109 protein-coding genes and 4 tRNA genes (1 of these 113 cut by a window edge) are annotated in these 111,736 nt (G+C 70.9%); 38 read left to right on the top strand and 75 right to left on the bottom strand.

The features are described from left to right. The 3 genes in view from ACFQRJ_RS02260 to ACFQRJ_RS02250 are tightly spaced (at most 49 nt apart) and all read right to left on the bottom strand, a layout consistent with a single transcriptional unit that may run on beyond the window. Nucleotides 1–140, bottom strand: the beginning of a protein-coding gene (locus ACFQRJ_RS02260) for an NYN domain-containing protein (protein ID WP_377016599.1). The gene continues 862 nt to the left of window position 1, outside the view; the window shows 140 of its 1,002 coding nt (coding positions 1–140); it begins with the start codon at nt 138–140; its stop codon lies off the left edge, out of view. 49 nt (nt 141–189) lie between these two features. Further along, nucleotides 190–1,830: an amidohydrolase family protein gene (locus ACFQRJ_RS02255; protein WP_377016597.1), complete on the bottom strand. Its 1,641-nt coding sequence runs from the start codon at nt 1,828–1,830 to the stop codon at nt 190–192. Beyond that, the gene (locus ACFQRJ_RS02250) at nt 1,827–3,119 is read right to left on the bottom strand and encodes an alanine racemase (protein ID WP_377016595.1); all 1,293 of its coding nucleotides are present in this window, start codon (nt 3,117–3,119) and stop codon (nt 1,827–1,829) included. The genes ACFQRJ_RS02255 and ACFQRJ_RS02250 overlap by 4 nt, the downstream gene beginning before the upstream one ends. Before the next feature lie 208 nt (nt 3,120–3,327). On the opposite strand from ACFQRJ_RS02250, the gene ACFQRJ_RS02245 reads away from it, so the two are divergent. From ACFQRJ_RS02245 to ACFQRJ_RS02235, 3 genes are all read left to right on the top strand, one after another. Beyond that, the gene (locus tag ACFQRJ_RS02245; protein WP_377016593.1) at nt 3,328–3,732 is read left to right on the top strand and encodes a RidA family protein; all 405 of its coding nucleotides are present in this window, start codon (nt 3,328–3,330) and stop codon (nt 3,730–3,732) included. A gap of 185 nt (nt 3,733–3,917) precedes the next feature. Continuing rightward, a complete protein-coding gene (locus ACFQRJ_RS02240; RefSeq protein ID WP_377016591.1) occupies nt 3,918–4,388 on the top strand; it encodes a hemerythrin domain-containing protein in 471 nt (156 codons plus the stop codon). A gap of 60 nt (nt 4,389–4,448) precedes the next feature. Continuing rightward, nucleotides 4,449–4,784 carry a hypothetical protein gene (locus tag ACFQRJ_RS02235; RefSeq protein WP_377016589.1) on the top strand — a complete coding sequence of 112 codons (336 nt, stop codon included), beginning with the start codon at nt 4,449–4,451 and terminating at the stop codon, nt 4,782–4,784. Between the two features lie 6 nt (nt 4,785–4,790). Here ACFQRJ_RS02235 and ACFQRJ_RS02230 read toward each other — a convergent pair whose 3' ends face one another. Then, nucleotides 4,791–5,213 (bottom strand): VOC family protein, encoded by a 423-nt coding sequence (locus ACFQRJ_RS02230; protein WP_377016587.1) that lies wholly within the window; start codon nt 5,211–5,213, stop codon nt 4,791–4,793. 161 nt (nt 5,214–5,374) lie between these two features. On the opposite strand from ACFQRJ_RS02230, the gene ACFQRJ_RS02225 reads away from it, so the two are divergent. Beyond that, nucleotides 5,375–6,442 carry a glycoside hydrolase family 76 protein gene (locus ACFQRJ_RS02225; RefSeq protein WP_377016585.1) on the top strand — a complete coding sequence of 356 codons (1,068 nt, stop codon included), beginning with the start codon at nt 5,375–5,377 and terminating at the stop codon, nt 6,440–6,442. Here the strand turns inward: ACFQRJ_RS02225 and ACFQRJ_RS02220 are convergent. Continuing rightward, nucleotides 6,439–6,915, bottom strand: coding sequence for a GNAT family N-acetyltransferase (locus ACFQRJ_RS02220; RefSeq protein ID WP_377016583.1), 477 nt, complete (start codon nt 6,913–6,915; stop codon nt 6,439–6,441). The two genes, ACFQRJ_RS02225 and ACFQRJ_RS02220, sit on opposite strands and share 4 nt — an antisense overlap. Further along, nucleotides 6,912–7,850: a LysR substrate-binding domain-containing protein gene (locus ACFQRJ_RS02215; RefSeq protein ID WP_377016581.1), complete on the bottom strand. Its 939-nt coding sequence runs from the start codon at nt 7,848–7,850 to the stop codon at nt 6,912–6,914. Before ACFQRJ_RS02215 ends, ACFQRJ_RS02220 begins: the two co-directional genes overlap by 4 nt. 70 nt (nt 7,851–7,920) lie before the next feature. Between ACFQRJ_RS02215 and ACFQRJ_RS02210 the strand changes: the two genes are divergently transcribed. The 7 genes from ACFQRJ_RS02210 to ACFQRJ_RS02180 are packed head-to-tail and all read left to right on the top strand — an operon-like array spanning nt 7,921 to nt 13,962. Further along, nucleotides 7,921–9,018 carry a YeiH family protein gene (locus ACFQRJ_RS02210; protein WP_377016579.1) on the top strand — a complete coding sequence of 366 codons (1,098 nt, stop codon included), beginning with the start codon at nt 7,921–7,923 and terminating at the stop codon, nt 9,016–9,018. A 55-nt stretch (nt 9,019–9,073) separates the two neighbouring features. Next, complete coding sequence (locus ACFQRJ_RS02205) at nt 9,074–9,484, top strand: molybdopterin-binding protein (protein ID WP_377016577.1); 411 nt, start codon at nt 9,074–9,076, stop codon at nt 9,482–9,484. After that, a complete protein-coding gene (modA, locus tag ACFQRJ_RS02200) occupies nt 9,481–10,245 on the top strand; it encodes a molybdate ABC transporter substrate-binding protein (RefSeq protein ID WP_377016575.1) in 765 nt (254 codons plus the stop codon). The genes ACFQRJ_RS02205 and modA overlap by 4 nt, the downstream gene beginning before the upstream one ends. A 6-nt stretch (nt 10,246–10,251) precedes the next feature. Next, nucleotides 10,252–11,085 (top strand): ABC transporter permease, encoded by an 834-nt coding sequence (locus ACFQRJ_RS02195; RefSeq protein WP_377016573.1) that lies wholly within the window; start codon nt 10,252–10,254, stop codon nt 11,083–11,085. Continuing rightward, nucleotides 11,082–12,152: a sulfate/molybdate ABC transporter ATP-binding protein gene (locus tag ACFQRJ_RS02190; RefSeq protein ID WP_377016571.1), complete on the top strand. Its 1,071-nt coding sequence runs from the start codon at nt 11,082–11,084 to the stop codon at nt 12,150–12,152. Before ACFQRJ_RS02195 ends, ACFQRJ_RS02190 begins: the two co-directional genes overlap by 4 nt. Further along, entirely contained in the window at nt 12,149–13,294 is a 1,146-nt protein-coding gene (locus tag ACFQRJ_RS02185) for a cation diffusion facilitator family transporter (RefSeq protein WP_377016569.1), read from the top strand. The genes ACFQRJ_RS02190 and ACFQRJ_RS02185 overlap by 4 nt, the downstream gene beginning before the upstream one ends. Continuing rightward, nucleotides 13,291–13,962 carry an endonuclease III domain-containing protein gene (locus tag ACFQRJ_RS02180; protein ID WP_377016567.1) on the top strand — a complete coding sequence of 224 codons (672 nt, stop codon included), beginning with the start codon at nt 13,291–13,293 and terminating at the stop codon, nt 13,960–13,962. The genes ACFQRJ_RS02185 and ACFQRJ_RS02180 overlap by 4 nt, the downstream gene beginning before the upstream one ends. On the opposite strand, the gene ACFQRJ_RS02175 is transcribed toward ACFQRJ_RS02180, so the two are convergent. Continuing rightward, nucleotides 13,959–14,264: a helix-turn-helix domain-containing protein gene (locus ACFQRJ_RS02175; protein ID WP_377016565.1), complete on the bottom strand. Its 306-nt coding sequence runs from the start codon at nt 14,262–14,264 to the stop codon at nt 13,959–13,961. The two genes, ACFQRJ_RS02180 and ACFQRJ_RS02175, sit on opposite strands and share 4 nt — an antisense overlap. 61 nt (nt 14,265–14,325) lie before the next feature. Between ACFQRJ_RS02175 and map the strand changes: the two genes are divergently transcribed. Next, nucleotides 14,326–15,132 carry a type I methionyl aminopeptidase gene (gene map / locus ACFQRJ_RS02170; RefSeq protein WP_377016562.1) on the top strand — a complete coding sequence of 269 codons (807 nt, stop codon included), beginning with the start codon at nt 14,326–14,328 and terminating at the stop codon, nt 15,130–15,132. Here map and ACFQRJ_RS02165 read toward each other — a convergent pair. After that, nucleotides 15,080–15,976 carry an alpha/beta fold hydrolase gene (locus ACFQRJ_RS02165; RefSeq protein WP_377016560.1) on the bottom strand — a complete coding sequence of 299 codons (897 nt, stop codon included), beginning with the start codon at nt 15,974–15,976 and terminating at the stop codon, nt 15,080–15,082. The genes map and ACFQRJ_RS02165 overlap by 53 nt on opposite strands. A gap of 57 nt (nt 15,977–16,033) precedes the next feature. On the opposite strand from ACFQRJ_RS02165, the gene ACFQRJ_RS02160 reads away from it, so the two are divergent. Together ACFQRJ_RS02160 and ACFQRJ_RS02155 are read left to right on the top strand one after the other, a co-directional pair. Continuing rightward, nucleotides 16,034–16,525 (top strand): MarR family winged helix-turn-helix transcriptional regulator, encoded by a 492-nt coding sequence (locus tag ACFQRJ_RS02160; protein ID WP_377016558.1) that lies wholly within the window; start codon nt 16,034–16,036, stop codon nt 16,523–16,525. A gap of 94 nt (nt 16,526–16,619) precedes the next feature. Continuing rightward, a complete protein-coding gene (locus tag ACFQRJ_RS02155) occupies nt 16,620–16,817 on the top strand; it encodes a hypothetical protein (RefSeq protein WP_377016556.1) in 198 nt (65 codons plus the stop codon). A 6-nt stretch (nt 16,818–16,823) separates the two neighbouring features. Here ACFQRJ_RS02155 and ACFQRJ_RS02150 read toward each other — a convergent pair whose 3' ends face one another. Together ACFQRJ_RS02150 and ACFQRJ_RS02145 are read right to left on the bottom strand one after the other, a co-directional pair. After that, a complete protein-coding gene (locus ACFQRJ_RS02150) occupies nt 16,824–18,434 on the bottom strand; it encodes a hypothetical protein (RefSeq protein ID WP_377016554.1) in 1,611 nt (536 codons plus the stop codon). After that, nucleotides 18,431–19,147 (bottom strand): ABC transporter ATP-binding protein, encoded by a 717-nt coding sequence (locus ACFQRJ_RS02145; RefSeq protein WP_377016552.1) that lies wholly within the window; start codon nt 19,145–19,147, stop codon nt 18,431–18,433. Before ACFQRJ_RS02145 ends, ACFQRJ_RS02150 begins: the two co-directional genes overlap by 4 nt. A gap of 193 nt (nt 19,148–19,340) precedes the next feature. On the opposite strand from ACFQRJ_RS02145, the gene ACFQRJ_RS02140 reads away from it, so the two are divergent. The 3 genes from ACFQRJ_RS02140 to ACFQRJ_RS02130 are packed head-to-tail and all read left to right on the top strand — an operon-like array spanning nt 19,341 to nt 21,305. Beyond that, entirely contained in the window at nt 19,341–19,889 is a 549-nt protein-coding gene (locus ACFQRJ_RS02140; RefSeq protein ID WP_377016550.1) for a helix-turn-helix domain-containing protein, read from the top strand. Continuing rightward, nucleotides 19,882–20,595, top strand: coding sequence for an ABC transporter ATP-binding protein (locus ACFQRJ_RS02135; protein ID WP_377016548.1), 714 nt, complete (start codon nt 19,882–19,884; stop codon nt 20,593–20,595). The genes ACFQRJ_RS02140 and ACFQRJ_RS02135 overlap by 8 nt, the downstream gene beginning before the upstream one ends. Further along, on the top strand, nt 20,592–21,305 hold the full coding sequence (locus ACFQRJ_RS02130; protein WP_377016546.1) for an ABC transporter permease: 714 nt from the start codon (nt 20,592–20,594) through the stop codon (nt 21,303–21,305). Before ACFQRJ_RS02135 ends, ACFQRJ_RS02130 begins: the two co-directional genes overlap by 4 nt. Nucleotides 21,306–21,575: 270 nt before the next feature. On the opposite strand, the gene ACFQRJ_RS02125 is transcribed toward ACFQRJ_RS02130, so the two are convergent. The 7 genes from ACFQRJ_RS02125 to ACFQRJ_RS02095 all read right to left on the bottom strand — a co-directional run bounded on the left by ACFQRJ_RS02125 (nt 21,576) and on the right by ACFQRJ_RS02095 (nt 25,834). Continuing rightward, nucleotides 21,576–21,648, bottom strand: a tRNA-Ala gene (locus ACFQRJ_RS02125). A gap of 53 nt (nt 21,649–21,701) precedes the next feature. Further along, on the bottom strand, nt 21,702–22,355 hold the full coding sequence (locus tag ACFQRJ_RS02120) for a histidine phosphatase family protein (RefSeq protein WP_377016544.1): 654 nt from the start codon (nt 22,353–22,355) through the stop codon (nt 21,702–21,704). Then, a complete protein-coding gene (gene rsfS / locus ACFQRJ_RS02115; protein WP_377016542.1) occupies nt 22,352–22,729 on the bottom strand; it encodes a ribosome silencing factor in 378 nt (125 codons plus the stop codon). The genes ACFQRJ_RS02120 and rsfS overlap by 4 nt, the downstream gene beginning before the upstream one ends. Next, complete coding sequence (locus ACFQRJ_RS02110; protein WP_377016540.1) at nt 22,726–23,664, bottom strand: hypothetical protein; 939 nt, start codon at nt 23,662–23,664, stop codon at nt 22,726–22,728. The genes rsfS and ACFQRJ_RS02110 overlap by 4 nt, the downstream gene beginning before the upstream one ends. Beyond that, entirely contained in the window at nt 23,657–24,265 is a 609-nt protein-coding gene (gene nadD, locus ACFQRJ_RS02105; protein WP_377016538.1) for a nicotinate-nucleotide adenylyltransferase, read from the bottom strand. The genes ACFQRJ_RS02110 and nadD overlap by 8 nt, the downstream gene beginning before the upstream one ends. 5 nt (nt 24,266–24,270) lie before the next feature. Beyond that, nucleotides 24,271–24,450, bottom strand: coding sequence for a hypothetical protein (locus tag ACFQRJ_RS02100; protein ID WP_377016536.1), 180 nt, complete (start codon nt 24,448–24,450; stop codon nt 24,271–24,273). A gap of 88 nt (nt 24,451–24,538) precedes the next feature. After that, complete coding sequence (locus ACFQRJ_RS02095; RefSeq protein ID WP_377016534.1) at nt 24,539–25,834, bottom strand: glutamate-5-semialdehyde dehydrogenase; 1,296 nt, start codon at nt 25,832–25,834, stop codon at nt 24,539–24,541. A 205-nt stretch (nt 25,835–26,039) separates the two neighbouring features. Between ACFQRJ_RS02095 and ACFQRJ_RS02090 the strand changes: the two genes are divergently transcribed. After that, the gene (locus ACFQRJ_RS02090) at nt 26,040–26,819 is read left to right on the top strand and encodes a DedA family protein (protein ID WP_377016532.1); all 780 of its coding nucleotides are present in this window, start codon (nt 26,040–26,042) and stop codon (nt 26,817–26,819) included. Nucleotides 26,820–26,867: 48 nt separating this feature from the next. Here ACFQRJ_RS02090 and proB read toward each other — a convergent pair whose 3' ends face one another. The 6 genes from proB to ACFQRJ_RS02060 all read right to left on the bottom strand — a co-directional run bounded on the left by proB (nt 26,868) and on the right by ACFQRJ_RS02060 (nt 35,560). Continuing rightward, entirely contained in the window at nt 26,868–28,031 is a 1,164-nt protein-coding gene (gene proB, locus ACFQRJ_RS02085) for a glutamate 5-kinase (protein WP_377016530.1), read from the bottom strand. A 2-nt stretch (nt 28,032–28,033) separates the two neighbouring features. Then, nucleotides 28,034–29,605 (bottom strand): GTPase ObgE, encoded by a 1,572-nt coding sequence (gene obgE / locus ACFQRJ_RS02080; RefSeq protein WP_377016528.1) that lies wholly within the window; start codon nt 29,603–29,605, stop codon nt 28,034–28,036. 202 nt (nt 29,606–29,807) lie between these two features. Continuing rightward, nucleotides 29,808–30,062 (bottom strand): 50S ribosomal protein L27, encoded by a 255-nt coding sequence (rpmA, locus tag ACFQRJ_RS02075; protein WP_377016526.1) that lies wholly within the window; start codon nt 30,060–30,062, stop codon nt 29,808–29,810. A gap of 37 nt (nt 30,063–30,099) precedes the next feature. Next, complete coding sequence (gene rplU / locus ACFQRJ_RS02070; RefSeq protein ID WP_377016524.1) at nt 30,100–30,408, bottom strand: 50S ribosomal protein L21; 309 nt, start codon at nt 30,406–30,408, stop codon at nt 30,100–30,102. Between the two features lie 285 nt (nt 30,409–30,693). After that, a complete protein-coding gene (locus ACFQRJ_RS02065) occupies nt 30,694–34,032 on the bottom strand; it encodes an Rne/Rng family ribonuclease (protein WP_377016522.1) in 3,339 nt (1,112 codons plus the stop codon). A gap of 241 nt (nt 34,033–34,273) precedes the next feature. Beyond that, on the bottom strand, nt 34,274–35,560 hold the full coding sequence (locus ACFQRJ_RS02060; protein WP_377016520.1) for an MFS transporter: 1,287 nt from the start codon (nt 35,558–35,560) through the stop codon (nt 34,274–34,276). Between the two features lie 158 nt (nt 35,561–35,718). Between ACFQRJ_RS02060 and ACFQRJ_RS02055 the strand changes: the two genes are divergently transcribed. From ACFQRJ_RS02055 to ACFQRJ_RS02030, 6 genes are all read left to right on the top strand, one after another. Then, nucleotides 35,719–36,297, top strand: coding sequence for a TetR/AcrR family transcriptional regulator (locus tag ACFQRJ_RS02055; RefSeq protein WP_377016518.1), 579 nt, complete (start codon nt 35,719–35,721; stop codon nt 36,295–36,297). A gap of 117 nt (nt 36,298–36,414) precedes the next feature. Next, complete coding sequence (locus ACFQRJ_RS02050; RefSeq protein ID WP_377016516.1) at nt 36,415–37,971, top strand: cytochrome ubiquinol oxidase subunit I; 1,557 nt, start codon at nt 36,415–36,417, stop codon at nt 37,969–37,971. Nucleotides 37,972–37,989: 18 nt separating this feature from the next. Then, entirely contained in the window at nt 37,990–39,078 is a 1,089-nt protein-coding gene (cydB, locus tag ACFQRJ_RS02045) for a cytochrome d ubiquinol oxidase subunit II (protein ID WP_377016513.1), read from the top strand. 16 nt (nt 39,079–39,094) lie between these two features. Further along, nucleotides 39,095–40,876: a thiol reductant ABC exporter subunit CydD gene (cydD, locus tag ACFQRJ_RS02040; protein WP_377016511.1), complete on the top strand. Its 1,782-nt coding sequence runs from the start codon at nt 39,095–39,097 to the stop codon at nt 40,874–40,876. After that, nucleotides 40,873–42,717 carry a thiol reductant ABC exporter subunit CydC gene (gene cydC / locus ACFQRJ_RS02035; RefSeq protein ID WP_377016508.1) on the top strand — a complete coding sequence of 615 codons (1,845 nt, stop codon included), beginning with the start codon at nt 40,873–40,875 and terminating at the stop codon, nt 42,715–42,717. Before cydD ends, cydC begins: the two co-directional genes overlap by 4 nt. Continuing rightward, a complete protein-coding gene (locus ACFQRJ_RS02030) occupies nt 42,714–43,868 on the top strand; it encodes a sensor histidine kinase (protein ID WP_377016506.1) in 1,155 nt (384 codons plus the stop codon). Before cydC ends, ACFQRJ_RS02030 begins: the two co-directional genes overlap by 4 nt. Before the next feature lie 94 nt (nt 43,869–43,962). On the opposite strand, the gene ACFQRJ_RS02025 is transcribed toward ACFQRJ_RS02030, so the two are convergent. The 7 genes from ACFQRJ_RS02025 to ACFQRJ_RS01995 all read right to left on the bottom strand — a co-directional run bounded on the left by ACFQRJ_RS02025 (nt 43,963) and on the right by ACFQRJ_RS01995 (nt 48,897). Next, on the bottom strand, nt 43,963–44,553 hold the full coding sequence (locus ACFQRJ_RS02025; RefSeq protein WP_377017260.1) for a response regulator: 591 nt from the start codon (nt 44,551–44,553) through the stop codon (nt 43,963–43,965). 68 nt (nt 44,554–44,621) lie between these two features. Further along, nucleotides 44,622–45,587, bottom strand: a complete 966-nt coding sequence (gene mutM / locus ACFQRJ_RS02020; protein ID WP_377016504.1) for a bifunctional DNA-formamidopyrimidine glycosylase/DNA-(apurinic or apyrimidinic site) lyase — start codon at nt 45,585–45,587, stop codon at nt 44,622–44,624. Between the two features lie 51 nt (nt 45,588–45,638). Then, nucleotides 45,639–46,391 carry a ribonuclease III gene (rnc, locus tag ACFQRJ_RS02015; protein ID WP_377016502.1) on the bottom strand — a complete coding sequence of 251 codons (753 nt, stop codon included), beginning with the start codon at nt 46,389–46,391 and terminating at the stop codon, nt 45,639–45,641. Beyond that, the gene (locus ACFQRJ_RS02010) at nt 46,391–47,056 is read right to left on the bottom strand and encodes a YceD family protein (RefSeq protein WP_377016500.1); all 666 of its coding nucleotides are present in this window, start codon (nt 47,054–47,056) and stop codon (nt 46,391–46,393) included. The genes rnc and ACFQRJ_RS02010 overlap by 1 nt, the downstream gene beginning before the upstream one ends. A 53-nt stretch (nt 47,057–47,109) precedes the next feature. After that, the gene (gene coaD / locus ACFQRJ_RS02005) at nt 47,110–47,601 is read right to left on the bottom strand and encodes a pantetheine-phosphate adenylyltransferase (protein WP_377016498.1); all 492 of its coding nucleotides are present in this window, start codon (nt 47,599–47,601) and stop codon (nt 47,110–47,112) included. A gap of 82 nt (nt 47,602–47,683) precedes the next feature. Then, nucleotides 47,684–48,064, bottom strand: a complete 381-nt coding sequence (locus ACFQRJ_RS02000) for a DUF3224 domain-containing protein (protein ID WP_377016496.1) — start codon at nt 48,062–48,064, stop codon at nt 47,684–47,686. 32 nt (nt 48,065–48,096) lie between these two features. Further along, nucleotides 48,097–48,897 carry a DUF6597 domain-containing transcriptional factor gene (locus tag ACFQRJ_RS01995; RefSeq protein ID WP_377017258.1) on the bottom strand — a complete coding sequence of 267 codons (801 nt, stop codon included), beginning with the start codon at nt 48,895–48,897 and terminating at the stop codon, nt 48,097–48,099. A 60-nt stretch (nt 48,898–48,957) separates the two neighbouring features. Between ACFQRJ_RS01995 and ACFQRJ_RS01990 the strand changes: the two genes are divergently transcribed. After that, nucleotides 48,958–49,356, top strand: coding sequence for a VOC family protein (locus tag ACFQRJ_RS01990; RefSeq protein ID WP_377016494.1), 399 nt, complete (start codon nt 48,958–48,960; stop codon nt 49,354–49,356). Here ACFQRJ_RS01990 and ACFQRJ_RS01985 read toward each other — a convergent pair. The 15 genes from ACFQRJ_RS01985 to ACFQRJ_RS01915 all read right to left on the bottom strand — a co-directional run bounded on the left by ACFQRJ_RS01985 (nt 49,331) and on the right by ACFQRJ_RS01915 (nt 61,097). After that, a complete protein-coding gene (locus ACFQRJ_RS01985) occupies nt 49,331–49,924 on the bottom strand; it encodes a GNAT family N-acetyltransferase (protein ID WP_377016491.1) in 594 nt (197 codons plus the stop codon). The two genes, ACFQRJ_RS01990 and ACFQRJ_RS01985, sit on opposite strands and share 26 nt — an antisense overlap. Nucleotides 49,925–50,002: 78 nt before the next feature. Beyond that, nucleotides 50,003–50,764 (bottom strand): SDR family oxidoreductase, encoded by a 762-nt coding sequence (locus ACFQRJ_RS01980; protein ID WP_377016489.1) that lies wholly within the window; start codon nt 50,762–50,764, stop codon nt 50,003–50,005. A gap of 25 nt (nt 50,765–50,789) precedes the next feature. Beyond that, entirely contained in the window at nt 50,790–51,650 is an 861-nt protein-coding gene (locus tag ACFQRJ_RS01975; protein WP_377016487.1) for a hypothetical protein, read from the bottom strand. After that, complete coding sequence (locus ACFQRJ_RS01970; RefSeq protein ID WP_377016485.1) at nt 51,647–52,240, bottom strand: hypothetical protein; 594 nt, start codon at nt 52,238–52,240, stop codon at nt 51,647–51,649. The genes ACFQRJ_RS01975 and ACFQRJ_RS01970 overlap by 4 nt, the downstream gene beginning before the upstream one ends. A gap of 89 nt (nt 52,241–52,329) precedes the next feature. Continuing rightward, nucleotides 52,330–52,878, bottom strand: coding sequence for a hypothetical protein (locus ACFQRJ_RS01965; protein WP_377016483.1), 549 nt, complete (start codon nt 52,876–52,878; stop codon nt 52,330–52,332). An 83-nt stretch (nt 52,879–52,961) separates the two neighbouring features. Then, nucleotides 52,962–53,600 carry a hypothetical protein gene (locus ACFQRJ_RS01960; protein WP_377016481.1) on the bottom strand — a complete coding sequence of 213 codons (639 nt, stop codon included), beginning with the start codon at nt 53,598–53,600 and terminating at the stop codon, nt 52,962–52,964. Nucleotides 53,601–53,964: 364 nt separating this feature from the next. Next, on the bottom strand, nt 53,965–54,786 hold the full coding sequence (locus tag ACFQRJ_RS01955; protein ID WP_377016479.1) for a phage major capsid protein: 822 nt from the start codon (nt 54,784–54,786) through the stop codon (nt 53,965–53,967). 175 nt (nt 54,787–54,961) lie between these two features. Next, nucleotides 54,962–55,513, bottom strand: a complete 552-nt coding sequence (locus tag ACFQRJ_RS01950; RefSeq protein WP_377016477.1) for a hypothetical protein — start codon at nt 55,511–55,513, stop codon at nt 54,962–54,964. A 183-nt stretch (nt 55,514–55,696) separates the two neighbouring features. After that, on the bottom strand, nt 55,697–55,966 hold the full coding sequence (locus ACFQRJ_RS01945) for a hypothetical protein (protein WP_377016475.1): 270 nt from the start codon (nt 55,964–55,966) through the stop codon (nt 55,697–55,699). After that, complete coding sequence (locus ACFQRJ_RS01940) at nt 55,963–56,256, bottom strand: hypothetical protein (RefSeq protein ID WP_377016473.1); 294 nt, start codon at nt 56,254–56,256, stop codon at nt 55,963–55,965. Before ACFQRJ_RS01940 ends, ACFQRJ_RS01945 begins: the two co-directional genes overlap by 4 nt. After that, nucleotides 56,253–56,573, bottom strand: coding sequence for a WhiB family transcriptional regulator (locus tag ACFQRJ_RS01935; RefSeq protein WP_377016471.1), 321 nt, complete (start codon nt 56,571–56,573; stop codon nt 56,253–56,255). The genes ACFQRJ_RS01940 and ACFQRJ_RS01935 overlap by 4 nt, the downstream gene beginning before the upstream one ends. Further along, nucleotides 56,570–56,836 carry a hypothetical protein gene (locus ACFQRJ_RS01930; RefSeq protein WP_377016469.1) on the bottom strand — a complete coding sequence of 89 codons (267 nt, stop codon included), beginning with the start codon at nt 56,834–56,836 and terminating at the stop codon, nt 56,570–56,572. Before ACFQRJ_RS01930 ends, ACFQRJ_RS01935 begins: the two co-directional genes overlap by 4 nt. Nucleotides 56,837–57,116: 280 nt before the next feature. After that, nucleotides 57,117–59,093, bottom strand: a complete 1,977-nt coding sequence (locus tag ACFQRJ_RS01925) for an AAA family ATPase (protein ID WP_377016467.1) — start codon at nt 59,091–59,093, stop codon at nt 57,117–57,119. Nucleotides 59,094–59,155: 62 nt separating this feature from the next. After that, nucleotides 59,156–59,377 carry a hypothetical protein gene (locus ACFQRJ_RS01920; protein WP_377016465.1) on the bottom strand — a complete coding sequence of 74 codons (222 nt, stop codon included), beginning with the start codon at nt 59,375–59,377 and terminating at the stop codon, nt 59,156–59,158. Nucleotides 59,378–59,672: 295 nt separating this feature from the next. Beyond that, the gene (locus tag ACFQRJ_RS01915; protein WP_377016462.1) at nt 59,673–61,097 is read right to left on the bottom strand and encodes a recombinase family protein; all 1,425 of its coding nucleotides are present in this window, start codon (nt 61,095–61,097) and stop codon (nt 59,673–59,675) included. Nucleotides 61,098–61,304: 207 nt separating this feature from the next. On the opposite strand from ACFQRJ_RS01915, the gene ACFQRJ_RS01910 reads away from it, so the two are divergent. Next, a complete protein-coding gene (locus tag ACFQRJ_RS01910) occupies nt 61,305–62,189 on the top strand; it encodes a helix-turn-helix transcriptional regulator (RefSeq protein WP_377017256.1) in 885 nt (294 codons plus the stop codon). Here the strand turns inward: ACFQRJ_RS01910 and rsmD are convergent. Further along, a complete protein-coding gene (rsmD, locus tag ACFQRJ_RS01905) occupies nt 62,129–62,710 on the bottom strand; it encodes a 16S rRNA (guanine(966)-N(2))-methyltransferase RsmD (protein WP_377016460.1) in 582 nt (193 codons plus the stop codon). The genes ACFQRJ_RS01910 and rsmD overlap by 61 nt on opposite strands. Nucleotide 62,711: 1 nt before the next feature. Further along, on the bottom strand, nt 62,712–64,919 hold the full coding sequence (locus ACFQRJ_RS01900) for an ATP-dependent DNA helicase RecG (RefSeq protein WP_377016458.1): 2,208 nt from the start codon (nt 64,917–64,919) through the stop codon (nt 62,712–62,714). Nucleotides 64,920–65,271: 352 nt separating this feature from the next. Between ACFQRJ_RS01900 and rpmB the strand changes: the two genes are divergently transcribed. Together rpmB and ACFQRJ_RS01890 are read left to right on the top strand one after the other, a co-directional pair. Beyond that, nucleotides 65,272–65,466 (top strand): 50S ribosomal protein L28, encoded by a 195-nt coding sequence (gene rpmB / locus ACFQRJ_RS01895; protein WP_377016456.1) that lies wholly within the window; start codon nt 65,272–65,274, stop codon nt 65,464–65,466. Nucleotides 65,467–65,979: 513 nt separating this feature from the next. Next, a complete protein-coding gene (locus ACFQRJ_RS01890) occupies nt 65,980–67,761 on the top strand; it encodes a DUF222 domain-containing protein (protein ID WP_377016454.1) in 1,782 nt (593 codons plus the stop codon). Between the two features lie 181 nt (nt 67,762–67,942). Here the strand turns inward: ACFQRJ_RS01890 and ACFQRJ_RS01885 are convergent, their stop codons facing one another. Together ACFQRJ_RS01885 and ACFQRJ_RS01880 are read right to left on the bottom strand one after the other, a co-directional pair. After that, on the bottom strand, nt 67,943–69,025 hold the full coding sequence (locus tag ACFQRJ_RS01885; RefSeq protein WP_377016452.1) for an NAD(P)-dependent alcohol dehydrogenase: 1,083 nt from the start codon (nt 69,023–69,025) through the stop codon (nt 67,943–67,945). A 101-nt stretch (nt 69,026–69,126) separates the two neighbouring features. Then, complete coding sequence (locus tag ACFQRJ_RS01880; RefSeq protein ID WP_377016450.1) at nt 69,127–70,293, bottom strand: thiamine-monophosphate kinase; 1,167 nt, start codon at nt 70,291–70,293, stop codon at nt 69,127–69,129. A gap of 89 nt (nt 70,294–70,382) precedes the next feature. Between ACFQRJ_RS01880 and ACFQRJ_RS01875 the strand changes: the two genes are divergently transcribed. Beyond that, on the top strand, nt 70,383–70,874 hold the full coding sequence (locus tag ACFQRJ_RS01875; RefSeq protein ID WP_377016448.1) for a DUF3515 family protein: 492 nt from the start codon (nt 70,383–70,385) through the stop codon (nt 70,872–70,874). 64 nt (nt 70,875–70,938) lie between these two features. Here the strand turns inward: ACFQRJ_RS01875 and ACFQRJ_RS01870 are convergent, their stop codons facing one another. The 7 genes from ACFQRJ_RS01870 to leuC form a co-directional block, all read right to left on the bottom strand. After that, nucleotides 70,939–72,054: a D-alanine--D-alanine ligase family protein gene (locus tag ACFQRJ_RS01870; RefSeq protein ID WP_377016446.1), complete on the bottom strand. Its 1,116-nt coding sequence runs from the start codon at nt 72,052–72,054 to the stop codon at nt 70,939–70,941. Between the two features lie 13 nt (nt 72,055–72,067). Beyond that, on the bottom strand, nt 72,068–73,078 hold the full coding sequence (locus ACFQRJ_RS01865; RefSeq protein ID WP_377016444.1) for an NAD(P)H-dependent glycerol-3-phosphate dehydrogenase: 1,011 nt from the start codon (nt 73,076–73,078) through the stop codon (nt 72,068–72,070). Between the two features lie 58 nt (nt 73,079–73,136). Next, the gene (locus tag ACFQRJ_RS01860) at nt 73,137–73,988 is read right to left on the bottom strand and encodes a lysophospholipid acyltransferase family protein (protein WP_377016442.1); all 852 of its coding nucleotides are present in this window, start codon (nt 73,986–73,988) and stop codon (nt 73,137–73,139) included. Beyond that, entirely contained in the window at nt 73,988–74,710 is a 723-nt protein-coding gene (locus ACFQRJ_RS01855) for a hypothetical protein (RefSeq protein WP_377016440.1), read from the bottom strand. Before ACFQRJ_RS01855 ends, ACFQRJ_RS01860 begins: the two co-directional genes overlap by 1 nt. Nucleotides 74,711–74,789: 79 nt before the next feature. Then, the gene (murA, locus tag ACFQRJ_RS01850; protein ID WP_377016438.1) at nt 74,790–76,151 is read right to left on the bottom strand and encodes a UDP-N-acetylglucosamine 1-carboxyvinyltransferase; all 1,362 of its coding nucleotides are present in this window, start codon (nt 76,149–76,151) and stop codon (nt 74,790–74,792) included. A 238-nt stretch (nt 76,152–76,389) separates the two neighbouring features. Beyond that, nucleotides 76,390–77,004 (bottom strand): 3-isopropylmalate dehydratase small subunit, encoded by a 615-nt coding sequence (gene leuD / locus ACFQRJ_RS01845; protein ID WP_377016436.1) that lies wholly within the window; start codon nt 77,002–77,004, stop codon nt 76,390–76,392. Between the two features lie 11 nt (nt 77,005–77,015). Beyond that, nucleotides 77,016–78,455 (bottom strand): 3-isopropylmalate dehydratase large subunit, encoded by a 1,440-nt coding sequence (leuC, locus tag ACFQRJ_RS01840; RefSeq protein ID WP_377016434.1) that lies wholly within the window; start codon nt 78,453–78,455, stop codon nt 77,016–77,018. Between the two features lie 144 nt (nt 78,456–78,599). Here leuC and ACFQRJ_RS01835 point away from each other — a divergent pair, with 144 nt between their 5' ends. Continuing rightward, nucleotides 78,600–79,334, top strand: a complete 735-nt coding sequence (locus tag ACFQRJ_RS01835) for an IclR family transcriptional regulator (protein ID WP_377016432.1) — start codon at nt 78,600–78,602, stop codon at nt 79,332–79,334. A gap of 97 nt (nt 79,335–79,431) precedes the next feature. Here the strand turns inward: ACFQRJ_RS01835 and ACFQRJ_RS01830 are convergent, their stop codons facing one another. The 6 genes from ACFQRJ_RS01830 to ACFQRJ_RS01805 form a co-directional block, all read right to left on the bottom strand. Further along, the gene (locus tag ACFQRJ_RS01830) at nt 79,432–80,250 is read right to left on the bottom strand and encodes a universal stress protein (RefSeq protein ID WP_377016429.1); all 819 of its coding nucleotides are present in this window, start codon (nt 80,248–80,250) and stop codon (nt 79,432–79,434) included. 116 nt (nt 80,251–80,366) lie between these two features. Next, nucleotides 80,367–80,439: transfer RNA gene (locus tag ACFQRJ_RS01825), tRNA-Glu, on the bottom strand. 52 nt (nt 80,440–80,491) lie between these two features. Beyond that, nucleotides 80,492–80,564: transfer RNA gene (locus ACFQRJ_RS01820), tRNA-Glu, on the bottom strand. A gap of 33 nt (nt 80,565–80,597) precedes the next feature. Next, nucleotides 80,598–80,669: transfer RNA gene (locus tag ACFQRJ_RS01815), tRNA-Gln, on the bottom strand. 199 nt (nt 80,670–80,868) lie between these two features. Next, on the bottom strand, nt 80,869–82,392 hold the full coding sequence (gene gltX, locus ACFQRJ_RS01810; protein ID WP_377016427.1) for a glutamate--tRNA ligase: 1,524 nt from the start codon (nt 82,390–82,392) through the stop codon (nt 80,869–80,871). Between the two features lie 67 nt (nt 82,393–82,459). Beyond that, entirely contained in the window at nt 82,460–83,236 is a 777-nt protein-coding gene (locus ACFQRJ_RS01805) for a fumarylacetoacetate hydrolase family protein (protein ID WP_377016425.1), read from the bottom strand. A gap of 120 nt (nt 83,237–83,356) precedes the next feature. Here ACFQRJ_RS01805 and ACFQRJ_RS01800 point away from each other — a divergent pair, with 120 nt between their 5' ends. Genes ACFQRJ_RS01800 through ACFQRJ_RS01790 form a run of 3 tightly spaced genes read left to right on the top strand, consistent with a single transcriptional unit; the run spans nt 83,357 to nt 87,537 of the window. Further along, a complete protein-coding gene (locus tag ACFQRJ_RS01800; protein ID WP_377016422.1) occupies nt 83,357–84,349 on the top strand; it encodes a 3-methyladenine DNA glycosylase in 993 nt (330 codons plus the stop codon). A 44-nt stretch (nt 84,350–84,393) separates the two neighbouring features. Then, nucleotides 84,394–84,930, top strand: a complete 537-nt coding sequence (locus tag ACFQRJ_RS01795; RefSeq protein ID WP_377016420.1) for a PH domain-containing protein — start codon at nt 84,394–84,396, stop codon at nt 84,928–84,930. Between the two features lie 48 nt (nt 84,931–84,978). Beyond that, nucleotides 84,979–87,537, top strand: a complete 2,559-nt coding sequence (locus ACFQRJ_RS01790; protein ID WP_377016418.1) for a DEAD/DEAH box helicase — start codon at nt 84,979–84,981, stop codon at nt 87,535–87,537. A 105-nt stretch (nt 87,538–87,642) separates the two neighbouring features. On the opposite strand, the gene ACFQRJ_RS01785 is transcribed toward ACFQRJ_RS01790, so the two are convergent. The 11 genes from ACFQRJ_RS01785 to ACFQRJ_RS01735 all read right to left on the bottom strand — a co-directional run bounded on the left by ACFQRJ_RS01785 (nt 87,643) and on the right by ACFQRJ_RS01735 (nt 100,476). Next, nucleotides 87,643–88,710, bottom strand: coding sequence for a trypsin-like serine peptidase (locus ACFQRJ_RS01785; RefSeq protein WP_377016416.1), 1,068 nt, complete (start codon nt 88,708–88,710; stop codon nt 87,643–87,645). 120 nt (nt 88,711–88,830) lie between these two features. Then, nucleotides 88,831–88,998, bottom strand: a complete 168-nt coding sequence (locus ACFQRJ_RS01780) for a hypothetical protein (RefSeq protein ID WP_377016414.1) — start codon at nt 88,996–88,998, stop codon at nt 88,831–88,833. Between the two features lie 87 nt (nt 88,999–89,085). Beyond that, the gene (locus tag ACFQRJ_RS01775; protein ID WP_377016412.1) at nt 89,086–89,631 is read right to left on the bottom strand and encodes a glycine cleavage system protein R; all 546 of its coding nucleotides are present in this window, start codon (nt 89,629–89,631) and stop codon (nt 89,086–89,088) included. A gap of 63 nt (nt 89,632–89,694) precedes the next feature. Then, nucleotides 89,695–90,987 (bottom strand): nitrate/nitrite transporter, encoded by a 1,293-nt coding sequence (locus ACFQRJ_RS01770; RefSeq protein WP_377016410.1) that lies wholly within the window; start codon nt 90,985–90,987, stop codon nt 89,695–89,697. Between the two features lie 277 nt (nt 90,988–91,264). Beyond that, on the bottom strand, nt 91,265–92,890 hold the full coding sequence (cimA, locus tag ACFQRJ_RS01765) for a citramalate synthase (RefSeq protein WP_377016408.1): 1,626 nt from the start codon (nt 92,888–92,890) through the stop codon (nt 91,265–91,267). Nucleotides 92,891–92,895: 5 nt separating this feature from the next. Beyond that, complete coding sequence (locus ACFQRJ_RS01760) at nt 92,896–93,987, bottom strand: branched-chain amino acid aminotransferase (protein WP_377016406.1); 1,092 nt, start codon at nt 93,985–93,987, stop codon at nt 92,896–92,898. 54 nt (nt 93,988–94,041) lie between these two features. Then, the gene (locus ACFQRJ_RS01755; RefSeq protein ID WP_377016404.1) at nt 94,042–95,112 is read right to left on the bottom strand and encodes a 3-isopropylmalate dehydrogenase; all 1,071 of its coding nucleotides are present in this window, start codon (nt 95,110–95,112) and stop codon (nt 94,042–94,044) included. A gap of 88 nt (nt 95,113–95,200) precedes the next feature. Next, a complete protein-coding gene (serA, locus tag ACFQRJ_RS01750; protein ID WP_377016402.1) occupies nt 95,201–96,808 on the bottom strand; it encodes a phosphoglycerate dehydrogenase in 1,608 nt (535 codons plus the stop codon). 161 nt (nt 96,809–96,969) lie between these two features. Beyond that, nucleotides 96,970–98,016: a ketol-acid reductoisomerase gene (gene ilvC, locus ACFQRJ_RS01745; protein WP_377017254.1), complete on the bottom strand. Its 1,047-nt coding sequence runs from the start codon at nt 98,014–98,016 to the stop codon at nt 96,970–96,972. 163 nt (nt 98,017–98,179) lie between these two features. After that, on the bottom strand, nt 98,180–98,716 hold the full coding sequence (gene ilvN / locus ACFQRJ_RS01740; protein WP_377016400.1) for an acetolactate synthase small subunit: 537 nt from the start codon (nt 98,714–98,716) through the stop codon (nt 98,180–98,182). Between the two features lie 2 nt (nt 98,717–98,718). Continuing rightward, nucleotides 98,719–100,476 (bottom strand): acetolactate synthase large subunit, encoded by a 1,758-nt coding sequence (locus ACFQRJ_RS01735; protein ID WP_377016398.1) that lies wholly within the window; start codon nt 100,474–100,476, stop codon nt 98,719–98,721. A gap of 378 nt (nt 100,477–100,854) precedes the next feature. Here ACFQRJ_RS01735 and ACFQRJ_RS01730 point away from each other — a divergent pair, with 378 nt between their 5' ends. The 5 genes from ACFQRJ_RS01730 to cobA all read left to right on the top strand — a co-directional run bounded on the left by ACFQRJ_RS01730 (nt 100,855) and on the right by cobA (nt 107,340). Continuing rightward, a complete protein-coding gene (locus ACFQRJ_RS01730) occupies nt 100,855–102,612 on the top strand; it encodes a nitrite/sulfite reductase (protein ID WP_377016396.1) in 1,758 nt (585 codons plus the stop codon). Then, complete coding sequence (locus ACFQRJ_RS01725; RefSeq protein ID WP_377016394.1) at nt 102,609–103,433, top strand: phosphoadenylyl-sulfate reductase; 825 nt, start codon at nt 102,609–102,611, stop codon at nt 103,431–103,433. Before ACFQRJ_RS01730 ends, ACFQRJ_RS01725 begins: the two co-directional genes overlap by 4 nt. Continuing rightward, entirely contained in the window at nt 103,430–104,428 is a 999-nt protein-coding gene (gene cysD, locus ACFQRJ_RS01720) for a sulfate adenylyltransferase subunit CysD (RefSeq protein WP_377016392.1), read from the top strand. Before ACFQRJ_RS01725 ends, cysD begins: the two co-directional genes overlap by 4 nt. Further along, entirely contained in the window at nt 104,428–105,750 is a 1,323-nt protein-coding gene (locus ACFQRJ_RS01715) for a sulfate adenylyltransferase subunit 1 (RefSeq protein WP_377016389.1), read from the top strand. The genes cysD and ACFQRJ_RS01715 overlap by 1 nt, the downstream gene beginning before the upstream one ends. A 63-nt stretch (nt 105,751–105,813) precedes the next feature. Next, nucleotides 105,814–107,340: a uroporphyrinogen-III C-methyltransferase gene (cobA, locus tag ACFQRJ_RS01710; RefSeq protein WP_377016387.1), complete on the top strand. Its 1,527-nt coding sequence runs from the start codon at nt 105,814–105,816 to the stop codon at nt 107,338–107,340. A 7-nt stretch (nt 107,341–107,347) separates the two neighbouring features. Here cobA and ilvD read toward each other — a convergent pair whose 3' ends face one another. Continuing rightward, a complete protein-coding gene (ilvD, locus tag ACFQRJ_RS01705) occupies nt 107,348–109,180 on the bottom strand; it encodes a dihydroxy-acid dehydratase (protein ID WP_377016385.1) in 1,833 nt (610 codons plus the stop codon). Between the two features lie 66 nt (nt 109,181–109,246). Then, complete coding sequence (locus ACFQRJ_RS01700; protein ID WP_377016383.1) at nt 109,247–111,640, bottom strand: GNAT family N-acetyltransferase; 2,394 nt, start codon at nt 111,638–111,640, stop codon at nt 109,247–109,249. Nucleotides 111,641–111,736 lie beyond the last annotated feature (96 nt).

Below are 111,736 nucleotides of genomic sequence, written 5' to 3'. Positions count from 1 at the left end.
TCGGGCTCGCTGGGGTCCTCGGCGAGCCGCTGGCGGTCCCGGCTGTACGCATTGCGACCGTGGACACGGTCGTACCAGGACATGACGATGTTGTCGAAGTCGAGGTAGACGGCGACGCGGGGCTCTTGTGGTTCTGCCATGCCCCCAGTCTGCCTGGTCGGTCCGCTCAGCGACGCCACCCGAGCCAGCTCAGCGACGCCACGCCGGCCCGCGCAGCGCGCGGCCGGGACGGGCATCGGTGCGCACGCCCTCGGTGACCACCGGGATCCCTTCGCTGAGGACCTCGTGGATCCCGGTCGGGGCGAGCCGGGGCTGGTCGAAGGTGGCGCGGTCGGCGATGGTCGCGGGGTCGAACAGCACCAGGTCGGCGACCTTTCCCTCGGCGATCGTGCCGCGGTCGCGCAGCCCGAGCCGCTGCGCGGGGCGTGCACACAGGTGGACGACGGCCTCGGCGAGCGAGAGCACGCCCTGCTCACGCACGTAGTGGCCGAGGTACCGGGCGAAGGTGCCGGCTCCCCGAGGATGGGGTTTGTCGCCGACGAGGATGCCGTCGCTGCCGCCCATGTGACGGGCGTGGCGCATCACGGTGCGCACATTCTCCTCGTCGCCCACGTGCTGGAGGATGCTGGTGCCCAGCCGGTCCTGGATCAGCAGATCAAAGAAGACGTCCGCCGGGGGCCGGTGCTCCGTGGCGGCGAGGTCGGCGATCGTCCGGCCCACGCGGTCGCGGAGGTGATCGTGGCGCACTCCGGCGATCTCGATGCCGGTCCAGTCGACCGGGACGCCGTGGCACCCGTCGCTGCCGAGCACTTCGACCTGGTGGGCGATCAGGTCGCGTTCGTCCGGGTCCGTGAGCCGCTCCAGGGTGGCCTCGACCCCTCCCGTGGCGGCGCGGCTGGGCAGCAGCGCCGACAGCGTCGTCGATCCGGGCAGGTAGGGATACGAGTCCAGGGTGATGTCGACGCCGCGGGCGATGGCCTGGTCGACCAGGCTCAGCAGCTCCCCGGCCCGGCCGCGGTTCTCCGGGAAGTTCATGGTGGCGTGGGTCAGATGCACAGGGCATCCGGATCGGGCCCCGATCTCGACCATCTCCTGGTAGGCGGCCAGCGCTCCCGCACCGTAGGAGCGCTGATGAGGGCTGTAGTACCCGCCGTGGCCGGCGACCACCTCGCACAGGGCCACCAGCTCATCGGTGGAGGCGAACATGCCGGGCACGTAGGTCAGCCCCGAGGAGAGGCCGAATGCGCCCTCGGCCATGCCGCGGGCGACCTGCTCGCGCATCTGCGCGAGTTCGTCCGCGGTGGCGGCACGGTTCTCGGTGCCGACCACGTTCATGCGGATGGTTCCCTGGGGCAGCAGGTAGGCGACGTGGGTCGCGACGCCGCGAGAGTCGATCTCCTCGAGGTACTCGCCCACGCTGCGCCAGGCGAAGTCGAGCTCGGCCGGCTCCCCGTTCCAACCGGCGATCTGCTGGCGGATGATCGTCATCGTCTCGTCGGTCACCGGCGCGTAGGAGAGCCCGTCCTGGCCGATGACCTCGGTGGTCACCCCTTGGAGGGTCTTGGCGAGATGGTCCCCGTCGGCCAGCACCGCGAGATCGGAGTGGGCGTGCATGTCGATGAAGCCCGGCGCGAGAGCGAGACCGTCGGCCTCGATCCGACGGGCCCCGGGGGAATCCAGTCGGCGAGCGCCCGGCGTCTCGAGGCAGCCGCTGACGGCTGCGATCACGCCGTCGCGCAGCAGCACGTCGGCGGTCCCCGGGGCGGCGCCGCTGCCGTCGAGGATCAGGGCACCGCGGAGGAGGATCTCGGGAGCGGCGTGGGGTGTCATCCGAAGGTGGTCTCCAGCAGTCCGGTCGCCCGGGGCGCCTCGGCACCGTCGTCATCGATGAGGACCAGTCCCCGCCACTTGTCCAGGACGGTGCACGGATGGGAGAGGCCGAACCGGATCACGTCGCCGACCCGCACGTCGTGGCCGTCCGGCAGGTCGACGAACGTGTGCTGGTCGTTCATCGCGGTGCACCGGGCGCCCTCGAGCCGCTCGACGTCGGCCCGCCCGAGACGGCGAACGGCCTGAGGCTCGGGCAGCCCCTCGTCGAAGGAGAAGTCCCGCTTGCCGGCGTCGACCAGGGCCAGGCCCGGCTCCGGGAGGGAGACGACGCTCGCCCAGCCGTGCATGGCCGAGCGGAACCGGTCCGGCCGACGCATCGTCGTGCTCGTCGCCTCGGCGGCGTCGAGTAGCTCCCCGCCGCGTGCGAGGGGACTGATGCCGCGGTAGAAGCCGTCATCGTGGATCACGTAGGCGCCCGAGCGCAGCAGCACCCGGGTCGCCGGGCCGCGGGAGCCCTGCGGGTCGTGGCGGGGGCCGAGCACCCGGGCGACGTCGTCGAAGTAGGCGCTGCCCCCGGCGGTCAGCAGGAGATCGCCGTCGGTCGGATAGAGGCCGTCCTCGGCGATGCGGTCGTGCAGACGACCGAGATCCTCGAGGTACTCCCGGACCCGGTGCAGCGAGGCATCGTCCGCGGCGTGCGCGAACGCCCCTTCGTAGCCGCCGACTCCGGCCAGCCGCAGCACCGGCGAAGCGGCCACGGCGCGAGCGAGGTCGAGGCCCTCCTCCACGGTGCGCACGCCGGTGCGGCCGCCGGTGCCACCGAGTTCGATGAGGACGGACAGCGGCGCGGCCGCACCCGCTGTCGTGAGCGCCTCGTCCATGATCTCGATCCCGCGCCGCGAGTCGCTCCAGACGCTCAGGCGGGCGGCGTGCGGGGCGAGGGCACGCAGGGCCCCGGGCTGGACCAGTGCGTTGGCCAGCAGCACGCGGGGGATGTCCCACTCCAGGGCGACGGCGGCCTGCCAGGGCGTGGCGACGGTGATCCCCCAGGCCCCGGCCTCCAGCTGGCGCTGCCACAGGGTGCGGCTCATGGTGGTCTTGCCGTGCGGTGCCAGGTCGACGCCGGCCGCGGAGCACCATTCGGCCATGGTCGCGAGGTTGTGCTCGATCGCGGACTCGCTGAGGGTGACCAGCGGGGTGGGGAGCGCCTCCAGGGTCGGGTGCTCGGCCAGGAGCCGGTCGAATCCGGCGGCGTCCATCCCCAGCGGTGCGGCTTTCAGCTCGTCCATACCGTGCTCCTCCGTGCTCATCGTTCCTGAGCTGCTCGTCAGTCGTGGGCTGCTCGCCGGTCGTGCGCGTGCGCATCAGTGCTGCGCTGCGCATCCGGTCTCTCGCGCCGTCGCGTGCTGCTCCAGTATCGCGGGGCGGCCGCGCCGGAGCAGATCCGTCCGTGACGCTACGCTCGAGGCGACCACGCCAACCGACCGAAGGACTTCCATGACCGACCGTCGCGCCGTCGCCACCGCGGACGCCCCCGCTCCCGCGCACACCTTCTCGCAGGGCGTACAGCGCGGCCCGTTCCTGCAGGTCTCCGGTCAGGGCCCGGTCGATCCGGCCACCGGTGACTACATCCATGCCGGGGACGTCGCCGCCCAGACCACTCGCACTCTGAGCAACATCGAGGCGATCCTGGCCGCCGGCGGCGCGGGGTTCGACGACGTCATGATGCTGCGCGTCTACCTCACCCGGCGCGAGGACTTCGCGGCGATGAACGAGGCCTACGGCGAGTTCGTCGGCAACCGCTGCGCCTCGGGCGTCCTGCCCGCGCGCACCACGGTGTTCACCGGTCTGCCGCGCGAGGAGATGCTGGTCGAGATCGACGCGTTCGCCGTCACGGCGTGATGCCTTCGGCGGCCGACGCCACGTCGCGGGGTCGGTCCCTCGCATCTGCGGACCCGGTTCCGCCCTGCGGGGTTCGCCGATAGGCTGGGGCGAGCGTCGCGTGCCGGTGGCAGACCGTGTCAGGCATGGAGGCGCCGGATCACGAAGGAGTTCGACGATGATGACGTCGCACCCTTCGTCCTTCTGTGACTGAGGGCGAGAACGCCAGGCTCATCGCCTGGAACCATGAACTGCGCCGCGTGCATGCGCGTCTGCGGGAGGCGCTGAGCCTCACCCGGGACGCTCTGGCCGACGGGGCCGACGCCGAGCCGGCCACACGCGATCTGCTGCTGTTCTGCCACGGATTCTGCACGGCGCTGACCGCGCATCACGAGGGTGAGGACCGCCGGCTGTTCCCCGCCATCGCGGAGGCACATCCGGAGCTCGGCGAGACCCTGCGCTACCTGCAGCAGGACCACTCGATGATCGCGCACCTGGTCGTCGGCCTCCAGGACGCCGTCGGCCGCGGGGCGCCCGCCCCCGAGCTGGACCGGCATCTCGAAGGGATCGCGGCGATCATGGAGAGCCACTTCCGCTACGAGGAGCGTCAGCTGCTCTCCGTGCTCTCCGCACTGGAGCTCGATGCGGAACGCTCAACGGTGCTGGGGCCGCTGTGAATCCGCAGCCCCTGCCGGCGACGGTGGACGGTGAGGTCGCCCGTGTTGAGGAGGATCGGCATGGTGTGGCTCCTGCGGCTCGATGACGCCCGGGCGCGGCGGGGCGCCCGGGCGCGCCATGACGCCCGGGCGCGGCGCGGCGCGGCGCTTCGCCACGCCCGCATCGGCCGCGTTGATTGCGTTTCCAGGATTTCCGGGGAGGATAGAGCAATGGAGCACGCCACGGAGAAGAGTCCGTACGACATGAGCGAGCAACAGCGTGACGAGGAAGGGCAGGCCGACTTCCGGCCGCCGTCCGCGACGGCATCCCATGACGCCTGCCCCGTCGAACCCGCGATCCCCACCCTGCCGCCGCTGCATCCGCTCAGCGACGAGGCGCCGCAGGAAGGCGAGTAGGGGCGCTCACCCGTCGCCGTTCGAGGATGAGCCCTGCATCGCGGCGACCTCCGCCTCGGATCGCAGGATGCAGAACTCATTGCCCTCGGGGTCCGCGAGAACGACCCACCCGCTGCCCGGTCCGTACTTCCCGCGGTGGTCGGCGATCTCGACAGCTCCGATCCCGCGCAGGCGCTCGAGCTCCGCGTCACGGGTCCCCTCCCGTGGACGCAGATCGAAGTGCATTCTGTTCTTGACGGTCTTGGACTCCGGCACCTCGAGGAACAGCACCGTGTGCCCGGACTCGGGATCGCGGATCACGCACCCCTCGTCTCCGGGCTCACGGGGATCCTCGGGATCGTCCTCGTAGCCGAGGACCTGCTTCCAGAATCCGGAGAGGGCATAGGCGTCGGCGCAGTCGACGGAGGTGTGCGAGACGAAGCTGCTCATCGCCACAGCGTAGGAAGCGGCCACGGGACGCTCAAGAGGTCGGCCGGCACGCGGCTCCTGCCGGCGAGCACCACGGCCCTGACCCCATCGGGCGTTCCCGCGGGGACGCGTTCGCGGAACGTCAGCGCGCGGGGGCCGGAATGTCTCTACGATCGTGGCCCATGATCACGGACACTGCAGTCTGGAACGACCACGCCCAGCTCGCGCAGAGCAGCCTCGACCGGCTCTTCGGCACTGATCGTCCCGGCCACCTCGAGAATGCTCATCCCGCCGGCAGCATCGGCGGGGACACCTTCAACTACTGGTGGCTGGCCCACGTCATGGACTGCCGTCTGGACGCGTACGAGCGCACCGGGGACCACCGCTGGACCGAGGCGGCCCGAGACGTGCGCGACGAGATCGTCGCCCGCAACGGGGGATCGCTGGTCAACGACTACTTCGACGACATGCTGTGGTTCGCGCTCGCACTGGTGCGGTTGTTCGACGCCACCGGGAACCAGCAGGATCTGACCGACGCCGAGTTCCTCGTCGACCACGTGATCGAGCACGGCTGGAACGACACCCTCGGGGAGAGCCTGGCCTGGCGCAAGCAGCAGCTGGACTACAAGAACTCCCCCGCCAACGGCCCGCTGATCATCCTGGCGCTCCGGCTCGCCGCACGGATCCCCGCCCGGGATGCCCAGCTGGCCGCCTACGCGGGGACTGCCATGGACTGGTGGGAGCGCACCCTGGTGGCGGAGGACGGCTTCGTCGAGGACGGCATCAACCGTGCGGGCGACGGACGGATCGACGTGCAGTGGCGCTTCACCTACAACCAGGGCCTCTACCTCGGCGCCTGCGTGGAGTGGTTCCGCCGCACCGGCGAGGGCGACTACCTGGTGCGGGCCCGGCGCACGGCCCGTACGGCCATCGCTGAGCTCAGCGACGGCTCCGTGTTCCGCGCCGAGGGCAATGGCGGCGACGAGGGCCTGTTCAAGGGAATCTTCTACCGGTACCTGGGGCTGCTCATCGAGGCGCTGCCCGAGGCGGACGACGATCGGCGCGCCTTCGAGGACTTCGTGCGCCGCGGCACCGATGCGCTGGTCGCCTCGGCTCGGCGCGAGGACGAGCTGCTGCGAGCCGGCAACGACTGGACCCTGCGCGAGGACGGCCCCATCCACTACTCCACGCAGCTCAGTGCGATGAAGGCCCTCGAGCAGCGGTGGCGGATCGAGGCGCGCGTCGCCTAGTTCCGCGGTCCGGGAAGATCGCGGGTCATGAACACGCTGTGGGGATCGGCGACATAGGCACCGAACGGCGGGCATTCGCGGAACCCGTGACGGGCATACAGCGCCCGGGCCGGGGCGAAGAACTCCGCCGAACCGGTCTCCAGCGAGATACGGGCCGCGCCCCATCGCCGGGCCTCGACCATCACGTGCTCCAGCAGTGCCGTCGCGATGCCTCGTCCGCGCAGGGCCGGGTCGGTACGCATGCTCTTGAGCTCCACATGGTCGGGCTCGAGTCGGGACAGCGCGACCGTCCCGGCCGGCGCCGACCCGACCTCGGCGACCCACAGCCGCACCGTCGGCGCGGTCAGGGCAGAGAGATTAAGTGCGTGCCGGCTCTCGTCCGGGGCGGTGTCGGCCATGTCCTCGAGGTGCTGCTGGAGGAAGCGGACCAGACGCGGATCGGAGAGGTCCGCGTCCACGATCGTCGGCGTCATGAGTCCGCGCTCCCCGACTCAGCGCGACCTGCCCCCGCGCGCACCTCGCGGGATGCCACGGCGACGAGTTCCGCCGCCGGGCCGCTGAGCCGGCGCGGACCCGTCCACACCGCCGTCAACGGCCGCCGCAGGCTCTGTCCCCGCACCGGAACCCGCGCCAGCTGCCCCGCCTCGAGCTGCGAGCGGACGGCCAGCATGCTGATCACCGCCGGTCCAGCGCCCGAGGCCACCGCGATCCGCACGGCGGCATTGCTGCCGAGCTCCTGAACGGGTGGTGTGCCGGCGGCCGACGGGACCAGCTCCTCGAAGGCGTCCCGGGTGCCGGAGCCGCCTTCGCGCACGACGAGCGGGGTCGCGGCGAGCTCATCGAGCCCCAGCGGCTCATCCCTGCGGGCCCATGGGTGGTCGGGAGCGACCACGACGACGAGCTCGTCCTCCCGCAGGGCGAGGGCGTGGACCGAGCGGGGAACGTGCGGGGTCTCGATGAAGCCCAGCTGCAGCCGGCCGTCGCGGATCTCCTCGAGCACCTGGGCGGAATTGAGAACCTCCAGCTCCGCGCGGACGCGAGGGCTGGAGCGGCGCAGGTCGGTCAGCCAGGCCGGCATCAGGTTCTCCGCGATCGTCATGCTCGCCCCGACGTGGAGGTCGAGCGTGTTCTCGTCCCGGCTGTGGCGCAGCCAGGCGCTGAACGCCTCGGCCGACTCCAGGAGGTCGCGAGCGTGAGCGGCATAGAGCAGCCCGGCGGAGGTCGGGCGGGAGCCGCGGGGATTCCGGTCCAGCAGCGCTGTGCCGGCCTGTCTCTCCAGGGTCACGATGGTCCGGCTCGCATTGGACTGGTACATGCCCAGCTTCCGGGCGCCCGCGCCGAGCCCGCCCTCGTCGACGACGGCGACGAACAGAGCCAGGGCCTGCAGGTTGGGCAGAGGCTCGGACATATCTCCATGATATGCCCTGCTGGTCATGCGCCCTCTACCGAGCGTGCCGGCACCGTGGAAGAGTCCTGGCATGTCCGCGCCTGCCCTCACCGTTGCCGCGGTGCCTCGCGGGCTGATGCCGGGGGTGGCGCTGTGCCTGCTCGTCGCGGTCGCCGCCGCGGTGGCGGCCGCTTCTCTGCCCGGCGTGAGCGCCCTGATCCTGGCGATCCTCGCCGGGATCGTCGTCGCCAATACGACGAACCTGCCCGCCAGCGTCAAGCCGGGTCTGGACTTCTCCGCGAAGGTGCTGCTCCGGGCGGGGATCGTGCTGCTCGGCCTGCAGCTCGTGCTCGGGGACATCCTCGCCCTGGGCGCCCCGATGCTGCTCGTGGTGATGTCCGTCGTGGGCGGCGGCATGCTCGGGACGCTGGCACTGGGACGGCTGCTGAAGGTCGAGCCGGGTCTGACTCTCCTGATCGCCTGCGGTTTCTCGATCTGCGGGGCCGCCGCGGTCGCTGCCGCGGCGGGTGTCACCGATCCGGAGGACGAGCACGAGGAACGCACGGTCACCGCGATCGCCCTGGTGGTGCTGTTCGGCACGCTGATGATCGGCCTGGTCCCTGCGGCCTCGGCGGTGCTGGGGCTCGGGCCCATGACCTCCGGCCTGTGGGCCGGCGGCTCGATCCATGAGATCGCTCAGGTGGTGGCGGCCGGCGGAGTGCTCGGCGGAGGCGCGCTCGCGGTCGCCGTCGTGGTCAAGCTGGCCCGCGTCCTGATGCTCGCACCGGTGATGGCGGTGCTCGGTATGCGGCAGCGGCGGCGCGTCGGCGCGGCCGCCCGAGCGACCGCCGGGCTCGATGCACGCGACGCCGCGGATCCCGGAGGCGGCCCCGCAGCCGGCCCCGGAGGTGTCCCGCCCACTGCGAAGCGCCCGCCGCTGGTGCCGGTGTTCGTGCTCGGATTCCTGGCGATGGTGCTGCTGGGCTCGTTCGTGCCCCTTCCGGTGGTCGTTCTCGAGGCAGGGTCCGTGCTGCAGACGATCCTGCTGGCCGCGGCGATGTTCGCCCTCGGGTGCGGGGTGTCGGTGCGTCGGCTCGTCCGGGTCGGCCTGCGCCCGTTCGCACTGGCGGCGCTGTCCACCCTCGTCGTCGCGTCGATCGCGCTGGCCGGAGTCCTGATCGTGGCCTGACCTCCGGAACCGGCCTGCCAGCAAGGGCCGCATCTGCGCCCCTATACTGGCGTTCATGACGCAGATGCGGGTTCGAGAGGCTGCCATGTTCCTGGGAGTCAGCGAGGACACCGTCCGGCGCCGGATCGAGCGGGGCACCCTCACCGCGACCACGGACGCTGCCGGGCGCAAGGTGCTCGAGGGCGTGGACGTCGCTCGCCTGGCGCGCGAGCTCGCGGTCGGTCCCGAGATGGACGACGGCGTGCGCTCCTCGGCGCGCAACCGATTCGTCGGCCTCGTGACCGACGTCGTCATGGACACCGTCATGGCACAGGTCGAACTGCAGTGCGGCCCCTTCCGCGTGGTCTCGCTGATGAGCAGCGAGGCCGCCCGTGATCTCGGGCTGGAACCGGGAAAGGTCGCCACCGCGTCGGTGAAGGCCACGCAGGTGATCATCGAGACGACCGACGCGGGCACGTCGGCATGATCTCGCCCGCGATCAGTGCTCCGGCGCGGCGAGGTCTGCTCGCCGCCATCGCCGGCCTGGCTCTGGGCCTCGGTGCGACGGGCTGCGCGAGCTCCGAGGACCCCACCACCCTCACCGTGTATGCGGCCGCCTCGCTCCAGGAGCCGTTCGAGGAGCTCGCAGCACAGTTCGAAGCCGCCCATGATGACGTCGACGTCGCGCTCAGCGTCGCCGGATCCTCCACGCTGGCCGCCCAGATCCGCGAAGGCGCCCCTGCCGACGTGTTCGCCTCGGCCGACACCGCGAACATGGACAAGCTCGAGGACGCCGAACCCACCGATTTCGCGACGAACACGCTGATGATCGCCGTCCCGCCCGGCAATCCCGCGGGGATCACGGACCTCTCCTCACTCACCGGCGACGGGGTGCGCCTGGTCGTGTGCGCGCCGGAAGTACCCTGCGGCGCCGCGGCCGAGAAGGTCCAGGACGCGGCGGGTCTGGACTTCTCCCCGGTCAGCGAGGAGCAGAGCGTCACCGACGTGCTGGGCAAGGTCACCAGCGGCGAGGCCGGCGCCGGCCTGGTCTATGTCACCGACGTGCAGAAGGCAGGAGACGCCGTGGAGGGGATCACCTTCCCCGAGGCGGCGAGCGCGGTGAACACATATCCGATCACGGCTGTCCCCGGTACGGCCCATCCCGATCTCGGCGAGGAGTTCATCGATCTGGTGCTCGGCGAGGACGGCCGGACGGTCCTGAGCAGCTATGGCTTCGCCGGTGCGTGAGCTGCGATGTCCTCACGCCCCGCGCCCTCACGCCCTAGGACCGGCACGGTCTCGGCCACGCCCGCTCCCGGCTCCGCACTGCCCCGTTGGGTGCTGGTCCCTGCTCTGATCGGTGCCCTGTTCGTGCTGCTGCCCCTGGTCGCGATGTCGACCCGGGTCGAGTGGTCCAGCTTCTGGGCGCTGATCACCAGCGAGTCCTCCCTGGCTGCGCTGCGCCTCAGCCTGCAGACCGCGGCCACCAGCGCCGCCGCGTGCGTGGTGCTCGGGGTGCCGATGGCTCTGCTTCTCGCCCGTGCCCGTGCTCCCGGCATCTCGCTGCTGCGCTCCCTCGTGCTGATCCCCCTGGTCCTGCCGCCGGTGGTCAGCGGCATCGCCCTGCTGTACACCGTCGGTCGCCAGGGACTGATCGGGCGGCACCTCGAGGTCCTGGGCATCCAGGTCGACTTCTCCACCGCCGCCGTGGTGCTCGCGCAGACCTTCGTCGCGCTGCCCTTCCTCGTCATCAGCCTCGAGGGGGCGCTGCGCACCGCAGGTACGCGGTACGAGGCGGCCGCCGCCTCGCTCGGCGCCCGGCCCAGCAGAGTGCTGCTGCGGGTGACGCTGCCGCTGATGCTGCCGAGCCTGGCCTCGGGCACGGTGCTGTCCTTCGCGCGGGCGCTCGGCGAGTTCGGCGCCACGATCACCGTCGCCGGCAGCCTGCAGGGCACCACGCGCACGCTGCCGCTGGAGATCTACCTCCAGCGCGAGAGCGATCCGGATGCCGCTGTGGCGCTGTCCTTCGTGCTGATGATCGTCGCCGTGATGGTCATCGCCATCGCCCGGCGGCGGGCCGCCGCATGAGTCTGTCGGTACGGGTGACCATGCCCGAGCGCGGGCTCGATCTCGCCCTGGAGCTGCCGGCCGGGGAGACCTCCGCGCTGGTCGGTCCCAACGGTGCCGGCAAGTCCAGTGTGCTGGGCGTGATCGCCGGGACGCTGCGACCCCGCACCGGACGGGTCGAGCTCGACGGCCGCGTGCTCGCCGATGTGACCGACGGGCGCGCACGCGCCTGGGTGCCTCCGCACTCCCGCCACGTCACGACCCTCACGCAGGATCCGGTCCTGTTCCCGCATCTCACCGTGGCCGGGAACATCCTGTTCGCCCTCCGCAGCCTCGGTGTGCCCCGCGCGGCAGCGCGGGCCGAGACTCGGCGTCGGCTGGAGGACGTGGGTCTTCAGGAGCTCGCGCAGCGGCGGCCCCACCAGCTCTCCGGCGGGCAGGCGCAGCGCGCGGCGATCGCCCGGGCGCTGGCCGCGCGGCCGCGTCTGCTGCTGCTGGACGAGCCGCTCTCCGCCCTCGACGTGGATGTCTCCCCCGGCCTGCGCGAACTGCTGCGCAGATTTCTCGCCGATCGCAGCGCGCTCGTGGTCAGCCATGACGCGCTCGACGCGATGACTCTGGCCGATACCACCGCCGTCATCGTGGACGGCCATGTCCGCGAGCAGGGGCCGACGATGGAGGTCCTCACGCTGCCGCGCAGCGCCTTCGCGGCCCGCTTCGCCGGGCTCAATCTGCTGCACGGCACCTGGGACGGCACGGCCGTGGCACTGCCGGGGCACGACAGGCTCGCCGGCGGTCTGCGCGGTGGGGCGAGGCCGGGCGACGCGGTCCACGCCGTCTTCCGCCCCAGTGCGGTCGAGCTCGGCTCGGCCCCCGCGAGCGCGGGCGCGGCGGCCATGGCCGAACGCTCGGTCGTCGCCCTCGAACCGCACGGCGATCTCGTGCGAGTGCGCACCGAGGACCTCGCCGCGGACCTGTCACCGCAGGTCGTGGCCGAATCGGCAATCCGCCCGGGCAGTCGGGTCCACCCGCGGGTCGCGCCCGAGGATGTGACCATCTACCCCGCGCGGCGCACAATGGGGCCGTGAGCGACGAGAACACGACGGCGACGGGCACCACGGGAACCGGCTCCGGACAGCGCCCCGGCAGCTCGCCGGGTCGGGACGACGCACAGGAGCGGGACGACGCACAGGGTCGGACTGACCGGAGCACCGGCAACGGTGGCGGGATCGAAGCCGCCGGCGACGGCAGCCCGGCCGAGCCGTCCGGTGGCGGCGGCGAGAGCGGCCTGACCGTTCTGATCGCGTTCTGCGCGAACTTCCTCATCGCGATCGCCAAGACGGTGGTCTCGATCCTCACCGGCTCCGCCTCGATGCTCGCCGAGGCGGCGCACTCGTGGGCGGACACCGGCAACCAGGTGTTCCTCATGATCGGCGAGCGCCGCTCCCGCCGCGCCCCCGACCGCTCGCATCCGCTGGGCTACGGCCGCGCCGGATACGTGTGGTCGATGTTCGCGGCGATCGGGCTGTTCGCGGTCGGTGCCGGCGTGTCCGTATGGCACGGCATCCAGGAGCTCGGCGCCCCGAGCGAGGAGGCCACGTACACGTGGGCCTACGTCGTGCTCGCGGTCTCGTTCGTCTTCGAGGGGGTCTCGTTCCTCCAGGCGACGCGCCAGGCCGTCCGCGGGGCCAGGGAGCGCGGCATCAAGCCGCTGCGCTACATCCGCACCACCTCGGACCCGATGCTGCGAGCCGTGTTCTCGGAGGACTCGTGCGCGCTGCTGGGGCTGGTGATCGCCGCTGCGGGCATCGCCCTGCACCAGATCACCGGGCAGGCGGTGTGGGATGCGATCGGGTCGATCCTGGTGGGCCTGCTGCTGGGCGTCGTGGCGGTCCTGCTGATCATGCGCAACAGCGACTTCCTCTCCGGCGAGGGCGGCTCACCGCTGGCCCGCCACGAGGTGCTCGACCATCTCGTCCACCACCGCGACATCCAGTCCGTCAGCTTCCTGCACACCGAGTGGGTGGGGGCGAACAAGCTCTTCGTCGTCGCCTCGGTCGACGTCGTCGGCGACGTGCGCGAATCGGAGCTGCAGCGACGGATCCAGGCGATCGAGGAAGAGCTGGAGAGTCATCCGGTGGTGATGCGGGCCGTGCTCACCCTCACCCGGCCCGGTGACACGCAGCGGCTGGCCCCCGAACCTCTGCCGGACTGGTACACGGCGCGGTGAGCCGCGCGCCGGCCGCCGCCTCGCCCGGAGCGCTGCTCCCGCTGGCCGAGGCGGATCTGCGGGCGCTCCAGCGCGACCTGCTGGAGGCGCACGGGCCGCTCGGAGCATGGTGGCCGGGAGAGGAGCCCTTCGAGATCGCCGTCGGCGCGGTCCTGGTCCAACGCAGCCGATGGGAGCAGGCGGCCGCGTCGATCGCGAACCTGCGCGGTGCCGGCCTGCTGGAGCCCGGCCAGCTCGCCGCGGCCGACGAGGATCGTATCCGGGACCTCGTGCGCGGCTCGGGGTTCGCCAGCACCAAACCGGGGCGGCTGCTGGCGCTCGCGCGGTGGACGCTCGAGCGAGGCCCCACGGCGTCCGAGCTCAGCGATGGCGACCTGCGCACCGAGCTGCTCGCGGTCGAGGGCATCGGCGAGGAGACGGCCGACGCGATCGCCCTGTACTGCTTCAGCCGGCCGGCGTTCATCTGCGATGAGTACGCCAGACGGCTCCTCACTCTGCGCGGCCATGCGGTGCCCGGCTCGTACCGGGCCTTCCGCCGCCGGCTCGCCCCGGCTCTCGACCGCGCGCGATTCAGCGTTCCCGAGCTCGCCGAGCTGCACGGGCTCATCGTCGAGGAGGGCAAGGCCTCTCCCGCCCGGCGCGGAGTGCAGGCAGGCGCGTCCGCCTAGGAGGCCATCCGGTGATCAGAGTCGGCCCGCGCGCTCCCATCGTCCGCAGTCTCCTGATCGGATGCGCTGATCTCTGCCCAGATCTCATCGAGAGACAGACTCAGGACATGCGCGATGGAGGCGATCGTCGAGAAGGCCGGCGTGGCGACACGTCCCGACTCGATCTTCCGCAGGGTCTCCGGGGAGAGACCGGCTTCCAGTGCCGTCTCGAGGAGCGGCCGATTGCCGCGCGCACGGCGCAGGAGCGACCCCAGGCGCTCTCCACGGGCGACCTCTGCGGGGGTGAGGGGAAGTCTGACCATGTCCCGATACTAATACCGGGATAGTCTTACCGGGATACTTATCGGCTCCCTGGGAGGCCCCATGATCGAGATCCTCACTCCCGACGAACTGGTCCGCGCTCGCGCGACGGGCGCCCTCGTCGGCCACGTCCTGGACACGCTCCGGGAGAGAACTACCGTCGGCACCAATCTGCTCGAGATCGATCAGTGGGCGCAGGAGCTGATCGAGGAGGCCGGAGCCACCTCCTGCTACGTCGACTACGAGCCGTCGTTCGGGCGCGGACCGTTCGGGCACTACGTGTGCACGGCCGTCAACGATGCGGTGCTCCACGGCATGCCCCGGGACCAGGCGCTCGCCGATGGGGACCTGCTCTCGCTCGATCTCGCGGTCGTCCGGGACGGGATCGCCGCGGATGCCGCCCTCAGTGTTGTCGTAGGCACCTCCGCTCCCCCGGAGAGTGTGGCGATGATCGAGGCGACCCGGCGCGCACTGGATGCCGGGATCGCCGCTGCCGTCCCCGGGGCCCGGCTCGGCGATGTCTCCCATGCCATCGGCACGGTGCTGCACGAGGCGGGCTACGCCATCAATACCGAGTTCGGCGGGCACGGCATCGGTTCGACGATGCACCAGGATCCGCACGTGCCCAATACGGGCCGGCCCGGTCGCGGGTTCCGGCTGCGCCCGGGCCTGATGCTCGCCCTGGAGCCCTGGGTCATGGCTGATACGGCGGAGCTGATCACCGGCGCGGACGGATGGACGCTGCGCAGTGCCACGGGCGCCCGTGCGGCGCATAGCGAGCACACGATCGCGATCACCGGGCAGGGCGCAGAGGTCCTCACCCTGCCGAGCGATCCTCCCCGTGAAGGAACCGCTGCAGCGCGTCGTTGAAGTCCTCGGGGTTCTCGAGATTCGGGTAGTGGGCGGCCCCGGCCACCTCGCGGTAGCTCCCGTCGGCGACCGTCTCGGCCAGCCTCCGCCCGAGCGCCCGATGATCCTCACTGTCCAGCGCTCCGCACAGCGCGAGGACCGGGACCGTGACCTGCTCGAGTCGCTCCCAGGTCCTGGTCACGGGCGTCGGCGGCTGCGGAGGGATCGGAACGCCGTCCTCCCCCACGCGCAGGTGATCGGTGACCGTCTCGCGGGCCATCCTCGCGCAGAGCTCACGAACCGCCGGGTCGACCTCGTCGATCGACCGCGCCGGCCCGGCGACGAAGCGCTCCGTGACCCCGAGCCACTCCTCGAGATCTCCCGCCTCCTGCGCCCGCTGCCAGTCGGCGAGAACCTGCAGGGTCCAGGGATCGGTGAACTCGGGCTCGCTGGTGCCGGTGCCGCTGGCGACGAGCGCAGCCGCGCGACCCGGGTGCTCGAGAGCGACGTCGACGGCGGTGCTGCCGCCCATGGACAGCCCGATCAGTACCGCGCGGTCGATCTCGAGCGCGTCGAGCAGAGCCACGACGTCGTCGGCCAGACGGTACGGGGCCTCGGCATCCGAGGACTCCCCGTGCCCCCGCGCGTCGGGGACGATGACGCGGCGGTCCGGGAAGGCCTTCAGCTGCGGGTGCCACATGCGCTTGTCGACGACCCCGCCGTGGAGCAGGACGAGTGGGACGGCCTCGGACGCATGTCCCGCGGAACCACCGGATGGCGGGGCCGTCTCAACGGGCCGAGGGATGAGGTCGTAGTAGGCGATGCGCTGGTCCGGAAGATCGAGGAACTGCGTCTCGTGCGTCATGACAACCAAGGTGTCATACGCCCGCCGTGTTGACAACCCGGGTGCCATACTCGGGGCATGTCCGCACCCCGCCACCCAGCACCGCACGAACCCCTCGACCGCGACACGCTCGCGACCCGCCTGGCCGAGGTGTACGTCGCGCTCGGGCCCGTGTACCGCCGGGCATCACGGATCGTCGAGCGTCACGAGCCGATCAACGGCATGTCCGTCGGAGTCCGGAACGTGCTGGACCAGCTGCACCGCGAGGGTGAACTCACGGTTCCCCAGATGGCGCGCGCGCAGGATCTCAGTCGCCAGTTCGTTCAACGCATGGTCCACGATGCCCGCGCGGCCGGATACGTGGAGCTGGCCGAGAATCCGGCCCACCGCCGCTCGGCCCTGGTGCGGCTCACCGCCGCGGGCCGAGCAGCTATCGACTCCGTCAGCCGGCGCGAGCACGAGCTGATGGGCCGGGTCGGCGGCGATCTGACGGCGGCCGAGCTCGATGCGACGCTGCGCGTGCTGCACCACATGGACGCCGCGCTTGCCGAGATCGAGAACGAGGGATGACCATGCCACCGAGCACGCCGGGCGCGGCATGCGACACGGAAGGGCCCGTGCTCCAGCAGAGGCACCGCGAGGTGATCCCCGCGCAGGCCTGAGCATGCGGGACCGGCATCACGAGATCTACCTGGGCGATCCGCGCCGCACCGCCCCCGAGCGGCTGCGCACTATCCTGCGCCAGCCCGACGGTTCCGACGGTTCCGACGGGTCCGACGGTTCCGACGGGTCCGACGGGTCCGTCAGTTCCGACGGGTCCGACGGGTCCGACGAGTTCGGTGGCCGCCTCACGGCACCCTGATCCTCGTCACGACTTCCTCAACCGCGTCGCGTCGCCCGAGGAGAAGGCCGACAGCATGGCCGGGCCGGAACGGTCCAGCAGGGCCCGGGTGATGCGCGTCAGCCCCGCGACCGCAGCCGCTCCCACCCCCGCGCCGAGCAGCAGATGGACCAGCCATCCCGCGCCGGCGAGGCCCCCGATGACCACTGGGATGATCGCCGCTGCGACCACGGCGACGAAGACGGTCCACTCACCCCCGGCGGCATTGCCGGAGTCGTCGGAGGTCGAGACCCGGTCCCGTGCGTCGGCGCCGACTGCCAGCATCAGGGCGGCGAACAGGGGCGCGCCCGCGCAGGCAGCTCCGGTGGCCGCGAGCGTCATCCCCAGCGCGGGCGCCCACAGCGGCGACTGGCTGATCAGGCAGAGCACGATCGTCAGGACCACGATCGGCAGCCCGAACAGGATCATCCAGACCGCCTGGCGGCCGAGCACGTCGGCCCGCACGGCCCCAGGCGTGGTCAGCAGCTGCCACAGCGCGGTGCCGTCCAGAGCGTAGGTGTTCACCGCGACCATCGCGCCGAAGACCGCCGCCATCACCCCGATGAACGGCAGCGCCCAGGACCAGCTGGTGGGTGCCACCAGCGCGATCATCAACACGGGAGTGATCCAGGCGTGCCCGAGCCCGAGCTTGCGGTGGGGATCGCGGAACCAGGTCGCCAGTTCCCGATCGGCCACGCCCCGGACGGGCCCACCGGCACGAAGGCCGGTCCGCGCTGCCGAATCCGGTGCTCGCACCGCATTCTGGATCCGCGCCGGAGGACGGGAGATGGTGTACGCCGTCAGGGCGATCCATGTGCGACACAGGACCAGGCCGATGATGACGAGGCCGATCAGCGGGAGTACGGCACCGAGGACCGGGACCGTCCCGTCGCCCGAGGTCACGGCCCGGACCGCAGCCAGCCCCCACCCGGTCGGCAGGGCCAGCAGCGTATTCTCGAGCGGTGCGGGCATCGCCCCGGGCGCCGCCGGAGTCACGATCTCCGAGTCCCCCTCCCCCAGCCGGGGGAGGAAGAGGGCGACCACCGGAACCCACCCGGCGAAGGAGATCGCCAGCAGCACCGACATCTGGACCGCCGCCACCCACATGCCGACCCTCGAGCGCAGCAGGCGTGAGACCAGCGCCGCGGCGCATCGACCCAGCCAGAGCAGGAAGAACAGCTGTGCCATCGCGGCCACGGCTGCGTGGAGCATGGTGAGAGGGCCGAGCGGCGCCACGAGGATCACCATGCTGACCAGAGTCACGGCAGTGATCACGGTGCCGACGCTGATCGCTTCGCTCGGCGCCATCTCGCGGGCGATCTGCACGGGCCGTCGGGGCAGGGTGCGGAACCACTGCGGATCGAGCACCGGGGCGGACCCCGGCAGCAGGACCGGACCGATCAGCCAGGTCAGCCCGACCAGCGAGATCGCGGCGGTCACCCAACTGGGATGCACGTCCCCGCCCTGGGCCAGGACGGCCAGGACGATCACGGCGACCGCGGCGAGGAGCCCGGCGACCAGCCCGAAGGCACGTTCGTCGTTCGGGCCCGTGCGGATGATCCGCCATCGCATGGCGGCGAAGGTGACGGTCGTGCTCATCCCAGCCATGCGATGTCTCGCTGCGGGGCGGTGCCGACGAGGTCCAGGAATCTCTGGTTGAGCGTTCCCTCGCCCCTGACCTCGGCGAGCGTGCCCTCGGTGAGGATCCGCCCGCCCTGGATCAGGGCGACACGCTCGCAGGTGCGCTCGACGACCTCCATCATGTGGCTGGACAGCAGCACCGTCCCGCCCCCGGCGACGTACTGGCCGAGCAGACCCTCGATGGCGCGGGCCGAGACCGGGTCGATGGCTTCGAAGGGCTCATCGAGAACGAGCACCCGGGGACGGTGCATCAGGGCCACGGCCAGGCCGATCTTCTTGCGCATGCCGGTGGAGTAGTCGACGATCAGGGTCGTCGGCGCACGGTCGAGCTCGAGGACCTCGAGCAGGTCGTGGGCGCGCTCGCGCCACTGCGGTCCCACTCCCCGCAGCCGGGCCGTGTATTCGAGGAGCTCCGCACCGGTGAGCCGCTCCGGCAAGGAGAGCCCTTCCATCATGATGCCCAGCGCGTCGAGGACCTGCTCCCGCTGCCGCGCCGCATCGAATCCGGCCACCTCGACGGTTCCGGAATCCGGGGCGAGCAGTCCGGCGATCATCGACAGAGTGGTGGACTTGCCGGCGCCATTGGGTCCGACGATCCCATAGAACATGCCGCGCGGCACGGTCAGATCGATCGCGTCGACCGCGACATGGTCACCGAAGCGTTTGGTCAACCCCGACAACCGGACCGCGGGCGCGGGTGCGCGGCCCGGGTCGGGACCCTGCGCCTCTGGTTCATCCGGCCCCGCAGTGCGTCGATCCATGACATCAAACCTGTCACAGTTCCCACACGGCGACAACCCAGGTGTCATGTCGATCCCGCACTGACTGTGGACACCGCGGAATGTTAGTCACTAACATCTCGGTATGGCCCGTCACGAGCACACCCATACCCGGCTCATCGAGACCGCGCTGAAGCTCTTCGAGACCCAGGGCTTCGAGCGGACGACGGTGGCCCAGATCGCCGACGCGGCCGGAGTCACCCAGATGACGTTCTTCCGCCACTTTCCGAGCAAGGCCGCCGTGGTCACCGTCGACCCCTACGACCCGGCGATCGCCGCCGCGGTCGGTGCGCAGGCACCGGAACTGCCTCCCCTGCTGCGAGCGACGCGCGGTCTTCGGAATGCCCTCACCGCACTGGACGAGCGCGAGCTGGACACGGTCCGTCGGCGAGTTCGGATCATCGCCGGTTCTGATGCACTCCGTGCCGACATGGCGGCCGCCACCTCTGCCACGGAGAAAGCCATCGCCGAGCAGCTTGCCGCCGCCTGCTCACGCCTGGCCGCACGTGCGGCCGCGGCCGCCGTGATGGCGGCACTGACGGCAGCGCTGTTCGAATGGGCGCACGATGACTCCCTCCCCATGGCCGACGCCGTCGAGGCGTCCCTGTGCACCCTTGAAGGCCGCCTTGTCTGAGCGGCTGAGCCTGCGGGGTGCGAGGCGAACGTTCGGGCCACAGGCCGGTCTGCTCGGCCTCGACCTGCACGTCGCCGCCGGAGAGATCCACGCTCTGGTCGGGCTGAACGGCGCCGGCAAGACGACCCTGATGCGGGCGGCCCTGGGCATGCTCCGGCTCGACAGCGGTGAGGTCTGCATCGACGGCCGGCGCCTCGAGCAGCTCCCGGCCACCGCCTGGCGCCGCGTCGGCCACCTCGTGGAACAACCTTTCGCGTACCCGGAGCTCGGCACCCGCACAAACGTCCAGCTCGCCGCCCGACTCCGCGGCAGCGACCTCGACTGCTCTGAGGCAGTGCTGGCGGAACTCGACCTCGAGCGCTACGCCGCGGTCCCGGCACGCAAGCTCTCGCAGGGCAATCGGCAGCGCCTGGGCCTGGCCGTCGCGCTGCAGCACGAGCCCGAGCTGATCATCCTGGACGAGCCGACCAACGCCCTCGATCCCGCCGGGGTACTCCTGCTGCGCCGCGTGCTGCAGCGCCGGGCCAACGGTGGTGCCGGCATCCTTGTCTCCAGCCACCACCTCGACGAGGTCGCGCGGATCGCCGACCGGATCTCCGTGCTCAACCGGGGGCGAATCGTGGGGAGCCTGGACCCCGCAGGGCAAGAACTCGAAAGGGCCTTCTTCGAGCTGGTCCGGGCCGATGATGAAAGCCGGAGATCATGAGCGCACTCGCCACGGCGATCCGGGTCGAGGGGTACAAGGCCTGGTCGTCGCGGGTCGTGCGCACCGCGACGCTGCTGGTCGTGGGCGGCATCGCGGTGCTGGTGGGCGCCCTGGTCGCCGCGGCCCGTGCCGGCAACCAGCAGATCCTCGCGCAGCTCGGCCCGCTGGCCGACGCCGAGGGCTGGGAGCTCCTGACCGGCGTGACCGCCCAGATCACCGCAGCAGGCGGTCTTCTCGCCTTCGGCGTCGTGCTGAGCTGGACCTTCGGTCGGGAGTTCGCCGAGGGCACGATCACGGGCCTGTTCGCCATCCCGGCCCCCCGCGCCGTGATCGCGCTGGCGAAACTCATCGTGCATCTGGCGTGGGTCGGCGGCATCGCCCTGGTCCTGTCGCTGCTGCTCCTGGCGACCGGTCTGCTGCTCCGCCTCGGGCCGGTCGACGGCGAGGTACTGCGCCAGCTGGCGGAGCAGGCCGCTCTCACGTTCGGCGTCGGACTGCTCGGGCTCCCGGCGGCCTGGGCCGCGACGGTGTGGCGGGGTCAGCTGGCGGGCATCGCCGTGGTACTCGGCGTGCTCATCGCGGTCCAGGTCACGGCGATCGCCGCACCGGGCGCCGCCGGTGCCGCAGCCCCGTTCGCGGCCGTCGGAGTTCCGCTCGTGTTCGCCGCGCTGACGTGCCGTGCATGGAGCAGACTGCAACTGGATCGGTGAGCAGGATCAGCTGTCCGCAGGGCCCAGCAGCGCGAGCAGGAGGCGTTCGAGCTCGGCACGATCATGCTGGGAGATCCTCGCCAGGCGGCGGTCGGACCCGGAGGGCGGAGGTGAACATCGTGAGGTCGCCGGTGCTCTGCAGCGTATGGCCGATGCCGTCGCTGGGAGGAGCTCGAGCTGCAGCTCGGGAGATACGCGCGACACACAGCAGAAGGGCCCCACCATCAGGTGGGGCCCTTCTGACGAGTCACTGTCTCACGGTTTCTCGAGTGGAGCTAAGGGGATTCGAACCCCTGACCTCTTCCATGCCATGGAAGCGCGCTACCAACTGCGCCATAGCCCCGTATCGGGTGCCGCCCCGGAAGGCGACTCATCGATGGTACATCGCTGCTGACCTCAGATGAAATCGGGACCGACGTTGTGTGACAGCAACCTCATGAGCCGCCCTTCCGGGTCCGATCGCAGCGGTTCCAGCACCGAGCGATGGCAGTTCTCCAGCCCCGCCAGACCACGGAACTCGTTCGCGTCCAGTCCCAGCAGAGCGGTGATCGCGAGCGTGATCGCCGCGCCGTGGGTGACGACCATGACGGTGCCTCCGCGGTTATCGGCGACCAGCTGCCGGCAGGCCGCCGCCACGCGGGAGCCGACGGCGGGCCGGTCCTCGACGTCCAGCCCCGTCACCTCACGGTGGTCCCGCCAGGCGGCGTGCTCCGTGGGCCAGCGCCGACGGATCTCGTCACCGGTCAGGCCTTCCCACTGCCCGAAGCCACGCTCGAGGAAGGCCTCGTCCGTGGAGACCTCGAGACCGCACGCCTGGCCGATCGCGCGCGCCGTCTCGTGCGCGCGCTGCAGCGGGGAGGAGACGATGAGATCCGGCGGGTTCTCCGCGACCGCGGCCGCCAGCAGCGCGGCCTGCTTGGCTCCGGCGGCGTTCAGCGGGATGTCGACCTGTCCCTGGAGGCGACCATCGCGGTTGTAGTCGGTCTGGCCGTGGCGCACGAGGACGAGGCGGGTGCTCGCGAGACCACCCATGGACAGCGAGGAGCTCACGCCGGGCGGCCCTCGTCGATCTGCAGATCCACCAGCGGGGCGTCGCGCCACAGGCGCTCGAGCGCGTAGAACGCCCGGTCCTCGGCGTGCTGGACATGCACGACGATGTCCCCGTAGTCCAGGAGCACCCAGCGGGCGTCGCGCTGGCCCTCCCGGCGCAGGGGCTTGCGGCGCCGCTCCTTGAGCAGGGCCTCCTCCACGCCGTCGACGATGGCGGAGACCTGGCGCTCCGAGTCGCCGCTGCACACGAGGAACAGGTCGGTGATCACGACCTGCTCGGAGACGTCGAGGCCGATCACCTCTTCGGCGAGCTTGTCGGAGGCGGCCTGGCCGGCCACCCGGGCGAGGTCGAGGGATTCTTCGGGGGCGCTCACGCGGTCGATTCCTCCACATGGGGATGGTCGTTGAACAGGTCGTGCACGGTGAGGTCCAGGGCGGACGCCTCACCGGGGCCGATCACTCCGCTCAGCAGCAGTGCGACCAGCACGATCAGTGCGAGCGCGATCAGGGCCCACACCAGCCACAGCAGCGGGCGGCCCCCGGAGCGCTCGGGGCGGTGCAGCACCTTGCCGTCGAAGCGCGGGGCGGGTCGGGGATCAGGGGCGTCGGTGATCGACAGCTCCCCCAGCTCCACACCGTCACGGTCGCGGTCGATCACGGCCGTGCGGCGCGCCGGCTGGGACCGTCGGGCGACCTGCGCTGCGGCGCCGGGCAGCGGCGCGGACGCGGCGGACTGCCGGCCCTGGCCGGCCTGGTGGCTCGCGTCCGGAGTGTCCGTGGACTGTCCGGTCTGCCGGGACATCGCCGCGCCCGCGGCGTCCACGGCGTCCGGGTCGCCCCCCGTGCTCGGCTCGTCCCCGGGTTCACCCCCGCGGGCGACCCCGGACGTCGCCTCGGCCCCGGGCGCCTGCTCGGACGCCGACGTGCCTGCGGTGTCCTCGGAGGCAGAAACGTCCTGACCCTCCGTGGCAGCCTCGGCACCCTCCGCACCGGACGCCGGCGACGAGGTCGTGACGTCGGCAGCAGAGAAATCGGGGGCCTCGGCGGGCTCCGAGGACTCGACGGTCCCCGCGACCTCTGCTTCGGGGGCGTCGCTGAGCTCGATGATCCGCGCCCGTCGGCCGAACTTGCGCAGCGTCGGAACGGGGGCGTCGGCCGACGGCGGCGCGACGGGGCCGCGCACGCTGGGGACCGGTGGCTGCTCGCCGGTGATGGCAGCTGCGGTGCGAGTCTCCAGAGCGGCGCTCTCCTCGGGGCTCAGCGCGCGAGCGCGGCGCCCGCGACGCGGGCTCGTATCGGACTCAGTCATCGCCGTCACCTCCTGTGTAGAGGGCGTACTTGTTGATGTATTGGACGACCCCGTCGGGCACGAGGTACCAGACGGGACCGCCGGCGGCGACTCGGGTGCGACAGTCCGTGGAGCTTATCGACATCGCCGGCACCTCGATCAGGGAGACTCCATCGGCCGGGAGACCGGAGGTGTCCAGCTCATGACCCGGCCGGGTGACGCCGACGAAGTGGGCGAGGGAGAAGATCTCCTCCGAGTCCTTCCACGTCAGGATGGACTGCAGGGCGTCGGCGCCGGTGATGAAGAACAGATCCGCGTCGGGGTGGATCGTCCGCAGGTCGCGCAGGGTATCGATGGTGTATGTGGCCCCCGGGCGGTCGATGTCGACTCGGGAGACGGTGAACACCGGGTTCGCGGCGGTGGCGACCACGGTCATCAGGTACCGGTGCTCCGGGTCCGAGATGCTGCGGTCGCCCTTCTGCCAGGGCCGGCCGGTCGGGACGAAGACGACCTCGTCCAGCCCGAAGACGCTCTGGACCTCGCTGGCGGCGACGAGGTGGCCGTGGTGGATGGGATCGAACGTCCCACCCATCACGCCGATCCGTCGTCGCTGCTGCTCCATCCCGATCAGTGGTCGCCGGGCTTGTCGGACTTGCGCCGCTTTCGCTGGTTCGCCCCTCCGGTGAGGTAGGTGACTCCGAGCAGGATCATCATGATGACGAAGACGCCGATGCCCACCATGGGAGCCGGCACCCCGCCGGTCGCGTGTTCGCCGGACTCGGCGAGGATCATGAGCTGGTCGATCATGTTCTTCAGGGCCTTTCCACGGGTGACCGGCCCATCATCCCACAGGGGCGCGCACGCTCAGGCCTCGACGCGCGTGATGGGAGTGGCGTCACGGGCGCACGTGCCCCTGCCCGATCACGAGCCACTTGCCGGTGGTCATCTCCCTCAGGCCCATCGGGCCGCGCGCGTGGAGCTTCTGGGTGGAGATGCCGATCTCCGCACCGAATCCGAATTCGCCGCCGTCGGAGAACCGGGTGGAGGCGTTGGCCATCACCACGGCGGAATCGACCTCGGCCAGGAACCGCTGCTGGCTGAGCAGGTCCCGGGTCAGGATCGATTCGGTGTGGCCGGTGGAATGCTCACGGATGTGCGTGAGCGCCTCGTCGAGATCCTCGACCACCTTCACCGCCAGGTCCAGGGCGAGGTACTCGGTGTCCCAGTCCTCCGCGGTCGCCGGGAGGACCTCGATGTCCGTGTCCGCTTCGGCGAGGATGCCGGCGGCCGTCTCGTGGGCGTGCAGGCGCACCCCTGCCTCGGCGAGCGGCCCGGCCAGGCGGGGAAGGGCGGCGCCGGCGATGTCGCGGTGGACCAGCAGGGTCTCCAGCGCATTGCACACCCCGATGCGCTGGGTCTTGGCGTTGGTGACGATTGCGGCGGCCTGATCGAGGTCCGCGCTGGCGTCGATGAGGATGTGGGTGTTGCCGGTGCCGGTCTCGATGACCGGGACCAGCGAGTTCTCGACGACGCGCCGGATCAGCCCGGCGCCGCCGCGCGGGATCAGCACGTCGATCAGGCCGCGGGCGCGCATCAGGACGTCGGCACCGTCGCGTCCGTGCTCGTCGATGCCCACCACGAGATCCTCGGGCAGATCGTGCTCGGCCAGCACGGAGCGGAGCACGGCGATGAGAGCGGTGTTGGAGTGCAGGGCCGCGGAGCCTCCACGCAGGACGACCGCGTTGCCCGACTTCAGGGCGAGGCCGGCGGCATCGACCGTGACGTTGGGCCGGGCCTCGTAGACCATGCCGATCACGCCGAGGGGCACGCGGAGCTCACGCAGCTCGAGGCCGTTGGGCAGCACGGAACCGCGGATGACCTCGCCGACGGGGTCCGGCAGCGCCGCCGCGTCGCGAAGCTGGTGGGCGATCTTCTCGACGCGCTGAGGGTCCAGGGCCAGCCGGTCGCGCAGCCCCGGTGCCATGCCGGCGGCATCGGCCGCCTCGAGGTCGCGGGCATTGGCCGAGACGATCTCATCGGCGCGAGCGACGAGGGCGTCTGCCATTGCGTACAGCACGGCGTCCTTGGTCTCGCGGTGCAGGCGGGCCAGGGCGGGCTGGGCGTCCTTGGCGGCTCGGGCGGCCTCGCGCACCGCCTGCTCGACGTCGGTGACCTCGGGTGCAGCAGTCATGGAACGAGCTTAGCCGCCGATGCCGCCCGATTCCGCTCGAGCCCAGGCGTCGGGACAGCGGCCGTGCGCCCCGGCGCGGTCCCGGGCTTCGGCGGTTCCGCCCAGGGAACCTTGCGGTTATCCCCATAGCATCACGAGACCGGTGCCGGAAGACTGTGCTTCTTCACCCCCGAACGACCCGGCCCCCGAGGAGACGCGACCGCCGATGGATTCCGTGATGCAGTTGGTCGAGACGGTCATGGCCTCACCCTGGCTCTACCTCGTGGTGTTCCTCGTCGTCGCGATCGATTCGGTGCTCCCGGTGGTTCCCGGGGAGACCGTCGTCATCACCGCCGGTGCCTACGCCGTGGTCCAGTCCTCTCCCGAGGCCCAGTGGCTGCTGCTGGTGGCCATCGCCGGAGCGGTCGCCGGGGACATCACCTCCCACCATGTCGGACGCGGCGCCGGTCCCCTCACCCGCCGTCTGCGGCGCAATCGGGTGGGCGAGAAGCTGTTCGGCTGGGCCGAGAACGGACTGATGACTCGCGGCGGCATGATCATCATCGCCGCGCGCTTCATTCCCGGCGGACGCACCGCCACCTCCATCGCCTCGGGCATGATCGGCTATCCGCGCCCGCGGTTCATCGGTTACTCGCTCCTCGCCGGAACAGCGTGGGCCACGTACAACGTCGCGATCGGCATGCTGGGAGGCTTCGCCTTCCGCGAGCAGCCGCTGCTGGGTGTCGCCATCGGCGTGGGGCTGGCCCTCGTGGTGGGTCTGATCATCGAGCGCGTGCGGATCGCCCGGGAACGACGACAGGGCCGTGCCTCCGGCACGGCCGCAGCGGCTGCGCCGGGGGCCGCTGCGTCCGCGGACGGTGCACCCACGCCGGCTGCGCGCACGCAGTCCGAGCACGACGAGGTCGCCGGGCGTCGAGCGCAGGGCACCGAGCCGCGCGAGCCCGATGACACCGCCGAGCAGGAGCGGATCTACGCCGGCGACTGAGACCGTCCATGTCGCCGGCCGGCGGCACGGGCCCCGGGCTGAGCGGTCTCAGAGCACCACCAGCTGGTCGCGGTGGACAGCGGGGCGGCGATACCGCTCCCCCAGCTCTTCGTGCAGCTCCCCGGAGCCACGCCCGCTCATGGCGCGCAGCTCGTCGCTGCTGAAGGACGTCAGCCCGCGGGCGAAGATCTCCCCGTCGGGCCCGGCGATGTCCACCGGTACGCCCGAGGGGAAGGTTCCCTCCACGCCCGTGACGCCCACGGCGAGCAAGGATCGCCGCCGGGTCCGCACGGCCTGCGCGGCTCCTTCGTCGAGCGTGAGGGTGCCTGCGCCCCGGGTCGCGAAGCGCAGCCACACCAGCCGCGACCGGCGCCGGCCGTGGTGACCGGGGAAGAAGGTACCGACATCTTCCCCGGCAGCGGCCGCAGCGAACCGCGGCGCCGAGGTCAGCACGGCAGCAGTGCCGGTCGTGGAGGCGAGCTGAGCGGCGGAGAGCTTGGTGACCATGCCGCCGGTGCCGATCTTCGAGCCGACGCTGCCGATGCTCACATCGCTCAGCCGGGCGGCGTCCTCGACCACGGCGATGCGCTGGGCGCCGGGCTCGCGCGGCGGCGCGGTGTACAGCGCGTCGACATCGGTCAGCAGGAACAGCGCGTCGGCCCCGAGCAGCTGCGCCACGAGGGCGGCGAGCCGGTCGTTGTCACCGAAGCGGATCTCGTGGGTGGCGGTGGTGTCGTTCTCGTTGACCACCGGGACCACATTCAGCTCGAGCAGGGACTCCAGCGCGCTGCGCACGTTGCGGTAGGTCTGCGGGCGGATCACGTCGGATTCGGTCAGCAGCACCTGTCCGGTGATCCGTCCGTGCCCGCCGAAGGCGCTCGACCACGAGGTGGCCAGCAGTGCCTGGCCCACGCTCGCCGCGGCCTGCTGGAGCTCGACGGAGCCGGGCCGCTCGGGCAGGCCCAGCGGACCCAGAGCCGCCGCGATCGCGCCCGAGGAGACGATGACGACCTCGGTGCCTCGCTCGGCCAGCGCCGCGGCGGTGGTCGCGATCGCATCGACCCGGTCCTGATCGAGCCGACCACGGTCATCGGTCAGGCTCGAAGAACCGATCTTGACCACGATGCGTGCGGCCTCGCCCAGCATCCCGCGCTCGGTGAGCCGGGCCGGCTGGCGCAGGCGCGCACCGGTGCCGTTCGCCGTCCCCGCCATCCTCAGCGCTCCTGCTCGTCGGACTCCTCAGGCGCTGATGGCGCTGGTGGCTCGGACGCGGCGGACGGCTCGGCCCAGTGCCCGGCACGGCGCTCCTCGTCCATCGCGGCGATGCGGTTCATGCGGGCCTGGGTGCGGGCGCGCTGCTCCTCGCGCTTCTCGTCACGGGTGGGGCGGTGATGGTCCTCGAGCCGCCGATCGGACCCGCGCACGCCGAGCAGCTCGGCGCCCCCGACCATGGTCGGCTCCCAGTCGAAGACGACGGCGTCGTCCCCGGGTCCGATCAGCACGGTGGACCCGGCGACGGCGCCGGCGGAGAACAGCTTGTCCTCCACGCCCAGACGGGCGAGGCGATCGGCGAGGTATCCGACGGCCTCGTCATTGGTGAAGTCGGTCTGGCGCACCCACCGCTCGGGCTTGTCGCCGACGACGCGGTAGGCGGTGCCGCCGTCGTACTGCTCGGTGACCACGCGGAACTCCTCCGCGTCCACTGCCCTGGGAGTGATCACGATGGGAGCGGCCTCCGGGGCGGGCAGCGCGGCGCGTGCCTGCTCGACCAGCTCGCCGAGGACGAAGGACAGCTCGCGCAGGCCCTTGCGGTTCAGGGCGGAGACGTCGAGGATCGGCACGTCCCGCTCTCCGAGGCGTTCCCGGACCATGTCCGCCATATCGGCCCCGTCGGGCAGATCAGTCTTGTTCAGCACGATCACGGTGGGCCGCTCCATCAGCGGCACACGGGTCTCCGCCTGCTCATCCAGACTGCTGGCATAGGTGGCCAGCTCGTTCTCGATCGTCTCGAGATCAGTGACGGGGTCGCGCTCCGATTCGAGGGCCGCGGCGTCGAGGACGTGGACGATCACGTGGCAGCGCTCGATGTGGCGCAGGAAGTCCAGGCCCAGGCCCTTGCCCTGGCTGGCGCCGGGGATCAGACCCGGCACGTCGGCGATCGTGTAGCGGAACTGGCCGGCCTCGACGACCCCGAGATTGGGCACCAGGGTGGTGAACGGGTAGTCGGCGATCTTGGGCCGCGCAGCGCTCATCGACGCGATCAGCGAGGACTTCCCGGCGCTGGGGAAGCCGACCAGGGCCACGTCGGCCACGGACTTCAGCTCCAAGATGAGGCTGCGCTCCTGGCCGGGCTCGCCGAGCAGCGCGAAGCCCGGGGCCTTGCGCTTGGTCGTGGCCAGGGCCGCGTTGCCGAGTCCGCCGGAGCCGCCGCGGGCGGCGACGAATCGGGTGCCGATGCCGATCATGTCGGCCAGAACGGTGCCGTCCTCGGTGGCGACGACCGTGCCGTCGGGCACAGGCAGGACGAGGTCCTCACCGCGCGCGCCATGGCGCAGGTCGCCCTTGCCGAAGCCACCGTTGGTGGCGCTCTGGTGGGGCTTGTGGTGGTAGGCGAGCAACGTGGTCGTCGAGGCGTCGACCTCGAGGATCACGTCACCGCCGCGGCCGCCGTTGGCGCCGTCGGGCCCGGCCAGCGGCTTGAACTTCTCGCGGCGGATGGAGGCGGCGCCGTGGCCGCCTGACCCTCCGGCGACCTGCAGCCTGACGCGGTCGACGAACGTGGCCATGGGTGACCTCCGATGGTGGAGCGGATGGAGGGGGTGGAGTGAGCAGGTCGCTGGGGCGCGTCGGCGGGTCGGTGCCGACGAGCCCCGAGCGGTCGGTGGCGGGAGCGTCCCGAGCAGCTGGGTGCAGATACGCGTCGAGGGGCGGAGCAGTCGGCTCCGCCCCTCGAAGGCAGTTGTGTGCCCCGGATTCCGGGGCGGCAGATCAGACCGTCTCGACGACGTTGACCACGCGGCGATCACGCTTGCGGCCGAACTCGACGGTGCCCGCGTTCAGCGCGAACAGCGTGTCGTCGTTGCCGCGGCCCACGCCGTCACCGGGGTGGATGCGGGTGCCGCGCTGACGCACGAGGATCTCACCCGCGCCGACGACCTGGCCGCCGAAGCGCTTGACGCCGAGGCGCTGGGCGTTGGAGTCGCGCCCGTTCTTGGAGGAGCTGACGCCCTTCTTTGATGCCATCTGGAATCAATCCTTCTTCCGTGTTCGAAGGGATCGCTCAGGCGATGCCCGTGATCTTCAGCCGGGTCAGCTCCTGGCGGTGGCCCTGGCGCTTCTTGTACCCGGTCTTGTTCTTGTAGCGGAGGATGCGGATCTTCGGACCACGGAGGTCCTCGACCTTCTCGGCGGAGACCTTCACGTCGGCCAGCTCGGCCTGGGCGGAGGTCACCTTGTCACCGTCGACCAGCAGCACGGGGGCGAGATCGACGTTGTCGCCCGCCTCGCCTGCCACGCGGTTGATCACGATGGTGTCACCGACCGACACCTTCTCCTGACGACCGCCTGCGCGGACGATTGCGTACACCACGTCACTGCTCCATCTTGTGATTCGGATATGTCTACGGGTCGTGCTCCTGCTCGGCGGGGCCGCGGACCTGCGACCGTCAACCGGCCCTGCACGCCCTGGGGAGAGGTGCAGGCGGGAGATGCGGTCGCGCGGTGTCCACCGGGAAAACGACTGGACGCGTTTTGCGCCGAAGAACAGCTTACGATCCCCGGAACCCCGGGTCAACCATCGGAGGCGGTCCGACCTGCGAGAACGCCGTCACACCGTGTGCAACTCGTCACGCCGGTCGCGCCCGCCCTCTCCGGTTCAGGACTGCGGCGGGGCGTCCTGCTCCCACGCGTCGCCGGTCTCCCCGGCTGCAGCTTCCGACTGCTGATCGACCGCGGGCTGCTCGGCCACCGGCTGCTCGTCAGCGGGCTGCTCGGCCACCGGCTGCTCGTCAGCGGACTGCTCGCCCGCCGGCTGCTCGTCAGCGGACTGCTCGCCCGCCGGCTGTTCGGCCGCCGGGCCCGCGTCGTGTGCGGCCGGCTCATGAGCCTCAGGCTCCGCCGACCGCTCAGGTGTCTGCTCTGCAGGCTGCTCCGTCGATTCCTCGGCCGACGGGTCCGCCGGCTCGCCGGCCGACGGCTGTGCCGCGGCGTCGCCGGCCGATGGGTCCGCCTGGGCGTCCGCGTGCCGCAGCTCCGGGAGGGTCGCCGGTTCCGCGGCCTGCGGATCCCGGGTGTCGTCCACCGCGATGACCTGACCGTCGACGGTGACCTCCGGGTGCGAGTGGGCACCGGAGGCCGCGGCGATCGAGGCGATCGTGGCGCGGGCGAGGGCGCGGCTGTCCGCGTCGTCCTCGAGCCGGTGGACGTCGGGCTGCGGCTCCTCCGCGGGCGCCTCCTCGGCGGCGGAGTCGTCCTTGCCGCCGCCTCGCGAGCGACGGCTGCGGCGCTTGGCGGACTTCGAGGACTCGTCCCCGCCGGAGCCGCCGTTGCCGTTCTTGCCGTTCCCGTTGCCGCCGTTCCCGTTGCCGTTGCCGGCGTGCTGGTGAGGCTGACCGTCGAGGTCGACGACGATGCCGCGGCCGTTGCAGTGCTCGCAGGTCGCGGAGAAGGTCTCGACCAGTCCCTGGCCCACCCGCTTGCGCGTCATCTGGACCAGGCCCAGCGAGGTGACCTCGGCGACCTGGTGCTTGGTCCGGTCCCGGCCGAGGCATTCCACGAGGCGGCGCAGCACCAGGTCGCGGTTGGACTCGAGCACCATGTCGATGAAGTCGATGACGATGATGCCGCCGATGTCGCGCAGCCGCAGCTGGCGCACGATCTCCTCGGCCGCCTCCAGGTTGTTCTTGGTGACGGTCTCCTCGAGGGTGCCGCCGGAACCGGTGAACTTGCCGGTGTTCACGTCGACCACCGTCATCGCCTCGGTGCGGTCGATGACCAGCGAGCCGCCGGAGGGCAGGTAGACCTTGCGGTCCATGGCCTTCAGCAGCTGCTCGTCGATCCGGTGCTTGGCGAAGACGTCCTTGTCGCCGACGTGCTTGGTCAGGCGCTCGAGCAGATCCGGAGCGACGTCCGAGACGTACTGGTGGACCTCGTCGTAGACCTTGCCGCCCTCGACGATCAGCGAGGTGAAGTCCTCGTTGAAGACGTCGCGGACCACCTTGATGGCGATATCGGGCTCCTGCGAGAGGGCCACCGGCGCGGACTTCGAATTCTGCGCCTTCTGGATCTTCTCCCACTGGGCACGCAGCCGCGCGACGTCGTTGGTCAGCTCCTCCTCGCTCGCGCCCTCGGCGGCGGTGCGCACGATGACGCCCGCGTCCTCGGGGATGAGCTGGCGCATGAGCTTCTTCAGTCGCGAGCGCTCGGTGTCGGGCAGCTTGCGGGAGATGCCGGTCATCGACCCGCCGGGCACGAACACGAGGTAGCGGCCGGGCAGCGAGATCTGGCTGGTCAGGCGAGCACCCTTGTGCCCGATGGGGTCTTTGGTGACCTGGACCAGCACGGGGTCGCCGCTCTTGAGGGCGAGCTCGATCCGGCGCGGTTGGCCCTCGAGGCCGACGGCGTCCCAGTTGACCTCGCCGGCGTACAGCACGGCGTTGCGGCCCTTGCCGATGTCGACGAAGGCGGCCTCCATCGAGGGCAGCACGTTCTGGACCTTGCCCAGGTACACGTTGCCGACCATCGAGGTCTGTGCCTTCTGGGCGACGTAGTGCTCGACGAGGACGTCATCCTCGAGGACGGCGATCTGCGTGCGTCCGCCGCGCTCGCGCACGACCATGGACCGCTTGACGGACTCACGGCGTGCGAGGAACTCGGCTTCGGTGATGACGTTGCGCTTGCGGCCGTTGTCGCGGCCCTCGCGGCGCCGCTGGCGCTTGGCCTCGAGCCGGGTCGAGCCCTTGACGGCCTTGACCTCGTCGCGGGCCTCGCGGACCTTGACGACCGTGTTGGGCGGATCATCGGTCGACGTGGACTCGTCCCCGTTGCTTCCCGAGCGGCGACGACGACGCCGGCGGCGCGAGCTGGAGGATCCCGAGGAACCGCCCTCGGCGCTCTCGTCGCTCTTGGCGTCCTTGCCCTCGGACGGCTCGCCGCGCTCGTTCTGCGAGGAGTCGTCGTCCTGGTCGTCCCGGTCGTCCTGCTCGTCCGAGCCGTTCTCCTCGTCCCCGCGGCCACGGCCCCGCCGGCCACGACCGCCGCGGCGGCGACGGCGACGGGAGCCGTTCGAGCCGCCGGTGCTGCGCTCGGAGTCCTCATCGGAGTCGTCCTCGGAGGCCGTGTCCTCGGTGCTGTCCTCGGCGGCGGCGGAGTCGTCGGATCCGCTGTCGCGGCGGGAGGAGCGGCGCGACCGGCCGCGGCGCGAGCGCGAGCGCCCGCCCTGCTCGTCGTCGGAGGTCGCGGGCCGTTCGTCGCGGCGGCGGGTCTCGTCCGTCCCCTCCGTCTCGTCGCTCTCGTCCTCGTCCGCTCCGGCGTCGAAGGAGACGTCCGCACCGCCGACGGGGGCGTCGTGCGGGCCGACCGTCGTGCGCGGCGGCGTCGGCGCCTGGAACAGGAGCGAGGCGAAGTCCATCTGGACCTGTTCGCGCCGGCGGGACCGGTCGTCGCCGGCGTCCTCGGTCTCGTCGCCGGAGCCGCCGCGAGCGTCGGCGAGGGCTCGCAGGTCATCGACGACAGGGTTGTCGTCCTCGTCGCCGGACCCGCCGTCCCTGTCGTGGGACCCCGCGTCGCTGGAGCCGGCAGCGGCCGGTGCTGCGGTCGAGCCAGGCTCGGCCGTGCTGTTCGAGCCCGTCACGTCCTCGGTCTCGACGTCCTCCGTGACGATGTCCTCGGTCTCGGGCTCGACGAGGGGCTCCTCCCCCACCAGCTCCTCGACGACGGGCTCCGGGGCGGGCGGGATCACGGGGGCGCCGGCAGGGGCGCCCGCTCGGCGGCGGGGGCGCTTCGTGGGGGCCGGGGCGGTCTCGATCGGGGACTCGCTCTGCTGTGCGACGACCGTGCGCGGCGCGGCAGGCCCCGTCTCCTCGGAGACCTCCGGTCCCGAGACGGGCTCGGGAGCACCCGCGGGGGCTCCGGCCCGGCGGCGACGCCGCGACGTGGGAGGCGTGGTCGTCTCCTCCGACGAGTCGGATTCTGGATTATGGGTGCTGTCAGCCATACGGCCGTCTCCTTCTGAAGGAACCAGCGCACCCTGGCTCCCCGTGGTCATCGTCCCTGAGGACGGAAGTCTCTAGCCCTCGCCGTCGCGCAGCTTCCCGATGGAAGCGCTGCGATGCCGATCGCGGGAGCACGGCGGTCGCGGTACAACGCGTAACCGGTGCTCCGACGTGACGACGCCGGGAGGTTCCCCCACCCGGTGCGGAGCAGGAGAGTGCCTGCGTCAGTATGGCACAGGCCTTTCACGCGACCGATCCCGACATGCTCGTGCTCACCCCGTCGTCATGCCGGATCCGGCGGTGCAGCGTGGGCACGATGGCCGCCAGGCCGAGCCCTCCGGCGACCAGGAACGTCGTCATCTCCGACGTGACTCCGAGCAGAGCCCCCAGCAGCAGGGAGCCTGCCGCCTGGCCCAGGGCGAGCGCGATGAAGAGCACGACCGTTCCCTCCGCGGCGCATTCCGGACGGGCCCTCCCGGCCCAGACGATGAGGACGCCGCTCAGCGCCGTATAGCCCGCGCCGAACAGGCACATGGACAGGTGAGCGGCCCACGACGCTCCGGGAGCGACGCCCAGCAGAACGGTGGCGCCGGCCATGGCAGCAGCGGTGAGGGTCCAGGCGGTCCGCAGGCTCCAGGCCTGGACGAGCTTGGCGGCGATCGCACCGACCATGCCGAGCACACCCAGCACCATCCAGGCCAGCAGCGAGTAGAGCGGCTGATCCGGGCGGGCATCGGCCATCACCGAACGCCCGAAGGTCCAGATGGCGGCGCTCGACGCGCCGGCCAGCAGAGCGGCCACCACGGGGATGACCAGCGGCGCCATGAGGGCACGGAGCCCTGCGCGACTGCTCGGCGCGGCGTCGCCCGCGGACCGCCCAGGCCCCGAGGCAGCCCCTGGACCGGCGGGCGGTCCGGAGCTGACAGGCGATCCGGAGCTGGCGGGCGGCCCGGACCTGATGAGCGATCCGCCGCCGGCGGACGAGCCGGCACCGGCGGCGACGGCATCGGCCCTCAAGGTGGCCAGCGCGGCCACTGCCGCTGTCACCGCGATCACCGCCCAGGCGATCCGCCAGTGCCCGATGGCGAGCAGGCTCAGCGCCGCCGCGGCGACCAGGCCGGCGCCGGTGCCGGAGTTGACGACCGTCTGCGCGCTCTCACGTCGGGCGCCGACGAGGTGGCGCTCGATGAGGGTGACCAGGCCAGGCGTCGCGAACCCGGCGCCGGCCCCGGCGAGGACGACGCCCGGGGCGAGGACCGCGGCATGGGGCGCGAGCGCCACGCCGAGCGAGCCCGCCGCGGCCGTGCCTCCTGCCAGCGCCACGAATGCTCGCGGGCCGGCGTCGACGCGCGCCGCGATCGCCGCTGCGAGGCAGTAGGACAGGAAGCTGCCGGCCTGGATCGCACCCGAGACGGCCGGGACCATCGCGAACTCCTCGGTGAACTGTGGCAGGAACAGCCCGTACCCGAACCGGGCGAGGCCGTAGGTCGCCGCGATCAGTGCCATCCCGCTGAGGACCAGATCTCGCATCGGCGCTCTCCTTCTTTCCGACGGGCTGGGCGGCCGAACCGGCCGTCGGGCTGGGACGCCCGGGCTCGTCCACCCGGGCTCGGGCACGGCCGCAACTAGAACGCTCGTTACAGTACACTAGAATAGTGGTTCACTGAAACGGTCGTTACAGTGGAGTGATGGCCCCCTCCCAGCGCCCCTCCGCACGCGACCGGTTGCTCCGGGCGGCCGAGAGCGTGCTGTTCTCCCGCGGCATCCGCGCCACGCCGGTCGACGATCTGCTGCGGGAGGCGGACGTCTCCGCTGCCACCCTGTACGCGCAGTTCGGGAGCAAGGACGGGCTCCTGGCCGAAGCCCTCCGCCGCCGCCTGGCGGGCTGGCAGACGATCTGGGACCGCCACGTGGTCGAGGCCGGAGACGACACCGCGCGGCTGCTCGCCCTGTTCGACGCGCTGGAGGCCTACCGTGTCGGCACGCATCCCCCGGCGCGCTGGTGCGCCTTCCTGACCACCGCGACCGAGTTCCCGGACCCGGACGGCCCGGTCGGTGAGGTCCTCGCCGCGGACAGCGAGCTGCTCGACCGGCGCCTGCTGCATCTGTCCCGTCCGCTCGCCGGCGACCATGCGCAGGAGCTCGCCGATGAGGTGGCTCTCGCCTACGACGGCACGCTGGCCGCCTTCCTCCGGGGACGGCCCGCCTCGGCGATCGACGTGGGGCGTCGGCTGGCCCGCGCCGCGATCTCGGCGCACCGCGCCTGACCCGGCTCCGGCGTCGGTCCCCCGAGGGGACCATGGTCCCCGGATCAGGGCCTCGCGCGGCCGTAGATTCGAGCCAGCGCGCCACCTCCATGGCGTGCCGGACTCCCGGGAGGATTCATGGAAGCCCTCGATCTTGCGCGGTGGCAGTTCGGCATCACCACCGTGTACCACTTCATCTTCGTGCCGCTGTCGATCGGCCTCTCGCTCCTGGTCGCCATCATGCAGACGCTGGCGATGCGCGCGAAGGACCCGGTGCGCACCGATGCCTGGACCCGCATGACGAAGTTCTTCGGCTCGATGCTGATCGTGAACTTCGGCATCGGCATCGCCACGGGCATCGTCCAGGAGTTCCAGTTCGGCATGAACTGGTCGGAGTACGCGCGCTACGTCGGGGACGTATTCGGGGCGCCGCTCGCCCTCGAGGGGCTCGCGGCCTTCTTCCTGGAGTCGGTGTTCCTGGGCCTGTGGATCTTCGGCTGGGGCAAGCTGCCCGAGAAGATCCACCTGCTGACGATCTGGGCGGTGGCCATGGGCTCCATGGCCTCGGCCTACTTCATCATCGCCGCGAACTCGTTCATGCAGCACCCGGTGGGAGCCGCGGTGAACCCCGAGACCGGACGCGCCGAGCTCGACCCGTCCCAGGGCTCGATCTTCGCGGTGCTGACAAACATCACCACGCTGGCCGCGTTCCCCCACGTCATCGCCGGCGCATGGCTGGTCGCGGCCGCGTTCGTGACCGGTGTGGCCTCCTGGCACATGGTCCGTCACCACCGCGCGGCCCGCGAGGCCGGCCTGGAGACCGTCGAGGGCCGCGACCACGACACGGTGGCCCGAGACCTCTACCGGCCGACCCTGCGCCTGGGCGTGGTGGCGATGGTGATCGCCGGGGTGGCGCTCGCGATCACCGGCGATCTGCAGGCGCAGATCATGTTCAAGCAGCAGCCGATGAAGATGGCCTCCGCCGAGGCGCTGTGCGAGACCCAGGAGGGCGCGCCCTTCTCCATCCTCACCATCGGCGGCCCCGACGCCTTCGACCAGGACTGCTCCAGCGTCACCCACCTGATCGAGATCCCCTACCTCACCTCCTTCCTGGCCACCCACACCTTCGACGCCGAGCTGCAGGGCGTGGACGACCTCAACGCCCAGTACCAGGAGGAGTTCGGCGAATCCGTCACCGACATCCAGGGCAACGTGCAGCAGGCCGACTACCGACCGAACCTGTTCGTGACCTACTGGTCCTTCCGCCTGATGATCGGCCTGGCCGTGTTCAGCGCGGTGATGGCGCTGTGGGCGCTGTGGATCACGCGGGGTCGGGGCGCGACGGCCCGCACCTCCGGCTCGCGGCTGTTCCAGTGGTTCGGCGTGCTGTCGATCCCGATGCCCTTCTTCGCCAACGCGGCGGGCTGGGTGTTCACCGAGATGGGCCGCCAGCCGTGGGTGGTCCACCCCAACCCCGATGATCCGACGGTGCGGCTGATGACCATGCAGGGTGTCTCCAGCCATCCCTCGTGGATGGTGCTCACCTCGCTGGTCGCCTTCACCCTCATCTACGGCGTGCTCGCCGTGGTCTGGTTCCAGCTGATGCGCAAGGTCGCCCTCAAGGGCGCGGCCCTGCCCCAGCGTGACGCCGAGACCGACGAGCTCGACACCCCCGCCCTCTCCTTCGACTACTGAGAAGGGACGAGATCACTCATGGACGTCACGCTCGCGCCCACAGCTCTGCAGACCCTCTGGTTCTGCCTGATCGCCTTCTTCTTCCTCGGGTACTTCGTGCTGGAGGGCTTCGACTTCGGGGTCCAGATGAACGTCGCCACGTTCTGGCGGCGCGGTGCCGGAACCCGGGGCACGATCCTGAAGACCGTCGGCCCCGTGTGGGACGGCAACGAGGTCTGGCTGATCACCGGCGGCGCGCTGATCTTCGCCGCCTTCCCCGAGTGGTACGCCACCCTGTTCTCCGGCTTCTACCTGGCGCTGCTGGCCCTGCTGCTGGTGCTCATCGCCCGCGTGTGCGCTTTCAAATGGCGCGATAAGGCCGACGGTGCCGCGTGGAAGCGTTCGTGGGACCTCGTCCACGTCATCGGCGGTTTCGCGCCCGCGCTGCTGTGGGGCATCGCCTTCGGCAACATCGTCGCAGGCGTCGCGATCGACGCGAACTCGTGGATGACCACCAGCCTGCTGGGCCTGCTGAACCCCTTCGCCCTGCTCGGCGGGCTGGTGTTCGTGCTCCTGTTCTGGTTGCACGGGACCCTGTACCTCGCCCTGAAGGTCGAAGGCCGGCTGCGGGAGGATGCCAACCGCCTCGCCGGGCTCCTGGTGTGGCCGACGATCCTCGCCGCGGCGGTGTTCCTGCTGTGGTTCCAGCTGGCCCACTCGAACACCGCGGTCACCTGGATCTCGCTGGCGCTCGCGGCCGCGGCCCTGCTCGCGGTGGTCCCCCTGAATCGTGCTCGCCGGGAGCGTCTGGCCTTCGCCGCCACGACCACCGCTATCGCGCTGGCCACGATCTCCCTGTTCGCGGGCCTGTTCCCGTATGTCCTGCCCTCCACCGGGGACCCGGCCAACGCCCTGACCGTGGCGAACGCCTCCTCCTCCGCCCACAGCCTCACCGTGATGCTGGTGGCGCTGGCGGTGCTCCTGCCCGTCGTCATCGCCTACACGATCTGGACCTATCGGGTCTTCCGTCATCGCCTCAGCGATGAGGACGGTCCCGCGCCCGGCACGGAGCTGCTCGAGAAGGCCGCCAGGCGCTACCGGGAAGCCTTCGACCAGGATGCCGGCTGAGACGGCGAGGGCAGACATGACTGCGACGGAAGCGACGTCGAGCGAGTCGGCGCCGGCGGGGCCCGCACCGGCTCGGCCTCGCCTCCGCTCGCGCGCTCCCCTGGACCCGCGACTGCTGCGAGAGGTCGCCTCGGCGCGCCGCCATGTGGTCCGCACGGTGGCGCTGGGCCTGGTCCAGTCCGCCTGCGTCATCGTCACGGCGCTGGTGATCGCCCGGCTGGGCGCGCAGCTGCTGAGCGAGGGCAGAGTCCCCCAGCAGGCGCCGGACCTGCTCTGCGTTCTGGTGGCGGCGCTGGCGATACGCGCCGGGGCCGTGCTCGCCCAGCAGCGCACCGCCCACCGGGCCGCCACCGGCGCGATCAGCGAGCTGCGCGGCCGGATCCTCGCCCACGCCGCGCGCCTGGGCCCTCGGGGCGTGGCCGGCCGCGGCGCCGACGTCACAGCGCTGGCCACCACCGGCGTCGAGAAGCTGCGCCCCTACCTCGTCGGATACGTGCCGCAGCTGATGCTCACGGCGACCGTCACGCCGCTGTGCCTGGTCACGGTGGCCGTGCTCGATCCGCTCAGCGCCGTCATCGCCGCGGTGACGCTGCCCCTGGTGCCGATCTTCATGATCCTGGTCGGCAAGCTCACCGTCGGCCGGTCCGAGAAGCTGCTGGCGGACATGCGCTCGCTGTGGAGCCAGCTGCTCGATCTCGTCGACGGGCTGCCCACCCTGCGGGCGCTCGGCCGGGAGCGCGGCCCGGAGAAAGTGGTCCGTGAACTGGGCGAGCGCCACCGCGCCTCGGCGATGGGGGCGCTGCGATACGCGTTCCTGTCCTCGATGGTGCTCGAGCTGCTGGCCACCCTGTGCGTCGCCCTGATCGCAGTGAGCATCGGCATGAGGCTGGTCGCCGGCGACATGGACCTCGCCCCGGCCCTGGCGGTGCTGGTCCTCGCCCCGGAGATCTACCTGCCGCTGCGCAACGTCGGCGCCCAGTACCACGCCTCCACCGACGGGCTCGCCGCGGTCTCCGCCGCCTTCGAGGTCCTCGACGAGCAGTCTCCGCCCGCCGGGGACGTCCCGGCCCCGGATCTGCGCACCGCGACGCTCGCGCTGCGCGGGGTCTCGGTGCGATCGCGCGACGGGTACGCCCCGCACCGCGCCGACGTCGAGGTGCGTCCCGGGCGGGTCCTCGCGATCACGGGCGGCTCGGGGTCGGGCAAGACCACGGCCGTCCACGTCCTGCTGGGGCTGTTGGCTCCCGATGAGGGCCGGGCCGTGGTGATCGCTGCCGACGGGACGGCCACCGACGTGGCGGACCTGGACCGGCGGAGCCTCTGGGACCAGGTGGCTCTCCTCCCCCAGCGTCCTGTGCTGCCGGCCGGGACGCTCCGCTCGGTGCTGGCCTCTGCCCGGCCGGACGCGGCCGATGATGAACTGGACCGGGCGGCCACGGCCACCGGCCTGGACGCCGTGGCCGCCGAGCGCGGCTGGGAGGCGGACCTGGGCCGCGCGGGCCGGGGGATCTCCCTCGGCGAACGCCAGCGGCTCGCTCTGGCCCGGGCGATGCTCTCCCCCGCCCCGCTGGTGATCCTGGATGAGCCGACGGCCCACCTCGACGGCGCCACCGAGCACGTGGTTCTCGATCTGATCCGCACCCTGCGCGAGCAGGGCCGCACCGTCGTCGTGATCGCTCATCGTTCACGTCTCGTCGAGCTCGCGGACGATGTGGTCAGTGTGTCGGCCCTGCGGACGGAGCCTCTCCCCGCGGACACCGTCGGAGCAGTAGACCCTGGCGGGGAGGCAGCCCGATGAGCGCCACGCCCCTCCGCCGCGCCGAACGCATGCTCGAGATCCCCACCGGCCGCCTGCTGGCAGCACTTGCCGCCGCCTGCGCCACCCTGGGGTCGGCCTTCGCCCTCGCCGCCGTCTCCGCCTATCTGGTCACGCGGGCGTGGACCATGCCGCCGGTGCTCGATCTGACCGTCGCCGTGGTGATGGTCCGAGCGCTCGGGGTGGCACGCGGTGTGTTCCGCTGGCTGGAGCGGATGCTCACCCACGACGTCGCCCTGCGCGGCGTCGTCTCCCTGCGCACGAACCTGTTCACCGCGCTCGCCGCCCGCACCGACGACGCTCTCACCCGCCTCCGCCGCGGGGACCTGCTCGCACGCCTGGGGGACGACGCCCAGGAGCTCGGCGATCACGTCATCACCGCGATCGTGCCCTCTCTGGTGGCGGCGATCATGGCCGTCGTGGTGCTGGCGACGATCACGCCGCTGTCCCCTCTCGCGGGGATCGCGATGCTGCTGGCCCTGGCACTGGCCACCGTGCTGGCACCGCTGATGGCCTATCGGGCCGCGCTGCTGACCGAGCAGGCCGTTGTCACCACGCGCTCCGGTGTCACCGCCGGTGCGGTGGAGATCCTCGACGATGCCACCTCGCTCCGCCTGGACGGTCGCCTCGGGGCCGCTCTCGAGGAGCTGCGGTCCCGGCAGGAGGAGCACGATGCTGCGATCGACCGGGCCGCTCTGCCCTCGGCCGTCGCCTCGGCCGCGGTACCGCTGGCCATGATCCTCGCGGTGACGGGCTCGCTGCTCGCCGCCGGAGCCGCGTGGACCGACGGCGGGGCCTCCGCCGGTCAGGTCGGCGTGCTCCTGCTGCTGCCGCTGTCCTCCTTCGAGGCGGCCACCGCCCTGCCGGCCGCAGCCTCGCAGTACGCCCGCTCGCGAGCCGCCGCGGCGCGACTCGCCGAACTGACCGACGGCCCGGCGACGCCTGCAGGGACGCCGCCCCGCGACGACCGCCGCGGGTCCGGCTCCGATTCCGACTCCGACGGCGAGCGAGCGCCCGCCGCCACGCCTGCGCGGTCCGCGCAGTCCGCTCCGTGCGCACAGTCCGCCTCGTCTGCGCCGTCCGCACAGTCCGCCTCATCTGCACCGTCCGTACAGGCCGCGCCTCCCGGTGGGTCCGGACACCTGTGCGCTGTCGGCCTCACTGCCGGATGGACCGCCGACGCTCCCAGAGTCGCTGATCTCGACCTGGATCTGCCGCCCGGGTCGCGTCTGGCGGTGGTCGGCGCCTCCGGCAGCGGCAAGTCGACCCTGCTGGCGACTCTCGCCGGTCTGCTCGATCCGCTGGCGGGCCGCGTCGAACTCGACGGCCGCGACCTCGCGGTGCTGCCCGCCCCCGAGGTGCGTGCCGAGGTCACGATGTTCGCCGAGGACGCGCACGTCTTCGCCACCACGGTGCGGGAGAACCTCCGCGTGGTGCGCGGCGACCTGGACGACGGGACGGCTCTGGCCGCACTGGACGCCGTCGGCCTCGACGACTGGCTCGCGACCCTCCCCCGCGGCCTGGACACCCCCATCGGGCCGGACGGGACCACCGTCTCCGGCGGCGAGCGGCGCCGGCTGCTGCTCGCCCGCGCGGTGGTCCGCCGCGGCCCGGTGCTGCTCCTGGACGAACCGACCGAGCACCTCGAGACCGCCCGCGGCGACGCACTGCTGCGCGCCCTCCTCGACCCGGCCGACGAGACCCTCGTCCCCGCAAGCAGTACCGTCGTCGTGGTCACCCACCGGATCGAGGCGGTCCCCGCCGCCACGCCGGTGCTCCGGATCGGTGACCACGCCCGGGCCTGCTTCGAGGAGCACCGATGACATCGCCGACCCCGCCTTCCCGGCCCGACCGGCCCCGTATGCAGGCGCTGGCGGAGGCCGTGCTCGCCGGCGGCGACACCGAGGATCTGCTGGATCTGCTCGTCCATACCGCCCGTACCGACCTCGGCGCGCGCAGTGCCGCGCTGGCCCTCCCGTGGCGGCCGGGAGCGTGGGCCTACGAGATCGTCGACGGCCCGGATGGCGCGGAGCTGCTCGGCCGGCCGCTGGAGCCCGACTCCCCGGAACAGCGCGGCCTCGACAGTGCGGACGTCGAGGCGCTCGAGAGCATCGCCACGCTGCGCATCGGTGACCAGGAGCGCCCCGCGCTGCTGGCCGCCGTCGACGCCGCCGAGCACGGCATGGGCTACCTCGCCGTACTCCGCGGGGCCCCTTCCGCGGCCTCGCTGGACGTGCCGGACGGGTTCACCCTCGCCGACCGGGAACGGCTGGACGCCCTGGCCGGCCTGCTCGCCCTGACGCTGCGCTGGCCCTCACTGCGCTCCACGGTGGAGATCGACGACGAGCGCAGCCGGATCGCCCGCGATCTGCATGATCTCGCAATCCAGGAACTGTTCGCCGTGGGGATGGAACTGGAGAGCCTGACCGACGCCCTGGCCGCTCCCGGGGAGCCGCCCTCAAACACGCGGATCCGTTCCTCGGTCGCCGCCTCGGTGCACGGGGTCGAGAACGCGGTCGCTCAGATCCGACAGATCGTGCAGTCGCTGCGCCGCGAGCGCCCGGAGGCGACGCTGACCGAACAGCTGCGCCACGAGGTGGGCCTGGCCACCGCCGGTCTCGGCTTCGTCCCCGCGCTGCGCCTGCCACCGCACCCGGCCGAGATGGAGGCCGAGCTGCCCGCTGAGATCGCCGAGGACGTGGTCGCGGTGGTCCGCGAGGGCCTCGCCAATGCCGCCCGCCACGCGCATGCCAGCGCCGTGGCGGTCTCGGTCAGCCTCACCTCCGAGGGTGTGGACCGGGTCATCCAGGTCAACATCTCGGACAACGGGCGCGGGATCGACCCCTCGGTGCAGCGGCGCAGCGGGCTGGCGAACATGTCCAGCCGCGCGCGCCGGCACTCCGGATGGGTGGACGCCATCAACCTCGAGCCCGGCACGATGATCTCCTGGCGGGTGACGCTGCCGCCGGCGTGATCGGTCCCAGCAGCCGCGACCATGCCTCCAGCGGGTGCGGTGACGTCGCCAGCGGTGTGATTCCGTCGCCAGCAGCCGTCACTGCTTCCAACCGTCACTGCTTCCAACCGGCGCGCCGACGGGCGGCGACCATCGCCGCGACCTGCGTGCGGCGCTGCATGCCCAAGGTCGCGAGGATGACCGTGATGCGGTTCTTGACCGTCTTCTCGGCGATGCCCAGTTCGTCAGCGATCTCTCGGTTGGAGTGACCGTCGCCGATCAGGTCGACGATCCGGCGGTCGGAGTCGGACAGCTGCGGCGTCTCCTCGGCGCGATCGGCCGGCCAGGCCGGCTTCCCCGAACAGATGGTGCGGATCGCCTCGATGATCTCGTGGGATCGGGCGGACTTCAGGATCAGCCCGTCGGCACCGACCGCGCGGGACTCGCGCACCGCGGCGTCGTCGTCGAAGCTGGTCAGCACGAGCATGCGCTGGGCGGGGTCGGCCCGGCGCGCAGCGCGCATGACGTCGATGCCGGTGCCGTCAGGAAGCTGGAGGTCCACCACCAGCACATCGGGCCGGATCGCGGGCAGCCGACGGGCCGCCTCCGCCACGGAGGCGGCCTCACCGACCACGCCGAGGCCGTGACCGGCGTCGATGACGGTGGCGATGCCGCGGCGGACGACCTCGTGATCGTCGACCAGCATCACCCGGATGATGCCCTCCGGCGGCTCGTCCTCCAGGTGCTCACCGCCGGCACTCTCGTCGTCCGATGTCATCTGACCTGGTCCTTCCTCGCCCGGGGCAGGGGACGCTGGCAGCGGGGGCAGTAGAAGCTGCTGCGGGCCTGATGGACGTCGCGACGGATGAGCGTCCCGCATCGCGGGCAGGGCTCCCCATCCTTGCCGTACGCGGCGAGCGACCTCGCGAAGTACCCGCTGCGACCGTCGACGTTGACGTAGAGCGCGTCGAAGCTGGTCCCACCGGCACCCAGTGCCCGTTCCATGACGGCGCCGGCTTCCCGCAGGATCGACAGCGCGCGACGCTGCGTCAGGGCGTTGCCGGGGGTGTCGTAGCGTGTGCGGGCGGCCCACAGGGCCTCGTCGGCGTAGATATTCCCGATGCCGCTGACGACGTCCTGCGCCAGCAGCAGGGATTTCACGGGGGCTCGCCGGGAGCGCAGCGTGCGGGCGATGGCGGGCAGGTCCGCCGCCGGGTCCAGGAGGTCGCGGGCGATGCCGGCCGCGTCGTCGGGGAGCAGCTTGTCGGGGCTGCCGAGGCCGGCGACGGCACCATCGGCAGTCGGCTGCAGAGGGCTGGTCCACAGGCCGCCGAAGATGCGCTGGTCGACCATGTCGATCACGGTGCCGTCATCCAGATGCAGGCTCGCCCGGCGGTGGCGGAGCGGGTCGGGGGCGGGGCCCTCGGACGGCGGCAGGAGGGCGGTCGGTGCCGGGTCGGGGGTGCGCACACGCAGCTGGCCGCTCATGCCGAGGTGGCCCATGAGCGCCTCCCCGGTGTCCTGGCCGTCCGGGTCGGCCAGGCGCCACCACAGGAACTTCCCGCGACGCACCACGGCGGTCAGGCGAGAGCCCACCAGGGCCGCGGCCAGGCGGTCCGCTCCCCCGCTCTGACGGCGGATGATCCGCGGATCGACCACCTCGACCTCGTCGACGACGCGGCCGACGGTGCCGGGTTCGAGGCCGCGACGCACCACTTCGACCTCGGGAAGTTCCGGCACGCCGCTCAGCTCCTCTCAGCCGCTGGGAATGGGGTCAGCCGCGGGGGCGGGTCAGCCGCGAGGTATCAGCGACTCGCCGCGCTCGGCGAGGACCGCGCGCACCGCGTTCTGAGCCGCGGCCAGCTCGGCGTCCTTCTTGGACGCGCCCTCCCCGCTCGCGGAGACGATGCCCTCCACGCTGACCGTGGCCGTGAACACCTTCTCGTGCTCCAGGCCCGTCTCGGTGATCCGGTAGGACGGGGTCACGCCGGTGGCGGCGGCGATCTCCTGCAGCCGGGACTTGAAGTCGTAGCTGGTCTCGAGGAACTCGTCGGACTCCAGCAGAGGCTGCATGAGCTCCAGGACGAACCGGCGGGAGACGTTCTGGCCCAGCGCCAGGTGGACCGCACCGATCACGGCCTCCGTGGTGTCGGCGAGGATGGAGATCTTCGCGCGCCCGCCGGTGAGATCCTCCCCTCGACCCAGCCTCACGTAGGCGCCGAGGTCGAGCTTCGAGGCGATCACCGCGAGCGCCCGGGCACTGACGGTGGCGGCGCGGCGGCGGGCGAGGTCACCCTCGGGCAGCGTCGGATGGGTCGCGTACAGCTGCTCCGTCACCGCGAGCTGCAGCACGGCGTCGCCGAGGAACTCGAGTCGCTCGTTGTGCGGGAGCCCGTCGTGCTCATAGGAATAGGAGCGATGGGTCAGGGCCAGCTCGAACAGTCCCGATTCGCGCAGCTCAGCAGCTTGAGCGGCGTCCAGCGGGAGGGCGTCGAGCAGCCGATCGGCGTCGGCGTGCTCGGTGGCCCGGCGCCTCCGCGCCATCAGCGGCCCTCGCTGCCGGCCGTGCCGCCAGTGGCGTCGGAGCTGTCGGAGCTGTCGGAGCTGTCGGAGCTGTCGGAGCTGTCGGAGCGAGCCGAACCGTCGGAGCCGTCGGAGTCCTCATCGAGGAGGGTCTTCAGCGCGGCCCACCGGTCATCGATGATCTCGTGGCCGTGCTCCGGGTCGTCCTCCATGCGGAAACCGCACTGGGGGCACAGACCGGGGCAGTCCTCGCGGCACAGCGGGCGCTCGTCGGCCTCCATGGCGAGCGCGTCGCGCACCAGCGGGCCGAGGTTGACCTTGTCGCCTTCGAGCAGGACCGAGTCCTCGAGCTCGTCGGCCTTGACCTTCTCGGGGTACATGAACATCTCGTCCAGACGCGCCTCGACGTCCTGGTCGACGGGGTCGAGACAGCGTGAGCACTCGCCCTCGAGGTGGGCGCGGACGGAGCCGTGGGCGTAGATGCCCTCGACGACGGATTCGAGCTCGGCCTCGACAGCGAGGGCGTTGCCCTCGGGGACCTGCATCGCGGCGCCGCCGGCCTCGCGGGCGGGGGCGGCGATGGTGCGCTCGATACGGCGGTGCGCGCCGGGGCGGCCGATGAGGTCGACCGCGTCGAAGCGCAGATCCTCATCGAGCGGCGAGACGGGGACGGTGTCGGAAGACATGGCGTGGCAGTCCTGTTCGTGTCGACGAAGATGAGCGTGGCCGGGAGGACTACTCAGGATACGTCCGCGGCGGCTCGCAGCGCGTCCAGGGACGGTCCCGGGAGCATGTCGGAGACGTCACCCCCGAGGGCGTTGACCTCCCGCACCAGGGACGAGGAGATGTGGGAGTAGGCCGAGTCGGTCAGCAGGAAGACGGTGTCGACACCGGCGAGGTGGTGGTTCATCCGCGCCATCGGCTCCTCGTACGCCAGATCCAGCTGGGAGCGCAGGCCGCGCACCACCGCATCGGCCCCCAGCTCCCGGCAGAAGTCGACCAGGAGCCCTTTGGGCAGGGTGCGGATCTCGACGCTGTCGCTCATCCCGTCGGCCTCCACCGTCTCGGCGATCGCGGTCTTCCGCGCCTCGAGACCGAGGGTCCCGGCCTTGCTGGGATTGTGGGAGACGGCGATGACCACACGGTGGCCGAGGGCAACTGCCCGACGCGTGAGGTCGAGATGTCCCAGCGTGAAGGGATCGAACGAGCCGGGCAGGACGACGGTGCTCATGGCGCCACTCTAGTGCGGCCGGCTCCGGTGCGGCCGGCTCCGGTGCGGCCGGGCCCGGTGCGGCTCGGGACGCCGGCGCGATTCAGGCCTGCTCGAGACTCACCCGGTGGACACCGTCGTCGTCGATCGCGTCGATGGTCAGTCTCCCGTAGGTCTCGGCGAGCTCGCCGGTGCCCGAGCCGGGGGCGATGACGTACTCGAGGACGGGGTCGCCGCCGGCCATCGTCCCGAGCTGCTGGAGGGTCACGCCGCCCGGCACGCCGTCGAGGGTGCCCTCGAAGATCTCGATGGCGACGTAGCCGGCGTTGCCTGTGCCCGGATCGCCGGCGGTGAGCATGGTGCCGTGGCTGGTGCCCTCGAGTGCGCCGCTCCAGGTCTTGGTGAACTCGAAGCGGCCGGCGGCGGTCGGGATCGGCTCGCCGGGGCGCAGATCGATCGTGAAGGTCGCGCTGAGCGTCGTCATGCTCGCAGTATCGCGCAGCGCTCCCCTCGCGGTCACCCCCTTCGGCGCGCGTAACGGGCCGGCGTCTCGCCTGTGATGGCGCGGAAGTCGCGAATGAAGTGTGGCTGGTCGAACCAGCCGAGATCATGGGCGAGATCGACGACGTCCCGCGGGTCACCGCTGTCGAACGCTGCCACGGCGTCCATCACTCGCGCACGCACCAGCATGCGTTTGGGGCCGAGACCGACGAACCGCTCGAACAGCCGCTGCAACGACCGCGTTCCCATCCCCGCTCGTCGCTCCAGCTCTCCGGTGCCGGTGACCTCCGGGTCGGCGAGCATCTCGAGAACGGCGAGAAACCCGTCGAACCCGGGGTCCTCACGCGGCTCCCGGGCGAGGAGGTAGTCATCAAGCACCTCCGCGGCCTCGGTCGCCGTGGGCTCGAGGACCACGGCGGCGGGATCGACGTCGAACCACTCCGCAGCGGGAACGGTGCGGTCACGCAGGGCCGCCAGATCAGCGGCGCGAAAGGCGGTGGTGCCTCCCAGTCGGAATTTGACACCGATGACACTGCCCGTACCGGTCAGCGTCACATCGAACCGTCCCGCGGCGACCGGGCCGGTGATCCATGCGCCGTCACCGTCCATGCCGCTGCGCTGGACTCCGCCACGTTCGACGGTCAGATTGACCGCCGGTTCGTCGAGCGTCGCCACGTGATGGGATGCGCCGTCCTCGAGCGACCACGTGACAGACCAGTACCGCTCGACCCACCGGCTCAGCCGTTCGTCGGGCGCGGCACTGTCGTACGAGGCACGGGCGAGGAACTCCTCCGGTCGCAGGACATGGCCCACCATGTGCGGCGGTGTCGCGTTCATGCAATCGCCTGCATGCTCCATGGCGGCAGTGTGGCAGCTATGACGACGACTGACACGCCCTCCACGGCCGCCGCGCCCGTCGCCTCCCTGGCGATGATCACGCTCGACGCCGCCGAGACCCAGCCGATCGCGCAGTTCTGGTCCGCCGTCCTCGGCTGGCCGATCGTGCACCTGAGCGAGCAGTACGCGATGCTCACCGGGCCGAGCCACGCCCTCGGCATCGGCGCGATCCCCGACTATCAACGGCCCTCGTGGCCGGACGACGGTCGCAAGCAGTTCCATCTCGATCTCGCCGTCGAGGACCTCGACGCCGCGGCGGCGCGCTGCGTGGAACTCGGTGCGGAGCGTCCCTCCCAGCAGCCGGGCGAGACGTGGATCGTGCTGCGTGACCCCGCTGGCCACGCCTTCTGTCTCACCGACGCGGCTGCCTGGGGCTGACTCCTCGCGCGTGGTGCTCGCGCGAGAGCATCGCCCAGCTCATCCCGTCCAGCCAGCGTCCGCTGCGGTGCAGGGACTCCTCGATGAACACGCCCTCGCAGCGCATGCCGATCTTCTCCATGACGCGGCGCGAGGCGAGGTTGGCGGCGAAGCAGCCGGCCTCGACCCGGCGGAGGCCGAGCCCTTCGAAAGCGAGGTCCAGCAGGGCCGCGGCGAACTCCGTCCCGAGGCCCTGTCCCTGGATGGCGGGGTCGAGCACCCAGCCGACCTCGGCCTGCCGGCCGCGGGCCTGCTCGACCATGTCGGTCTGGGACCACGGGTCCTGACGGTCGATCTTGCCGACGGCGACGATGCCACCGTCGCGCCGGCCCACGAGGCTGATGTCCAGACGGCTCTCCCACCGCTGCCGGTGGTCCTCGAGCGTGGTGCTCAGCGTGGTCGTCCACTCCTGGACCTCGGGCCGCCGGTACCAGGGCCAGATCTCGTCCGCGTCCTCGGGTCGGGCCGGTCGGAGCTCGAGGCGGTCGGTGCGGACGGGCCAGTCGAGGTCGTGGAGAGTCGTGGTCACGCTCAGAGGGTAGCGACCGATGGGTTCCGGGCGGTCCCGCGCTCAGCGGGGGTCGTCGCTTGTGGCGGCTGGTGCCGGTCAGTGGTTGTGCGGGTCGGTGGCGTTCACGGCCGCGACCACCTGGGGATAGTCACCGCGCGCCTCGCCATAGCGCAGGAACTTCACCGTCTCGACCTGGATCTCCGTCGCCTCCGGCTGGGTCTCGAGGATCTCCATGACCTCGTCGGCGAACTCGTCCAGTCCCATCGCGGCCTCGTTGTCCTCGTGGCCGGGCATCAGGGCGGTGCGCACGGCCGGCGGCTGCAGCTCGAGCACGTCGATGCCGGTGCCGGCGAGCTGGAGCCGCAGCGACTCCGAGAGCATGTGGATCGCGGCCTTGCTGGCGTTGTACGTGGGGGTGGCACGCAGGGGCACGAAGGCCAGACCGGAGGAGACGGTCATGATCGTCGCCGATTCCTGGGCTCGCAGATGCTCCATGAACGCGGCGATCAGCCGGATGGGGCCGAGAATGTTCGTGGTGACCGTCGCTTCCGCCGTAGGGAGGACGTCCGACGGGTCCTGCCAGTCCTCCACCCGCATGATCCCGGCCATCGCCACCAGCATGTCGAGGTCCGGATGCGTGGCGAGGACCTGCTGCGCCGCAGCGCTGATGCTGGCTGAATCGGACGTGTCGATCTCGACCGTGTCGATCCCGGGATGCTCGGCGGCGATCGACTCGAGCAGCTCGGTGCGCCGCCCGCCGACGATGACGCGGTTGCCCTTCGCGTGCAGTCGCACGGCGAGGGCGAGGCCGATGCCGCTGGTCGCGCCGGGGATGAAGATGGTGTGTCCGGCGAGCACCCGTTAGGGGTACCGCGAAGCACTGTCACTTCTGCTGTTGCCCGAGGCCCAGGTCGTCCTTAGCCCAAGTATGTACAGCATCCGCGACCGTACTCGGGTCATCGAGGTCAACGCTCTTGTATATCAGCCCAACAAAATCTGTTGGCATGCGCTCAATGGACTTATCCTTCAAAAGTAGGCAACGGCGACCCGACATGAGCATTCCCCCAACCTCGATGACAAGGTTATAATTCATGCCTCGACCGCGACGGTCCTCAAAAATAGCGAGCCCGTAGTTGCTTGCCCACATGTGCCCCGATACGTTCCCCCATACGTCGTCTACCATTTGGCGGTCCGAAGCGAGTATGAGGTTCATTCCGTAACCCGAAAGGACGTCGGACGCCGTGCCTAAGGTGCCAGCGACAGGGTCGGGTCCACGCTGATCCTCATCGCTATCAGGAAAGCGCGTCATGCCGAAAACGTTGTTCTCTGGCGGATTGGCGGAAGTGAACTCTGCGACTGGTGCTAACAGCTGGGGTGGGGCAAGGCTGGCAGGCACGAGAGTGTGTCGCCGGTGCCCAAGCTCTGCCCCGGGAGCAAGCCCTTCAGCGACGAGCGCTGGGGCATCATGCCCGATCAAGGCCGACACCTGTTGGCGCCCGATCGGGGTGAGCGACCACCTTCCTCGCGTTGACAAGGAGACGCAAAATCCCTTCCTGCTCAGGGTGGCGAAGACATTAGAAACTTTCGCAGGCTTCGGGATTCGCGCGTCGTCGTACAGGTCGCCGACGTCGGTCGCCGAGAAGTCATTCTGTGCTGAGCGTGCGGCAGCGATAGACGCGAGTACTAGCACCTGGTCCTGCTGAGGCATGCGCTGAACGCGCACGCCGACCGGGTCGTTACTCACTCGCCGTCGCCAGCCTTAACAGCCTTCTTTGCAGGGCGCCGCGTTCGCTTCTTTGGAAGCTCCGTAAAGTGCGACTCAACAGCGGTTGCGCCAGCTTTCGGAACATAGAAGAGGCCGGTATCCGGATTCTTTGCAATATACCCTGAAGTGAGGGCGCTCGTGAAGTCCCGAGGGAAGTTCGCGGGCATGTCTTCGTGAGCAGTGATCAGTTCAGTTTTAACCTGCTCGCGCGAGAATCCGTTGCCGACTCCCTTCATCTTGAGGAGAAAGTATCCTGTTGCGCAAATCTTTTGCGAGAACGTCTTCGGCTCAACTTCGTCAATAAACTCGCGAACATTCGATGGCTGATCTTCTTCATCAGCTTCCAAGTCGGGATCCTCGGCGTATACATCCCCTGTCGTGGCGACCGCTTGATCGCGTACTGGGGTCGCCACACGTGACGGCAGTGACGCCACGCCCCCGAACAGAAGGTTGACCACAGCCGATAGCACCTCCTCGGTGACGGGTCGGGAGATCTGGACACCAGGGCCCGACACTGTCACCGTGCACTCGTTCGTCTGAGTCTGGTCGTCAAGTGGATTCTCTGTCATACATAGAGGATGACACACGTACGACAGGATCTCAACAGTGGCGCCGACATGTGTATGACGCGGAAGCTACGAAACCCTCGCGTGGAGTGTCATGGCAGCACCAGCGGGTGCAGCCCGCCCGCCTGGTGCACGGTGCCGGTCATGGCGATGTAGCGGCCCCGGCTGTACACCTCCAGCCGCGGGGTGCGGCGGCCAGGGGCCTCGTCCAGCAGGCCGAACACGTGCAGCCCGGTGCCCGACATGCTCACCTCCACCCAGGCGTGGTGGTTCAGGTCCAGCACCTGCTGCGCCAGGGGCGACAGGGTGCCGTCCGGGGCGATGCAGTGGTCAAGGTCCAGGCAGCCCACCCCACCACCGAGCACGTAGCCGACGCCGCGACCGACCGCGCTGGCCTCTGCGTCGGCGTACGACCCCCAAGTGCGGCTGTCGACTACCGAGGCTGCACGGGGCCGCCTGGTCTGTAGGGGCATCTTCCGCCCGCGCAGCACGTCCCAGCGGACCCAGCGGTCGGCCTGGCGCATGCGGTAGGGGATGGCCGTGCTGGCCTCGGGGGCCGACGCACGGGGCGCCGCGGGGGCTGCTGCGCGCCGGGCCGGGGCCACCAGCTCCTGCGCCTTGCGCTGGCGGTACGCCTTCACTCGGCAGGCGCTGCTGCAGTAGGTGGCCGGGCGGCCTTGCTTCAGGCTGATGGGGATGGGGGTGCCATCCATCGGGCACGGTCTCACTGGAAGTCAGCCTCCATCTGCGCCTCGATCTGCTGGGCGATCCAGGTGCGGCGGTACCCGCGGGCCGCGGTGCGGCTGATGGCCAGTGCGTCGGCGTAGCCGGTCTCGGCGCCGCCGTCGCGGTGCTCGGCCCAGGCCGACCACACCGACTCCCACAGCGACTCCACCGCGGCGGCGGCCTGCTGGGCCTGCGCACCCTGCAGCTGCACGCTGTGGGTCGTCTTGTCGGCGCTGGCCACCTCCACGTCATACTGCTGCGCCACGGCCTGCGCACCCTGCACGCCCAGGGCGCGCCACACCGACAGCGAGATGCCGCGGTTGGAGAAGGTGACCGTGGCGGTGGGGCCGTCGGCCTGCTCGGCAGCGGGGGCGGGCTGCTCGGCGGCGGGCTGCGCAGGCTCCACCATGCTGCGGTAGATGGACAGCGACTCGGCCCCGGCGCGCTGCGCGGCGGCGGCCTCGTCGGCCAGGGTGTCGGGGACCTGCGGCTTGCAGCAGCTGGCGGGACGGGCGGCCAGCACCAGGCGCGGGGCGGCGTGCTGCACGGCGGGCGACCCCTTGGCGGGCACGCGCTTGCAGGTGGCGCGGTGCAGGCGGGTGCTGCGGGCGGTGGTGACGAGAACGAGGTCAGACATGGCGGGCGCTCCTTGGTGCGGCGGCTATCAGCTGGCGTTCAGCTACTGCACAGCCTACTGTCAGCCGTTACGTAAAGATAGGACTACCTGCGGTTTCCATCTGAGTGGTAGGCCTCAGTAACGAAACAGCCCCGCCACGTGAGAAGACGTGTGCGGGGCTGCTGCTGCGCTGCTGGTGGCCTGGGGAGCTCTCGCCGGCGGCCTGCATCTCCCCAGACCAGCCGATGGTTCTTGTTCCATGCGTCTCTCCGAGCACTATGGGAGCCGTGCCGGGTGGAAACCCGGGGAGGGGGCATGAGGGGTACCCCACACCGGGGCCGCCGGGCTGCTGCGTGCGAGCACGCTAGCAGCCCGGCGGTGTTTCTCAGGCTCCGGTGGTCAGGTGGATGCGCACCAGGGCCGCCGGGGTCAGGAAGCCCCACGCGATGCGCACGGTGGCCCGCACGGCGATGCGATCCGACGTGAAGTAGGCATCACGGGACACGGCCAGGGTGGTGTCCTCCCGGAGCACGGTGAGGATCTGGGAGGCGTCCACCATCCACAGCGTGCCGGGGTTCGCGTGCCGCGTGCTGATCACAGGCACGCCCGCTGCGCTGTCGGTGGACTGCAGCAGCGCCTGGTTGCTGCCGGTGCCCTCCTTCAGCTTGGCCAGGGTGAGCACGTCGCTGGGGTGGGCCAGCAGCGCGGTGGGCTTGCCGCCGTTGTCGGCGGCCAGGGCCTTGGCCTCGTGCAGCAGGTCCAGGCTGGTCAGCTGGCCGGTGTGCACGGTCGGCGTGATGGACCCCAGCCCCTTGGCTGCGGCGGCCTCGGCCCCGGCGCCGAAGAAGCCGGTGTCCACCTGCGTGGTCAGGGCGCGGGCCAGCGACTGCCCCACGATGGCCTGCGCACTGGGATTGGAATCCTCAGCCAGTTCGCGGGAAATGATGGTCAGCCCGCCGAGCTTCTTAGGCACGATTTCGATCTCATCCAGCGTGGGATCACTGGGGGCGATCTCCTCGCCTTCCGCCACCCAGGCTGCGGCCACGTCCTCCACGAGACGGGGTGCACGGAATCGCTCGGCCCCGGTGCGAATGGTGGTGGTCACCCGGCTGTCGAACGCGAGCGCGTTCTCGGTGAGCGGGTCGGTGATCAGTGCCCCGTACTGCGGGGGAAGAATATTGCTGGAACCGTTGGTGCTGGTGAGCATGGTCATAATAAAAGCGCCTCCAAAGACAGGGAATGAACAAAGATGCTGTTCGCTGCTCTCCGTGGCGCCTGGCCTATGAGAGTGCGCCCCGCCTGGAAGCGCTAATGCGATATGAGAATTGAGGGGTGCGGCAGCGCCACCTGGACTGCCACCGCACCCCTCAGCCTAACGGGATTCAGCCCTTGATCGCATCAGCCCACGAAAGGGCCTCCGCCGGATTCTCTATTCCCGTTCCGGTGTGCGGATTGTGGCCCTTCCGAGGAATGGCGAACATTTCCGCGGTGGCGCGCACATCGGCGGCCAGGGCCTCGGGCAGGAACGCCCCGCCCTCCCCGAACCATGCTGCGCGGTCCACCCCGGCGGCTTGCAGCGCCTCGGGCTTCACGCCGCGGTCACCAGCAGCCTGGGCCACCAGGTGGTCCAGCAGCGCGGCCACCTTGGCGTCGGCGGCATCGGCCCGGGCCTCGGCCTCCCGGGCGCGCTTGCGGTAGCCCGCGGCCTCCTTACGCAGCGCACCGACCTGATCGTCGCCAGGGGCGTCGCCGGCCTCGGGGTCGGCGCTGGGGTCGGGGTCAGGCTGCGGGGCCGTCTGGGTCGGCACTGCGTCGGGCTGCGAGACCGAATGCGCGGCCTGCCCCGTCGCGGCAGACAACGTGCCGGAGGTGGACTCCGTAGTGTCGGAATCGGACTCCGAGGGATTCGGGCTCTTCGGGCTGGTCGTACTCATCTTGGATCAGTTCCTTTTCGGTCGGGGTGAGCGGGCGGACGCCCTCTCGCTTCTCGTGATCGGCGGCGGCGGTAGCGGAATCCGGCTCGTAGAACCGGCAGCTGGTGCGGTGCTGGAACGTCAGCCCGTAAAGGTAGGCGCCACCGCACGCCGGGCACGGCGGCAGCGGGATCGGTTGGTCATTCATCCCTTGCTCTCCTGTTCGAGGTCATCGGCGATGTCGTGCAGGCGGTCGGCTAAGGCGCGCAGCCGGTGCGCGTCCACGAAGATTCGGTGCCGGTGATTCGTGACAATGGCGCCAGGCACCTTCACGCCGTCGTGGCGGGTGTAGCCCCACGGCACCACTCGGGCAGGGGTGGGCCGGGTCTTCTTGTCGGGCCGGGGCGGGGGCTGCTGCTGCGGCCTACGCGACCGCGGCACCTGCGCCGGAGTAGGCGGCGGCGTGCTCGTCATCGGCGGGCCTCCCGCCCGCGCAGCCACTCGGCGTTGGAGCGGCGGACGCTGTCGGCGTAGTGCAGGCGCTGGCGCAGCTGGTCGGCATCGGCCCGGGCGGCCAGGCACTCGCCTTTCCAGTACTCGGCGCGCTCGCGCTGGAAGTCGGTGCGGCCTTCCTCGGCGTCCAGCAGCATGTCGGCCCGCTGAATCAGGGCCGCGAACGCCTCCTCATTCTGTGCCAGGCGGTTCTCCACTTCGTCCAGACGCTTGACGAGCGGAATGATCACAGGGTGGTCGTTGGTGTTCACTTCTTCTTCTTTCTGTTGCGGATGAGATATGCATGGCGCTGCGCGGCGGTCTCCCCGCCCCACACGCCTTCGGGTTCAGCAGCGGCGCGGGCGTAGTCGCGGCACGCGGCCTGCAACGGGCAGTGCCCGCACCGCGCCACCGCACGCCGCTGCGGGTGGGAGCGCTTGTCGAACCAGTCCTCGGGCGGATACGCCTGGCACGGGATGCGCTCGTGGTGCAGCTGCTCGAAGCTCCACAGCAGCCCCTGCCACGCGGGCAGGGCGGCCTCGGGCACCAGGGCCGACGCAGCGACCTCGCGGTGGGCCTTGCGGCTCATGGGCGCCACCGGGCTTCGGCATCGGCCACCAGGTCGGCCACGCGGAAGGCCTCGTCGGTGCCGACGTGGTCGGCCAGGCCGTCAACGGTGGCCTGGTCCAGGCGGCGCACGGCGGGGTCCAGCGCCTGCAGCAGGTCGGGGCCGTAGGGGGTGCCCGGCAGCGTGAAGGCGGCCTCCACCCCGTAGGTGGCCCCGCCGCGGACCTGCACGTTGCGCTGGATAATCACGCGGGTGAACGGCCCGGGGTCTGATTCCTCATTCATCTTGGTGTCCTCTCGGGGTTGGATTTGTTCTTGGCCGACGCACGCCGGGGGCGGTCGGGGGTGGCCCCGCCCAGCCACGCCGCCCCTATAGGGGGGCGGCGCGGCGGCGTGGCACGGCGGCCCGGTACGCCGTACCGCGCGAACGGGCCGCGGCGTGCTGTGTGCGCTGGTGGTGGTCGGGTTCTGCTGCGCCACGCCGTGCCACGCCGCCACGCGACGGCGTAGCAGCGCGCCGCGGGTACGCCGCGGGGTGACGGCGTGCCGTTTCCCCAGGTGGGCATTACTCACCGGGCACCTCCCCAAAGGAGTCCACGGCGGCCTTTCGCTGCGCCTGCGCGGCACGTACTGCGCCCCGCGGGTACGGGCAGCCGTTGGCCTTGGCGTGCTCCCAGGCGCGGTCCCCGCCGTGCGTCGGCGGTACCTGCTGCGCGTCCAGCCAACGGCGTGCGGCGGCTGTCTGGTCCTGCTGCGGGTTGCGCCCGGTGGACCACGTCAGCACGCCATCCACTTCCCGGCGCTCAAAGGTGAGGATTTCCAGGTCGCCGCGCATTCGCCCCTTCGTCGGGGTGAAGTCGAACGTGCCCGGCCCGGCGTTCTTGGTGGGGGCGATCACCCACTGCGCGTCAACGTCGTCAATCTTGGAAGAGGAGCCACGCGAACGGGATTTGTCCTGGTGGCCGATGTTGTCCATCCGCAGCACGGTGAGTCCCCGCGCCTTCAGCATCAGGGCGGTGTGCTCGTAGTAGGCGCGCCAGGTGTCGCTGTCGTTCTCGGGGCCGCCCACCATGCGCTGTGCGCTATCCAGAACGACAAGGTCTTGCCGGTGCAGCTCGTAGGCGTCGATGATCGCGCCCAGCTCCCGGCGGCCTTCGGGGGTGTCCAGGCTGGGCAGGGCGTCGGGCAGTTCCAGCGGGAAGAACCATCCATCCAGCACGCCCACGTTCTCGTGCGTGAATCCCAGAGATGCCAGGCGCTCGATGTAGTCGTATTCGCCGTTCTCCCAATCCACGTACAGCACGCGGCGCCGCTGGGGCACCTGCAGCCCCGCAAAGTAGGCGTCACCCCGCGCCACCGCCACGGACAACGACAGCGCGAACAGCGACTTGCCCAGCCCCGCCGGGGCGATCAGCGAGGCCGATGCCTCGGCGGGCAGCAGGTCCTGCACGACCCAGGGCCGTGGCGGGCGGTCGGGATGCAGCAGGGCGCGTAGGTCCTTCAGCGGGTACCGCGCCCGCACCGCGGCCAGCTGGTCGCCAGACAGACCCTGGTCGGGACTGGCGGCCCCGGCGCTCTCGGCCGGACCCAGGTCTGAGAAGCCATCCAGCGAGTCGCCCTGGTCCCGAACCTTCGGCGTCAGGGCACGATCCCCGACCCACGACACTGCGCTGTTCCACTTGCGGCGCACGTGGGAGTCGGGAAAGCCGCTGTCCCGCGGTGCGGCGCGCTGCATCTCAGCACCGGCGCGCTCCAACGGGAACTCGTCCGGCAGTGCGTTGCACACGCCCACCCCGCGGTTGAACGCCCGCAGCACCAGCCCCTCCCAGCCTTTACCGAACTGATCGGTGGCACCGATGGGCATGTCGGCGGCGGCGGCCAGGTCGGCCAGCGCACCGCGGTAGGCAGCCCGCAGCCACGCGGTCTCGGTGGGGGTGTAGGTGTCGCGGGGGACTTCGTAGCCGTCCCGTGCACCGGCCTCGGCGGCGTGCTGCGCAGCGTGCAGCGCATTGGCTACGGGGGTGGGCAGGGGCACCGGGGCGCGGTCGTCGGTCACGGTGTACACAGCCCCCGACCAGTGCACCGACCCCGGCCCCACCACGTACCCGCGGAAGCGCACGTCCACCGTGGGCGTGGGCTTGCCCTGCGTGAACTCGTGCGTCCCGGCCAGGTAGTAGCGGTGCTCGCCCTGTGCGGTGGCCACGGTGTAGGTGGGCGGCAGCTGCACGGCGTAGTCGGCGGCCCAGGCGTCCAGCGCGCCGGGCGCGTCGCCGTCCAGGATCACCAGGCCGTTGGCCGCGGCGAGGATTCCGTAGTTGGCCCCGTAGCCGTCCGGCCCGAACCACCCGCGCACGCTGCGGGGCGCGCTGGTGGCCTGCGTGAGCCAGTGGAATCCTTCGCGGGGGTTCTTCCCGGATTTATCGTCACCCTTTACGGGTGGCTCCACGGGGAGCAGCTTCCAGCTGCGAGCTGTTGCGGCCAGCGCACCTGTAAGCGGAGTATCGGAATCCCCTACCTCCGCGGTATGCTGAAGGCCATTCATGGGCATTACCTCTGCGCCCCTGCTGGTCTCATTCCCGGCGGGGGCGTTCCCATGTGGCGGCGTCACTTGGCACTCCGGGGCGCCAGCATGGTGGCCAGGCGGCTGCGCTGCTGGTCGGTCAGCGGGGGAGCGGTCTCCAGCGCTTCCTGAATCCAGCGCTCCAGCTTGGCTTCCTTCAGGGTGCGGCGGGCTTCCTCGACGTTGCCGCCGGTCCGGGCCGCCACGCCGAGAGCGGCCACAGCCCCGCGCACGGGGTCAACGTTCTGCCTGCGGGTCTTCGCCACAGCGGTACTTCCTTCGTGAACTCCTTTCGCCAGGTACTCGTGGTTTCCGGCGGGGCCGGGCGGGGACTTGGAGCTTTCCCGCGTGGGCAATACTCTGGATTGCCCTTGTCGTTTTAAACCTTTGGCGTGCTTGGTGACACTGAAACTGTACGTCTCCGTATCGGGGTGGCAATCCGCTCAAAGTTAAATGACGTTACACAGCAGCCCCTGCGACGGCGTTGTCCCAGGTCAGATGCAGAATCCCCACCTGCTGACAGGCGGGGATTCCGGTTGCACTTTAAAATGTTCGTGTGCACTACTGCGGGCGGTGCCAGTCCGGGCGCAGGCGAGCCGGGTCCCAGCCGTTGCCGCTACCCCTGGGCAGCAGCGTGAACGTCACCAGCTGCTGCAGCACGGCGCGCTGCACGTCCAGAGGCTGGTCGGCCCATGCGTCGGCCACGGGCACGCGGGCGGCGTCCTGCGCGAAGGCGGCCAGCGCAGGCGAGGGCATGGTCCGCTGGATGGCCTGCTCCGCCTCCGCGATCTGCGGGCGCAGCCGCGCCGTGATGCGCGCCAGCTGGTCGGCCTCAATCACGCCGTCCGCGTAGTCGTCGGCGGCGCGGTCCAGGCGGGCACGCAGCCCGGCCAGCTCGTCCGCCGCAGCCTGCGCAGCATCCTGGTCCTGCGACAGCAGCACCGGCCCATCGGCCTGGCTCAGCCGTCGCACCACCAGGGCGGTAACGGCCTCGTCAACGTCGGCGGCCTTGGCCCGCGTACCGAAGCACTGTGCGCAGGCGTAGGTCCACGGGCGGCGGCCCCCGGTGCCGTCCTTGCGGGTGAACTTAGGTCCGACCTGCGACCGCATACGCGCCCCGCACTTGCCGCACAGCAGCAACCCCGACATCAGGTAGCGCACCTCGGTGCCGCGGGCGGTGCGTCGGCTGGGGTCGCGCAGCAGCGCCGTCAGCTGGTCCTGCTCCGACTCGCTCAGGATCGGCGGCCATTGCCCCTGCGCCACCACCGTGCCGCGGTAGGTGCGCCGCCCCGCGTTGCGCTCGCGCAGCAAGACCTGGCGCAGCACTGTGCCGTTCCAACGGGTGCCGTTGGGCGTGGGCACGCCGCGGTTGTTCAAGTCGGCGGCAAGGCTCCGTAGCGTCTCGCCTGCGAGGGTGCGGCGGGCCAGCTCCTGCAGCACGGGGGCGGTGTCGGGGTCCAGCTGCTCGGCGCCGTCCACCACCTTCCAGCCCCAGGCGCTGCGCCCGTGCCGCTTGCCCTCCTGCGCCCGCTGCAGCACAGCGCGCTGCACGCGCTCGGCGGTGCGCTCGGCCTCGGCAGCATCCCACGCGGCCAGGGTGCGGGCCACCGCACGGCCATCGGCGGTGTCCAGCCGGTAGTCACCCGACACCACCGTCTTGATCTGCACCCCGTGCTGCTCCACCAGGGCGATCAGGTCCTCGTTCTCAAGCGGGCGGCGCGTCAGGCGGCTGGTGCTGTACGCCAGCAGCGCGGCGAACTCCCCAGCCTTGGCGCGGCGCAGCATGTCGGCGTAGGCGGGGCGGGGCTTGCGGCTGCGGGTGCTGGCGCCCCGGTCATTGTCGGAGAACACCTGCGCCACGCTGTACCCCAGGCGGGCGGCCAGCGCACGGCAGTCCTCCTCCTGCCTGCGCACGCCTGCTGCGTCCTTGGTGTCATCGCGCGAGATGCGCACGTAGATGGCCGCTGACCTGGGGTTACTCTCCATGCAGGCATAGTACCCCTAACGCCTGTGTGCCCCGGTGATGTTCATGGTCTCGAGTCTGTGCGGTCGTGCCGGCCCGCACCAGGCCGCGCTCATCGGGGGATCAGCGATCCCTGGTTGCGGCGGGCTCGAGGGGGCGATACTGCGGAGACAGGCAGGACGCCGACGGAAGAGGCTGCGATGGAGGAAACTGCGATGGACAGGGCTGGTGTGGACCGAGCCGCCCTCGCCGAGTTCCTCTCGCGCCGACGCGCCTCCCTGCTCCCCGCGGATGTCGGGCTCGGCCCGGGCGCGCGGCGTCGGATCCCCGGTCTGCGCCGCGAGGAGGTCGCGCAGCTGGCGATGATGTCCACCGACTACTACACGCGCCTCGAGCAGCGTCGCGGTCCGCAGCCGAGCACCCAGATGCTCTCCTCCCTCGCCAGGGCGCTGCGGCTCAGCGCCGATGAGCGGGACTATCTTTACCGGGTGGCCGGGCACCCCGCCCCGGAGCGGATGCCGCAGGAGGACTACGTCGCCCCGCAGCTGATGCGGGTTCTGGACCGTCTGCAGGACACGCCGGCGCTGATCCTGTCCGCACTCGAGGAGGCACTGGTCCAGAACGGCCCGGCCACCGCCCTGTTCGGCAGCACCGGTCACCTCACGGGCTGGGAGCGCAGCGCGATCTACCGGTGGTTCGCCGACCCCTCGCACGGGCGGGCGATGTACCCGGCGTCCAATCACGAGCGTCAGAGCCGGGCGCAGGTCGCCTCGCTCCGTGCCGCCTACGGGGCATGGGGTCCACGGTCCCGGGCCGCCGAGCTGGCCGCGCTGCTGCGCGAGCGCAGCGATGAGTTCGCCCGGTTGTGGGAGGAACACATCGTGGCGCAGCGTTTCGCGGACCACAAGGTGCTGCTGCACCCGCAGCTCGGCGAGATCGAAGTGGACTGCCAGGCCCTGTTCACGGAGGACCGTTCACAGGTGCTGCTGGTGCTGACCGCTCCCCCGCACAGCGAGGCCGCGGGCAAGCTCGACCTGCTCGCTGTGCTCGGCACTCAGGAGGTCTCGCCCGGCTCCGACGACGGCCCGCCGAACTGGAGCACGGTCTCGCCGTAGGCCTTGGTGCCGTCGTCCGCCCAGCCGTCCGGCCAGGCCAGCTCTCGTGAGCGGCGGGAGCGTTCGACGACCACGAGCGCGTCGTCGCTGAGCGCGGGACGCAGCGTGACCAGCAGCGCCTCGAGGGTCTCGGTGGTGACTGCGTAGGGCGGGTCGAGGAAGATCAGCGAGTACCCGGCACCGGACGGTTCCAGGTGGGCGGCGATGCTCTCCGCCTTCCCGGGTCGCACCTCGCAACGGCCCTCGAGGCCCAGCTCGGCGGCGGTGCGGCGCAGCTGCCGGGCGGTCGGGGCGTGGGATTCGACCAGCAGGGCGGCCCGGGCGCCGCGGGAGAGGGCCTCGAACGCCAGAGCACCGGTGCCGGCGTACAGATCCAGTACGCGGGCTCCCTCGATCGCGTCCCACCCGTCCAGACGCGAGAACAGCGCCTCGCGCACGCGGTCGGACGTCGGCCGGGTGCCCTTCCCGGGCGGCCCGGGGATCGTGCGGCCTCCGAGACTGCCGGCGATGATCCGCGGCACGTCAGCTCCTCTCCACGTCGGGGTCGGCGTCGCGCAGGCGGTCCTCGATCGACCCGGCGAGGTCAGGATGCGAGCTCAGGGCCGGGTCGGCCTCGACGACGGCGAAGGCGTCCTCGCGTGCCTGTTCGATGACCTCGGCATCACGGATGACGTCGAGATGCTTCAGGGTGCGCTGCAGGCCTGACTGCTCCTCCCCCACCAGATCTCCAGCGCCGCGTCGCCGCAGGTCGAGCTCGGCCAGCGCGAATCCGTCGGCCGCGGAAGCGACCCGCTGCAGATGCTGGGAGGTCTCGGAGCCCTCGACGGCCCGGGTGTCGAGGAAGGCGATGCCGGCGTGCCGGCCACGGCCCACCCGGCCTCGCAGCTGGTGCAGCTGGGAGACGCCGAAACGCTCCGCATCCAGCACGATCATCACCGAGGCGTTGGGAACGTCGACGCCGACCTCGATGACCGTGGTCGCGACCAGCACGTCGATCTCGCCGTCCACGACGCGGTCCATGACATGCTGCTTCTCCTCGGTGCTCAGCCGCCCGTGCAGTATCCCGATGCGAGCCCCGGCCAGTTCGCGACGACTCGCGAGGAGTTCGGCGGTCTCGGTGACGCCGCGGGCGACGGGCAGGGGCGTGGCACCGCTCTCGGGGTCCATCGGGGGCGGCGCCGGAGCGTCGTCGCCCGCCTCGTCGATCCGCGCGCAGACGACGAAGACCTGGCGTCCGGCGGCGATCTCCTCACCGGCGCGCTGCCACATCCGCTGTTCCCACTTCGGGTTGGACTCGTGGACCACGAACGCCTCGACGCCCGCGCGCATCCCCGGGCTCTCGTGCAGGGTGAGCACGTCGAGGTCGCCCACGGTGGCGAGGGCCGCGGTGCGCGGGATCGGGGTCGCGGTCATCACCACCACGTGGGGGCTCGTCCCCGCCGGGCCCTTGGTGCGCAGCCGGCGCCGGTGGTCCACGCCGAAGCGGTGCTGCTCGTCGATGACCACGAGCGCGAGCGAAGCGAACTCGACGCTCTCGGTGAGCAGGGCGTGGGTTCCGACCACGATCCCGGCCTGCCCGGACGTGACATCCAGCAGCGTCTCGCGGCGGGCCGCGGTCCGCTGCGACCCGGTCAGCAGCCGCACCCGGGTGGCATCGGGGTGGCCGTCCAGCTGCCCGGCCCGCGCCAGATCGCCGAGCAGGGCCGTCAGCGTCCGGTAGTGCTGCTCGGCCAGCACCTCGGTGGGGGCCAGCAGCGCCGCCTGGTGGCCCGAGTCGACGGCCCGGAGCATGGCACGCAGTGCGATGACGGTCTTGCCGGAGCCGACGTCGCCCTGCAGCAGCACACTGGTGGGATGGTCCTGGCGGATGCGGTCGATGATCTGCCCGCCGACCTCCCGCTGCCCGGCTGTCAGCTCGAAGGGGAGGCGCTCATCGAAGGCCGGCTGGAGCGGCCCATCGGCCCGCAGCGCCGGGGCTGGGGTCCGCGCATCCTGGGCGCGGCGCTGGGCGAAGATCGCCTGCAGCACGAACGCCTCTTCGAACACCAGGTGGGCGAGGCCCGCGCGGGTTTCCGCCAGGGTCCACGGGACATGCACCTTGCGGACCGCCTCGGCCAGCGGCAGCAGTCCGCGCCGGGCGACCACCTCCGCCGGGACCGGCCGACTGAGCCGGTCCCCGAATTCGACGCCCTTCTCCGTGGCCGAGCGCATGGTGCGCTGGGCGATGGTCTTCTTCAGCGGATAGACCGGAAGGGGCCGCTGCGCCCGCATGCGCCCCTCCGGCGTGTCCTCGTAGTCCTCGTACAGCGGATGGGTGATCTGGGGTTCGTGCGTCTGCTTGTTGAGGCCGACGGTCCCCCGCACCACGATGTGCTTGCCGACCGGCAGCTGATTGCGGTGCCACTGGACGAGATGCTGCTTGGCGAGGAAGAACGTGAGGGTGAGACTCTCGATGCCGTCGGAGACGACCACCTCGAGAATCGAACCCTGCCGGCTGCGCATGCGCCGCTCCTTGACGTCGACGACCGAGACGATCGCGCTGACCTCCTCCCCCTCCTGGACCTCGTGGAGGGAGCGCAGCGGGGCCGGGGTCGTGTAGCGGCGGGGAGCGAACCGCATCATCGTGTCGAGGTCTCTGACACCGAAGGAGGCCATGGCGCGGGACTCCTTGCTCTCGAGCAGCTCGGACAGCGGCATGGACCCGCGAGCGGACTCCCGTCTCCTCGCCATGCGGTGCCTCCTCGTGATGGTCCTCGTGCGCGCTCACCGGTACGGGTCAGCGTCCGGTGGGCGCAGTAGTCCGGCTCTGCGACGTGCGACGATAATCGTGCGCACGCGGGGACCATCGTGCCACTGCGGTACGACGCTGTGTCGGAATCCACAGCGGGTCGACTCGCCCGCACCCTTCTGGAGAAGGCGCCGCCTGGGGTATGCTTCCGTGGTTGCCCTGACCTCCGGGGGCCAGCGCCCCTGCGCGATCCCTGGTCACCAACTCCTGAGAAGGTTCCCGCCCTCGTGGCCGGTGAGCAGTCGCAGGGATGGGCGGGCACCCGATCAGAATTCGACTTTTCAGGAGACGACAGTGGCTTCCACGTGTGACATCTGCGCCAAGGGCCCGAGCTTCGGCAAGAACGTGTCTCACTCGCATCGCCGCACCTCGCGTCGCTGGAACCCGAACATCCAGTCCGTGCGCACTGTGATCAACGGCACCAGCAAGCGCGTGAACGTGTGCACCTCCTGCCTCAAGGCAGGCAAGGTCAGCACGCTCGGCGCCTGAGCGAGACCGACTCGGACTCACCCGTGAGCCCTTCCCCGATTCGGGGAGGGGCTCACGTGCGTCTGGGGGCGGCACTCCTGTGGGGCAGCGCCCACCTGCGGCGGTGCCGGCCCCGGCCCTTGTGACGCCAGCACGCTTTCTCACGACCTCCCACCGCAGCAGGAGTGCCCACTGGCTGGCGCCTTCGCGACGAGCTCTATTCCTCCACAACGGCCGCTCGTCCACAATTTCGCACCGCACTTGAAATGCCCCCCCATCCATGAGACGCACCTCAGCGGCCGGGCAACCTAGCGGATTATTGCGCTTCCCGCCAGTACTCCACACATTTCCAGCTGCCGCCGTTCACATCCCACCCGAACGCCTGCTCCAACACTGCCTGACCAGCACGAGCAGTTGAGCAGTGAGATATCGACCATTCCTCCACAGGAGCCATTCGTCCACATTACCTCGCTACCTTGCGGTAATTTTGGAAATGACCTGTCTTTTACCGCACAAGCCTGCGATACTTGGACCATGACAGACGAGCGAGATGGCGTGGCCGCAGGTCCTGGAGGTGCAGGTCCTGGAGGTCAGGACGACTGCTCCAGTGCGCCCAGTGCCGACTCGCCGGCGCAGCCCGCTCCGGACGCACGCAGCTCTCTTCCCCTCACGGCCGGCGAGGAGCAGCTCCAGATCGGTGACATCGACCTGCTCTCCGTGAACCGCGCGCTCACCGAGATCGGTACCCACGGTTCGGTCGCTCTCGATGCTCTGTCCGCTCCGGACACGATCAGCCTGCTGCTCGGAATCCAGAACCTCTCGAGTGCACTGGCCGCAGTCCAGGCCCGCACCGTGGTGCACCTGGAATCAGCCATCAAGGACGACTGCACAGCCCGCGAGGAATCACCGGCGAAGGCGGCGCGCATCGCTCGCAGCGAGGCATCCCGCGCCCTGAGGAGAGCGCCCTCGACGGCAGGCCAGACGATGGCGACATGCCGCCGGCTGGTCAGATCCATGCCGGGCATCCTCACGTCGCTCTCACAGGGCAGGGTCAATGCGGAGGTCGCACACCGGGTCAGCAAGGCCACCGCCACGGCGGAACCGGAGCTGCGCACCCAGGTGGACGCCGTCCTGACCGAGCACGTGGGCAACCTCGAGGATTGTGGGCAGCGGGAATGGGCCGAGGAGACCCAGCGCGTGATGCATACGCTCGACCCGGACGGCGCCGAGAAGCGCCACATCCGCGCATCGAAGAATCGCAGCCTCACCGTGCGCAATGACGATGACGGGATGTGCCGCCTGAGCGCCAAGCTGCCCGCGCTCGAGGGCGCCCGCATACGCAAGGGCCTCTCCCTCGCCGCGGAGAAGGCCCGGGCCGAGGGTGACCGGCGCGGACACCAGCAGATCATGGCCGATCTGATGGCCGATACGCTCCTGGGGCGGGGCGACGGCGTCGATCCCACCACGCTCGATATCGGCGTCATCATCACCGACCGCTCGCTCTTCGCACCCGGACACGCCGATGCCGCCACCATCGAGGGCTATGGGCCCGTGCCGTTCGAGCACATCCGGGACGAGATGCGAAATGCCATGACCGGCGAGGACGACGCCGAGCTCGCACTGACGCTGCGCCGGCTCTATACCGATCCCGACTCCGGTGAGCTCGTCGCCGTCGAGTCCCGGTCCCGGGCCTTCCCACCGGCGCTCTCGCGCTTCATCAGGTGGAGCCACCAGACGTGCCGTGCTCCGCACTGCAATGCCGATATCCGTCAGAACGACCACATCATTCCGCACGCGGAGGGTGGGCCGACGTCACTGGCGAACGCCAACGGGCTCTGCGCCGGGGACAACCAGAAGGAGAAGGCCGGGGAGACCGTCCGCGTGATCACCGACTCCGACGGCAGCCGGAGAACGGTCGAATGGACGACTCGCTACGGCCAGAAGGCGCGTCGCGGTGCGACGAATCTCGACCCGGTGGGCACCGCTGCTCACCGACGGCGACGGTCTCCCCTGCCGGCCGACCAGACCGGCGAGGACGAGGAGCCGGAACTGCACGGGATCTTCCACCGCAGCCTCGACCGTGCCGCGAGACACGCTCTGTCGACCAGGAACCCCCGCTCGCAATTCTTCACGCAGCCGCACTGCCGACACTGGCATTTCCGTGCCCACACGAACTACATTCTCGACCCCGCGGCCACCGTGAGCTCGGAAGCACTTGCCGATCTCTTGGAGTCTCGAGGCGCACCCGGGCCGGCCGACACGGCGCAATCGGCCGACGTGCGGAAACCGGGCGATGAGCCTGAAGCGGTCGACTAGCGGAAACCGGTCAGCAAGGGGCCAACTCGAGCAGGTCCCGGTGCCAGCGAGAGGCGGCGCAGCCAGAGCCAGCGAGAGCAGCAGCCAGCGAGAGCAACTGCCAGCGCCAGCGAGAGCCTGCTCGTGTCACCGCCGACAGCGCGGGGCCCGGGCTCCGGGCCCCGCGCGACTCAGACAGTGCTCAGACCGCGGCGGGCTCGACGTCCGCGAAGGTCGCGGTATCGATGACCGCCCGGAAGTACACCTCACCGGCGACGACGCGCTCGTAGGTCGCATCGACCTCCTCGACGCCGACGGTCTCGATCTGCGCGGCAATGCCGTGCTCGGCGCAGAAGTCGAGCATCTCCTGGGTCTCGGCGATGCCACCGATATTGGAACCGGCCAGGGTCTTCCGGCCACCGATCACCGAGCCGAAGCTCAGCGACTGGCGATTCGGGGGAAGTCCGACCACAGCCATCACACCGCGCGGCTTCAGCAGGCCGAGGTACGCATCGACCGGAATGTCCGCACTGATCGTATTCAGGATGAGGTCGAACTCGCCGCGGTGATCCTCGAAGAAGCCGTCCTCGGAGGTGGCCAGCATCTGGCTCGCCCCGAGATCGATCGCCAGCTGCTCCTTCTTGCGCGAACGCGACAGCACGGTGACGTCGGCGCCCATGGCCGCAGCAATCTGGACGCCCATGTGCCCCAGTCCACCGAGACCCAGCACGGCGACCTTCTTGGCAGCTCCGTCCTTCGTCTCGGCCGCGCCCCAGCGGGCCAGCGGCGAGTACGAGGTGATGCCGGCGCACAGCAGCGGCGCCGCGACGTCGAACTCGAGTCCGTCGGGGATGCGGCATACGAATCGCTGGTCGACCACGACCTTCTCCGAGTAGCCGCCCTGGGTGACGGTCCCGTCGACGTCGGTCGCGTTGTAGGTGCCGACCGCGCCCTGCAGGCAGTTCTGCTCCTCGCCGGCCCGGCACTCCTCGCACTGGCCACAGGAATCGACCATGCATCCCACGCCCACGCGGTCGCCGACCGTCCAGTCCGTCACGTTCTCGCCGACCGATTCGACGACGCCTGCGATCTCGTGGCCGACGGTGAGCGGGAAGTGTGCCTCGCCCCACTCGTTGCGGATCGTGTGGATGTCGGAGTGGCAGATCCCGGCGGACTTGATGTCGATGACCACGTCGTCCGGTCGCGGGTTGCGACGTTCGATGGTGGCGACGCGGAACGGCTGGTCGGGGCCGGTCTTCTGCAGAGCCTTGACCGTGATCGACATGGGGTCTCCTTCGATGCTGGGGGTCGCCCGTTGGTAAGGGCGCCCTCCAGCCTATGCCGAATCGAAGGACCGACCGAACCGCTGCTTATGGCGAGTCTCCCTCAGGTGTGACCGTCGAAGTGGTCGAAGCCGGTCCCGGTGATCGCGGCCCCGGCCAGCAGCACACGATCCGCGCCGCCGGCGCCCGCGCCGCCGCCGGCACTGCCCGCCTGCGCGGACACATCGCCCTCCGCGGCGCGGACCGTCCCGATGGGACGGAAGCCGTCCGGGACCGATCCGGCCGGGAAGGTCGCGAGCATGGCATGCTCCTCTCCCCCGTGCAGCACCCACTGCCAGGGATCGGTGTCCAGATCGCGCGCCAGGTCCTCGAGCAGGGCCACATCGGGGGCGAGGGCCTCGGGGTCCAGGTCGAGCACCACGCCCGAGGCGAGCGCGATCCGGGTACCGTCCTGGACCAGTCCGTCGGAGAGGTCCATCATCGCGCTCGCCCTGCGCCCGACGGTCCACCCCAGGGACAGATCGGGGTCAGGTGCGTCGTGCCACCTGACCAGGTCACGGGAGGCATCGTCGAGGCGCCACCCGGCCGTCGGCCGGTCGGTGGCAGAACCTCCGGGCGTCTCCCCCGCGTCCTCGCCGCCGCCGTGGATCGTCGCCTTCGCCCTCCCGTCTCCCTCCTCGCCCTCGTCCTCGTCCTCGTCCTCGACCCGGATGCGTCCGGAGAGAACCAGGGCCAGACCGGCAGCGGAGCGTCCCAGGCGCGGGGAGCCCACGGCGATCTCGTCGCCGGGTCGCGCGCCGGAGCGCAGCACCGGAGGCTCGTTCTCCTCGAGCGCGCCGAGGGCGGTCACGGTCACGGTCAACCGGTCCGCGCGCCCGAGGTCTCCGCCGACGACGGAGACGCCATCTGCCTCGGCCCGCTGGGCGAGACCCATGGTGATCTGCTCGAAGACGCGGGCGGGCGTATCACCGGGAGCGGAGATCGCGACCACGACCGAGACGGGCTGGGCGCCCATGGCGGCGATGTCGGCGAGGTTCTGGACAGCGGCCTTGTGGCCGATCCAGCGCGGCGTGGTCGTCCTCGAGAGGAAGTCATGACCCTCCACCAGGGTGTCGGTGGTCACGACCAGGCGTGGCGATGGCAGGCGCACCACGGCGGCATCGTCGCCCGGGCCCACCTCGGCGCGGGGGTCGGCGGAGAGATGCGGAAGCATCCGCGCCAGCAGCCCGGCCTCGCCCAGGGTGGTGTCATCGCCGTTGTCGCCGCTCATGTGCCCAGTCTGCCCGAGAACCGGGAGTGACCCTGCTGCCGACGGGCCCCGCACGACTCGTCCGCAGACGACGAAGGTACCCTCGTGGGGTGCTTCGAACCCGACTGCCCGCCCTTGCCGCTGCGGGTCTGCTGACGCTGGGCGCCGCGTCCTGCGGCACCGTGCAGGTACCCCCGGGGCCTGCCGCCACGGACCCGGTCTGCGCAGACATCATCGTCGGCGCACCCCCGCAGGTTCTGGGCATGGACCGCACCGAGACCTCGAGTCAGGGCACCGCGGCCTGGGGCAGCGGCGAGGACACCGTGGTGATGCGCTGCGGCGTCACCCCGCCCGGCCCCACCACCGATATCTGCACCACCCTCGAGGACGGATCCGGCGTGCAGATCGACTGGATCGTCCGCGAACTCGAGGGCGACATGTTCCTGTACACGACCTACGGGCGCGAACCCGCGATCGACATCTCGGTGCCGCGCTCGGCGGCCGGGGACCAGCCCTCTGCCGCGGCGCTTGACCTGGCACAGGTCATCAGCCGCAACATCGAAGCCACCGACTACTGCGTCGGCCCCGGCGAGGAGGCGTGAGCGAGCAGCGCTGACCGGGTCGCGTCAGCGCAGTCCGGGTCGCGTCAGCGCAGTCCCGGTCGCGTCAGCGCGGTCCCAGCCGCCGGGTGCGCGCCTGCTCGATGAGGTCCGCGATCAGATCCGTGTAGCTGAGCCCCATGTTCTCCCACAGCACAGGGAACATCGAGTACGGCGTGAAGCCGGGCATCGTGTTGACCTCATTGACGATCACGCCACCCTCCTCGGTGACGAACACGTCGACCCGGGCGAGACCCTCCAGCCCCAGCACGGTGAATGCCCGTGCCGCGACGTCGCGGACCTCCTCGAGCGTCCTCTCCGGCAGCGCGGCGGGCACATCGATGTCCACCGTGCCCTTGCCGAAGTACTTCGACTCGTAGTCGTAGAACTCCAGATCCTCGCCGATCCGCACCTCGCCGGGCACGGTGGTGCGCGGCCGGCGACCGTCGGCCGCCTGCAGCACGCCGCACTCGACCTCCCGGCCGACGAGGGTCTCCTCGATGAGCACCTTGGGGTCCTCGGCGAACGCCGTCTTCAGCGCCACCTCCAGTTCGGCGACCTCTCCGACGCGCGTCACCCCGAGGCTGGAGCCGGCGCGGGAGGGCTTCACGAACCACGGCAGCGGGTGCTCGCGCTGCAGCTGGGCGAGCACGCCGTCCGGGTCCGCCGCCCAGCGGTCCTCGTGGAGGACGAGCCCCGGGGCGCAGGCGATGCCCGCCGAACGCAGCACGGTCTTGGTGGCGGCCTTGTCCATGCACGTGGCCGAGGCGAGCACGCCGCTTCCCACGTAGGGGATGTCCAGCAGCTCGAGCATGCCCTGGACCGTCCCGTCCTCCCCGTACAGCCCGTGCAGCAGCGGCAGGACCACGTCGATCTCCGCCAGCGGCGTCACCACGTCGCCGTCGACCTGCCGCAGCAGGCTGCGCTCGCCCGGGCGGTGCCGTGCGGCGGGAAGCAGTACCTGCGGCCCGTCGGGGTCGACCTCGGGCGCACGCCCGTCGACCATGGTCCAGTGGGCAGGGTCGTCGGAGGCGCGCACCCAGTGACCCTCACGGGTGATGCCGACGGCCACCACGTCGTAGCGATCGCGATCGATCGCGGACATGATGCCGCCCGCGGTGACGCACGAGATGCCGTGCTCGCCGCTGCGGCCGCCGAACAGGAGGGCGACGGTGGTTCTCATATGCGCAGGGTAGTCATTCCGGCCGGACGGATCGCGACAGCAGGGCCGTGGTGACCTGGTCTATCCGGGCTCCGTGATCGACGACATCCACGACCGCCGCAGCGATCGGCATATCCACGTCCAGGCGCGTCGCGAGGTCCGCCACAGCGCGGGCGGTGGCGACGCCCTCGGCGGTCTGACCCACCTCGGCGACGGCCGCGTGCACGTCGAGTCCGCGACCGAGAGCCAGTCCGAGGCGATGATTGCGGCTGAGCGGCGAGGAGCAGGTGGCCACGAGGTCTCCCATCCCGGCCAGTCCCGCGAAGGTCTCCCGGCGCCCGCCGAGCGCCACGCCGAGGCGGGTGATCTCCGCGAGCCCGCGGGTGATCAGGCTCGCGGTCGTGTTGTGCCCGTGCCCCAGTCCCGCCGCGGCCCCGACCGCGATCGCCACCACGTTCTTGACGGCGCCCGCGATCTCCACCCCGGTCACGTCGGTCGAGGTATAGGCGCGCAGGTAGGGCGCCTCGCACCAGCCCGCCAGAACCCCCGCGAGCTCCTCGGACGGGGCGGCCACGACGCTCGCGCAGGGACGGCGCTCGGCGATCTCCCCCGACAGGTTCGGGCCCGACAGCACGCCGACCCGCTCCGGGTCGACACCTCCGGCGCCGACGAGGATCTCGCTGATGCGGGCGTCGGTCCCGCGCTCGATGCCCTTGGTCAGGGACAGAACCGGCACGGGAGGCAGGCCGGCGGACAGCCCGGCCTCCTCGCGCCACCCCGCGAGCGTCGCCCGCATCGACTGTGCGGGCACAGCCACCACGATCCCGTCGGCGCCCTCGAGCGCGGCGGTGACGGATGAGGTGGCGGAGAGGGCCTGCGGGAGCTCCCGGTCACCGAGGTAGGTGCTGTTGCGGTGCTCCTCGCGGATCTCGCGGGCGACTTCCTCGCGGCGCGCCCAGAGCGTCACCTCGGCGCCGCCGTCGGCGAGGACCTGCGCGAATGTGGTGCCCCAGCTCCCGGCACCGAGGACTGCCAGACGGGTCACGGCTGCCTCACCGCCTCCACGGTGACCTGGCCGCCGGCGCGGACGGCCTCGATCGCCCTCATGACTGCCTCACGGCCCGGTAGCCGCGCTGGGGCCTGCCCGCTTCGGGACGATGGGCGTCCAGACGCCCATCGTGCACGACGGGCGGCGGGTCCTCGTCCCGGATCTCGGCGAGCAGTGCGGTGATCCTGGCCATGAGGTCCTCGGTGATCCGTACCGCGGCCGCGTGGGTGGTCTCCCCCTCGGCCCGGGAGACCGTGTACGGCTCGCCGACGCGCATGACGACCCGGCGGCCCGGGCCCGGATGCGGGATCGGGGAGCCGACGGGCCACAGGGCACGAGCTCCCCAGCTCGCGATCGGCAGCAACGGTGCCCCGGTCTCCAGGGCGAGCCGGGCCGGTCCGAGGCGGGCTCGCATCGGCCACAGCTGCGGATCTCGGGTGTAGGTGCCCTCGGGGAAGACCATCAGCAGCTCCCCGCGCCCCAGCGCCTCACGGGCGGCCGAGAGCGCATCGCTGCTGCGGGAGGTGCCGCGGCTGACGGGGATCTGCCGCGCCCCTCGCAGCAGCGCGCCGAGCACAGGGACTCGGAACATCGCGTCCTTGGCCATGAACCGTGGAGCGATCCCGTTCGCCTGCAGCAGGTGGCCGTAGCCGAACGGGTCGAAGGGGCTGAGATGGTTCCCGCACGCGATCACGGCGCCGTCGGCCGGGAGGTTCTCCACTCCGATCCAGACCGGCCTGGACAGCAGCGTCGCCAGGGGACGCACCGCGATCTGGGCGATGCCGATCACGATGCCGGCCCGCCGCGACGGAGCCCGAGCGGACCCGACGTCCCAGCTGCGCGACCAGGCGACGCGGCGCCGCGAGGCCGGAGCCGGGGTGCGGGCCGGAGCCGGGGCCGGAGCCATCAGCGCGGCGAGGACGTCGAGGGCGGGGTGCGGCCCGACGAGGATGCGCGGCCCGAGGACGAGGTACGGCCCGCGGACGAGGTACGGCCCGAGGACGAGGTACGGCCCGAGGAAGGCGCGCGGCCCAGCGCCTTGCGCGTGGCCTGCCCGGTGATGCTGCGCATCCGTGAGCCGCCGGACAGGCTGCGGCGGCGCAGGGTGGTCGGTGCCCGGCGAGCGAGCGTGTTGACCGCGGCGGCGTGCATCAGCCGGCGCGGGGCGAAGGCGAGCCGGCCGCGCACGGAGCGGTACTTCACGGCCGTGGTGACCTGCAGCAGCTCGCCGCCCGGCAGCAGAGCCACGCCGATGCGCACCCGCAGCTTCTCGTCGTCGTCCTTGATCAGGGCTTCCGAGCCCACGACCTCGTCGGCCACGAACTCCTTCTCCGGTGGCGGGACCATGTCCAGCAACCGGATCGCCTCGTCCCGCAGCGCCCGCATCCCGCGTGAGGACAGCGGGGTGTTCTCGTGCGAGAAGATCGCCTCGGCCCACACCCTCGGATCGGGCTCGTCGATCCCGCCGGTGGGAACGATGACCACATCGCAGTAGTCCGGGATCGGGATGTCGCGCAGCGCCAGCGAGCTGCCCGCCGTCATGGCGTGTCCGCTCCGGGGATCGCTGCCGCTGCGGGGGTCACCGCCCTCGCCGGGATCGGCGTGGGCACGGACGTCATCACTCGTCATCAGCTGTGCTCCCTCGGATCGTGGTCGGTGGTGTGCGCGGAGCCGGGACGGCGCGGGATGCAGAGGCGAGCGGGCGGGGTCAGCGCGCCGCGGCCCCCTGGGCGGCGAGATCGTGCTCCTGGCGCCCGTTCTCCCAGAAGTCGGCACCCAGCGCGGTGAGCTTCTCCCGGAAGGACTCGTAGCCACGGTCGATGAGGTCGATCCCGCGGATGGTGGAGACTCCCTCGGCCCCGAGAGCGGCGATCAGGTAGGAGAAGCCGCCGCGCAGGTCGGGGACGGTGATGTCACTGCCCTGCAGCGTCTTGGGCCCGGAGATCACCGCGGAGTGGTTGTAGTTGCTGCGGCCGAAGCGGCAGCTGGAGCCGCCCAGGCATTCGCGGTAGACCTGGATGTGGGCGCCCATGTCGTTCAGGGCGCACGTGAATCCGAGCCGGTTCTCGTACACCGTCTCGTGGACGATGGAGATCCCGTCGGCCTGGGTCAGCGCCACGACCAGAGGCTGCTGCCAGTCGGTCATCAGGCCGGGGTGGACGTCGGTCTCGACCGCGATGGCCCGCAGCGGGGTGCCGGGGTGGTAGAAGCGGATGCCGGCCTCGGTGATGTCCATGCCGCCGCCGACCTTGCGGAACGTGTTCAGGAAGGTGGCCATGGGCTTCTGCTGGGCCCCGCGCACGAACACGGACCCCTTAGTGACCAGAGCGGCGCAGGCCCACGAGGCGGCCTCGATGCGGTCCGGCAGGGCGACGTGCTCGTACCCGCCCAGCTCGTCGACGCCCTCGATGGTGATGGTGCGGTCGGTCTGCAGGGAGATGATCGCGCCCATCTTCTGCAGCACCGAGATCAGGTCCTCGATCTCGGGTTCGACAGCGGCGTTGGTCAGCTCGGTGACGCCCTTGGCGCGCACGGCGGTCAGCAGCACCTGTTCGGTGGTTCCCACGCTGGGGTACTCCAGGTGGATCTTGGTCCCCTGCAGCCCGTTCGGCGCCGTGATGTAGATGCCGAACTCGCGCTTGTCCACGACGGCGCCGAACTGGCGCAGCACGTCGAGGTGGTAGTTGATGGGGCGGTCCCCGATGCGGCAGCCGCCGAGGTCGGGGATGATCGCCTCGCCCAGGCGGTGCAGCAGCGGGCCGCAGAACAGGATCGGGATGCGCGAGCTGCCGGCGTGGGCGTCGATGTCGGCCACGTGCGCCTTCTCGACGTTCGACGGGTCCAGGTGGATGGTTCCCGAGTCGATGTCGCGCTCGATCTTGACGCCGTGGATCGACAGCAGTCGCGAGACGATCTGGACATCCCGGATGTCCGGGACCGAGCGCAGAATGCTCGGTCCGTTGCCCAGCAGAGCGGCCACCATCGCCTTGGAGACCAGGTTCTTCGCTCCGCGGACGGTGATCTCACCATCGAGGGGGCGTCCTCCACGTACGTGGAATGTCGAGCTCATAGCGTCCTAGCTGTTCGGGACAGGCGTCGGGGACGCCCGGTGTCTGACCGGCACACCATACCGGAGCACACTGCGCCGACGCCGCGACGCTCGTCTCACCCCGGAAGCCGCTCACGAGTCCTTATCATCGCGCGAGACCACCATCGTGCGCGGTGGCTCCCCGTGGATGGCGCCCGTGGAACCTCCTGGTCAGGCGATCCGGGTGCGCTCCGGGGCGGGGACGGACCACCCGGTCCGCTCAGGCGCTCTCGGCGGTGCGCGCGGGCAGCGTCTTGGGCAGCCAGGCGGGGCGCTTCGCCTCGAAGGCCGTGATCTCGGCCTCGTGACGCAGCGTCAGGCCCACGTCGTCCAGCCCCTCCATCAGGCGCCAGCGGGTGTAGTCGTCGACGTCGAACCGGAAGGTGGCGTCGGCCGCATGGACCTGGCGGGCTTCGAGGTCGATGGTGACCTCGGTGCCGGGGGTCTCCTCGAGAAGCTTCCACAGCTGCTCGATGTCGTCCTGGGCGAGGGTGCCGGCGACCAGCCCCTGCTTGCCGGCGTTGCCGCGGAAGATGTCCGCGAACCGGTTCGAGAGCACGGCCTTGAAGCCGTAGTCGCGCAGCGCCCACACGGCGTGCTCGCGGGAGGAGCCGGTGCCGAAGTCGGGTCCGGCGACGAGGACGGAGCCGTGCTGATACGCGGGCCGGTTCAGCACGAAATCGGGGTCGTTCGTGCGCCAGGCGTGGAACAGCCCGTCGTCGAAGCCCGTCTTGGTGACGCGCTTGAGGTAGACGGCGGGGATGATCTGGTCGGTGTCGACGTTGCTGCGGCGCAGCGGCACGCCGATGCCGGTGTGGGTGGTGAAGGCTTCCATGTCAGTGCTCCTCAGGCGACGGGCTGGAGATCGGAGGGCGCCACCGGCGCGCCGAGGTCCGACGGGGAGGACAGGGTTCCGCGCACGGCCGTGGCGGCGGCCACGACCGGCGAGACCAGGTGGGTGCGGCCGCCCTTGCCCTGGCGGCCCTCGAAGTTGCGGTTCGAGGTGGAGGCGGCGCGCTCCCCGGGCTGCAGCTGGTCGGGGTTCATGCCCAGGCACATGGAGCAGCCGGCCTGACGCCACTCGGCGCCGAAGTCGAGCACGACCTGATCCAGGCCCTCCTGCTCCGCCTGCAGCCGGACCCGCGCCGAGCCGGGAACCACCAGGACGCGCACGTCGGGATGCTTGGTGCGGCCCCGCAGCACCTCGGCGAAGGCGCGCAGGTCCTCGATGCGACCGTTGGTGCACGAGCCCATGAAGACGGTGTCGACCGGGATCTCCTTCAGCGGGGTGCCGGGGACGAGGTCCATGTACTCCAGCGCCCGTTCGGCAGCGACCTTGGCGGTGTCGTCGGTGAAATCATCCGGAGCAGGCACGGACGCCGACAGCGGCAGGCCCTGACCGGGGTTGGTTCCCCAGGTGACGAAGGGCTCGAGCTCATCGGCCTCGATGACCACCTCGGCGTCGAAGCTGGCGTCGTCGTGGCTGCGCAGCGTCTTCCAGTACTCGACGGCCTCGTCCCAGTCCGCTCCGGTGGGTGCGTGGGGGCGGCCCTTGACGTACTCGAAGGTGGTCTCGTCCGGCGCGATCATGCCGGCCCGGGCACCGGCCTCGATGGACATGTTGCAGATCGTCATCCGGCCCTCCATGGAGAGCTGGCGGATGGCCTCACCGCGGTACTCGAGCACATAGCCGGCACCGCCGCCGGTCCCGATCTTCGCGATCACCGCGAGGATGATGTCCTTCGCGGTGACGCCGGGCTTCAGATCGCCGTTGATCGTGATCGCCATGGTCTTGAAGGGATTCAGCGGCAGGGTCTGGGTGGCGAGGACGTGCTCCACCTCGCTGGTGCCGATGCCGAAGGCGAGGGCGCCGAAGGCCCCGTGGGTGGAGGTGTGGGAGTCACCGCAGACGACCGTGATGCCCGGCATCGTCAGGCCCAGCTGGGGGCCGACGACGTGGACGATCCCCTGGTCCGCGTCCCCGAGGGAGTGGATGCGGATCCCGAACTCCTCGGCGTTGCGGCGCAGCGTGTCGATCTGCGTGCGCGAGGTGATGTCCGCGATCGGCTTGTCGATGTCGATCGTCGGGGTGTTGTGGTCCTCGGTAGCCAGGGTCTGGTCGATCCGGCGCGGGGTCCGGCCCTCCTGGCGCAGGCCGTCGAATGCCTGTGGGCTGGTCACCTCGTGCAGAAGCTGGAGGTCGATGTAGAGCAGGTCCGGTTCGCCGTTCTCTCCGAGCCGGACCACGTGATCCGACCAGACCTTCTCCGCGAGGGTCCCCGCCATGTCGATCCTTCCCTGCGTCCGGGATGCGGGCGCGTGTTCTTCCATGCCGATGCGCGCTCAGGGGTGTTGAGCACTGCTCCATCGTCGGCCGGTCCATCATCCGACGCACTTGCGTCTCACAAATTAAGACGGCAGTATCGGAGCATGGACAAGATCTCGGAGGAGAACGGCAGCGGCGTCGGCGTGCTCGACAAGGCGGCCATCGTGCTGGGTGCGCTCGAGGCGGGCCCGGCCACCCTGGCTCAGCTCGTCCAGTCCACCGGACTGGCACGGCCCACGGCCCACCGCCTGGCAGTGGCGCTCGAGTATCACCATCTGGTCACGCGCGACATGCAGGGCCGGTTCATCCTGGGCCCGCGCCTGGGCGAGCTGGCCGCCGCCGCGGGCGAGGACCGGCTGCTGGCGGCGGCCGGCCCGGTGCTGGCCGCCCTGCGCGACCACACCAGCGAGTCCGCTCAGCTCTACCGCCGCCAGGGCGACCATCGCATCTGCGTCGCCGCTGCCGAGCGTCCCATCGGGCTGCGCGACTCCGTCCCGCTGGGCTCGGCGCTGACGATGAAGGCGGGCTCCGCCGCCCAGATCCTCCTGGCCTGGGAGGAGCCCGACCGGCTCCACCGCGGCCTGCTCGGTGCGCGCTTCACCGCCACCCAGCTCTCCGCCGTGCGTCGTCGCGGCTGGGCGCAGTCCATCGGGGAACGCGAACCGGGCGTGGGCTCGGTCTCCGCGCCGGTCCGCGGCCCGAACGGTCGCGTGGTCGCGGCGCTGAGCATCTCCGGACCGATCGAGCGGATCACCCGCCAGCCGGGACGGCTGCACGCCGCCTCGGTGATGAGCTCGGCGAACCACCTCACCGAACTGCTGCGTCGCGCGGGCGCCTGAGCGTCGCGCGGGCGCCTGAGCACGGTCGGTCCGCTCGGGCACCCGGGCGGAGTCGCGCCGGTCCGGACTCCGAGCGTCCGGCGCCCACCGGGCGGGCTCACTCTCGTTCGATCCACACCGGGGTGTTGGCGAAGCGCAGCACGGTGACCAGCTGACGGGGTGCGGAGACGGGTTTGTCCGGCCCCTTGGCCCGCTCCCCCGCGACCACGATCATGCTCGCGCCCTCGCTGGCGTGGACCAGCTCCTTGGCGCTGTCCGAGGCGGCGATGCTCACGTCGCGCACGAAGACGTGAGGATGGGAGATGGCGATGCGCTCGCTGGTGCGTGCCAGGATCTCCTGCGCCTGCTCGGGACTGGTCTCGGCGCGCACGATGAGGTGGATGTCCCGCCCATAGGCCATCGCCAGATCAGCGGCGCGGATGAGAGCCTCGCTCGCGCTGTCGTGATGGACCAGCCCGATCGGCCCGTCGCTGTCGATCTGGCCCCGCACGACCACCACGGGGCAGTGCGACCGAGCGGCCAGAGCCAGGCTCTTCGATCCCACGATCAGCGTCAGCACGCGCCCCATGCCCCGGCCGCCGACGACGATGAGATCGGACTCGCCGCTCGCCTCGACCAGGACCGGCACGGCGCTGCCGTCCACGATCTCGGAGGTGATCGGAAGGTCGGGGTGCCCTTCGCGGGCGACGGCCACGGCGTCCTTGAGCAGGCTGTGGGCCGCATTGCGGATTCCGGACCCGGTCATGCCCGGGATCGGATCGGTGTTGACGTCCAGCTCGGTCCACACGAACGCGTGCAGCAGGTGGAGCGTGCCGCCGACATGGTCGGCGTGCCGCGCGGCCCAGCGAACGGCACGATCGGATTCGTCGGCGTCGTAGACCCCGACCGTGATACGTGGCTTCGTGGCGTGCTTCATGTCACAACGATACTCGCTGCGAGGGCCGAAGCCCAGAGCGGGCGTGCCGGGCCCGAGGCAGGGCCGGCCCGCGAACGACGAAGGAGCCGATGCCTGCTGGCATCGACTCCTGTCCGTACCCCGTACCGGATTTGAACCGGTGTTACCGCCGTGAGAGGGCGACGTCCTAGGCCGCTAGACGAACGGGGCCTGCCCGGGATCCGAGGAACCCGGAACCGCGTGATCCGTGGATCTCGCGTCGTACCCCGTACCGGATTTGAACCGGTGTTACCGCCGTGAGAGGGCGACGTCCTAGGCCGCTAGACGAACGGGGCGCGGACTGCACGACTTCATGAAGCCGTGTAGCGCTGGGGTACCAGGACTCGAACCTAGAACGACGGTACCAGAAACCGCTGTGTTGCCAATTACACCATACCCCATGGTGAGAACACGTTTTTGCGCTCTTCCCGGCGAAGATCCCCGGTGGATTCCGAGGGCTTTCCGGGCCGAGCCGCCGTGGCGTGCCGGAGTAAAACTCTAGCGGGTCGGCGCGGACAAGACAAAGCCAGAAGGCCTCTTCAGGCTGTGAGGCTGAGCACCCGCTCCCCGGCGCGCGTTCTCAGGCGCGGCCGTGCGCCCTCATTGGCCCTCGGCGAGCCGATCGCGCAGCGCCCGCAGACGGACCAGGGTCGAGGGCTTGCCGAGCAGCTCCATCGACTCGAACAGCGGCGGCGAGATGCGGCGGCCGGAGAGGGCGCTGCGCAGGGGTCCGAACGCCAGTCGCGGCTTGATGCCCATCTCCTCGACGATGGCCTCGCGCAGGGCTGCCTCCAGCAGCGCGGCGGTGAAGGAGTCCCCGGGCACCGCCTCCACCTCGGTGATGGCCCGCTCGAGCACGCCGACGGGATCCTCGCCCAGCTTCTTCAGCGCGTCGTCCTCGATCACGAGGTCCTCGTCGGCCACGAACAGGAAGCGCAGCAGGTCGGGGGCCTCGGTGAGCAGGTTCATACGGGTCTGGACCAGCGGCGTTGCCGCGACCAGCAGGGCGCGCTGCTCGGCCGTGATGATCTCCCCCAGCACGCCGGCGGCCTGGAGGTAGGGGATCATCCGCTCGGTCAGCTCCGCCTCGGGCAGCAGGCGGATGTGGTCGGCGTTGATGGCGGTGGCCTTCTTGAGGTCCACGCGCGCGGGATTGGGATTGACGTTCTCAACCGTGAAGCGCTCGATGAGCTGCTCGCGGCCGAAGATGTCCTCGTCGGCGCTGTAGCCCCATCCGAGCAGGGCGAGGTAGTTGACCATGCCCTCGGGCAGGAAGCCCTGGTCGCGGTAGAGGAACAGGTTCGACTGCGGGTCACGCTTGGAGAGCTTCTTGTTCCCCTCCCCCATCACGTAGGGCAGGTGGCCGAACTCGGGCACACGCTCGGCGACGCCGATGTCCACCAGTGCGCGGTACAGCGCGATCTGGCGAGGCGTCGAGGAGAGGATGTCCTCCCCGCGCAGCACGTGGGTGATGCGCATCAGCGCGTCGTCGATCGGGTTGACCAGCGTGTACAGCGGCTTGCCGTTGGCGCGGACCACGACGAAGTCCGGCGTGGAGCCGGCCTTGAAGGTGATCTCTCCGCGGACCAGGTCGGTGAAGGACAGGTCCTCCTCGGGCATGCGCAGGCGCCAGGTGGGCTCGCGACCCTCGGCGCGGTAGGCCGCCTTCTGCTCCTCGGTGAGGTCGCGGTCGTACCCGTCGTAGCCCAGCTGCGGATCCCGGCCGGCGGCGCGGTGGCGCTCGACGATCTCCTCGGCGGTCGAGTAGGCCTCGTAGATGTGCCCGGCGTCCTTGAGCCTGGCGATCACGTCCTGGTAGATCTCACCGCGCTCGGACTGGCGGTAGGGGCCGTGTGGCCCGCCCACCTCGACGCCCTCGTCCCAGTCGATCCCCAGCCAGCGCATCGCCTCCAGCAGCTGCTGGTAGGACTCCTCGCTGTCACGGGCGGCGTCGGTGTCCTCGATCCGGAAGATGAGCTTGCCGCCGTGATGACGGGCGTGGGCCCAGTTGAACAACGCGGTGCGCACCAGTCCCACATGCGGCGTACCGGTCGGGCTGGGACAGAAGCGCACCCTGACCTCGTCGGTGGTCGAGGCGGGGGTCTGGTCCGGGGACGTGGTCACGCGAGATGCTCCTGGGGTCGGGCGATGAGGAATGGTGGGCCGGAGGGGACGCGGCGGGCGGCTCGGGTCAGCGGCGGACGACGGGGTTGGTCAGCGTGCCGATGCCCTGGATCGTGATGTCGATGCTCGAGCCGGCCTCGACGGTGCGCACCCCGGCCGGGGTCCCCGTGAGGATCACATCGCCGGGCAGGAGCGTGACCACGGTGGAGATCTCGGCGATCAGGTCGGCGACGGAGCGGACCATGTCGGCGGTGGTGCCGTCCTGAGCCCTCTCCCCGTCCACGCGGGAACCGATGGCGAGCGCCGACGGATCGAGATCGGTCTCCACCCAGGGGCCGATCGGGCAGGAGGTGTCGAAGGCCTTGGCACGGAACCACTGCTGCTCCTCGCGCTGGGTGTCGCGCGCGGTGAGGTCATTGGCGCAGGTGTAGCCGAGGATCGAATCGGTCACGTCCGCGGGGGCGACGTTCCGGGTCATGCGCTTCATGACCACGGCGAGCTCGGCCTCCAGACTGAGCTCCTGGCTGTACTCGGGGATCGTCACGGGATCCCCGGGGCCGACGACGGCCGTGTTGGGCTTGAGGAAGAACAGGGCCTGCTCGGGGACCTCCTCGCCGAACTCCGCGGCGTGCGCGGCATAGTTGCGGCCGACGCACACCACCTTGGAGCGCGGGATGACCGGCGCGAGCAGCCGGACGTCCTCGAGCGGCACGATGGTGCCGGTGGGTCGGATCTCGGTGTACAGGGGGTCACCGGTGATCCCGTAGACCATGTCCTGGCCGTCCTTCTCCTGGACGATGCCGTACATGGGATCTTCGCCGGTGGTGAATCGGGCGATACGCATGGGCGCCAGTCTAGGCCGTCACCGCACCGACGGACCGCCGCTCCTCGGCGTCGAGGCTCGTACCGGCCCGGGCTCGTACGATGGGCCGGCCCGAGGAACCCGCCGTGGAAGGAGCACCAGGTGACCGCGCCCACCGTCCCCGCCCCTACCCGGCTTCTGAGCACCGAGGACGCCGTTGCCGCGCGCCGCACCCACGAAGCGCGCGCCGATGCGCTCACTGCAGGCCACCGCGAGCGCAGACGGCGGGGCGAGAAGCACCCCGTCGAGGACTTCCTGTTCACCTATTACCCCTTCTCCCCCGCCCGGCTGCGCCGGTGGCATCCGGGGTGGGAGGTCTCCTACGACGCCGCCGCCGATCGCGACGAGCACGGGAAGACCCTGATCCCCGACGTCGACGACGCGGGACATCGCTCCTGGTACGTCGACGTCGACGCCGACGGTCGAGCAGGTGACGGGCCGGGCGACGTTCCCGCGGGAACGTCGTGGCGTCGTGCCGACGTGGCCCGCTACCTCTGCGAGCGCGCCGACGCCCTCGCCTTCATGACCAGGCTGCTGTCCTCGTCGTCACTGGCCGCCCGGCGCCCGCAGTTCGGCTGCTTCGGACTGCACGAATGGGCGATGGTCCACCGGCTGCGGCCGGGTCAGCAGCGTCACGAGGACCTGCCTCTGCGGCTGACCCAGGACGAGACCGACGCGGTCGTCGAACGCGAGAACCTGGTGTGCTCCCACATCGATGCCTTCCGGTTCTTCACCCCGTCGGCCGCCCCGCGCAATGAGCTCGAGCCCACCCGTGCCACCCAGGGCGACCTCGACAATCCCGCCTGCCTGCACGTGGGGATGGACCTGTACAAGTGGGCCATGAAGCTCACCCCGCTGGTGCCCTCGGACGTGGTGCTGGACTGCTTCGAGCACGCCCGGGAGACGAGGGTGCTGGACATGGAGGCGAGCCCCTACGACGTGCGGCCGCTGGGCTACGGCGTGGTGCCGATCGAGACCTCGCAGGGCAAGGCCGAGTACGTGCGGCGGCAGCGGGCCCTCGCCGAGCGCGCGGATGAGCTGCGGGGTCGGATTCTTGCCGGGCTCGAGGGACTCGACAGCCTCAGGACGCTGTGAGAACGCCCATGCCCCGCTCCACAGCATCAACAGGGAGTGGCCCCGTGGACAGCGGGAACACGCTGTATGTTGCGCAGCTGGCGCCGGCCTGGCGAATCATGCAGTGGGTGGGATTCGCCGTGCTGACCGTGTTGGCCGCCGGCGCCGCGGCGGCCGTCGCGGTCCTCTCGGTGCTCGCCTTCGAGGGTGGCCAGCGCCCCGTTGCCATCGCTGTGGCGGCAGCAGTGCTCGTTCCCTGGTCTGCACTGATCGTCTATGTGTTCCGCGTGGCGCGGCTGGCCATGATCGTGACCACCGAGGGAATCACCGTCCGCGAGCTGCTGCGCACCCGCCGGGTCCCCTGGGAGCAGGTGCACCTCATCGACGAGGCGCCGCACTGGTATCACCGCCGCTTGACCTGCATCGTCCTCACCGACGGCACCCGCATCGCCCCGCTGGTCACGAACTACCTCAGCCTCAGGCTGCGCGGCGAGCCGTGGGACCGGGCCGCTCGCGACCGGCACGTCCCCATGGTGCCCACACGGCAGGCCGCCGCGGCGCACCGACGCTGGTTGCGGGGCGAGTTCGCGCCGTCGCCCTGAGCAGTCTCCGCGGCAGTGGCGGCCGGCACCGCCTGGCAGACTGGACCCATGCCGATCCTGACGCCGTTCCTGCCCGAGAGCTCATCCTCCGCCGGTCAGGACGGCATCGTCGACGGGTTCGTCGCGGCCCAGGAATCCGTCGGCCGGGTCCTGTACCCGCATCAGGAGGAGGCGCTGCTGGCGGTCGCCGCGGGTGACCATGTCATCGCGGCCACGCCCACCGGCTCCGGCAAGACCACGATCGCCTACGCCGCGATCTTCGCCGCCATGGCCCGCGGGCAGCGCTCCTACTACACCGCCCCCATCAAGGCGCTGGTCAGCGAGAAGTTCTTCGACCTCGTCGCACAGTTCGGCGCCGAGAACGTCGGGATGATGACCGGGGACTCCGCCGTGAATCACGACGCCCCGATCATCGTGTGCACCGCGGAGATCTTCGCCAACCACGCCCTGCGCGACGGCCCCGGCAGCGACGTCGGCCTCGCGGTGATGGACGAGTTCCACTTCTACGGCGATCCGCAGCGCGGCTGGGCCTGGCAGGTGCCGCTGATCGAGCTCCCCGACTGCCAGTTCGTGCTGATGAGCGCCACCCTCGGCGACGTGTCGAGCTTCGAGGATGACCTCGAAGAGCGCACCGGCCGCGACGTGACCACCATCGACGACGCGCCGCGCCCGGTGCCGCTGGACTTCCGCTGGTCCCTGGAGCCGCTGCCGGACACGATCGCGACGATCCTCCAGGACCGGGACGCCCCGGTCTACATCGTCCACTTCACCCAGAAGGACGCCCTCGAGCAGGCGCAGGCGCTGCTGAACCAGAAGATCCTCGCGGCCGACGAGAAGGAGCGGATCCGCGAGATCATCGGCGACTTCCGGTTCTCCAGGGGCTTCGGCCAGTCGCTGTCGAAGCTGGTGCGCGAGGGCATCGGCGTCCATCACGCCGGCATGCTCCCCAAGTACCGCCGGCTCGTGGAGAAGCTGGCCCAGTCCGGGCTGCTCAAGGTCATCTGCGGCACCGACACCCTGGGCGTGGGCATCAACGTCCCGATCCGCACCGTGCTGCTGACAGGACTGGCGAAGTTCGACGGCAAGCGGATGCGTCTGCTCAACGCCCGCGAGTTCCACCAGATCGCCGGGCGCGCAGGCCGCGCCGGATACGACACCGTCGGGCACGTCGTGGTGCAGGCGCCGCAGTGGACGATCGACTTCGAGCGCGAGCGAGCCAAGCAGCGGGCTCGGGAGGAGGCCGGCAACGCGCCCAACAACGCGAAGAAGCGCAAGAAGGAGCCCAAGCCCCGGATCCCCGAGGGCGCCGTCTCCTGGTCCGAGCAGAACATGACCAAACTGGTCGAGAACGGGCCCGAGCCGCTGCGCCCGCACCTGCGCATCACCCCGGGCATGGTCCTGGCCCTGATCTCCCGGCCCGGTGACGCGATCGCCGCTGGTCGTCACCTGATCATGACCAGCCACCAGACCCGGATCCAGAAACTGAAGCTGGTGCGCGAGGCCGTCGAGATCTTCCGCAACCTCAAGGAGGCGGAGATCATCGAGGTGCTCGACGAACCGGACCACCTGGGCCGGCGCATCGTCCTGGTCGAGGACCTGCAGCTGGACTTCACGATGAACCAGCCGCTGGCACCGTTCGCGATCGCCATGATCGACTCCCTCGACGAGGAGTCCGAGACCCTCACCCTGGACACCGTCTCGATCATCGAGGCGATCCTCGAGGATCCTCGCCAGATCCTGATGGCCCAGCAGAACGCCGCCAAGGGCGAGCTGCTCGCCGAGCTCAAGGCCGAGGGCGTCGAGTACACCGAGCGCATGGCGAGGCTGGACGAGGTCACGTGGCCCAAGCCGCTGGAGGAGGACCTCGAATCCGCCCTGGAGATCTACGCGAAGACCCGGCCATGGGTGCGCGTCGAGGATCTCTCCCCCAAGTCGATCGTGCGCGAGATGTACGAAACCGGGCAGACCTTCAGCGAGTTCGTCCAGCGCTACGGCCTGCAGCGCTCTGAGGGCATCGTGCTGCGCTACCTCTCGGACGCCTACCAGGCGATGCGCCGCACCCTCCCGCAAGACCTGCGCACCGAGGAGCTCGAGGACCTCATCGAGTGGCTCGGGGTGCTGGTGCGCGGCATCGACTCCTCGCTGCTGGACGAATGGGAGGCCCTGTCCCATCCGGAGGACGCCGACCCCGACGGCGCGACCGAGATCCGCCCCACCACGCCGCGCGGACTCTCCGCCCAGACCAAGGTGCTGCGCACCATGGTGCGCGCCGCGATGTGGCAGCGCGTCGAGCACTTCGCCTTCGAGCGCGAGCAGCGGCTCGGTGAGCTGGACGGCGCCTCGGGCTGGGATCGCCCGCGGTGGGCGGAGGCCATGGACGAGTACTACGACACCTACGACCACGTCGGCATCGACGGGCCGGCCCGCTCCCCACAGCTGCTGCAGATCACCGAGGAGTCAAAGGTGTGGCGGATCCGCCAGGTGCTCGACGATCCCGACCACAACCACGACTGGGGCATCGAGGCCGAGCTCGACCTGGAGGCGACCGACGAGGCCGGGGAGCCGGTCCTGGAGATCACTCACGTCGGCGACATCGCCGACCGCTGACGGTTCAGGAAACAGGCTGCAGCCTGCACACGACAGCACGCAGCGGAAGGGGCCGATGCCCGTGCGGGCACCGGCCCCGTGCCGGGGGTTCCAGCGGTCAGGCCCTCAGGAGGCCCCGGCCTCCGCATAGACCTCCTGGGCCGCGTCCCCGAAGTAGGGCCCGTACATCACGCCCGGCTGGGCGCTGTAGCCGAAGCTGTTGACCGACGTCTGGTATCCGTCCGGTCCGTCCCCGGAGAACCAGGGCCCGCCGGAGGATCCGCCGGTCATGTCACACTCGATGCCCTGGTCGTCGGTGCCGCCCAGGGTGTCGTCCATGCCGTACCCCTGGCAGGATTCCAGCGTCTGGCCATCGAACGGTGCGGCCGCCGGGTATCCGTACGAGGTGTACAGGCCGCCGCGCTCCTGGTTGAAGGCGATGCCGGAGGCGCCGACGGTCTCGGACAGGGTGGCGTCCCCGCTCTCGGGCTCGACCACGGCGAAGGCGACGTCGTAGTTGATGTCCTCCGAGCTGACCCACTGATCGGTGGAGAACAGTTCCGCACCGCTCCACAGGCCGTACGGGGTCTCGCCCTCGTGGTAGCCGGGCGCGAAGACCCAGTTGGTGGCCCAGCTGCCTGCCTCGTGGACGCAGTGCCCGGCGGTGGCGACGGTCGCCTGGTTCCCGGAGGCCACGGCGTTGCCGGAGCAGACGTAGTCGACGCCGCCCTGGGTGAAGAACACCTTGCCGATGTGGTCCGTGTTCGAGGCGACCGCGGCCGGGGCCGCATCACCGGGCGCGGCCTGGGGCTGGGCGGCCTCGCTCGCCTCCTGGGGCGAGGTGCCCGTCTGCGGCTGGGTCCCTCCGGCGACCGAGGGCACCTCCACCGGGGCCGCGGTCTCGACCACCTCCGTCGCCGTCGCGGCAAGGTCCTCCACCAGTTCTCCGGCGGGGGTCGCGGCTTCCATGCGCTCGGCGCTCCAGTACTCCTGGGCGCTGTCCTGCGCGCTCTCGCTCAGCGTGGTGGTCTCGGGCTCGTCGCCGGATGGCTCGGCCGTGGCGAGGCCGGCGCCGCCGAGGGTCAGGGCCGCGGCGAGGACCACCACCCTGGCCGCTCGGAGACGTCGTCCCCGCTGAGGAGGGAACGGCTCGGCAGATGTGCTGGTCCAGTGCTGCGTGGGGTCGACAGTCACAGGAGGGGTCCTTTCGCAGGGGATCGGGAGCGGCGTGAGGGCGCCGCCCCGACACGCTACGTCGTGTGACCCATCGCACCAACCATGTCCGCAGCGTGACACGCGGACAGATGACGATGCTCAGCGCTCCGGCTCCCCCGCTGCGTCGCCCGCATCGCCGCCCTGAGTGGTCTGGTCGTCACGATCCTCGTCCTGGTCCGTCAGCGGCAGCTCCCGGTCGAGCGGGAAGGGGCGCGCATCTCGCCGGCGCTGCGGCGTCCAGTACTCCGCAGCGTGCTCGCCCTCCATGCCCCTCTCGGCGTCCCCTGCTCGTGACAGGGATCGACGCCGAGGATCCTCGGATCGCCGGGCGGTCATGGTGCGCTCCCGGACGTATCAGCCGGCCGCGTCGAGGTCGAGATCGACCATCAGCTCCGCGGCGATCTGCTCGAGCGCCTCGCGGATGTGCGACTCGTCGGTGCCGGCGGCCAGACGCACCTCGGCCTCGGCCTCGAAGAGCAGTCCCCCGCCCTGCGGTGCCTCCCGGGTCCAGCTGCGCAGCCCGTCGATCGTGGCCCCTTGGGAGTGGAGGGCCGTGGTGACCTCACGGACCATGCCGGTGCGATCCTGCCCCAGCAGATGCAGGCGCAGCACGTCCCCGGTCGCAGCTCCGCTCGCCCCCGGGACGGCGGCGGTCGCCTCCACCTCCAGGCCGACCTCGGCGGCCAGTGCCGGCAGCTGGGCGAGGAAGGCCTCGACGCTGCGGTCGGGGAGCTCGACCTGCACGATGCCGGCGAACTTCCCGGCGAGCAGGGCCAGCTGGCTGTCGACCCAGTTCCCTCCGTGCTCATCGACGGCGGCCGCGAGAGCGGCCACCAGACCGGGGCGGTCATCGCCGATGGCGGTGAGCACATAGGTCGTCGTCTGCGTCGGCGTCGTCATACGCCCACACTAGCGCCCTGCCCGCGGACGCACCGCACCGTGCACCAGGGGTGGACGCCCCGGTCAGGCGCGTGCCGGCGCCGGTTCCGGCTCGGAGCGCCCGCCGGCCCGGGCGATGGACCACGTGACCGCGAGCGCCCCCAGCGTGGCCACCGCCAGCAGCAGGATGGCCGGTGAGTAGGTTCCCGTCCGCGCCAGCACCGCCGCCATCACCAGGGGCGGGAAGAAGCCTCCCAGGCCGCCGGCCGCACCGACCACGCCGGTCACCGAGCCGACCACGGAGGGTTCGGTCACCTGGGCGACGAGGGCGAACACGGCTCCGGTGCCCAGCCCGAGACCGGCCGCGACGACGAGGAAGGCGAACGAGCCCACCGGCATCAGCGGCGGATGCGCTGCCACCACGAGCGCCCCGAGGAGCACGGCGAGATAGGACAGCAGGAGCGTTCGGCCCGCGCCGATCCGGTCCGACAGCACCCCGCCGAGGGGCCGCAGGAGCACAGCGGCCACGACGAAGCCGGCCATGCCGTAGGCGGCGACCGCACTGGAGAGCCCGTACCAGGTGCTCAGCAGGGTCGGGAGGAAGACCGTGAAGGCGACATAGCCGCCGAAGGACAGCGCGTAGAGGTAGCAGGCCTGCCAGGTGATCCGCAGACGGAGCACCGAGGCCGTCTGCGTGATGATGTTGCGACGGGACGGGGACCAGGTGGGCGAGGTGGGCATGAACCGCCAGGCCAGCAGCGAGTAGGCCATCAGCACCACGGCAGTGACCACGAACGGTGCCTTGTCCCCGCTCGCGCTGAGCAGAGGCACGGTGGTGAAGGCGCTGAGGGAGGTGCCTCCCATGCTGGCGCCGAAGAGGCCCGTGGCCAGGCCTCGCTTGCCCGCCGGGAACCAGGAGTTCACGTACGGGATGCCGATCGCGAACGCGGTGCCGGCGATGCCCAGGAAGAACCCGCCCACCAGGAGGGCGGGATAGGTGTATTGGCCGATGAAGCCGATGAAGAGCACGGGGACCACGGTGGCCAGCGTGATGGCCGGGAACATGACCCGCCCGCCGAAGCGGTCGGTGAGGGCGCCGACGGGGATCCTGCCCAGGGACCCGACCAGAACGGGAATGGCCACCAGCAGCGAGGCCTCCGGGGCCAGCCCGCGCTCGACATAGATCGGCCCGAGCGGGCTCAGCAGCGTCCAGGCCCAGCAGGCGAGGGCGAAGCCCAAGGTCGCCAGCACCAGCGCCCGGGTCGCGCCGGGTGGGACCGTGCTCCCGGGGTTCCGGGCCGATCGCGGGTCGTTGCCGGAGTCGGACGGGGATGCGGGGCCGGGATGGGGACGGGCGACGAGAGGTTCTGCGGACATGGGACGCTCCGCTCCGAGGAGTGCGCCGGCACGATCGGGACCTGCAGGGGCCCGCGCGCAGCACGATGCGATGTGGTCCCGGTCAGCATGCACGCGGAGGCCCCGGGGGCCTGTGGTGAGCCGCCGTCGGCAAGACCTCGGGTAACGATCCGGTCACGCGCCCGCGCGGGGCGGGTCCTGCGCCGGCGCGGACGCTATGCACGGCGGCCCGACGACTCCGCAGACACGCAGGTCCGCAGGCCCGCAGGTCCGCAGGTCCGCAGGTCCGCAGCGAGAGTTACACGCCCGAGGTGTGCAGTCCCGACTTGTGCAGCCCGTACGTGTACGCGTCCACGATCGCCTCCCAGGAGGCCTCGATGATGTTCGCGCCGACGCCGACGGTCTGGAACTCCAGTCCTGCCCCGGCGGTGCTCACCAGCACGCGGGTGGTGGCGTCCGTGCCGTGGTGGGCATCGAGGATGCGCACCTTGAAGTCCTGCAGCTCGAGCCGCTCGATCAGCGGGAACCGCGAGCGCAGGGCCTGTCGCAGTGCGGTGTCCAGGGCATTGACGGGCCCGTTGCCCTCGGCGATCTCGACGACGCGGGTGCCGCGGCCGTCGTCCCCGAGCTTCACGGTCGCCTCGGATTCCAGGGAGCCGTCGCGCGCCTGGTACGAGGTCGCCCGCCAGGACTCCACCTCGAAGAAGCGCGGCACCCGGCCCATCTCGTCCAGGAGCAGCAGCTCGAAGGACGCGTCAGCGGCCTCGTAGGAGTAGCCGGTCGCCTCGCGCTGTTTGACCGTGGTGGCCAGACGGGTCAGGAGATCGGGCTCGTCGGTCAGATCGAAGCCGAGCTCGCGGCCCTTGAGCTCGATCGATGCGCGCCCGGCCATGTCGGAGATGATCATGCGCATGTCGTTGCCGACGGCACGCGGATCGGTGTGCTGATAGAGGTCGGGGTCCACGCGGATCGCACTGGCGTGGAGCCCGGCCTTGTGCGCGAAAGCGCTGGCCCCGACGTACGGCGCCCGGGTGGTCACCGGCATGTTCACGATCTCGCCGATGGCGTGGGCGACCCGGGTGGTCTCGGCCAGCGTCTCCTCGGGCACCAGCTCCAGGCCCATCTTCAGCTGCAGGTCCGCGAGCATGGTGACGAGGTCCGCGTTGCCGGTGCGCTCGCCGTAGCCGTTGACACAGCCCTGGATGTGGTCGATGCCGGCTCGCACCGCGGTGAGGGCGTTGGCGACCGCGCAGCCGGAGTCGTTGTGGGTGTGGATCCCCAGGCGCGCCTGCGGCGAGCCCGCCGCCCCCAGACGCGAGCGCAGATCCGCGATGATCTCGGCGACCTGGTGCGGGAGCATTCCGCCGTTGGTGTCGCACAGGACGACCACCCCGGCGCCCGCCTCGACGGCGGCGAGGACCACCGAGGTGGTGTAGGCGGGATCGTCGACGAAGCCGTCGAAGAAGTGCTCGGCGTCGACGAAGACCTCGCGGCCGAGGCCCACCAGGTGCGCCACGGTCTCGCGCACCATCGCGAGGTTCTCCTCGCCGCTGGTCCGCAGCGCCCCGGTGACGTGGCGCAGGTCGGATTTCGCGACCAGGGTGATGGTGGGAGCGGCGGAGTCGACCAGCGCCCGGACCTGGGCGTCCTCGGCGACGTCCACGCCGGCCTTGCGGGTGGAGCCGAATGCGGCGAGCCGGGCGGTGTGCAGCTCCAGCTCGCCGGCGGCGCGGGCGAAGAACTCCGTGTCCCGGGGCACGGCCCCGGGCCACCCGCCCTCGATGTAGGTCACCCCGAGCTCGTCGAGGTGGCGGGCGACGGCGAGCTTGTCGGCGACCGACAGGCTCAGCCCCTCCTGCTGCGAGCCGTCACGCAGAGTGGTGTCGTAGAGATGGAAGCCGGGGATCGGTGCGACGGGGGTCATGGCACTCACACCAGCCTCGTCATCCAGCCGTGCCGGTCGGGGATCCGGCCGTACTGGATGTCGGTGATCTCCTGGCGCAGGGCCAGAGTCGTCTTCCCCGAGCCCCCGTCGCCGACGGTCCAGGACCCACCGAGCGCGCGGAACTCGCCGATCGGGTTGATGACCGCGGCGGTGCCGCAGGCGAACATCTCGGTGATCTCGCCGGAGCTGACCTGCTCGAGCACGTCGCTCATCGCCAGGCGCTGCTCGACGCGCTCGAGCCCGCGGTCAGCGGCCAGGGCCAGCACGGATTCGCGGGTGATGCCCTCGAGGATCGATCCGGTGATGCTCGGGGTGAGCAGACGGCCGTCGGCGGTGATCGCGAAGACGTTCATCCCGGAGAGCTCGTCGATGTTCGTGCGCGTCTCGGAATCCAGGAACAGCACCTCGTCGGCCCCGTGCTCGAGGGCCTCGGCCTTGCCCAGCAGGGAGGAGGCGTAGTTGCCGCCGCACTTGGCGGCGCCGGTGCCGCCGGCGCCCGCGCGGGAGTACTCGTCGCTGATCCACACCACCAGCGGCTGCACGCCCCGGGGGAAATAGGCGCCGGCCGGGGAGGCGATGACGTAGTACTCCACGCGGCGGGAGGCCCGGACCCCGAGGAACTCCTCGCTGGCGAACATGAAGGGGCGCAGGTACAGCGACTCCTCGGTGGTGGGTGCGGGCACCCAGGGCTCGTCGGCAGCGACGAGCGCCGTGAGGGAGGTGAGGAAGGCGTCGGTCGCCAGCTCCGGCAGGGCGAGCCGGCGGGCGGAGGCCTGCATCCGCTCGGCATTGCGCTCGGGGCGGAAGGTCCACACGGACCCATCGGCATGGCGGAACGCCTTCAGCCCCTCGAAGATCTCCTGGGCGTAGTGCAGCACGGCGGAGGCGGGCGAGAGCTGGATCGGGCCGTACGGGACCACCTCGCCCTCGTCCCAGCCGGCGTCGGCGGTCCACGTCGCATGGGCCATGAAGTCGGTGAAGTAGGTGCCGAAGCCCGGGTCGGCGAGGATGCGGGCGCGCTCGTCGTCGCCGATGCGACGGGCCTGTTCGGTGTGGGGGAAGGCGAGCGCGCTCACGGGAGTCTCCTCGGGTCGGTGGCGGTCAGGGCACAAGTCTTGCAGGGTCGCGGGTCAGCGTCCGGAGATCGCGGCGACCAGGGCGTCCCCGATCGCGGTGGTCCCGCGGTCGCCCGGACCACTGGGCTGGGCGCGGGCGGAGAGGTCCTGCTCGACGGCGGCGCGGACCGTGGCGGCCGGTCCGCCGTGACCGAGGTGGTCCAGCAGCAGGGCGACCGAGAGCACCGTCGCGGTGGGGTCGGCGAGGCCCTTCCCGGCGATGTCGGGGGCGGAGCCGTGGACCGGTTCGAACATGGAGGGGAAGGCGCCGGTGGGGTTGATGTTGGCGCTCGCGGCCAGGCCGATGCCGCCGCCGACGGCCGCGGCGAGGTCGGTGACGATGTCGCCGAAGAGGTTGTCGGTGACGATCACGTCGAAGCGGGAGGGGTCGGTGACCAGGTAGATCATGGTGGCGTCGACGTGGGCGTAGTCGACCTCGACGCCCGGGTGCTCCGCGCCGACCTCCTCGACGATGCGGCGCCACAGGTGACCGGCGTGGACCAGCACGTTGTGCTTGTGCACCAGGGTCAGCTTCCCCCGGCGCTTCTCGGCCTGCTCGAACGCGTAGCGCACCACGCGCTCGACGCCGACGGCGGTATTGAGGGAGACCTCGGTGGCGACCTCGAGCGGCGTCCCGGTGCGCATCGAGCCGCCGTTGCCGACGTACGGCCCCTCGGTGCCCTCACGCACCACCAGGAAGTCCACCTCGCTGGGATCTGCCAGGGGCGAGTCCACGCCGGGGAACAGCCGTGTCGGACGCAGATTCACGTACTGGTCGAAGCCGAAGCGGAGCGTCAGCAGCAGCCCGCGCTCGAGGACGCCCGAGGGGACGTCGGGGTCGCCGACGGCGCCGAGCAGGATCGCGTCGTGCTCGGCCAGGCGCGCCATGTCCTCATCGGTCAGGGTCTCGCCCGTGCGGTGCCAGCGCCCCGCGCCGAGGTCGAAGTCCGTGGTCTCGACGCTGACCCCGGCCGGTTCGAGGGCCGCCCGAAGGGCCCGCACACCCTGCGGGACGACCTCGTGGCCGATGCCGTCCCCCTCGATGACGGCGAGGCGGAGGGTGCTGCTCGGGCTGGCGGTGCTCATGGGGACTCCGGTTCTGCGGGATGCGTCAGGAGGTGGGATCAGTCAGGGGCCGGCTCGGTCAGGTGACCGGATCGGTCAGGGAACGGGGTCAGTAGACGAGGTCGACGGCGTGGATGGAATGGGCGCCGATCGACGCGCCGATCGATTCGGCGAGCTCGCGATCCACGGAGACGTCCAGGTCGAGGACCACCAGGGCCTCGGCGCCGGGGCCGTTCCCGGCGCGGGAGACCTGCATGCCGGCGATGTTCACGCCTGCTTCGCCCAGATGGGCGCCGTACTGGCCGATCAGGCCGGGGCCGTCGTCGTAGCGGATCATCAGCAGATGATCGCTCAGCGGCACGTCGAGCTCGTGGCCGCCGACCTCGATTAGCTTGTGGGCCTGCTCGACGCCGCTGAGGGTGCCCGAGACCGAGACCACCTGGCCGTCACGGAGCGTGCCGCGGATGGTGATGACGTTGCGGAACCGCTCCGAGGTCTCGTCGGTCACGAGCTGGACCGTGATGCCGCGCTCCTCCGCCATCACCGGGGCGTTGACGTAGCTGACCTGCTCGGTGACCACGCTGCGGAAGATGCCGCGCAGCGCGGAGAGCTTCAGGGCGGTGACGTCGCGCGAGGCGATCTCGCCGTGGACCTCGATGTCCAGCAGGTCCGGCGCCTCGGCGGCCAGAGCCGTGAACAGCTGGCCGAGGCGGTCGGCGAGGGCCACACCGGGGCGCACCTCGTCATCCAGGGCACCGCCGGCGACGTTGACCGCGTCGGGCACCAGCTCACCGGCAAGTGCCAGCCGCACGGACTTGGCGACGGCCACGCCGGCCTTCTCCTGCGCCTCGGCGGTGGAGGCGCCCAGGTGCGGAGTGAGCGTGACGCTGTCGAGCTCGAGCAGCCGCGCCGCGGTCTCGGAGGTGGACGGGGGCTCGGAGGTGTACACGTCCAGTGCCGCACCGGCGATCCGCCCGGCCGACAGCGCCTCGTAGAGGGCCTCCTCGTCGATCAGCCCGCCGCGGGCGGCGTTGACGATGTGCAGGTTCGGCTTCGCCAGGGCGAACTGCTCGGCACCGATCAGGCCCGTGGTCTCGGGCGTCTTGGGCATGTGCACCGTGACGATGTCCGCGGCGCTCATCAGCTCGTCCAGCTCGACCACGCGGGCGCCGAGCTCGGCGGCGCGGGTGTGGTTGACGTAGGGGTCATAGGCGAGCAGGTCCACGCCGAAGGGCGTCAGCCGCTCGGCGACCAGCTGACCGATGCGGCCGAAGCCGACGATGCCGACCGTCTTGCCGAGAAGCTCGACGCCGCTGAGCTGCTTGCGCTCCCAGCGTCCCGCCTTGACCGACGCGTCGGCGCGAGCGAGGTTGCGCAGCGACGCGAGCACGAGGGAGACCGCGAGCTCCGCGGCGGAGACGATGTTGGAGGTGGGGGCGTTGATGACCATGACGCCTGCGGTGGTGGCGGCCTTGACGTCGACGTTGTCCAGGCCCACGCCCGCGCGGGCGACGACCTTCAGGCCGGGGGCGGCGGCGAACAGTTCGGCGTCCACGGCGGTGGCCGAGCGCACGAGCAGGGCGTCGGCCTCGGCGACGGCCTCGAGCAGGGCGGGACGGTCGGTGCCGTCGACGTGGCGGACATCGGCGTCGTTGCCGAAGACCTCGATGGTGGCGGGCGAGAGTTCTTCGGCGAGGAGCACGACGGGACGCGTCACGGGATGTACCTCCGGGTCGGGTGGCAGCACCCGGGGATGCCGTCTCCGGGGCCAGGAAAAGAATACGTCGGTGTCCGCCATGCGATCACGCAAGTCATCATGCGAGATGCCGGCGGCGGGCGCACCGTGAGGGCGCGCCCGCCGCTCTCAGCGGGCGGTGATCAGCGCGCGGCGCTGCCCTCGGTGTATCCGTCCACGCTCTCCTTGTTCCACGAGAACATCTTGCGCAGATCCTTGCCGACCGCCTCGATCGGGTGAGCCGCCTCCTGCTCGCGGAGCTTGGTGAACTCCGGGGCGCCGGCGTCCTGATCATCGATGAAGCGCTGGGCGAAGGAGCCGTCCTGGATGTCGGAGAGGATGTCCTTCATGGTGGCCTTGGTCTCGTCGGTCACCAGGCGCGGGCCGGAGACGTAGTCGCCGAACTCCGCGGTGTCCGAGCAGGACCAGCGCTGCTTGGTGATGCCGCCCTCGTTGATGAGGTCGACGATCAGCTTCAGCTCGTGGAGGACCTCGAAGTAGGCGATCTGCGGCTGGTACCCGGCCTCGGTGAGGGTCTCGAACCCGGCCTGGATCAGGTGGCTCACGCCGCCGCACAGCACGGCCTGCTCACCGAACAGGTCGGTCTCGGTCTCCTCGGTGAAGGTGGTCTTGATGACGCCGGCGCGGGTGCCGCCGATGCCCTTGGCGTAGGCCAGCACAAGGTCCCAGGCGGAGCCGGAGGCGTCCTGCTCGACGGCGACGATGTCCGGGATGCCGCGGCCGGCGACGAATTCGCGGCGCACGGTGTGGCCGGGGGCCTTCGGGGCGATCAGGAGCACGTCGACGCCCTCGGGCACCTCGATGTAGCCGAAGCGGATGTTGAAGCCGTGGGCGAAGGCGAGCGCCTTGCCCTCGCTCAGGTGCGGCTTGATGGACTCCGCGTAGACCTTCCGCTGGTCCTGGTCCGGGGTGAGGATCATGATCACGTCGGCCCACTCGGAGACCTCGGCGACGGTGCCGACGCCCAGGCCCTCCTCCTCGACCTTGGCGCGGGAGGAGGATCCCTCGCGCAGGCCGACGCGGACCTCGACGCCGCTGTCGCGCAGGTTCAGCGCATGGGCGTGGCCCTGTGAGCCGAAGCCGACGACGGCGACCTTCTTGCCCTGGATGATCGAGAGGTCGGCGTTGTCGTCGTAGTAGATCTCAGCCACGATGTGCTCCTTTGTCAGTGTGAGGTTCCGGTGAGCCGGTGCGAGGTTCCGGCGAGCCGGGCGACGGGTCGATCCTATCGCCGGGTGTCTTACGTAGTGAGAGGGCGTCTTCAGATGTGGGATGCGACCGCGCGGGTCAGGTGGGGGACCTGGGTCTCAGGATCCCCTCGGCGCGCTCGGGTCAGCCCAGGAGGCTGCGGTCGGTGATCGCGCGACCGCCGCGGCCGATGGCCACCTCGCCGGACTTGACGATCTCCCGCACCCCGTACGGCTCGAGCATGCCCAGCAGGGCGTCGAGCTTGTCCTGGGTGCCGGTGGCCTCGATGCTCACCGCGTCGGGTGCGGCGTCGACCACCTTCGCGCGGAACATCTGCACGATCTCCAGCACCGAGGTGCGGGTGGTGGCGTCGGCGCCGACCTTGATCAGGATCAGCTCGCGCTGCACGGTCGCCTTCGCATCGAGCTGGACGATCTTGAGCACGTTGACGAGCTTGTTCAGCTGCTTGGTGATCTGCTCCAGCGGATGCTGATCGACGTCGACGACGACGGTGATCCGGGAGATCTCGGGGTGCTCGGTGGGGCCGACGGCCAGCGAGGCGATGTTGAACCCGCGGCGGGCGAACAGGGCCGCCACGCGGGTGAGGACGCCGGGCTTGTTCTCGACCAGCACCGAGAGGGTCTGGGTATTGGGGCGGGTCACGGAATCGATGTCGTTCATGGTCAGATGTCCCTCTCCCACTCGGGGCTCATGCCCTGCGCGATCTGGATCTGGTCGTTGGAGACGCCGGTGGGCACCATCGGCCACACCATCGCATCGGCGCTGACGGTGAAGTCGACGACCACGGGGCGGTCGTTGATCCCCATGGCCTCCTCGATCGTCGCATCGATGTCCTCGTCGCGCTCGCAGCGCAGGCCGGCGGCTCCGTAGGCCTCGGCGAGCTTGACGAAGTCCGGGATCCGGCGGGTGCCGTGACCGGTGTTGAGGTCGGTGTGCGAGTAGCGCTGGTCGTAGAACAGGTTCTGCCACTGGCGCACCATGCCCAGGCTGGAGTTGTTGATGACGGCCACCTTGATCGGGATGCCGTTGATGACGCAGGTCGCCAGCTCCTGATTGGTCATCTGGAAGCAGCCGTCACCGTCGATGGCCCACACGGTCCGCTCGGGCTGGCCGACCTTCGCGCCCATCGCGGCCGGCACCGCGTAGCCCATCGTGCCCAGGCCCCCGGAGTTGATCCAGGAGCACGGCCGCTCGTAGCCGACGAACTGGCTCGACCACATCTGGTGCTGGCCCACGCCGGCGACGAAGACCGACTCCGGCCCGGAGATCGCACCGATCCGCGAGATCACCTTCTGCGGCGCGGTGAAGCCGTCCTCGGTCGCGGTCCATCCCAGCGGGTAGTTCTCCCGCAGCATGTTCAACGTGTTCCACCAGGCCTCGTGGTCGCGCGTGTCGTCCTCGGCGATGCGCGAGCGCAGCTCCGTCGTCAGCAGCGTGGCGACGTCGCCCGCCTGGCCGACGATCGGCACGTCGGCCTCACGATTCTTGGAGATCTCGGCCGGATCGACATCGGCATGGACGATCTTCGCGCCCGGCGCGAAGGTGTCCAGGCGGCCCGTGACACGGTCGTCGAAACGGGCACCGATGGCCACGATGAGATCCGCCCGCTGCAGCGCGGAGACGGCGGCCACGGTGCCGTGCATGCCCGGCATGCCCAGATGGCTGGGGTGGGAATCGGGCAGGGCGCCGCGGGCCATCAGGGTGGTGGTGAAGGGCACCCCGGAGACGTCGATCAGCTCGCCGACCTCGCGCGAGGCGCCTCCGCGCAGCACGCCCCCGCCGAGCAGGAACACGGGGCGCTCGGCCTCCATCAGCAGCGAGACGGCCTCGCGGATCTGCTTGCTGTGCGGCCGCGGCTCGGGCCGGTACCCGGGCAGGTCGAGGGTCTCGGGCCACACGAAGTCGGTGGTGGCCTGCTGGGCGTCCTTGGTGACGTCCACGAGCACCACGCCGGGGCGGCCCGTCGAGGCGATGTGGAAGGCCTGCTTGATGACCTTGGGGATGTCATCGGCGTTCTTGACCAGGAAGTTGTGCTTGGTCACGGGCATTGTCATGCCGACGATGTCCGCCTCCTGGAAGCCGTCGGTACCGATCAGGGACGAGGCGACCTGGCCGGTGATCGCGACCATCGGGATCGAGTCCATCTGCGCGTCGGCGATGGCGGTGATGAGGTTGGTGGCGCCCGGGCCCGAGGTCGCCAGGCACACGCCGACCTTGCCGGTGGCATGGGCGTAGCCGCTGGCGGCGTGTCCGGCACCCTGCTCGTGGCGCACCAGCACGTGGCGCAGGGTCTTGGCGTCCATCAATGGGTCGTAGGTCGGCAGGATCGCGCCGCCGGGAAGACCGAAGACGACCTCGGCCCCGGCGTGCTCGAGGGACTCGACCAGCGCCTGTGCGCCGGTCATCTGCTGCGGGGTCATCGATACTCCTTCGTCGGCTCGGACGGTAGCGGCGCCGGGCGATCCCTGTCCCCCGCGCCTGCCGACCCCCTCACAAGGGGCCGGACACGAAAAAACCCCTCCAGCCGACTGGCTGACGAGGGGCGCGCGGAGGACGTCTCGAAGAAACGAACGGGCGTCAGCCGCGCTCGATGACTACGAGAAGGATCGTCTGCATGTCCACAGACTAGGGCGTCGGGCTCGCGTCGCACCAGAGGTCCGCATCGCGAGACACGGATCACCGTCGGAGCCCGTCCAGCCCGCGCCACACCCGGGGCACCGGTGAACTCCCCGTGACTCATACGGACACAAACCCCTTAGCGCTTGTGTTCGGGCACATAAATTTGCATTATGGGCGCCATGAGCCGAACCGATACTGCGACGAGCTCGCCAGCCGACACCTCGCCCTCCCAGGCCTCCCCGGCCCCCTCAGGCATGGCCCGACCCTCCCGGTCCGGGAAGCCGCAGGGGCAGTGGAAGGTCGACGGACCGGAGCCACTGAACCACAACGAGGAGTTCAAGGCGGAGGACAACGGGCTCAACGTCCGCGAGCGGATCGAGACGATCTACGCCCACGAGGGCTTCGACTCGATCCCCGACGACGATCTGCACGGTCGCTTCCGCTGGTGGGGGCTGTATACGCAGCGCAAGCCCGGCATCGACGGCGGGCGCACCGCCCAGCTCGAGCCCCACGAGCTCGAGGACGAGTACTTCATGCTGCGCGTGCGCACCGACGGCGAGGCGCTCTCGCCGCGCGCCCTGCGGGTGCTCGGCGGCATCTCGACCGAGTTCGCCCGGGGCTCTGCAGACATCTCGGACCGCGAGAACCTCCAGTACCACTGGATCGAGGTCGAGAACGTCCCCGAGATCTGGAGCCGGCTGGCGTCGGTGGGCCTGGAGACGACGACGGCCTGCGGCGACACCCCGCGCGGCTTCCTCGGCAGCCCGGTGGCCGGCATCGCGGCCGACGAGATCATCGACCCCACCCCCGTGATCGCGGAGATCAAGCGCCGCTTCATCGGTGACCCGGAGCTGGCCAACCTGCCCCGCAAGTTCAAGACGGCCATCACCGGCCACCCCAGCCAGGACGTGGTCCACGAGATCAACGACATCTCCCTGGTCGGTGTGGTCCACCCCGAGCTCGGCCCCGGGTACGACCTCTGGGTCGGCGGCGCCCTGTCCACGTCCCCGCGGCTCGCCGAGCGGCTCGGGGCCTTCGTCCGCGAGGACCAGGCCGCCGACGTCTGGCACGGCGTGGTGCAGATCTTCCGCGACTACGGCTACCGGCGCCTGCGCAACAAGGCCCGGCTGAAGTTCCTGCTGGCCGAATGGGGCACGGAGCGCTTCCGGGAGGTGCTCGAGACCGAGTACCTCGGGTACCAGCTGGCCGACGGGCCCGCCCCGGAGGCTCCCACCGGCCCCTCGGACCACATCGGGGTGCATCCGCAGAAGGATGGCCGGTTCTACATCGGCGCCGCCCCCATCGTGGGCCGCGCCGGCGGCGATCTGTTCACCCGGCTGGGCGACCTCGTCGAGAGGGTCGGCGCCGACGCCGTCCGCCTGACCGCGTTCCAGAAGCTCGTCGTGCTCGGAGTGCCCGCCGAGGGCGTCGACCAGATGGTCACCGGGCTCGAGGAACTGGGACTTGCCACTCGCCCCAGCCCGTTCCGCCGCTCCACCATGGCGTGCACCGGCCTCGAGTTCTGCAAGCTCGCCATCGTCGACACCAAGGACACCGCCGAGCACGCGATCACCGAGCTGGAGCGCCGCCTGGCCGATATCGAGCCGGAACTGGATGAGCCCATCAGCCTGCACATCAACGGCTGCCCGAACTCCTGCGCCCGGATCCAGACCGCGGACATCGGTCTGAAGGGCCAGATCATCACCACCGACGAAGGCGAGCAGGTCCCGGGATTCCAGGTCCATCTGGGCGGCTCCCTGGCCTCTCCCGGGCTCGATGAGCCTCAGCTGGGCCGCACCCTGCGCCGCCACAAGGTGGCAGCGCGCGAGCTCCCCGACTACGTCGAGCGAGTCGTGCGATGCTACGTGGGGTCCCGCGCCCAGGGTGAGTCCTTCGCCGCCTGGGCCCATCGCACCGAGGACGAGGAGCTCCGATGACCACGACCGCGACCGCACGGACCACCCGCCTGCGCGCGCTGGCGGAGGACGCCTCGCAACGTTTCGCCGCCCTCGAGGACACCCTCGGGCCCGAGGAGCTCGCCGCAGCCGTCTCGGCCTGGGCGGCCGAGACCTTCGGGGAGTCGCTGGCCGTCGCCTGCAGCATGGCCGACGCGGTGCTGCCGCACGTGGTCTCCCAGCATCAGCCCGGGGTCGATGTGCTCTTCCTGGAGACCGGCTACCACTTCCCCGAGACCCTCGCCACCCGGGACCGGGTCGCCGAGGAGCTCGACGTGACCGTGGTCGACGTGCTGCCGGAGCGGACCGTGCCGCAGCAGGACCAGGAGTTCGGGGCGAAGCTCCACGACCGCGATCCCGGCGCCTGCTGCGCGATGCGCAAGGTCGATCCTCTGCGCGGTGCGCTGGGCGGGTACGACGCCTGGGTCACCGGCGTGCGCCGCGAGGAGGGCCCCACCCGTGCCGGGACCCCGCTGGTCACCTACGACGAGAACTTCGATCTGGTGAAGATCAACCCGCTGGCGACGTGGTCCTTCGAGCGGCTGACCGCCTACTCCCGGGACCGGGAGCTGCCGGAGAACCCGCTGCTGGAACAGGGCTTCCCGAGCATCGGGTGCGCCCCGTGCACCCGCGCCGTGGCTCCCGGCGAGGATCCCCGTGCGGGCCGCTGGGCGGGCTCCGCGAAGACCGAGTGCGGGCTCCACCCCGCCGGTGACGACACCCGCCCGTCACCTCAGCCTGTCACCCTGCCCGTGCCCACCCGGAACCTCATCTCCGTGGACCCCGAACAGGAGAACCGATGACGACTCTGGCCCAGGCCGGCTCCTCCGGCTCTGCCACGCCTGCAGACCCCGCCGTGTCCGCCACCGCCGCCCCGGCGGTCAGCGCGCTGACCGCCGCCTCGAAGGACTCCGACCTGCTGGACGTGCTCGAGAGCGAAGCCATCCACATCATCCGCGAGGTGGTCGCCGAGCTCGAGCGGCCGGTGATGCTGTTCTCCGGCGGCAAGGACTCCGTGGTCATGCTGCACCTGGCGGCGAAGGCCCTGTGGCCCGCGCCGATCCCGTTCCCGGTGCTGCACGTGGACACCGGGCACAACTTCCCCGAGGTGCTCGCCTTCCGCGATGCCACCGTCGAGCGTCTCGGCGTCGACCTCCACGTCGCCTCCGTCCAGGAGTACCTCGACGACGGCCGACTCCAGGAGCGGCCCGACGGCACCCGCAATCCCCTGCAGACCATTCCCCTGCTGGACGCGATCGAGGAGCATCGTTTCGATGCCGTCTTCGGCGGTGGTCGCCGCGACGAGGACAAGGCCCGCGCCAAGGAGCGCATCTTCAGCCTCCGCAACGGCTTCGGCCACTGGGACCCCAAGAACCAGCGGCCCGAGCTATGGCATCTCTACAACACGCGGCGCCGCCCCGGGGAGCACGTGCGCGTCTTCCCGCTGTCGAACTGGACCGAGCTGGATGTGTGGCGCTACATCGCCCGCGAGAACATCGAGCTGCCCTCTCTCTACTACGCGCACGAGCGCGCGGTCATCGAGCGCGAGGGGATGCTGCTCTCCCCCGGCGACTGGGGCGAGCTGCGTGAGGGCGAGGAGCCTGTCGTGCGCACCGTCCGGTACCGCACCGTCGGCGACATGTCCTGCACCGGCGCCGTGCTCTCGGACGCCTTCGACGTGGAGGCGGTGATCGCGGAGGTCGCCGCGACCACCGTGACCGAGCGTGGCGCGACCCGCGCCGACGACCGCCTCTCCGAGGCCGCCATGGAGGACCGCAAGAAAGAGGGCTACTTCTGATGACCAGCACCGACGTGCTCCCGGACCTCACCGGTCGCTCCGAGGCCTCCGGGCCCACCCTGCTGCGTCTGGCCACCGCCGGCAGTGTGGACGACGGCAAGTCGACCCTCATCGGGCGGCTCCTGCACGACACCAAGTCGGTGCTGGCCGATCAGCTCGCCGCGGTCGAGGCCGCCAGCCGTCAGCGCGGCTGGAAGGGCGAGCTGGCCGACCTGGCGCTGCTGACCGACGGCCTGCGCGCCGAGCGTGAGCAGGGCATCACCATCGACGTCGCCTACCGCTACTTCGCCACGGCCGGCCGCTCCTACGTGCTGGCCGACACCCCCGGCCACGTGCAGTACACCCGCAACACGGTCACCGGGGCCTCCACGGCCGACGTGGTGGTCGTGCTGGTCGACGCCCGCAAGGCCGTGGTCGAGCAGACCCGGCGCCACCTGGCGGTCGCCGCCCTGCTGCGCGTGCCCCACGTGATCGTCGCGCTGAACAAGATCGACCTGGTCGATGACCCCCAGCGCGTCTACGAGGAGGTCACCACCCAGCTCGGTCTCGTCAGCGAGGCCCTGGCGCTGCGGGATCTGCAGGTGGTGCCGCTCTCCGCGCTGCACGGCGACAACGTCGTCCAGCGGTCCGAGCGCACGCCCTGGTACGAGGGCCACACGCTGCTCGAGCTGCTGGAGACGCTCCCCCCGGGGCGGGCCCTCCAGGACGGGGCGTTCCGGATGCCGGTCCAGCTCGTGATCCGGCCGCAGCACGGCGCCCGGGACGAGGCCCATGTCGAGTACCGCGGGTACGCGGGCCTGATCACCTCCGGCGCGGTGGAGGTCGGCGACGAGATCGTGGTCGCCGACTCCGGCCGACGGACCACCGTGGCCGGCATCGACCGCGCCGATCAGCCGGTTCAGCGGGCCGAGGCGGGGCTGTCGGTCACCCTGCGCCTCAGCGACGACCTCGACGTCTCCCGCGGCGACCTGATCGCGGCCGGGGATCCCCCCACCCCGGCCGAGCAGGCCTCTGCCGTGCTGTGCTGGCTCTCCGAGTCCCCCCTGCGTGCCGGGGCCCGCGTGCTGGTCAAGCACGGCACCCGCACCGTCCAGGCCCGCGTGGTCGGGATCCACGAGCGCCTGGACATCATGAGCCTGGAGAAGGTCCCGGCGGAGACCGCCGAGCTCAACGACCTCGTGCTCGTGGACCTGGCCTTCGCCCAGCCGCTCCCGCTGGAGTCCTACCGCAGCTCCCGCGACGGCGGGTCCTTCATCGTCATCGATCCGCAGGACGCCACCACGCTGGCGGCGGGGATGGCCGGCGCGCAGCTGCGCGCCTGAGGGACCTCATGTCCCTCGACATTGTCGCCGTCCCGGTCGACGCGGGCTGAGGCGGGGCGAGAGATGCGCGATCTGCCCAGCACCGTGCTCGACCCCGGGTCCGTCGCCCTCGTCGGCGGCGGTCCGGGCGCCCTGGACCTGATCACCGTCAGGGCCCTGGACCTGCTGCGCCAGGCCGACGTGGTGGTCGTGGACCGGCTGGGGCCGGTGGGCCTGACCGAACTGCTCGAGGACGACGTCGAGATCGTCGACGTGGGCAAGATCCCGGGCGGGCGCTCGACGTCGCAGCAGGCGATCAACGATCTGCTCGTCCAGCACGCCCGCGCGGGCCGGCGCGTGGTACGGCTCAAGGGCGGCGATCCCTTCGTGCTCGGCCGCGGTGGCGAGGAGGTCCTGGCCTGCCGCGCCGCCGGCGTGCCGGTCCAGGTCGTGCCCGGGGTCAGCGCTGCGGTCGCCGGGCCTGCGGCCGGCGACGTCCCCGTCACCCACCGCGGCACGGCTGTCGCGACCCACACCGTCAGCGCCCACGGGGACCTCTCCCCCGCCGATCTCGCCGCGCTGCGGGATCCCGCGACCACGACCGTGCTCATGATGGGGCTGGGATGGCTGCCGCGTCTGGTCTCCCAGGCCCTGCTGAACGGCGTCGACCCGCAGGTGCCGGTGGCCGTCGTGCAGGACGCGACGATGCCGGGGCAACGGGTCGTCCACGGGACGCTCTCCACCATCGCCGACGTGGTGCGGGAAGCCGGGATCACCTCCCCCGCCGTGATCGCCGTCGGCCGCACCGCCGCCGAGGGCTTCCTGACGCCTTCCCAGCGGAGCGAGCCCGCCGGGGGTGGTGAGCCCGCACGCCCGACCCCGGATCCCGCCGCGGGCCCGACCCTCATCGGCTGCGCCCACGGCACCCGGGACCGCCAGGGACGCGGCGTGATCCGCTCACTGCTGAGGCGGGTCCAGGATCAGCTGCCCGACGTGGCGGTGCGGGAGGCCTACGTCGACGTGCAGACCCCGGAGATCACCGACGCCGTCCGGGCAGCGGCGCCCGCGCTGCCCGAACGACGCACCCGGGAGTCCGATGCCCCTGCGGCCGCTGTGGTCGTCCCGCTGCTGCTCTCGACGGGATTCCATGTCGCCCACGACATCGCCCAGGCGATCCGCGACCGCGCCTGCGTCGCGAGCGGTCCCCTGGGCCCCGACGCGCGTCTGGCGGAGGTACTGGCACAGCGACTGCTGGAGGCGGGCGCCCAGGAGGACGACACCGTGGTGCTGGCCGTCGCCGGCACCCGCGATCCCGACGGCCAGGCGATGGCCCGACAGATGGCGCAGCTGCTGAGCGACCACCTCGAGCGCGAGGTTACCGTCGGATTCATCTCCGCCGCACGCCCGTCGGTCGCCGAGGAGGTCGCCCGGCGCCGGGAGAGCGATGGACAGGACCGGCGGGTCGTGCTGGCGAACTATCTGCTGGCCCCCGGGTACTTCCACGGCCTCCTCGCGGACGCGGGAGCCGACGTGGTCGCGGCGCCGCTCGGCGACCATCCCCTGGTGGCGGACATCGTGGTGGACCGCTACCAGGGGATGATCGGGACCTGAGGACCGCTCAGGGCAGGGGCCGACGGGTCGCGCCGTAGGTCGCCGACCGCACGAGATGCGCGTAGACCTTCAGGGCCTGGGAGACCTGGCGCTCGCGGCCGTCGGGGCGCCACGGCAGGGGTCCCTTGGCCTCGCGGCGGCGAGCCAGCTCGTCCTCGTCCACGTCGAGCTGCAGCAGGCGCTTGTCGACGTCCATGACGATCCGGTCACCGTCCTCGATCAGTCCGATCAGTCCGCCCTCGGCCGCTTCCGGGGAGATGTGGCCGATCGAGACGCCGCTGGTGCCGCCGGAGAAGCGGCCGTCGGTGATCAGCGCGCAGGTCTTGCCCAGGCCCCGCCCCTTGAGGAACGAGGTCGGGTAGAGCATCTCCTGCATGCCGGGGCCTCCCTGCGGCCCCTCATAGCGGATGACGACGACGTGACCGGCCTGGACCGTCTTGTCGAGGATCTTCTGGACCGCCTCCTCCTGCGAGTCGCAGACCACGGCGGTGCCCTCGAAGTGGAAGAGGTCCTCGGTGATTCCGGCGGTCTTGATGACGGCACCGTCCTCGGCGAGGTTGCCGCGCAGCATGCACAGCCCGCCGTCCTTGGTGAAGGCGTGCGGGACCGCGCGGATCACTCCACCCTCGGTGTCGGTGTCCAGCTCCTTCCACATGTTCGTCGACGAGAACGCCTGGGTGGTCCGCACCCCGCCGGGGGCCGCGTGGAACAGCGCGTCGGCCTCGGCCGTGGCGCTGCCGCCGCGGATGTCCCAATCGCGCAGCCAGCTGTCGAGGTCCGGGGAGTGGACGGAGTGGACGGTGTGGTCCAGCAGGCCGGCCCGGTCGAGCTCTCCGAGGATCGCGGGGATACCACCGGCGCGGTGGACGTCCTCGACGTGGGCGGTGCCGTTGGGCGCCACCTTCGACAGGCACGGCACGGAGCGCGAGAGCCGGTCGATGTCCTCGAGGCCGAAGTCGATCTCGCCCTCGATGGCGGCGGCGAGGATGTGCAGCACGGTGTTGGTCGAGCCGCCCATCGCCACGTCCAGGCTCATCGCGTTGGCGAACGCCGCCTTGGTGGCGATGCTGCGCGGGAGAACCGACTCGTCGTCCTGCTCGTAGTAGCGCTTGGAGAGTTCGACGACGGTGCGGCCGGCGCCCAGGAAGAGCTCCTTGCGGAAGGCGTGCGTGGCCAGCGTGGTGCCGTTGCCGGGCAGGGAGAGCCCCAGCGCCTCGGTCAGGCAGTTCATGGAGTTGGCGGTGAACATGCCCGAGCAGGAGCCGCAGGTGGGGCAGGCGTTGTCCTCGATCTCGGCGAGCTGAGCGTCGGTGATCGACTCATCGGCCGAGAGCGACATGGCATCGACGAGGTCCAGACGGTGCTCGGTGACGCCCTCGACGGGCTCGCCGGACTCCATCGGGCCGCCGGAGACGAAGACGACGGGGATGTTCAGGCGCATCGCGGCCATGAGCATGCCCGGGGTGATCTTGTCGCAGTTCGAGATGCACACCAGCGCATCGGCGCAGTGCGCGTTGACCATGTACTCGACCGAGTCGGCGATGATGTCGCGGCTGGGCAGGGAGTACAGCATCCCGCCGTGGCCCATCGCGATCCCGTCGTCCACGGCGATGGTGTTGAACTCCTTGGCGACCCCACCGGCTTCCTTGACCGCGCCGGCGACCAGATCGCCCATGTTCTTGAGGTGGACGTGGCCGGGGACGAACTGGGTGTACGAGTTCGCGATCGCGACGATCGGTTTGCCGAAGTCGGAGGTCTCCATGCCGGTCGCGCGCCAGAGGGCGCGGGCACCGGCCATGTTGCGGCCGTGGGTCGAGGTGCGGGAACGGAGCTGAGGCATGAGCGCGATACTACGCTCCGACATGCGAGATGAGCGCTCAGCATCCGGACAGTGGACGAGGGGTCGTCAGCCGGTGGCGCGCGCCACGGGATTGAGCATCTCCCCCGCCAGCATCGTCGACCCGGCAGGATCGGACAGGTCGACCATCTCCAGGGTGTTGCGCAGCTGCAGGCGGTTCAGGCACGCGTGGGCGAAGGTCTCCGCGCGCAGATCCACGTCGTCCGCGAGCCCGCGGGCGACGTCGGGATGCTCCTGCTCGTGCTCGTCCAGCACCGAGGCGACCGCTCGCCAGAAGTCGTCGGCGCGCAGCAGTCCGTCGGCCTCGAGGATCCCGCTGAGGTGGCGCAGGACGCCGTCCAGCACGTCGGTGAGGACCAGCTGGGCCTTCTCGGTGCCGGGGATCGGCACGCGGATGCGCTCGATGTCCGCTGGCAGGGAGCGGGGCCCGACCACGGCGGTCTCCTCGCCGATGTCCTTGAGGAAGGCCCCGACCACGCGATGGCCGGCCAGGCGCAGGATCAGGTTCTCGCCGTGCGGCATGAAGGCGAGGTCGTGGGCGAGCAGAGCATGCACGATCGGGCGCAGGTATGCCCGCAGGTAGTCCCGGACCCAGGTGCCGGCGTCCACCCCCGAGGCCCGGATGAGTTCGCCCACGGAGGAGCGTCCCTCGTGATCGCGGTGCAGGAGGGAGGCCATGGTCACGGCCCGCTCCCCCGCGGCGAGCAGCGGCAGCGGGTTCTCCCGCCACAGGGCCGCCAGCATCTTGCGGTACGGGTTCGAGGTGGGCGTGCGGTGGTGGATGTCGCCGGTGTACCCCAGCGAGGAGCGCTCACGCAGGACGGTGAATCCGAGCCCGGCGAAGGTCGGGTCCTGGCCGATCACGCCGGCGACCCAGTCGTTGATGGCAGGGGTGTCCCGCATGTACAGCGGCGAGAGCCCGCGCAGGAACCCCATGTTCTGGATGCCGAGGGCGACCTTGACGTACGGGGCGCCCTCGCGGGTGAGGTCGAAGAAGGTGCGCAGGGACTGCTGGGCCTGGTACTCGCCGGCTCCGGGGCCGAGTACGACGAGGTCCTGGCGCGCGACCTCGGCGGCGAAGGTGATGGGGAGGCGGTGCTCGGCCTGCCAGGGATGGACCGGCAGCAGGTGGTACTGCGCCGGGTCGAGCCCGCGGTCCTCCAGGCGCTCGGCGAAGGCGCCACATTCGGCAGGGGTCAGCGCCGCCTCGAGGTGGGCCTGCTCGTCCAGGCCGTCCCCGAGGGCGAGATGGCTCTGGTCCCGACGGGCCGCGACCCAGATGAGGCGCACCCGCTGGCCCTGCTCGGGCGCGTAGGCCCGGTAGTCCGGCAGCGAGAAGCCGATGCGGCCGTTGGTCGCCAGGAAGCCGGGGTGACCGGCGGTCATCGCGGCCTCGGTCTCCTGCAGGCCCGCCTCGAGCAGCTCAGGGGCCGTAGGACGCTCCCCGGCCCGCGCGGCGTGCAGTGTGTGGCAGGCGGCGGCGAAGGTCGAAGACAGCTCCTCGAGATAGGTCGACAGCAGGTCATCACCCAGGCCGAGGACGCTCTGGAAGGCGAGGACGAATTCGAGCACGTCGAGGGGCTCGTGGTGAGAGGGCTCGGAATGGCCGGCGCCCTCCCCCGCGCAACGCACGAGAGTGTCCTCCTCGATCAGCCAGTGCTCCAGCGGCAGCACCTGCGCCCGGAACCGGTAGCTCGCTGCGGACTGAGGGACGGGCAGCTCCCACCAGCCGCCGCCGAGCTCGCGGGGATGGAGCATCCGCTCGTGGGAGAACTCGGAAATCGCCTTGGCGAGCAGGCGGCGGTGGACCGCCCCGCCGACCTCCGGGGACAGGTGGGCATGGGGATCCTCCTGCCCGGTCCACCCCTGCCCGAGGACGGAGGCTGCGAAGTTCTCCCGGGTGCACACGCTCAGCGCCGCGCGCTTGGTCGCGCCCTCGTCGGTCACGTCGACGTCACCGAGCACCCGGAAGCCGGCCGCCGCGTTCTTGGCGCGGATGGCCGTGCCGCGCACGTCGGGCTCGACCACGACCCGCCGGGCGCCGCGGCCCGCTGCCGCGCCGGAGGCGGGATCGGGCCCGTGCGTGCCGAGGCAGAAGCGCATCACGGCCGCCATCACGCGGTCGGTGAAGCCGTGCTCGCCCTCGCCGATCGGTGGGGCCACCAGCAGATGCATGCCGAGGTCGCCGCTGCGGTGGTCCAGTGCGCCGGGCGGGAGGAGCGTGGCGGGGTCGTAGGTCTCGAGGTAGAAGCGCGGCTGCTGATCGACGAGGCCGATCCAGGAGCCGGCGTGATCGCTCGCGGCGATCGTCTCGAGATGCGAACGCACCTGGTCGCGCGTCGCACCGACCATGCCCCAGGCGGCGGAGCGGGGGTGGGTGAGCCAGTCGTGGAGGAGGTCGAGATGCTCGGCGGGCTTGAACGGGCCGATGGTGATGCTCACTGGGGGACCCTCCTTAGTGCGGCCTTGTTCGGTAGGGTCGTGACCACTCGGTCCCGGCGGGTGCATGGCCTAGGATGCGAGCCGTTCGACGGCCAG

Source organism: Brachybacterium sp. GCM10030252, assembly GCF_042666535.1.
GTDB lineage: Bacteria > Actinomycetota > Actinomycetes > Actinomycetales > Dermabacteraceae > Brachybacterium.
The sequence above is the reverse complement of the archived record's forward strand: the minus strand, read 5'-3'. Positions and strand labels throughout refer to the sequence as shown.

Coding starts and splice junctions, on each gene's coding strand:
- ACFQRJ_RS02110 (WP_377016540.1), bottom strand. CDS start 23,664: ATGACTGAGTCCGATACGAGCCCGCGTCGCGGGCGCCGCGCTCGCGCG.
- ACFQRJ_RS02190 (WP_377016571.1), top strand. CDS start 11,082: ATGAGTCTGTCGGTACGGGTGACCATGCCCGAGCGCGGGCTCGATCTC.
- ACFQRJ_RS01950 (WP_377016477.1), bottom strand. CDS start 55,513: ATGAGTACGACCAGCCCGAAGAGCCCGAATCCCTCGGAGTCCGATTCC.
- cydB (WP_377016513.1), top strand. CDS start 37,990: ATGGACGTCACGCTCGCGCCCACAGCTCTGCAGACCCTCTGGTTCTGC.
- ACFQRJ_RS02155 (WP_377016556.1), top strand. CDS start 16,620: ATGCGGGACCGGCATCACGAGATCTACCTGGGCGATCCGCGCCGCACC.
- ACFQRJ_RS01955 (WP_377016479.1), bottom strand. CDS start 54,786: ATGCTCACCAGCACCAACGGTTCCAGCAATATTCTTCCCCCGCAGTAC.
- ACFQRJ_RS01915 (WP_377016462.1), bottom strand. CDS start 61,097: ATGGAGAGTAACCCCAGGTCAGCGGCCATCTACGTGCGCATCTCGCGC.
- map (WP_377016562.1), top strand. CDS start 14,326: ATGATCGAGATCCTCACTCCCGACGAACTGGTCCGCGCTCGCGCGACG.
- ACFQRJ_RS01890 (WP_377016454.1), top strand. CDS start 65,980: ATGACAGACGAGCGAGATGGCGTGGCCGCAGGTCCTGGAGGTGCAGGT.
- ACFQRJ_RS01830 (WP_377016429.1), bottom strand. CDS start 80,250: ATGAAGCACGCCACGAAGCCACGTATCACGGTCGGGGTCTACGACGCC.
- cydD (WP_377016511.1), top strand. CDS start 39,095: ATGACTGCGACGGAAGCGACGTCGAGCGAGTCGGCGCCGGCGGGGCCC.
- ACFQRJ_RS02065 (WP_377016522.1), bottom strand. CDS start 34,032: ATGGCTGACAGCACCCATAATCCAGAATCCGACTCGTCGGAGGAGACG.
- cobA (WP_377016387.1), top strand. CDS start 105,814: ATGCGCGATCTGCCCAGCACCGTGCTCGACCCCGGGTCCGTCGCCCTC.
- rpmA (WP_377016526.1), bottom strand. CDS start 30,062: ATGGCATCAAAGAAGGGCGTCAGCTCCTCCAAGAACGGGCGCGACTCC.
- obgE (WP_377016528.1), bottom strand. CDS start 29,605: ATGGCCACGTTCGTCGACCGCGTCAGGCTGCAGGTCGCCGGAGGGTCA.
- ACFQRJ_RS01925 (WP_377016467.1), bottom strand. CDS start 59,093: ATGAATGGCCTTCAGCATACCGCGGAGGTAGGGGATTCCGATACTCCG.
- ACFQRJ_RS01880 (WP_377016450.1), bottom strand. CDS start 70,293: ATGAGCGGCGACAACGGCGATGACACCACCCTGGGCGAGGCCGGGCTG.
- ACFQRJ_RS02160 (WP_377016558.1), top strand. CDS start 16,034: ATGTCCGCACCCCGCCACCCAGCACCGCACGAACCCCTCGACCGCGAC.
- ACFQRJ_RS01725 (WP_377016394.1), top strand. CDS start 102,609: ATGACCACGACCGCGACCGCACGGACCACCCGCCTGCGCGCGCTGGCG.
- ilvN (WP_377016400.1), bottom strand. CDS start 98,716: ATGAACGACATCGATTCCGTGACCCGCCCCAATACCCAGACCCTCTCG.
- coaD (WP_377016498.1), bottom strand. CDS start 47,601: ATGAGCACCGTCGTCCTGCCCGGCTCGTTCGATCCCTTCACGCTGGGA.
- ACFQRJ_RS02095 (WP_377016534.1), bottom strand. CDS start 25,834: ATGACTGCTGCACCCGAGGTCACCGACGTCGAGCAGGCGGTGCGCGAG.
- cydC (WP_377016508.1), top strand. CDS start 40,873: ATGAGCGCCACGCCCCTCCGCCGCGCCGAACGCATGCTCGAGATCCCC.
- ACFQRJ_RS02230 (WP_377016587.1), bottom strand. CDS start 5,213: ATGAGCAGCTTCGTCTCGCACACCTCCGTCGACTGCGCCGACGCCTAT.
- ACFQRJ_RS02235 (WP_377016589.1), top strand. CDS start 4,449: ATGGTGTGGCTCCTGCGGCTCGATGACGCCCGGGCGCGGCGGGGCGCC.
- proB (WP_377016530.1), bottom strand. CDS start 28,031: ATGGCGGGGACGGCGAACGGCACCGGTGCGCGCCTGCGCCAGCCGGCC.
- ACFQRJ_RS01735 (WP_377016398.1), bottom strand. CDS start 100,476: ATGACCCCGCAGCAGATGACCGGCGCACAGGCGCTGGTCGAGTCCCTC.
- ACFQRJ_RS01995 (WP_377017258.1), bottom strand. CDS start 48,897: ATGGTGGGCCATGTCCTGCGACCGGAGGAGTTCCTCGCCCGTGCCTCG.
- ACFQRJ_RS01805 (WP_377016425.1), bottom strand. CDS start 83,236: ATGCGTATCGCCCGATTCACCACCGGCGAAGATCCCATGTACGGCATC.
- ACFQRJ_RS02000 (WP_377016496.1), bottom strand. CDS start 48,064: ATGACGACGCTCAGCGCGACCTTCACGATCGATCTGCGCCCCGGCGAG.
- cysD (WP_377016392.1), top strand. CDS start 103,430: ATGACGACTCTGGCCCAGGCCGGCTCCTCCGGCTCTGCCACGCCTGCA.
- ACFQRJ_RS02090 (WP_377016532.1), top strand. CDS start 26,040: ATGGATTCCGTGATGCAGTTGGTCGAGACGGTCATGGCCTCACCCTGG.
- ACFQRJ_RS01885 (WP_377016452.1), bottom strand. CDS start 69,025: ATGTCGATCACGGTCAAGGCTCTGCAGAAGACCGGCCCCGACCAGCCG.
- ilvD (WP_377016385.1), bottom strand. CDS start 109,180: ATGCCTCAGCTCCGTTCCCGCACCTCGACCCACGGCCGCAACATGGCC.
- ACFQRJ_RS01870 (WP_377016446.1), bottom strand. CDS start 72,054: ATGAGAACCACCGTCGCCCTCCTGTTCGGCGGCCGCAGCGGCGAGCAC.
- ACFQRJ_RS01770 (WP_377016410.1), bottom strand. CDS start 90,987: ATGTCCGCAGAACCTCTCGTCGCCCGTCCCCATCCCGGCCCCGCATCC.
- ACFQRJ_RS01730 (WP_377016396.1), top strand. CDS start 100,855: ATGAGCCGAACCGATACTGCGACGAGCTCGCCAGCCGACACCTCGCCC.
- ACFQRJ_RS02025 (WP_377017260.1), bottom strand. CDS start 44,553: ATGCTGGTCGACGATCACGAGGTCGTCCGCCGCGGCATCGCCACCGTC.
- ACFQRJ_RS01960 (WP_377016481.1), bottom strand. CDS start 53,600: ATGTCTGACCTCGTTCTCGTCACCACCGCCCGCAGCACCCGCCTGCAC.
- ACFQRJ_RS01755 (WP_377016404.1), bottom strand. CDS start 95,112: ATGAGCACCGCCAGCCCGAGCAGCACCCTCCGCCTCGCCGTCATCGAG.
- ACFQRJ_RS01930 (WP_377016469.1), bottom strand. CDS start 56,836: ATGAATGAGGAATCAGACCCCGGGCCGTTCACCCGCGTGATTATCCAG.
- nadD (WP_377016538.1), bottom strand. CDS start 24,265: ATGGAGCAGCAGCGACGACGGATCGGCGTGATGGGTGGGACGTTCGAT.
- ACFQRJ_RS01790 (WP_377016418.1), top strand. CDS start 84,979: ATGCCGATCCTGACGCCGTTCCTGCCCGAGAGCTCATCCTCCGCCGGT.
- ACFQRJ_RS01835 (WP_377016432.1), top strand. CDS start 78,600: ATGGACAAGATCTCGGAGGAGAACGGCAGCGGCGTCGGCGTGCTCGAC.
- ACFQRJ_RS01970 (WP_377016485.1), bottom strand. CDS start 52,240: ATGACAGAGAATCCACTTGACGACCAGACTCAGACGAACGAGTGCACG.
- ACFQRJ_RS02030 (WP_377016506.1), top strand. CDS start 42,714: ATGACATCGCCGACCCCGCCTTCCCGGCCCGACCGGCCCCGTATGCAG.
- ACFQRJ_RS02055 (WP_377016518.1), top strand. CDS start 35,719: ATGGCCCCCTCCCAGCGCCCCTCCGCACGCGACCGGTTGCTCCGGGCG.
- cimA (WP_377016408.1), bottom strand. CDS start 92,890: ATGACCCCCGTCGCACCGATCCCCGGCTTCCATCTCTACGACACCACT.
- ACFQRJ_RS02010 (WP_377016500.1), bottom strand. CDS start 47,056: ATGTCTTCCGACACCGTCCCCGTCTCGCCGCTCGATGAGGATCTGCGC.
- ACFQRJ_RS01780 (WP_377016414.1), bottom strand. CDS start 88,998: ATGGAGGGCGAGCACGCTGCGGAGTACTGGACGCCGCAGCGCCGGCGA.
- ACFQRJ_RS02245 (WP_377016593.1), top strand. CDS start 3,328: ATGACCGACCGTCGCGCCGTCGCCACCGCGGACGCCCCCGCTCCCGCG.
- ACFQRJ_RS02050 (WP_377016516.1), top strand. CDS start 36,415: ATGGAAGCCCTCGATCTTGCGCGGTGGCAGTTCGGCATCACCACCGTG.
- ACFQRJ_RS01775 (WP_377016412.1), bottom strand. CDS start 89,631: ATGACGACGCCGACGCAGACGACGACCTATGTGCTCACCGCCATCGGC.
- rnc (WP_377016502.1), bottom strand. CDS start 46,391: ATGGCGCGGAGGCGCCGGGCCACCGAGCACGCCGACGCCGATCGGCTG.
- ACFQRJ_RS01900 (WP_377016458.1), bottom strand. CDS start 64,919: ATGGCGAGGAGACGGGAGTCCGCTCGCGGGTCCATGCCGCTGTCCGAG.
- modA (WP_377016575.1), top strand. CDS start 9,481: ATGATCTCGCCCGCGATCAGTGCTCCGGCGCGGCGAGGTCTGCTCGCC.
- leuC (WP_377016434.1), bottom strand. CDS start 78,455: ATGGCGGGGACCCTCGCGGAGAAGGTCTGGTCGGATCACGTGGTCCGG.
- ACFQRJ_RS01935 (WP_377016471.1), bottom strand. CDS start 56,573: ATGAGCCGCAAGGCCCACCGCGAGGTCGCTGCGTCGGCCCTGGTGCCC.
- ACFQRJ_RS01945 (WP_377016475.1), bottom strand. CDS start 55,966: ATGACGAGCACGCCGCCGCCTACTCCGGCGCAGGTGCCGCGGTCGCGT.
- ACFQRJ_RS01990 (WP_377016494.1), top strand. CDS start 48,958: ATGACGACGACTGACACGCCCTCCACGGCCGCCGCGCCCGTCGCCTCC.
- ACFQRJ_RS02150 (WP_377016554.1), bottom strand. CDS start 18,434: ATGAGCACGACCGTCACCTTCGCCGCCATGCGATGGCGGATCATCCGC.
- ACFQRJ_RS01860 (WP_377016442.1), bottom strand. CDS start 73,988: ATGGCTCCGGCCCCGGCTCCGGCCCGCACCCCGGCTCCGGCCTCGCGG.
- murA (WP_377016438.1), bottom strand. CDS start 76,151: ATGAGCTCGACATTCCACGTACGTGGAGGACGCCCCCTCGATGGTGAG.
- ACFQRJ_RS02165 (WP_377016560.1), bottom strand. CDS start 15,976: ATGACGCACGAGACGCAGTTCCTCGATCTTCCGGACCAGCGCATCGCC.
- ACFQRJ_RS02140 (WP_377016550.1), top strand. CDS start 19,341: ATGGCCCGTCACGAGCACACCCATACCCGGCTCATCGAGACCGCGCTG.
- ACFQRJ_RS02130 (WP_377016546.1), top strand. CDS start 20,592: ATGAGCGCACTCGCCACGGCGATCCGGGTCGAGGGGTACAAGGCCTGG.
- ACFQRJ_RS02210 (WP_377016579.1), top strand. CDS start 7,921: ATGTCCGCGCCTGCCCTCACCGTTGCCGCGGTGCCTCGCGGGCTGATG.
- ACFQRJ_RS02060 (WP_377016520.1), bottom strand. CDS start 35,560: ATGCGAGATCTGGTCCTCAGCGGGATGGCACTGATCGCGGCGACCTAC.
- ACFQRJ_RS02215 (WP_377016581.1), bottom strand. CDS start 7,850: ATGTCCGAGCCTCTGCCCAACCTGCAGGCCCTGGCTCTGTTCGTCGCC.
- ACFQRJ_RS02205 (WP_377016577.1), top strand. CDS start 9,074: ATGACGCAGATGCGGGTTCGAGAGGCTGCCATGTTCCTGGGAGTCAGC.
- ACFQRJ_RS02250 (WP_377016595.1), bottom strand. CDS start 3,119: ATGGACGAGCTGAAAGCCGCACCGCTGGGGATGGACGCCGCCGGATTC.
- ACFQRJ_RS02175 (WP_377016565.1), bottom strand. CDS start 14,264: ATGGTCAGACTTCCCCTCACCCCCGCAGAGGTCGCCCGTGGAGAGCGC.
- ACFQRJ_RS02255 (WP_377016597.1), bottom strand. CDS start 1,830: ATGACACCCCACGCCGCTCCCGAGATCCTCCTCCGCGGTGCCCTGATC.
- ACFQRJ_RS01855 (WP_377016440.1), bottom strand. CDS start 74,710: ATGACGAGTGATGACGTCCGTGCCCACGCCGATCCCGGCGAGGGCGGT.
- leuD (WP_377016436.1), bottom strand. CDS start 77,004: ATGGAAGCCTTCACCACCCACACCGGCATCGGCGTGCCGCTGCGCCGC.
- ACFQRJ_RS02220 (WP_377016583.1), bottom strand. CDS start 6,915: ATGACGCCGACGATCGTGGACGCGGACCTCTCCGATCCGCGTCTGGTC.
- ACFQRJ_RS02100 (WP_377016536.1), bottom strand. CDS start 24,450: ATGATCGACCAGCTCATGATCCTCGCCGAGTCCGGCGAACACGCGACC.
- ACFQRJ_RS02225 (WP_377016585.1), top strand. CDS start 5,375: ATGATCACGGACACTGCAGTCTGGAACGACCACGCCCAGCTCGCGCAG.
- ACFQRJ_RS02195 (WP_377016573.1), top strand. CDS start 10,252: ATGTCCTCACGCCCCGCGCCCTCACGCCCTAGGACCGGCACGGTCTCG.
- ACFQRJ_RS01715 (WP_377016389.1), top strand. CDS start 104,428: ATGACCAGCACCGACGTGCTCCCGGACCTCACCGGTCGCTCCGAGGCC.